Raw genomic sequence first — 115343 nt, 5'->3', positions numbered from 1 at the left:
TCCGGGGCGGGGGCCCGTCGCGTCGCGATCGCCTGGAGATCCCCCGAGGCGCTTGCCGGGGTGATGAGCGCCGCACCGGTCACACGATTCGATCTGCGACACTGGTACGGCTATGCCTAAGCCCGGAGAACTCACTTTCGTCGCCCCCCGCGGAGCCCAGAAGCCGCCGCGGCACCTTGCCGACCTCTCGCCCGCCGAGCGGAAGGAGGTCGTGGCGGAGATCGGTGAGAAGCCGTTCCGTGCCAAGCAGCTGTCCCAGCACTACTTCGCGCGCTACGCGCACGACCCGGCGGAGTGGACCGACATCCCCGCCGGTTCGCGCGAGAAGCTGCGCGAGGCGCTGCTGCCGGACCTGATGTCGGTCGTCCGGCATCTGTCGACGGACCAGGGGACCACCCGTAAGACCCTGTGGCGGCTGTTCGACGGCACCCTCGTGGAGTCGGTGCTGATGCGCTACCCGGACCGGGTGACGATGTGCATCAGCTCGCAGGCCGGATGCGGGATGAACTGCCCGTTCTGCGCGACCGGGCAGGCGGGGCTGGACCGGAACCTGTCCACCGCCGAGATCGTCCATCAGATCGTGGACGGCATGCGGGCGCTGCGGGACGGCGAGGTCCCGGGCGGTCCGGCCCGGCTGTCCAACATCGTGTTCATGGGCATGGGCGAGCCCCTCGCCAACTACAAGCGGGTCGTCGGCTCGATCCGTGCGCTCACCGACCCGGCCCCCGACGGGCTCGGGCTCTCGCAGCGGGGCATCACCGTGTCGACGGTCGGGCTCGTGCCGGCCATCCACCGGTTCTCCGACGAGGGCTTCAAGTGCCGGCTCGCGATCTCCCTGCACGCGCCCGACGACGAACTGCGCGACACCCTGGTCCCCGTGAACACGCGGTGGAAGGTGCGCGAGGTGCTGGACGCCGGGTTCGAGTACACCGAGCGGTCCGGGCGCCGGCTGTCCATCGAGTACGCGCTGATCCGGGACATCAACGACCAGGCCTGGCGTGGTGACCGGCTCGGACGGCTGCTCCGCGGCAAGCCGGTGCACGTCAACCTCATCCCGCTCAACCCGACGCCGGGCTCGAAGTGGACGGCCTCGCGGCCCGAGGACGAGAAGGCGTTCGTCGAGGCGATCGCCTCGCACGGGGTGCCCGTCACCGTCCGGGACACCCGTGGTCAGGAGATCGACGGGGCCTGCGGTCAGCTCGCGGCCACCGAGCGGTAGTCTTTAAGCCAAACACATCTTCATATTCCGACAGGGGAGCGCCACAGCGCTGAGAGTGCGGCATCCAGGCCGCAGACCCTCTGAACCTCGCCCAGGTCATTCTGGGTAGGAAGTTCGGTCATCACTCGAGCTGTTGCGCCCTGCCCGGATGTCCCGCGCGGACACCCGGGCAGGGCCGCGTCTCTTCCTGGCCAACCCCAGGAGGAAAACCAGTGCACAACAAGACCTTCATGGCCGTGGCCGTCGGGCTCGGCCTGGTCGCGCTGTCCACGCTGTCCGCATGCGGACCCACGGACGGCGACGGCGGCGAGGGAGTGTCGGCGCAGTCCAAGACCGTCACCCTCGTCAGCCATGACTCATGGGCCGTGTCCAAGAGCGTGCTCGCCGACTTCGAGAAGACCTCCGGCTACCGGGTCAAGGTCCTCAAGGACGGCGACGCCGGGCAGGCCGTCAACAAGGCCGTCCTCACCAAGGACAACCCGCAGGGCGACGTCTTCTTCGGCGTCGACAACACCCTGCTCTCACGCGCGCTCGACAACGGGCTGTTCCAGCCGTACGAGGCGAAGGGGCTGGACCAGGTCGGCGGCGCGTTCCAGCTGGACGCCGAGAAGCACCGGGTCACGCCGATCGACTTCGGCGACATCTGCGTCAACTACGACAAGGCGTACTTCACCGAGCACAAGCTGACCCCGCCGGCCTCCTTCGACGACCTGATCAAGCCCGCCTACAAGAACCTCCTCGTCACCGAGAACGCGTCCACTTCCTCGCCCGGACTCGGCTTCCTGCTCGGCACGGCCGCGAAGTACGGGGACGGAGGCTGGGAGGGGTACTGGACGAAGCTCAAGGCCAACGGCGTCAAGGTCGTCGACGGCTGGGAGCAGGCCTACAACGAGGAGTTCTCCGGGTCCGCCGGCGGCAAGAAGGCGGGGGCCGACCGGCCGCTCGTCGTCTCGTACGCCTCCTCGCCGCCCGCCGAGGTGATCTACGGCGACCCCAAGCCGACCACCGCCCCGACCGGGGTCGCGGCCGGCACCTGCTTCCGGCAGGTCGAGTTCGCGGGGCTGCTGAGCAACGCGCACAACAGCAAGGGCGGCAAGGCGCTGATCGACTTCCTGATCGGCAAGGAGTTCCAGGAGGACATGCCGCTCAACATGTTCGTCTACCCGGTGCGGACGGGCGCGCAGGTTCCGGCGGAGTTCACGCAGTACGGGCCGCAGGCGAAGGACCCCGAGACCCTCGCCCCGGCGAAGATCGCCGAACACCGCGACGACTGGGTCAAGTCATGGACCTCGCTCGTACTGAAGTAGCCGAAGCAGCCCGCAGGAAGGGCAGCGGCGCCAAGGGGAGCGCGGCGGCCCGGCTCGGGCTCATGGCCCTGCCCGTCGCGTTCTTCGCGGTGTTCTTCGCCTACCCGGTCGCCGCGATCGTGGCCCGGGGGCTCCACGTCGAGGGGATCTGGCGGTTCGGGCGGCTGTGGGACGTGCTCGCCCAGTCCGACGTCCGGCATGTGCTGTGGTTCACCACCTGGCAGGCGCTCGCCTCCACCGTGCTCACGCTGCTGGTCGCGCTGCCGGGCGCGTATGTGTTCGCCCGTCTGGACTTCCCGGGCAAGCAGGTGCTGCGCGCCGTGGTCACCGTCCCGTTCGTGCTGCCGACGGTCGTCGTCGGCACGGCGTTCCTGGCGCTCGTCGGGCGCGGCGGGCTGCTCGACGAGCTGTGGGGCGTACGGCTGGACACCACCGTGTGGGCGATCCTGCTCGCGCACGTCTTCTTCAACTACGCGGTCGTCGTACGGACCGTGGGCGGGCTGTGGGCGCAGCTCGACCCCGGGCAGGAGGAGGCGGCGCGGATGCTGGGCGCGTCCCGGCTGCGCGCCTGGCGCACGGTGACCCTGCCCGCCCTCGGGCCCGCCGTCGCGGCAGCCGCGCTGATGGTCTTCCTCTTCACCTTCACCTCCTTCGGTGTGGTGCAGATCCTCGGCGGCCCGACCTTCTCGACCCTTGAGGTGGAGATCTACCGGCAGACCTCCGAGATCTTCGACCTGTCCACGGCCGCCGTCCTCACGATCGTCCAGTTCGCGGCCGTCGGCGCGGTCCTCGCCGTGCACGCCCGGGCCGTGCGACGGCGGGAGAGCGCGCTGCGGCTGGTGGACGCGGCCGGGACGGCGCGGCGGCCGCGCGGGGCCGGGCAGTGGTCGCTGCTGGCGGGGGTGCTCGCGAGCATCGCCGTGCTGCTCGTGCTCCCGCTCGCGGTGCTGGTGCAGCGGTCGTTCGACGCACCCGACTTCGCCTACTACCGGGCGCTGACCAGCGACGACGGCAATGTCTTCCTGGTCCCGCCGATCGAGGCGATCGGCAACTCGCTGGAGTACGCCCTCGCCGCGACCGGGATCGCGGTGCTGGTCGGCGGGCTCGCCGCGGCCGCCCTCACCCGCCGGGACGCCGGACGGCTGATGCGGGGCTTCGACGCGCTGCTGATGCTGCCGCTGGGCGTCTCCGCGGTGACCGTCGGCTTCGGGTTCCTGATCGCGCTCGACGAGCCTCCGCTGGACCTGCGCGCCAGCTGGATCCTGGTGCCGCTCGCGCAGGCGCTGGTCGGCGTGCCCTTCGTCGTACGGACGATGCTGCCCGTGCTGCGGGCGGTGGACCGGCGGCTGCGGGAGGCGGCGGCCGTGCTCGGGGCGTCGCCCTGGCGGGTGTGGCGGGAGGTGGACCTGCCGATGGTGCGGCGGGCGCTGCTGGTCGCCGCCGGGTTCGCCTTCGCGGTGTCGCTGGGGGAGTTCGGCGCGACCGTGTTCATCGCCCGGCCCGACAACCCGACGCTGCCGGTCGCCGTGGCGCGGCTGCTCGGGCGGGCCGGTGAGCTCAACTACGGCCAGGCGATGGCCCTTTCGACGATTCTCATGGTGGTGTGCGCGGTGGCCCTGCTGGTGCTGGAGCGGCTGCGGACCGATCGGACGGGGGAGTTCTGATGCCGCTTCTCGAACTTGAGGGCGCGACCGTGCGGTTCGGTGGGCGGGCCGTCCTGGACGCCGTCGATCTCGCCGTCGCCGAGCACGAGGTGGTGTGTGTGCTGGGGCCGAGCGGGAGCGGCAAGTCGACGCTGCTGCGGGCGGTGGCCGGGCTTCAACCACTGGACTCCGGGCGGGTGTCGCTCGGCGGGAGCGATCAGGCGGGGGTGCCCGCGCATCGGCGGGAGCTCGGGCTGATGTTCCAGGACCATCAGCTGTTCCCGCAGCGGGACGTGGGCGGCAACGTGGCCTTCGGGCTGCGGATGCACGGCATGCCCAAGGCCCGACAGGGCGAGCGGGTGCGGGAGTTGCTCGAACTCGTGGGGCTGCCGGGGGCCGCGGGGCGGGCCGTGGCCGCGCTCTCCGGCGGGGAGCAGCAGCGGGTGGCGCTGGCCCGGGCCCTCGCGCCGCGTCCCCGGCTGCTGATGCTCGACGAGCCGCTCGGGCAGCTCGACCGGTCGCTGCGGGAGCGGCTGGTCGTCGAACTGCGGGAGCTCTTCGGCCGGTTGGGCACGACCGTGCTCGCGGTCACCCACGACCAGGGCGAGGCGTTCGCGCTCGCCGACCGGGTCGTGGTGATGCGGGACGGCCGGATCGCCCAGTCCGGCACTCCTCTTGAGGTCTGGCAGCGGCCGGCGGACGCGTTCGTGGCCCGCTTCCTCGGCTTCGACAACGTGGTGGAGGCGACCGTCACCGGCGAGGTGGCCGTCACGCCGTGGGGCAAGGTGCCGGTGCCGGCCGGGTCGGCGCAGGGGGCGCGCACCTTGCTGGTCCGGCCCGCCGGAGTGCGCCTGGTGGGTGTGGACGAGGGACTGCGCTGCACGGTCGCCGCGCGCACTTTCCGGGGCACGCATGTCGCTGTGCACCTCCAGCCGGAGGGCGCACCGAAGCTGGAGGCGGCGTGCGCGCTGCGGGACGCGCCGGAGGTCGGGAGCACGGTGGAGGCGTCCTTCGACACGGCCGAAATCGTCGTGCTGGACTGACGCGCCGCCCCCCTACGGTCTGGACCGAGTTCGGCTGAGCGGCCGGGACAAGCGGGTGGCCCGCCCCGGTCGGGGACGGGCCACTCACGTTCGGTCGGTGGTGGAGGTCAGCGGTGGCTGGCCCCACGGCGACGCATGCCGAAGAACACCGCGCCGCCGCCGACGGCGACCAGCGCGGCCGCAATGCCGACGATCAGACCGGTGTTGGAGCCCGCGCCGGTCTCGGCGAGGTTGGACTCCTGGGCCGCGGCCGACGGGACGTTGCCCGCGGAGACCGGGGGTGCGGAGCTCTCGCTCGCCGAGTCCGACGGGGACGGCGAAGCGGTGACGGTCTCGGCGGGCGGCGGAACAGTGTCCGACGGCGTCGAGGACGGGGTGGTGGTCGGGGTGGAGGTGTCGTCGGCCTTGCAGGCCTTGGACGGGGTGGTCAGGTTGGGGGAGATGTCCGCGCTGACCGGCTTCTTGGCGGTCGGGGCCTCGATGTGGACACGGTAGACCGCGCCCGGCTCCCAGTCCTCGGCGAAGGTGATGGTGGTGCCCTCGGCGGAGCCCTTGACGATCTGCTCGGCGCCGACCTGGCGGACGTCGGCGTTGTTGTTCTCGAGGAAGACCGTGACCTTGGCCTCGACGCCCGTGGCGTCCTTGTCGGTCACGGTGATGACGCCCTTGGTGCCATCACAGCCGGCGGCGGCGGAGAAGTCACCGATCTCGCAGGCCAGCGCGGTGCCGGAGGCACTGAGCGCGAGGGCGGCGGAGGCGGCGGTGACGCCGAGCATGCGCACCGAACGGGCGGCGGTACGGCGGGATATGGACACGTTTGTCCTTTACGGGAAGCGCAACTGCGGGGGGTGGAGGGGGAGATGGCGCCCCCGGTGAGCGGGGTGCGTCACCATCCCCAGCAGACTCACAGGTCTATAAGCGTTCCATAAGAAGTGTCAATGTGGCGACCCCTCTGAGCGGTTGCCTTTGCCCGCTTATTAACCACCGAGACGTTTCAGCGCCTCCGGAGCCTCCTCGATCCGGTCAACGAGGGCGATACGGGACTCCATCGCCCGCTCCCGGGCGAGTGACCGCAAGAGCGGCCAGGCCGGCAGGCGTTCGGTCCAGTGCGCGCGGTCCACGAGCACCATCGGCGTCGGCTCGCCCCGCGACTCGTAGTAGTTGGGCGTCGTGTTGTCGAAGATCTCCTGGACGGTTCCGGCGGCGCCCGGCAGGAACACCACGCCCGCGGTGCAGCGGGCCAGCAGGCCGTCCTCCCGCGTGGCGTTGGAGAAGTACTTGGCGATGTGCGCGGCGAACGGGTTCGGCGGCTCATGGCCGTAGAACCAGGTGGGGATGCCCACCGAGGGGCCGCCGCCGGGCCAGTCGTCGCGCACCTCGAAGGCGGCCCGGGCCCAATCGGTGATCGAGGGGGTGAACTTCGGCGCCTTGGCGAGGCGTCGGAGGGACTCGGCGAGCATCTCGTCGTCGAAGGGGGCCGCGTACGCGCCGAGGTTGGCCGCCTCCATCGCGCCGGGTCCGCCGCCGGTCGCCACCGTGAGCCCTGCGCGGGCGAGTTCACGGCCGAGGCGGGCCGCGCCGGCGTACGCCTCCGTGCCGCGCGCCATCGCATGACCGCCCATCACACCCACCACCCGGGCCCCGACGAGGAGTTCGTCGAGGGCGTCCGACACGGCGTCGTCGTGGATCGAGCGGAGCATGGAGCCGAATATGTCGCCGTCCGCCTTGGTCTGCTGGAACCAGGCGTAGGTGCGGGCGTCCGGTGTCGCCTCGTAGCCCGCGACCAGGTCGGCGAACAGCTCGTCGGGGGTGTAGACGAAGCCGCGGTACGGGTCGAAGGACAGACCCGGCACGGGCGGGAGCACGAGGGCCCCCGAAGCCCGGGACTTCGCGGCCGCGTCCGGGTGCATCGGGCAGCCGAGGAAGACGGCGGCCGTGGTGTCCAGGGCGAGGAGGACCTCGGTACGGTCCGTCAGGTCGACCGACTGGACGCGGAAGTGGGAGAGGGTGCCGTGGTCGCGGACCACCTCGTCGAACTCGGCGAGGGACTCGATCTCACGGTCGTGGGAGCCGTCGAACGGCTGGGCGGGTGTCGTCGGATGCACCCGCCCATGCTAGGCACTGCCGTGCGAACGGGGGTTCAGCCCTGCACGGCCGACGGGTCCATCCAGACGACCTCCCAGGTGTGGCCGTCGAGGTCGTCGAAGGAGCGGCCGTACATGAAGCCCATGTCCTGGGTCTCGCCGCTCGGCGAGCCGCCCAGCGCGAGCGCCCTGTCGACGAGTTCGTCGACCTTCGCGCGGCTCTCGGCGCTCAGCGCGATCAGGACCTCGCTGGTCTTCGTGGCGTCCGCGATCTCCTTCCCGGTGAAGGTCGAGTAGAACGGCTTGACGAGCAGCATCGCGACGATCGTGTCGCTGATCACCACGGAGGCCGCGTTGTCGTCGCTGAACTGCGGGTTGATCGTGTAGCCGAGCTCCGTGAAGAACTTCTTCGAGGCGGCGAGGTCGTTCACGGGCAGGTTGACGAAGATCATCTGCTGGTAGGCCGGGGCGGTCATCGCGTCTCTCCCTGGGGGTTCGTGGTGCCGGTGCGGGCCGGCGTGTGCTGTTCGGTGGGGTAGACCCGGGGGCCGCGCCGGACTCATCGGTGGGCGGGAGATCTTTTCGGCCGGGATCTCAGCGGGTCTGCCGGGATCTCAGCGGGTCGGCCGGGACTTCAGTGGGTCGGCCGGGACTTCAGCGGGTCAGGGGGAGCGCCGCGAGTTCGGCCACGACGAGGGTGAGCGGGACGAACAGCGCCAGCAGGGCGCCGGTGCGCATCGCGGCGGCGCTGCGCAGCGTCTTGGCCGGGGCACCGAGGCGGAGCAGCGCGGCGGTGGTGTCGGCGCGGGCCTGCCTCGCCTCCACGGCCGCCGTCAGCAGCGTGGCGACGGTGGAGCCCGCCACGACCAGCGCGCCGAGGGTGGTGAGCGGGCCGAAGGACGGGTCGGCCGGGTCGTACAGCGCGGCCATCGTGTACGCGCCGGAGGCCACCGCGCAGACCACGCCCAACGGGCGGCCGATGCGGGACGCCTCCTGCATCAGGCCCCGGCCCGCGAGGAGCCGGAGGGCGCCGGGGCGGGCCGCCTGCAGCAGCCGGCCGCACAGATGGGTGAGGCCGGGGCCGGCGAGGGCGAGGCCGACGGCGGTGAGGATCCAGCCGAGGAGGACGCCGGCGGGGCCGCTCGGGAGGCCGCCGGGGAGCGGCAGGGCACCGTCGGCGGCGGCGCGGCTCGCATAGCCCTCCACCGCCAGACCCGTGGCCAGCAGGGCCGCACCCCAGGGGAGGGCGGTGGGGTTGGGGGTGGGGGTGAGGTCGAGGGGAAGGTCCGGGGCGGGGCTCGGGGCGGCTTCGGGCTCCGGGGCGGGCAGGGCGTCGTCGGCCGGGGCCGGGGGGCGGGGCGCGCTGCTCTTCAGCCGCGCGCCGAACCTGCCGTACGCCCCGAACCTCTCCCTCGACCCCGTCGGTCCGCGCGCTCCGAACCGGCCGAACACGCGCGGGGCCGCCTGGGCCGCCACGCGTGCGTCCCGCGGGCGGAGCATCAACGCCACCGCGACGGACGAGGCCGCCGGTACCAGGGCCAGCAGGGTGAGGGCGGCGGGCAGCGGAAGCGGTTGGTGCGCGGCCAGGAACTCGGCTGCCGCTCCGTCGAACGGCATGCCCGTGAGGTCGCCGCGGAGGTGGAGGAAGAGGAGGAGGGCCAGCATGGAGCCGAGCAGCGTCGACAGGGCCGTCGTCGTCGCCGAGACGGCCATCAGGCGGGCCGGGCCCAGGCCGACCGCCGCGAGGCCCGGCCGGGGGCGGGTGCCGGGGTCGGTGCGGGCCACGGCCAGGGCGAAGTAGACCGTCGCGGCGAGGGGGACGGCGCACCAGGCCAGCCGGAGCGTGGAGGCCGCCGTGGTGTCCGGGTGGGTCAGGGCGTGGCCGAGGGTGCACAGGAGGAGGAAGCCGGTGCCCGCCGAGGCCGTCGCCACCAGCAGGCGGCGGAGCTGGACGGCGGGGTGGGCGCTGCGGGTCAGACGGAGAGCGAGCACGCGGCCCCCCGGCCTTCCGGCTCCGTCACCGGGGGCAGATGGACCGTCTTGACCCGGCGCCCGTCCAGCAGCGGCACCGTGCGGTCGGCGAGGGCCGCGGTCTCCGCGTCGTGGGTGGCCAGTACCACCGTGATGCCGTGGGAGCGGGCCGCCGTGGTCAGGGTGCGCAGGACGTGCGCCCGGTCCGCGCGGTGCAGGGGGGCCGTGGGCTCGTCGGCGAAGAGGATCGAGGGGGCCGGGGCCAGGGCGCGGGTGATGCAGACCCGCTGGCGTTCGGCGTGGGTGAGTTCGTGCGGGCGGCTGCGGGAGCGCTCGCCGATGTCCAGGCGCTCCAGCCACTCCAGCGCGGCGACCTTGGCCCGGCGGCGGCTGGTGCCGCGCAGCATCAGGGGGAGGGCCGCGTTCTCCCAGACGTTGAGCTCGGGCACGAGCACCGGCGCCGGGTCGATCCAGCCGAAGCGGTCGCGGCGCAGCCGTTCGCGGGCCATCGGGCCCATGGTGTGCACGGGGACGCTGTTGAACCAGACCTCGCCGCTCTGGGCGGGCACCAGGCCGGACAGACAGTGCAGCAGGGTCGTCTTGCCGCTGCCGCGCGGTCCGCTGACGGCGAGGATCTCGCCCTCCCGCACTCCCAGGGAGACCCCGCCGAGACCGGGGGAGCCGTCGGGGTGCGTGAAGTGCAGGGAGCGTGCCCAGAGCACGTCGTTGTCCGGCGGGGCCTCCATGGGCGTACACCTCGGTTCAGATCCGTTTTATCCCTGGCCGTTCCCCCGTCCGGGGGAGTGAAGGGGGAACGAAGGCAGGGCCGATCGGTCACGAGCACGCTAAGGAGGTCGCGGCGGGCATCCGCACAGCACACGGCCCCGGGCCGCCGTTTCTCACTCGAACGGCAGACGCCGGGGCCGGTGTTGATCACAGGGTCAGCTGATCAGGCTGTCGGTCACAGCTTCGTCCACGCCTCCGTCAGCGTCGCGCGCAGGATCTGCTCGATCTCGTCGAACGTCTCCTGGTTCGAGATCAGCGGCGGGGCGAGCTGGACGACCGGGTCGCCGCGGTCGTCGGCACGGCAGTACAGGCCGTTGTCGTACAGCGCCTTGGAGAGGAAGCCGTACAGGACGCGCTCGGTCTCGTCCGCGTCGAAGGACTCCTTCGTCGCCTTGTCCTTGACCAGTTCGATGCCGTAGAAGAAGCCGTTGCCGCGGACGTCGCCGACGATCGGCAGGTCGTGCAGCTTCTGGAGCGTGGAGAGGAACGCGCCCTCGTTGTCCAGGACGTGCTGGTTGAGGCCCTCGCGCTCGAACAGGTCGAGGTTGGCCAGGCCCACGGCCGCGGACACCGGGTGGCCGCCGAAGGTGTAGCCGTGCAGGAAGGTGTTGTCGCCCTGGTAGAAGGGCTCGGCCAGCCGGTCGCTGATGATGCAGGCGCCGATCGGGGAGTAGCCCGAGGTCATGCCCTTGGCGCAGGTGATCATGTCCGGGACGTAGTCGAACTTGTCGCAGGCGAACATCGTGCCGAGGCGGCCGAAGGCGCAGATGACCTCGTCCGACACGAGCAGCACGTCGTACTGGTCGCAGATCTCGCGCACCCGCTGGAAGTAGCCGGGCGGGGGCGGGAAGCAGCCGCCCGCGTTCTGCACCGGCTCCAGGAAGACCGCGGCGACGGTGTCCGGGCCCTCGAAGAGGATCTGCTGCTCGATCTGGTCGGCGGCCCAGCGGCCGAAGGCCTCGGGGTCGTCGCCGTGGATCGGGGCGCGGTAGATGTTGGTGTTGGGCACCTTGTGCGCGCCCGGGACGAGCGGCTCGAAGGGGGCCTTCAGGGCCGGCAGGCCGGTGATGGACAGGGCGCCCTGCGGGGTGCCGTGGTAGGCGACCGCGCGGGAGATGACCTTGTACTTGGTGGGCTTGCCGACCAGCTTGAAGTACTGCTTGGCCAGCTTCCAGGCGGTCTCGACGGCCTCGCCGCCGCCGGTGGTGAAGAAGACCTTGTTGAGGTCGCCGGGCGCGTGGTGGGCGAGACGTTCCGCCAGCTCGACGGCCTTGGGGTGGGCGTAGGACCACACCGGGAAGAACGCGAGCTCCTGCGCCTGCTTGAAGGCCGCCTCGGCGAGCTCCACGCGGCCGTGGCCGGCCTGGACCACGAACAGACCCGCGAGTCCGTCGAGGTAGCGCTTGCCCTTGTCGTCGTAGATGTAGGTGCCCTCGCCCCGGACGATCGTCGGGACCGGGGAGTTCTCGTACGAGGACATGCGGGTGAAGTGCATCCACAGGTGGTCGTACGCGGTGCGGCTGAGGTCCTTTGAGCTCACGGTTATCGGGTCCTCACGGTTATCGGGTTCCCCACATGTAGGTCTGCTTCTTCAGCTTCAGATAGACGAAGCTCTCGGTCGAGCGCACGCCGGACAGGGCGCGGATGCGTTTGTTGATCACGTCCAGCAGATGGTCGTCGTCCTCGCAGACGATCTCGGCGAGGACGTCGAACGAGCCCGCGGTCATCACCACGTACTCGACCTCCGGCATGGCGGTCAGCGCCTCGGCTATGGACTCGACATCGCCCTCGACGTTGATCCCGACCATCGCCTGCCGGCGGAAGCCCACGGTCAGCGGGTCCGTGACGGCGACGATCTGCATCACGCCCTGGTCGAGCAGCTTCTGGACGCGCTGGCGCACGGCCGCCTCGGAGAGGCCGACCGCCTTGCCGATCGCGGCGTACGGCCGACGGCCGTCCTCCTGGAGCTGCTCGATGATGGCAAGGCTGACGGCATCGAGGTGCGGGGTGCTGCCGTTCCTGGACTCGCGGGAGTCCCTGTGCTCTGCGCTTCGACTGGCCACGGCCTCACTCTGCACGACGTCTCGACAGTTCCGCAAGGTTGATGCGATGAAATTCGTTGTTTACGTGAGTGAGATCTGCGGATTCCGCAGCCATCATGCGATCGGGGGTGTTGAAAACGTCGGTGCGCGGATTAGTGTGGGTGTCTCAGCCAATGGACACGCACTTGGAGGGCCGGTCAGTGAGCAGCGAGCTGCGTCGCCTGCGCAACTACATCGACGGTGAGTTCCGGGACGCCGTCGACGGACGGACCACCGAGGTGGTCAACCCCGCGACGGGCGTGGCGTACGCGACCGCGCCGCTGTCCGGCCCGTCGGACGTCGACGCCGCGATGGCGGCCGCCGCGGCGGCCTTCCCGGGCTGGCGCGACACGACCCCGGCCGAGCGGCAGAAGGCCCTGCTGAAGATCGCGGACGCGTTCGAGGAGCGGGCCGAGGAGCTCATCGCGGCCGAGGTGGAGAACACGGGCAAGCCGATCGGGCTGACCCGCTCCGAGGAGATCCCTCCCATGGTCGACCAGATCCGCTTCTTCGCGGGCGCGGCCCGGATGCTGGAGGGGCGCTCGGCCGGCGAGTACATGGAGGGGATGACGTCCATCGTCCGCCGCGAGCCGGTCGGCGTCTGTGCGCAGGTCGCGCCGTGGAACTACCCGATGATGATGGCCGTGTGGAAGTTCGCCCCGGCGATCGCGGCCGGCAACACGGTCGTCCTGAAGCCCTCGGACACCACCCCGGCCTCGACCGTCCTGATCGCCGACATCATCGGCTCGATCCTGCCCAAGGGCGTCTTCAACGTCGTCACCGGCGACCGTGACACCGGCCGGCTGATGGTCGAGCACCCGACCCCGGCGATGGCCTCCATCACCGGTTCGGTGCGCGCCGGCATGTCGGTCGCCGAGTCGGCGTCGAAGGACCTCAAGCGCGTCCACCTCGAGCTGGGCGGCAAGGCGCCGGTCGTCGTCTTCGAGGACACCGACATCGCCAAGGCCGTCGAGGACATCTCCGTGGCGGGCTACTTCAACGCCGGCCAGGACTGCACGGCGGCCACGCGCGTGCTCGTCCAGGAGTCGATCCACGACGAGTTCGTGGCGGCGCTGGCGAAGGCCGCGGCCGAGACGAAGACCGGTCAGCCGGACGACGAGGACGTGCTCTACGGCCCGCTCAACAACCCCAACCAGCTCAAGCAGGTCAGCGGCTTCATCGAGCGGCTGCCCGCGCACGCCAAGGTCGAGGCGGGCGGCCGGCGCGTCGGCGAGCAGGGCTACTTCTACGCGGCGACCGTCGTCTCCGGTCTGAAGCAGGACGACGAGATCATCCAGCACGAGGTCTTCGGACCGGTCATCACCGTCCAGTCCTTCACGGACGAGGAGCAGGCGGTGGAGTGGGCCAACGGCGTCGAGTACGCCCTCGCCTCCTCGGTGTGGACCAAGGACCACGGGCGCGCGATGCGGATGTCCAAGAAGCTCGACTTCGGCTGCGTGTGGATCAACACCCACATCCCGCTGGTCGCCGAGATGCCCCACGGCGGCTTCAAGAAGTCCGGCTACGGCAAGGACCTGTCGGGCTACGGCTTCGACGACTACACCCGCATCAAGCACGTGATGACCTCCCTGGACGCGTAGCCCTCCGTCGCGCGGAGCCGCCCCTCGGGGCGGCTTTGCCATCTCTTTGCAACCCGTCTCCGGGCTGTCTCGTCTCTTCGCTCGATCCGTCGCTCGATCCGTCGACGGACCGATGAAAGAGAGCGATTCATGCGACTCATGCCCCGAACGGGCCTCGCCGCCCTGGCAGTTGCGACCACCGCCCTGCTGGCCGGCGCGGCGCCCGCGCTCGCCGACGCGGGGACGCCGACCCCCGTCCCCGACACCCGCAGCGCGAGCCCGGTGCCGAGCGCGGCCCCGACCGAACAGACGCCGGCGGACGAGGCCGGCACGGCTCCGTCCGCCGTTCCGAGCCAGGTCGGCGTCGTGCCGCGGGGCGCGGCCGACACCGGTGTCGAGGAGCCGGCGGCCGAGAGCCACGGCACGCTGATCGGCGGCAGCACGGCCGCGGTGTTCGCGGCGGCCGGCACCGCCTTCTACGTCGTACGGCGCCGGAGGGCGACCGGCGCATGAGCCCCCTCTCCAGGCGCGCCCCGGCCGCCCTCGCGGCTCTGGCGGCTCTGCTGCTGCTCACGGGCTGCGCCGCCGACGAGGCCGAACCGGCCGCCGTACGCACGCCGGACGCTTCCTCGGCCCCCGTCGCCCGGGCGGCGCAGCCCCTCGCGCGCTCGGCGCCGGTCGGGCTGCGGATCCCCGCCATCGAGGTCGACACCCCGGTCATGCGGCTGGGGCTGGCCGCCGACGGCACCGTCGAGGTGCCTCCGGTCGAGAAGGACGACCGGGCGGGATGGTACGAGAACTCGCCGACGCCGGGGCAGACCGGGCCGTCGGTCGTCCTCGGCCATGTCACGGTCGGCCGGTACGGCGACGGCGTGTTCCGCCGACTCGATCAGTTGCGCAAGGGCGACCTGATCGCGGCGCGCCTGGAGAACGGCACGACGGCCGAGTTCGCCGTCACCGAGGTACGCACCGTCGACAAGGCCGAGTTCCCGACCGAGGACGTCTACGGGAACGTGGACCGGCCCGAGTTGCGTCTCATCACGTGCGGCGGCCCCCGTACCGGCGACGGATACCGCGACAACGTGATCGTCTTCGCCGAGCTGAGCCCGTCGCCCGGCGCCGGGTCGAGTGCTGCGGGAGAACGTTGAAGCGGTCAGCCTCGCGGGAGAGGGCGGCGTCCGAGCTGTTCGCCGCCCTCTACCCACGCCTCGCCGGCTGGTGCCGCCGGCTCGTCGACGACGACGAGACGGCGCACGAGATCGCCTCGGAGGCGTTCACCCGGCTCTGGGCCCGTTGGACGGCGGTCGCGGAGCCCCAGGGCTTTCTGTTCGTCACCGCCGCCAACCTGGTCCGCGACCACTGGCGCAAGCTCGAACGGGAGCGCCGGGCCGTGCGCCGGGTCGGCGTCGAGGCCGCCGTCGCCCCGCCCGCCGAACCGGTCGACCCCTCGGTGCGGATGCTCGTGCAGTCCCTGCCCGACCGGCTGCGCGTGCCGATCCTGCTGCACTACTACGCTGACATGCCGATCAGGGAGGTGTCCGTGCTGACCGGGCGCAAGGAAGGAACCGTCAAGGCCGACCTGCACGCGGCCCGTGAACTGCTCCGCGCCCATCTGAGGAGAAGCCTTGATCACACCTGCTGACGACTTCGACGACGGCCCGGACCTCGACCCCGACGACCCCCTCACCGTCATCCTGCGACCCGCCTCCGGCCACCTCGGCCCGCCGCCCGGCCGCTACGAGGAGGTCCGCCGTGGCGCGGCCCGCCGTCGGCTGCTGCGCGCCGCCGCCGGGGCCGGGGCGACCTGCGCGGCCCTCGCGCTCGTCGTCCTGCTGCCGCTGCGTCTGACGGCGTCCGACGCGCCCGCGCGTCCGACGGTCCCGCTCGCCCCGCCGTCGGTGAGCGGCTCGGCGACCGTGCCCACCCCGTCGGCCGTGCCCTCCCGGGCGGCCTCGCCCGGGCAGGCCGACCAGCGCCCTACCGAGGGGGCCCCGACCCCCGTACCGGACGACCGGGCCTCGACTGCGCCCATCGACACCGCTGCCTCCCCCGCCGACTCCGCCCGTAGCCTGTCGCCGACACCGGCGGCGCGGGACGAGTCGGCCGAGCCGAGTACGCCGTCCGTCGCGCCGTCCGCGTCGAGTACGCGCCGCTGAGGCCGATCCACGCACCGTAGCCGTCGGGGGGCGGTTGCTCCTACCCTGGAGGTCGCCGTCGGGGGAGGGTGGTCGTGTCGCGCAGTACACCGCAGCCGTCGGGGCGCCGGCTGGAGGACTCGATCGCGTGGGCGGTCCGCAACGCGGACGGCGTCGTCGCCATCGGGCTGGCGCTGACCGTGGCCCTGCTGGACGTCACGGACAAGGGCTTCGACGAGGACAACGACATCGTCTCCGGCGCCATCCTGCTGGTCCTGGCCGCGCTGGTGTACGGCTCGCTGACCGAGCGCCGACGGCGGATGGCCGACCTCCGCGCCGCCACCGCCGGGACGAGCCGGGCCATCGAGGACCTGGCGATGGTCCGCACGCTGGCCGGCCCGGAGGTGGGCCTGGCGCACGAACAGGCCCGACGCAGCACCGCCCGCTGGGTGTTCAAGGGCGGCACCGGCACCTATCTGCGGGCGGTCACCCTGCCGGAGTGCGTGCGCGAGGCGCAGCGGCAGCGCCGTTCCCTCAGCATGAAGATCGACATCGTCAACCCGGCCGACGACCGGGTGTGCGAGGCCTACGCCCGCTTCAGACGCACCTTCGGACACGAGGACACCGGCGGCTGGACCCTCGAACGCACCCGCAAGGAGTCGTACGCCACCGTCCTGGCGGCCAGTTGGCACCGGCAGCGGCTGGACACCCTGGAGATCGACGTCCATCTCAGCTCCGTGGCACCGGCGTTGCGCTTCGACCTGTCCGACACCTGCCTGATCATCACCCAGGACGACCCGCGCCGGGTGAGCCTGTACGTCGAGCGGGGGCGGCCGCTGTACGACTACTACGTCACCGAGTTGCACCTCAGCCGCGAGCAGGCGGTCAAACTCGACCTGCGGGAGGCCACCCCGCTCGGCGACGAGCCGACCGTCGACGAGGTCAGACGACTGCTGGAGCGGCTCGGACTGCCGCTGCCGGCGAGTTTCACCGACCGCGACGTCGGCGACGTCATCGACAAGGCGCTGCACGCGGAGGATCCCTACCGCAGATGAGAGCGCCGGCTTTCTTCGGTCTGACGAGGGGGGAGCGATGGACTACCCGGCCCTGGAACGGGCCGCACGGCGGGGGGCGTCCGCCGAGCTGATGCGGCACGCCGCATCGGAACTGGAAGAGATCGTGTCCGGCCGCCGCGTCCTGCGCGCGGTGCGCCATCCACTGGGGTTCGTCTGCCTGCCCGTGCTGCGCGACGGCGCCGAGGGCGTCTGTGTGCACGTCTTCGGGCCTACGGACCCGATCCTGATCGACCATCAAGTGCACTCGCACAGCTGGGAGTTGACCAGCACCGTGCTGTACGGGCGGCTCAGCGACCGGCGGATGGAGGTGGCCGAGGAGAGCGCGCAGCCCACCCACCGGGTCTTCGAGGTGCGCAGCGAACCCTCCGGGGTGGACGAACTGCGGCCCACCAGACGGCTGGTGCGCTGCTCTCCGGGCCCCGAGCGGACCAGCTCACGAGGCCAGACCTACGCCCTTGCCGCGGGCGAGTTCCACACCACCGTGGTGCCGGACGGCCGTCCGACCGCCACCCTGGTGCTGGGACGGACGCTGCCCGGCGGGGCGGACCTCTCCCTGGGCCCGGTACGGGCCCCGGGCCACCGGGTGGTCCGCAGGATGTGCGACGCGGCCCAGACCGCCCGGATCGCCCAGGCCGCGCTCAGGAGGATCCATGAGCACCGACCCCCGCCCGGCTGACCCGACCGCTTTCGCCGGCGACGACTTCACCGCCGAGTGCCGTACGGCGGTGGCGGCCGCCGAGGCGGCCGGGGCGCTGTTGCGGTCCCGCTTCCCGGACGGCTTCGCGGCCCGTCCCAAGGGGGACCGCGGCGATGTCGTCACCGACCTGGACCTGCTGGCCGAGGCCGTGGTGGTCGACCGGATCCGCGCCGAGTTCCCGCACGACCGCGTCCTCGCCGAGGAGGCCGGCGACCTGGGCGGCGACGGCGGCCGGGACGGCGACGGCGGCCGGGACGGCGGCAGGGGCGGGGATCGCGGCCGGACCTGGCTGGTGGATCCCCTCGACGGCAGCAACAACGTGGTGATCGGGCTGCCCGTCTACGTCGTCGGCGTCGCCCTCTGCGTCGACGGGGCGCCGGTGGTCGGCGTGGTGCACGACCCGGTGACCGGACGGACCTGGTCCGCCCGGCACGGCGGCGGCGCGCACGGCCCCGCCGGACGGCTGCGCACCCCCGCGGGCCGACCGCCCTCCCCGGCGGGACCGCTGCTGGCCTGGACCCAGGGACACGCGGTGCGCCGCGACGACCCCGCGGTCCGCGCGCTGCGGCACACCCTGGAGCTGCGCTCCCGCCGCCTGCTCCAGCTGTGGGCGCCCCTGCTGGCCTGGGCGATGCTGGCCCGCGGGGACATCGACGGCTTCGTCGGCTACCGCGCCGAGGCCATCGACCTGCCGGCCGGCGCCCTGCTGGCCCGCGAGGCCGGAGTCGTCCTGCGCCATCTCGACGGCCGCGACTTCACCGGCGGCTTCACCGGCCCCGACACCGAGCGTTCCTTCGTCGCGGGCCGGCCGGAGATGCTGCCGTCGTTGCTGGAACTGGTCGCCGACTCCGCCGTGCCCACCTCCTGAACACCGGACGGCTACCGAGTGAGTGCCAACGCGGCGACCGATGCCGCCACCGCCGTGACCGCCAGTACCGCGCCGGTCCCCATCAGCCGGGCCACCGGCACCCGGACGCCGTACGCGAGGCAGCGTTCGTACCACAGCAGGGTCGCCAGGGAGGCCCACGGGGTGATCACCGGGCCCGCATTGGTGCCCACCAGCAGGGCGAGGAGCTGATCGTGGTTGGCGACCGGCACGGCCCCCTCGCCGGCCAGGTAGACCGGCAGGTTGTTCAGGACGTTCGACAGACCGCCGCCGACCGCCGCCGCACGGAACTGGCCCAGCAGACCCCCGTCCTCGCCGACCGCCGAGGCCAGCAGATCGTGCAGACCGTGCTCGTTGACCGTCTCCACCACCAGGAACATCCCCGGCACCATCACCAGCAGCCGCCAGGGGATCAGCGACCAGCGCAGCGCCGAGCGGCCGCGCAGCGCAAACGCCGCGACGGCGACCGCGGCGGCCGTCGCGGACGCGATCCACAGCTCCACGTCGGCGACCAGGATCGCCAGCAGGAACCCGCCGCAGGCGAGCGCGCAGGCGCGGAAGAGGACGGGGTCGGCGGGACTGTGGACCGGCGGCGGCTCGTATCGGTCGGGGGTCTTCTCGCGCACCCGCTCCGTCACCTGCACCGCGCCCGGCCCGCCGCTCGATCCGTCGCTCGATCCGGCCGCCGTGCGGCGGCCCCGGCGCCAGTAGAACCCCCACAGGCAGGCCATCGTCACCGCGATCGCCGCCAGCTGGGGCGCCCACATCCGGCCCGCGAGCCCCAGCGGGGACAGCGCGACGCGGTCCGCGGCCAGCAGGTTCGTCAGATTGGAGACCGGCAGGAGCAGGCTCGCCGTGTTCGCCAGCCAGACCGTCGTCATCGCCAGCGGGACCGCCGCGATGCCGAGCCTCGCCGCCAGCGCCAGCATCACCGGCGTCAGCAGAACCGCCGTCGTGTCCAGGTTCAGGGCGATGGTCGTGACCGAGGCGAACGCCACGCACAGCAGGAACAGCAGTGGATAGCTGCCCCGGCCCGCCCGCGCCACCCGCGCCGCGACCACATCGAACACCTCGGCCCTGCTGGTGAGTTCGGCGAGCACGATCACCGTGCCCAGGAAGGCCAGCAGCGGGGCGATCCGGGTCATCGCGTCGGACGCCGAACCGGTCGGCAGCAAGCCCGAGGCCACACACACCAGTCCGGTCGCGAGAAGACCGATCGCCACCCGGTCGAGCACATGCAGACGCCTCAGCACAGACACGGGGGGAAGGGTCGCACATTTGTGCTCCGCTGTGACCAGGGACGGGGACCGGTCCGGAAAAAGCCCATATCTACGCTCGCTCACGGCATCATGCATACATGGGGGGTCGTCAGATGACCGATGACGCAGGGCCGTTGGACTTCTTCGTCAGCTATTCGCCGGCCGACGAACGCTGGGCGTCCTGGATCGCCTGGACGCTGGAGGAGGCCGGGTACCGCACGGTCCTGCAGGCCTGGGACTTCGTGGCGGGCACCAACTTCGTGGACTTCATGGACCGGGGGGTGAGCGAGTCCGCGGCCGTCATCGCCGTGCTGTCGCGCAACTACGAGCGCTCCCGGTACGGCCGGATGGAGTGGCAGGCCGCGCTGCGTGCCGACCCGGACGCGCCCGAGCGGCGGCTGCTCACGGTCCGGGTCGAGGACATCCCCGTGGAGGGGCTGCTCGCCACCATCACCTATGTCGACCTGGTGCCCGTCACCGATCCCTCCGCCGCCCGCGACCTGCTCCTCACCCGGGTCCGGCAGGCCCTCGACGGGCGGGCCCGGCCGAGCCTGCGGCCCGCCTATCCGGGTGACGGCCGGCCGGTCCCGCCCGCCCCCGCCGTGCCGGTCGCGCCCGCCGCCGGACGCCCGCTCGGGCGGGCCGGCTGGGCCGGGCGGCGCAGGCCCGCCGCGCCGCCCGCGTACCCGCGGGTCACCGGGGACCCGGCGACCCGGGAGGCGGTCACCGTGCTGCAGCTGGCCGGGCCCGCGTTCGGACGCGGCCAGGATCCGGCCGAGCTGCAGGCGGCGATCTGGGGCGACCTCGTCGAGCTGTACGACGCCGGGGCGCCCGCCCCCGAACTGCTGGTCGTCACCGGCGACCTGACCGCCTCCGGCAGCCCCCGCGAGTTCGACCAGGCGCTCGCCTTCCTCACCGGACTGCGGGCGCTGCTCGGCCTCGAACCGCACCGGGTCGCGCTCGTCCCGGGCGGCCATGACGTCAACCAGGCCGCTTGCCGGGCCTACTTCAGCACCTGCGAGGCCGACGAGATGCCGCCCCGGCCGCCGTACTGGCCCAAGTGGCGGCACTTCGCCCGGCTCTTCCAGGAGCTGTACCAGGGGCTCGACGCCGTCTTCGACAGCGATCAGCCGTGGACCCTCTTCCCCGTGCCGGAGCTGCACACCGTCGTCGCCGGGCTGAACTCCTCGATGGCCTACAGCCATCGGCCCGACGACCGGTACGGACTTCTGGGGCCCGAGCAGGCCGCCTGGTTCGCGCAGGCGCTGCGGCCCTACGAGGAGGAGGGGTGGCTGCGCATCGGCGCGCTGCGGCACGCCCCCGGGACGGCCCGGGCCGGGACGGCGCGCGCGGCCGCCGCCGCGGACGGCTCGGGGCCGCTGCGCGACACCGACGTGCTCGCCAGGCTCACCGCGCCCCGGCTGCATCTGCTGCTGCACGGCCCGACCGGCCCCGGCGCGCACCCCGCCCTGCCCACCGCCGCCGGCGAGCTGCCGCTGCTCGGCGCGCCCGGACCCGCCCGGCACCAGCTGCTGCGCATCGGCCGCGACGGACTCACCGCCTGGCCGGGCCCCGGCGAGCCGCGCCGCAGCCGCGTCGAGTGGCGGCGCGCCCACCGGGCCTTCGCCCCCGACGACCACTCCGACGACGGCCCCACCGGCGTCCCGGACACGACGGCCGTGCCCGATCCCGAGCCGCGGGCCGTGCAGTCGCCCGCCGAGATACTGCTGGCCCGGGTCGCGGAGGTCTGCCGGACCCGGCACGAGGGCGCGCAGATCCGCCCGGTCGCCGGTCCCGTGCCCCAACTCCTCGTCACCTGGACCCAGTCGGGGTTCGTACGGCAGCAGCGCGTCGCCGTGCACACCGGCACCCCCACCGACCAGGACGTCGAACGGGTGGTCGCGCTCGTCCACGCGGCCGACTCCGAGACCGAGGCCGAACTCGTCCACGACGGCCCGCCGCCCGCCCGCGAACTGCGCGACCAGGCCCGCCGCAGAGGCGTCCGGGTGCGCAGCTTCACCGAGTTCCAGGGCCTGCTCGACCTGCGGGCGTACGTCGGCGCCCAGAGCGAGCGGCTGCGCACCGACCCCCGCTACCCGCCGGGCATGTACCTGCCCCAGCGGTACCGCGAGGCCGAGCGGCTCGACGCCGAGGACCGCGACGGCCTGGTCGACGACATGCTCCGCCTCCTCGACTGCGACCAGGGCCGCTTTCTGCTCCTGCTCGGCGACTTCGGCCACGGCAAGACGTTCGCGCTGCGCGAGCTGGCCCGCCGGATCCCCGTCGAACTCCCGCACCTGGTACCGCTGTTGGTCGAGCTGAACGCGCTGGACCGGGCCTACTCCTTCGAGGGACTGGTCGCCGCCCACCTCGCCGCCCACGGCGTCGACAACATCGACCTGCGCGCCTTCAGATACATGCTCCAGCAGGGCCGGATAGTCCTCCTCTTCGACGGCTTCGACGAACTCGTCACGCGGGTGACCTACGACCGGGCCGCCGAACGCCTCCAGGTGCTGCTGGACTCCGCCGTCGACAGCGCCAAGATCGTCGTCAGCAGCCGCACCCAGCACTTCCGCTCCCAGGGCCAGGTGCTGACCGCGCTCGGCGAGCGCGTCGGCCTGCTCCCGCACCGCCGGGTGCTCGCCGTCCAGGAGTTCACCCCCGCGCAGATCCGCGCCTACCTGATCAACCGCTACGACGGCGACGACCGCGCCGCCGACCGCCGGGTGCACCAGCTCGACGCCATCCCCGACCTGCTCGCCCTGTGCCGCAACCCCCGGCTGCTGGGTTTCGTCGCCGACCTGGACGACGACCAGCTGCGCGCCGTCGCCGGGGCCGGCCGCGCGCTCAGCCCCGCCGGACTCTACGAGGAGGTGCTCACCGCCTGGCTGCGCTTCGAGCAGCAGCGGGCCGGCGGCCCCGGCCGGCCCCCCGGACTCAGCCTGGAACAGCTGTGGAACGCGGTCACCGCGCTCGCCCTGCGGCTGTGGCAGAGCGGCCAGGACTCGCTGCGGCTCGACGAGCTGACGGACGTGGCCGAGACCCTGACCGGCCTCGCCGACAGCCGACTGTCCGTCCCGCAGGCCGCGCACGCGGTCGGCTCCGGCAGCCTGCTGGTGCGCAGCGAGGACGGCGTCTTCCGGTTCATCCACGGCTCGGTGGTGGAATGGCTCATCGCCCGGGAGTGCGCGCTGCGGCTGACCGCCGGGGACAGCACGCTGCTCGGCCGGCGTCAGCTCAGCCAGCTCGCCGTGGAGTTCCTGTGCGACCTGGCCGACCACCGGGCCTGCCAGGAGTGGGCCGAACAGGTGCTGGCCGCACGGGAGACCGGGGGCGCGGAGGTGTCCCGCGCCAACGCCGTGAAGATCCTCTCCCGGCTGCGGGTGCCCGCCCACACCGACCTGCGCGGCGCGGCCCTCGCCGGGGAGGACCTCTCCTACCGCGACTTCTCCGGCGTCGACCTCACCCGCGCCGACCTCACCGACGCCCGGCTCGTCGGCGCCAACCTCTCCGGCGCCGTCCTGCGGGACGCCCGGCTGACCGGCGCGCGACTCGACGGCGCCGATCTCACCGGGGCCGACCTGCGCGGGGCCGATCTGCGGCGGGCCCGGCTGATCCGCACCGATCTGACCGGCGCCCGGGTCGAGGGCGGCCGCTGGCGGCGGGCCGCGCTCATCGGCGCGACCACCGGAGCGGGGCTGCCGGACAGCCCGGAACTGTCGGTCGCGGCGCTCGCGCCCGGCATGGCCGTCGACTCCGGGTTCCGGCCCTCCGCGGTCGGCGTGCCCTACGGCTTCGACATGCGCACCAGCCGACTGCCCGAACCCATCTCCTACAGCCCCGACGGCGAGCTCCTCGCCGTCGGCAGCGAGGACGGCGGGGTGCTGGTCTGCGACGCCGTCACCGGGACCGCCCTGCGCACCCTGCAGGGCCACACCGACCGCGTCTACGCCGTCAAGTTCCGCGAACGGATCCTCGCCACCGGCAGCGCGGACGGCACCGTCCGGCTGTGGGACCCGGTGTCCGGCGCGTGCCGGCACCGGCTGGAGATCCACCCGCGGGGCGTCTGGCCGGTCGTCCTGGACGCCGGGGGATCCCTGCTCGCCACCGGCGACGCCGACGGGGTGGTCACCGTGTGGGACACGGCCACCGGGGCCCCGCTGCACCGGCTGTCCGGTCACTCCGCGCCCGTCTACACCGTCGCGTTCACCGCCGACAACGCCACCCTCGTCACCGGGGACGCCTCCGCCGCCGTCCGGCTGTGGGATCTCGGCTCCGGGCGGCTGCTCGGGGCGCTGCCGGGGCATCGGGGCGCGGTGTTCCGGGCCCGGTTCAGTCCGGACGGCACACTGCTGGCCACCGGCGACATGGGCGACGGACGGGCCGGCACCGTGCGGGTGTGGGACGTGGCCGGGCGGCGGGTGGTGCACACGTTCACCGGGCACGCCGGCCGCGTCTACACGCTGGACTTCCACCCCGGGGGCCGGTTCCTGGTGAGCGGCGACACCGAGGGGGAGGTGCGGCTGTGGGACCTGGCCGCCGGGGCCGGCGCCGGGGTGCTCGGCGGCTGCCGCGGGGCCGTCTACCAGGTGCTGTTCGATCCCGACGGGACGCTGCTCGCCGCCGGGGACAGCCAGGGCGTCGTCCGGCTGTGGCGGTTCGCCCCGGAGGCCGACCCGGTCGCTCTGCCGCTCACCCGGCAGCCCACCGAGCACCGCGGCTCGGTGTGGGTGTGCAAGTTCCGGCCGACCGGGGAGGGGACCGCCCCGGAGACCGGGTCGCTGCTGGTCACCGGCGGCAACGACGGCGTCGTCCGGCTCTGGGACCCGGCCACCGGTCAGGGGCGGCGGATCCTGCGCGGGCACGGGCGGCGGATCGGCACGCTCTCCTTCAGCGCCGACGGCTCGATGCTGGCGGCGGGCGGGAACGACGGCGTCGTCCGGCTGTGGCACTGCGTCTCCGGGCGGCGGCTGCGGGAGCTGGCCGGGCAGAGCGACCGGCTGATCTCGGCCGTGTTCAGCCCCGGCGGCCCGCTGCTCGCCACCGCGAGCAGCGACGGCGACATGTATCTGTGGAACGCCGAGACGGGCGAGTACCAGCGCGAGATGGACGTCGAGACCGACCACGTCTGGGCGGAGGCGTTCAGCCCGGACGGCGAACTCCTCGCCACCGCCAACGACGACGACACGGTGTGCCTGTGGTACCGGGCGACCGGCGCGCACGTCGTCACCATCGGCGAGCACTTCGGGCGGGTCCGCTCGGTCGCCTTCCGGCCCGACGGCGCGGTCCTGGCGACCGGCTGCGACGACCGCAAGGTGCGCATCTGGGACCTGGCCGAGCGTCGGATCACCGCCGTCCTCGACGGGCACACCGACCGGGTGTACGCCGTGACGTTCGCGCCCGACGGCTCCTGGCTGGCCAGCGCCTCCTGGGACGGCCGGGCGGTGATCTGGCGGGACGGCGTGGCCGCGCACCGGCTCACCGGGCACACCGGCAAGGTGTGGACGGCCGCCGCCCACCCGAACCGCCCGCTGCTGGCGACCGCGGGCGACGACCGGACGATCCGCCTCTGGGACACCCGCACCGGCCGGGAAGTCGCCGCCCTGACCGGCCACACCGGCCGCGTGCTCGCGGTCGCCTTCAGCCCCGACGGCTCGACTCTGGCGAGCGGCGGCGAGGACGGCACCGTCCGGCTGTGGCAGGTCCCCGCCGACGGCCCGGCCGTGCTGCGCGCGACTCTGGTCGGCCTGCCGGGCGGCTGGGCCGCACTCGCGCCGTCCGGCGGCTACAAGTACGAGGGCGACGTCACCGGCGAGTTCTGGCACGCGGTGGGCATGTGCCGGTTCGAGCCGGGGGAGCTGGACGGCCATCTGCCGGGCCTGCGCAACGTGGCGCTCGAGGACCCGCTGCGGTGAGCTACTTGAGCGCCGCCGTGATGATCCGGGTGACGACCGGATTCGCGTCCTCGCTCTTGGCGTCCGTGGAGTTCACCGAGTAGACGAGGGTGCGGCTGAGGTCACGGGTGGCGGCGACGGCGGAGTTGTAGCCGTACCGGCCGCCGGACTTGACCCAGTAGACCTGCCCGTCGGCCTCGAACCGGGTGAGTCCCGCGCTGTAGGCGGCGCCCTTGATGCCCGCCGGGACCGTGAACATCTCCTCGAGCTGCGGCTCCGGCACGATCCGGCCCCGGAACAGGGCGGTGACCAGCCGCTCCAGGTCCACGGTCGTGGAGATCATGTCCCCGGCCGCGAACCGGTCCGCCTGGTTCCACTCGGTGACGTCCAGGAACTCCGTCGTCCCGTCGGCCTTCTCCACCGCCTGGTAGCCCAGGTTGTGCGGGCCGAGGATGCGCGGGTCGGCGCCCGGGAAGTACGTGTCCCGCATCCCGGCCGGCGCGAGCACCAGCCGGGTGGCCTCGGAGGCGTACGAGTGCCCGGTCACCTTCTCGATCAGCAGGCCGAGGAACGTGTAGTTGATGTTGAGGTAGTGCTGTTTCTTCCCCGGGCAGAACTCCGGCTGCTTCGCGCCCGCCGACGCGGCGACGCGCTGCGGGGTGAGGGTGTCGAAGCGGTGCGCGTACACCTCCTCGAAGGTGCCGCCGAGACTGTCGCCCGCCGGGATGCCGCTGGTGTGGTTGAGCAGCTGGCGCACGGTGATCGGCCGGAACTGCCTGCCGAGGAGGCCGGGCAGATAGTGCTGGATCGGCGTGTCCAGGTCGATCCGCCGTTCGGCCGCGAGCCGCAGCACGGCCGCCGCCGTCACCACCTTCGTCGTCGAGCCGGCCCGGAACCGGGCGTCCGGGTCCGCGGGCGCGCCGCTCGCCAGATCGTGCACGCCCGCGCTGCCGCGCCAGACGCCGTCGGTGCCGCCGACCCGGACGAGGGCGGCGGTCGCGTCGGCGTCCGGGAGCCCGGCGAGCGCGGCGGCGAGGGCCTGGGTGTCGAGGCCGTTCGTGTGCTGTGCGGCGGCTGCGCCGGCTGCGGCTGCGGTGGGCGTGGCGAAGGCCGGGGCGGCCAGCGGCCCGGCCGCCGTGAGGGCGAGGACGAGAGAGACGGCGGCGATGCGGGTGCGGCGGCGCATACGAAGGCTCCAGGGGTGAGGGGCTCGGGATTCGGGACGATCCTCCGGCGGGAGGCGGTCCGGCCGGATCGTCGGGGAGGAGGGGTGCGCCCCTGACGCGACCCCGAGCAACTCCCTTACCAAATAGAGGAGTTGATGGGGTTGCCCCCTAAGGGGAGCCAAAAAGTGTTATCCCGGGGCCCTCGCGCCCGTCCCCTGGGGTGTGATCTCCGACATTGCCAACAGCCAGGGCCCGGCTGAGAGGGTGCGGGCATGAGGACGTACGCCGACGCCGAGGCCGCCCGGCACTGGCGTGCCACCATCGCCGACGCGCAAGGAGGCGACCGGCAGGCGATGGACGAGTTGGTGGCGGGCTGGCTGCCGCTCGTCTACAACATCGTCGGCCGCGCCCTGAACGGCCACGCCGACGTCGACGACGTCGTCCAGGAGACCATGCTGCGCGCCGTCGACAACCTCGGCTCGCTGCGTGACCCCGACAGCTTCCGCTCCTGGCTGGTCGCGATCGCCATGCGGCAGATCCGGGACCGCGCCCGCCGTGGGACCACCCAGCGCCTCGACGACAGCGTGCCGCAGGGCGAATCCGCCGACTTCGCCGAACTCACCGTGCTCCGGCTGCAGTTGGCGGGCCAGCGGCGTGAGGTCGCGGAGGCGGTGCGCTGGCTGGACGACGAGGACCGGCAACTGCTGTCCCTGTGGTGGCTCGAGGTCGCGGGCGAACTCAGCCGCCGGGAGCTGGCCGCGGCCGTCGGCATCAGCCGGCAGCACGCCGCCGTCCGCGTCCAGCGGGTGAAGGAGCGGCTGGAGGTCTCCCGGGGCATCGTGCGCGCCCTCGACGGCGCCTGCCCCGACCTGCGCGAACTGACCGCCCGCTGGGACGGCCGGCCCGACTCCGTCTGGCGCAAGCGGCTGGCCCGGCACATCCGCGGCTGCGGCTACTGCGGCGACCCCCGCGAGTCGGTCGTCCCCGCGGAGCGGCTGCTCGTCGGGATCGCGCTGGTGCCGGTCCCGGTCGGCTTCACGATCTCCCTGACCCTCGGCGGCAAGACGGCCGCCGCGGCCGCCGGCACGGCCTCCGCCGGCTGGTCCGCGAAGCTGCTGACCGCGCTGACCAAACCGGCCGTCGCGGTCACGGCCGGTGCGACGCTCGCCGCGGGCGGCGCCTACGTCGTCGTACAGACCCCCGACGACCCGCCCGCCCGTACGGCCGTCTCGCCCACGGCGGCGAGTGCACCGGCCACCGCGCCCCCGCCGTTCTCCCCTTCGCCCTCGGCCTCCGCCTCGCCGTCGAAGTCCGCGTCCCCGTCCGCGTCGGCGAGCGAGAAGCGGACCGCCCGGTACGGCGGTGTCGTCGACGCCGTCGACAGCGCGCCCGACCCGGACACCGTGCCGGCCGCCCTGCCGCAGCGGCCCGCGTCCGGCGTGACCAGCAGCGGCGGCGCGCACGCCACCATGAACCACCGCGGGGACAGCGTGACGCTGAGCGGCCAGGGCTATGTCCTCGTGCGCTGGCAGATCTCGCCGCAGTACCGGCCCGGCAACCTGGTCATGCCCAGCTGGACCGGCCTCAAGGGCAAGCTCTTCCATGTGGCCTCGGGCGGCGGCCGCCGTATGGACGACTCCGTCAGCAGCACGGACAGCACGGCCACCGGCATGGGCAGCACGACCACCGGCTACCTCGTGCTGCCGCCCGGCACACAGCAGATGTGGCAGAACGAGTACTTCTACGTCGCCGGCACGGTCACCCTCACCGTGAACGAGCGGGGCGGCGACTACGGCCTCAATGTCTTCCCGACGACCTGGGACGCCGTCGAGAAGGACGTCACGACCGGCCCCGACCAGGGCGCGACCCGTTACGGCCTGGTCCGCGACACCGGCGCGGACGACACCCCGGTCCCGCAGTACCTCACCCGTGAGACCCCGGCCGACCCGGCGACCGTGGCTCAACTCTCCCGCGTGTAGCGGTCCTGGGCGTCCAGGACGTCGTCCCCGTGCTCGAAGGCCCAGGCGCCGACCGCGTCGATGGCGGGCAGCAACGTCCGTCCGAGCGCGGTCAGTTCGTACTCGACCCGGGGTGGGGCGCCGCCGTGCGCATGCCGGGCCACCAGCCCGTTGAACTCCAGCCGGCGCAGCGTCTCGGTCAGCACCTTCTGGCTGATCCCGCCGATATGGGAACGGAGTTCGCCATGGCGCACCGGGCCGCCGCGCAGCGCCCACAGCACCACGGCGTTCCAGGTGTGGGAGAGCAGGTCGAAGGCGAGCCGGGCACGGCAGTCGGCGAGGAAGGCCTGGTCCGTAGTCACGCACCGAATGGTGCCCGAGCGGACTCCTACCGTCAGGCGTATGCGGATCGGAATTCTCGGAACAGGATCGATGGCGGACGCGCTGGGCGGACAGTGGGCGCGGGCGGGCCACGAGGTACGGGCGGGCGGCCGGGCCGGGGGGCTGCGCGAGGCGGCCGAGTTCGGCACGGACGCCGTGCTGCTGGCGCTGCCGTACGCGGCGGTCGCCGACGTGGTCGGCGGGCTCGCGGACGTGCTGCGCGGGCGGGTGCTGATCGACTGCACCAACCCGGTGGGCGAGGGCTTCGCCCTGCTCACGGCGGGCGGGCCCACGGCGGCACAGCGCATCGCCGACGCCGCCTCCGCCGCGCACGTCGTCAAGGCCTTCAACCTCTGCCACTCCGGCGTCTGGCGCCTGGCTTCGCCGGTCTTCGACGGCCGTCCGCTCGCCGTCCCCCTGTGCGGGGACAGCGAACCGGCCCTGGACGTCGTACGTCGACTCGTCCGTGACGTCGGCTGCGAGCCGCTGAACGCCGGGGGCCTGGACCGGGCGGGCCTGCTGGAGGCGACGGCGGCCTTGCTGATCGGGCTCTGGGTCGGTGAGGGGGCGGACGCCCAGGCGATCGCCCCGCCCCTGCGGTATGCCGCGGGTTAGCCGTGTTTGCGCAGGGCCACGAGGGCGTCGATGCGGTTGGTGGTGATGGAGTCGACGCCCGCGTCGATGAGCCGGCGCATGGCGCGGCGGGTGTCGGGGGTCCAGACGGAGAGCAGGTAGCCGTCGTGGTGGACGCGGTCGGCGAGGGCCCGGTCCACCAGGGAGAAGCGGTAGTTGAGCCAGCGCGGCTTCACCGCCGCGAGCAGCGCGGGCCGCGGCGGGGCCAGACTGGTGCAGGTCAGGGCGATCTCGGCGGACGGGTCCGCGCCGCGCACGGCGAGCATGGCGACGGCGTCGGCGCAGTAGTAGACCCGGTCCGCCGCCCCCGCCTCGCGGACGGCGTCGACGATCCGCCCGGCCGTGCGCACCTCCCGGGTCCCCGGCAGGTCGAGCATCAGCCGACTGCCCTCGGTCGCCGCGAGCGCCTGCGCGAGGGTCGGCACCGCGCCGGCCGTCAGCCCGTGCACCTCGGCCGCGGACAGCGACCGCAGCGGCCGGTCCAGCTCCCACAACCGCTTCAACGTCTCGTCGTGCAGCAGGACGGGCACGCCGTCCTTGGTGAGCCGTACGTCGAACTCGACGGCGTCCGCGCCCTGGTCGAGCGCGGAGCGCAGCGAGGCGATCGTGTTCTCACGGAAGCGGTAGGGGTCGCCGCGATGGGCCACGGCGGTCACGTTCTGCATGGGTCCATTGTGTCCAGGTCAGGCACTGAGCCATGCGGCGGTGTACGTGTCGATCTCGTCCCGTACGCGGCGCTTGCCCGCCTCGTCCAGGAAGGAGGCGTCGACCGCGTTGCCCGCGAGGGCGGCGACGCCCCGCTCGTCCAGGTCGAGGAGGCGGGCGGCGACCGCGTACTCGTTGTTCAGATCGGTGCCGAACATGGGCGGGTCGTCGGAGTTGATCGTGACCAGGACGCCCGCCTTCACGAACTCGTTGATCGGGTGCTCGTCGAGGGTGCGGACCGCGCGCGTGGCGATGTTCGAGGTCGGGCACACCTCCAGGGCGATGCGGTGCTCGGCGAGGTGCGCGAGCAGCTTCTCGTCCTGCGCGGAGCTGGTGCCGTGTCCGATGCGCTCGGCGCGCAGGTGGGTCAGCGCGTCCCACACCGTCTGGGGGCCGGTGGTCTCACCGGCGTGCGGCACCGAGCGCAGTCCGGCGGCGATGGCCCGGTCGAAGTAGGGCTTGAACTGCGGGCGCGGTACGCCGATCTCGGGGCCGCCGAGCCCGAAGGAGACCAGCCCCTCGGGGCGGAGCCGGTCGTCGGTGGCCAGGCGGGTGGTCTCCTCGGCGGCCTCCAGTCCCGCCTCGCCGGGGATGTCGAAGCACCAGCGCAGCACGGTCCCGAACTCCGCCTCGGCCGCCTTGCGGGCGTCCTCGATCGCGTCCATGAACGCGCGTTCGTCGATGCCGCGCCTGGTGGAGGAGAACGGGGTGATGGTCAGCTCGGCGTACCGCACCTGCTGGCGGGCCAGGTCCCGGGCGACCTCGTACGTCAGCAGCCGGACGTCCTCCGGGGTGCGGATGAGGTCCACGACGGACAGATACACGTCGATGAAGTGGGCGAAGTCCGTGAACGTGAAGTAGTCGGCCAGGGCCTCGGGGTCGGTGGGCACCTTGGAGTCGGGGTGCCGCGCGGCCAACTCGGAGACGATGCGGGGGGAGGCGGAGCCCACGTGGTGGACGTGCAGTTCGGCCTTGGGCAGCCCGGCGATGAAGGCGTGCAGATCGCGGGGGCCGAAAGCCGCGGCGGCTGCGGCGGCTGCGTCGAGGCGGTCGGTCATGGGGTCCTCCCCGGGACGGCGCCCCGGGCCAGGCGGGCCGGACGGGACGCGGGTGATCGGCTGATCGGTGAGTCGGGATCCCGAGATCCCGGGATCATCGTAGGCGGAGGAGACGGGAGACTGCCGTCGGCCCCGCCGACTGCGGGTCGCCTGCGGGCCGTAGCATGACGGAACGCTTGGGCCTGTCCGGCGGATCAAGTCGGAGGAAAGCAGCGGTGACTGATCAGCGCGGGTGAGCGGGGTCTGGTGCGTGCGACTGCAAGGCGGAGGAGGGCGTCGACGCGGAGCGTCGGCAACCGACGACAACGCCGCAGGTGGGCGTGCCAGACCCCGCGTCTGCGGCATGATCCGCCGGACAGGCCCTTGGCAGAGGGCGACCGAGTGCGACGACAGTAGGGGGATCCACGCATGTCCGACGACGCGCCGACTCCGGCGGACGGTCCGCAGGACGCGGTTCCCGAAGTGCGGTTGGACAAGGGCGCGGCCAACGGCGCGGCGGACGCCGGCGCCGGTGCTCCGGCCGCGCCGAACCCGTGGGCCGCGCCGGGCGACGGCGCGCAGAGCGGCTCCGGACACACTCTCGCCGCGAACGAACTGCCGACCCACGCGGACCAGGCGCCCCCGTCCGTGCACGACCAGCGGACGGTCACCTCCCTGCCGGGCGTGACGCCCGGCGTGACTCCGCAGCCCTGGGCCGCCCCTTTCGGGAGCCCGCAGACGGGTGACCCGCTCGGCTCGTTCCCGCCCCCCGACCCGGCCACGGCCGCGGGCGGCCCGCCCCCCAACCTCTTCGCACCGCCCGCGCAGGGCGGTGCGGTCCCGCCGCCGCCCATAGCCCCGGACGGCCCCGGGCAGGTCCCCTACGGCTACCCCGGCGGGTACGGCTACCCCTCCCACCCCCACTACGGGGGCGGCGCTCCGGGTCTCTACGGCTGGGCCGGAAACGGGGCGGGGGACAGCAACGGCATGGGCGTCGCCGGACTCGTGCTCGGGATCCTCGCCGCGGTCGTCTTCTGCCTGTGGCCGTTGGCCATCGTGCTCGGCATCCTCGGTGTCGTCTTCGGCGCGATCGGCCGTGGCAAGGCACGCCGCGGCGAGGCCTCGAACCCCGGCCAGGCCCTGGCCGGAATCATCTGCGGAGCCGTCGGCACGGTCCTCGCGATCGCCCTGGGCATCCTGGTGATCGTGGCTCCCTGACCTGCCTCAGGCCGTACCCGTACCCGTCCCCGTCCGCAGCCGCTCCCGGGCCTGCATCAGGGCGAAGCCCAGGAGGTTCTGGCCTCTCCAGTGCTCCGGGGTCATCGCCGCCTCGTCGTTCGCGGACAGGCCGATGCCCCAGACGCGGTCCACGGGGCTGGCCTCCACCAGTACCCGATCGCCCGTGCCCAGCAGGAACGAGCGCAGTGCCGGGTCCGAGGCGAACTTGTGGACGCTGCCCTCGACCACGATCCGCAGCCGCTCCCGCTCCCAGATCGCCTCGTCGAAGCCGCGGACCAGCCGCCCCGCCTTCTTCGCCTGCGAGGGGTGTCCGGCGGCCAGCGCCCGCTTCTCCGCCTCCGCGTCTTCGAAAAGCCTCGCCTTCTCCGCCATCATCCAGTGCTCGGCCGTCGCGTACGGGACTCCCTCGACCACGAACGGTGACGGCCACCACTGACTGAGGCAGCTCGCGCCCACCCGCCCGTCAGGCTGCGGCCGGTGCCCCCAGAAGTGCAGGTACTTGATCCTCGCCCCCGCCCGGACGGCCCTGACCAGGGCCTCCAGGCCATCGATCTGCTCCATGGGCCCGAGCATGGCACGCGCCACTGACACGGCGTCGTGCCTTTTCCCCCTCCGGCGTGCCCTCCGTCGACAGATTTCGTCGCGTAACCAAAAGGCAACAACGGAATCACTTGTTGGAGTGCCCTTGCTCTGTCAGGATCGGCAATCAAATCAGGCTGGAGCTACGCAACCCGCCCCCGTGCAGAGCGGGGCGAAGGCGGAGGAGAGCGACATGCAGGACCGGTTCCCCGCGCAGGAGCGCCTCGCGGACGGCGCTCAGTACATCGCGGGCCGCCTCACCCACGGCACCTCGGGCCATGCCCACGCCGTGGTCGACCCGGCCACGGGAGAGGAGGTGTACCGCTACGAGCTGGCCTCCACGGTCGACGTCGACGCCGCCGTCGCCGCCGCCCGCGCCGCCTTCCCGGGCTGGTCCGGCCTCACCCCGGGCGAGCGCTCCGACGCACTGCACCGCTTCGCCGCCGTCCTCGCCGACCGCGCCGAGGAATTCGCCCGGGCCGAGTCCCTCCAGTGCGGCAAGCCCCTCAAGCTGACCCGCGAGTTCGACGTCCCGGGGACCATCGACAACACCGCGTTCTTCGCCGGAGCCGCCCGCCACCTCGCGGGACAGGCGGCCGGCGAGTACTCCGGGGACCACACCTCCTACGTCCGCCGCGAGCCCATCGGCGTGGTCGGCTCCATCGCGCCCTGGAACTACCCCCTCCAGATGGCCGCCTGGAAGATCCTCCCGGCGATCGCCGCGGGCAACACCATCGTGCTGAAGCCCGCCGAGCTCACCCCGCTCACCTCGCTCCTCTTCGCGCTGGCGGCCACCGAGGCCGGCCTGCCCGACGGTGTCGTCAACATCGTCACCGGGACCGGTAAGGAGGTCGGCGAGCATCTCGTGGGGCATCCCGACGTCGCCATGACCTCCTTCACCGGGTCCACCGCCGTCGGCAGGCGGGTCGCCGAGATCGCCACCGGGACCGTCAAGCGCCTCCATCTGGAGCTCGGCGGCAAGGCGCCCTTCGTCGTCTTCGACGACGCCGACCTGGAGGCCGCCGCCAACGGCGCGGTCGCGGGCGCGCTCATCAACACCGGGCAGGACTGCACGGCCGCCACGCGCGCGTATGTGCAGCGGCCTCTCTACGAGGCCTTCGTCGAGCGGACGGCCGCCCTGATGGAGACCGTCCGGCTCGGCGATCCCTTCGCCGCCGGCACCGACCTCGGCCCGCTGGTCTCCCATGTGCAGCGCGACCGGGTCGCCGGCTTCGTCGACCGGGCCCGCGCCTACGCGCGCGTGGTCACCGGCGGCGCGGCTCCACAGGGCGATCTCGAGAAGGGTGCGTACTACCTGCCCACCCTGATCGCGGACGCCGCCCAGGACAGCGAGGTCGTCCAGTCCGAGATCTTCGGGCCGGTCCTGGTGGTCCTGCCCTTCGACACCGACGAGGAGGGGCTGGCGCTCGCCGACGACACCCCGTACGGGCTGGCGGCCTCCGCCTGGACCCGGGACGTCTTCCGGGCGAACCGCGCGACACGCGAGCTGAAGGCGGGCTGCGTGTGGATCAACGACCACATCCCGATCATCAGCGAGATGCCGCACGGCGGATACAAGGCCTCCGGCTTCGGCAAGGACATGTCAGCGTACTCGTTCGAGGAGTACACCCAGGTAAAGCACGTTATGTTCGATAACACGGCGGTTGCCCGCAAGCCCTGGCACCGCACCATCTTCGGGGACGCGTAAGCGACGACGCACCAGCGACGACTCATCAGCGAAGATCGGCCGCCGACCACGGCCGGACCTCCCGAAAGGGCACCACGAGCATGGAGCAGTACGAGCCCGACCGCCTGAGCCCGGCCCAACTGGCCGCCATACGGCGCAGCTTCCGCAACGGCAGGGCGGCCATGACCCGCCGCTCGCTGCTGCGCGCCTCCGCCGGCGGCGCGCTCACCCTGGGCGGCCTCGGAGCGCTGAGCGGCTGCGGGATCCCCGCGGCCGGCAAGACCGAGGGCGGCACGTCCGCCGACGACTACTCGGCGAAGGAGAAGACCGTCAACTTCTCCAACTGGACCGAGTACATGGACGTCGACGACAGCGGCAAGCGCCACCCCACCCTCGACGCCTTCACCGAGCGGACCGGCATCAAGGTCAAGTACACCGAGGACATCAACGACAACAACGAGTTCTTCGGCAAGATCAAGCCGCAGCTCGCCGCGGGCCAGGACACCGGCCGCGACCTGATCGTCCTCACCGACTGGCTGGCCGGCCGCCTCATCCGCCTCGGCTGGGTTCAGAAACTGGACGCCGCCAACCTGCCGCACGCCTACGCCAACCTGTCCCAGCAGTTCCGCAGCCCCGACTGGGACCCGGGCCGGGCGTACTCGTACCCCTGGCAGGGCATCTCCACCGTCATCGCCTACAACAAGAAGGCGCTGGACGGCGTCGAGGTGAAGTCGGTCTCCGACCTGCTCGACAACCCCAAGCTCAAGGGCCGGGTCGGCTTCCTCACCGAGATGCGCGACAGCATGGGCATGACCCTGCTGGACATGGGCAAGGACCCGGCGAACTTCACCGACGACGACTACGACGCGGCCATCGCCCGTCTGCAGAAGGGCGTCGACAGCGGCCAGATCCGCCGCTTCACCGGCAACGACTACACGTCCGACATCACCAGCGGCGACTTCGCGGCCTGCATCGCCTGGGCCGGTGACGTCGTCCAGCTCAAGGCGGACAGCCCCGACGTCGACTTCGTCATCCCGGACAGCGGATATCTGACGTCCAGCGACAACATGCTGATCCCCAACAAGGCGCGTCACAAGACGAACGCCGAACGGCTCATGGACTACTACTACGAGCCGGAGCCGGCCGCCGAGCTCGCCGCCTACATCAACTACGTCTGTCCCGTGGACGGTGTGCAGGCGGCGCTCGCGAAGATCGACGAGGATGCGGCGAACAACCCGCTGATCATCCCCGACAAGGCCATGCAGGCGAAGTCGCACTCCTTCCGCTCCCTGAGCTCGAAGGAAGAGACCGACTACGAAGCCAAGTTCGCGAAGCTCACTGGGGCGTGACGACGATGAAGACGACCAACAACGGCGGCGGCGACGTCCGCCTGACCGGCATCAGCAAGACCTACGGCTCCTTCACCGCCGTCCAGCCGCTCGACCTGACCGTCCCACAGGGCTCGTTCTTCGCCCTGCTCGGCGCCTCCGGCTGCGGCAAGACCACCACCCTGCGCATGATCGCCGGCCTGGAGGAACCTTCCTCCGGGACCGTCCACCTCGGCGACCAGGACGTCACCGCGCTGCCGCCCTACAAGCGCCCGGTGAACACCGTCTTCCAGTCCTACGCGCTCTTCCCGCACCTCGACATCTTCGAGAACATCGCCTTCGGTCTGCGCCGGCGCGGCATCAAGAGCGTGAAGAAGCAGGTCGAGGACATGCTGGAGCTCGTCCAGCTCGGCGAGCAGGCGCGCAAGAAGCCGCACCAGCTCTCCGGCGGTCAGCAGCAGCGCGTCGCCGTGGCCCGCGCGCTGATCAACACGCCCAAGGTGCTCCTCCTCGACGAGCCGCTCGGCGCCCTCGACCTCAAGCTGCGCCGCCAGATGCAGCTGGAGCTCAAGCGCATCCAGACCGAGGTCGGCATCACCTTCGTGCACGTCACGCACGACCAGGAGGAGGCCATGACCATGGCCGACACGGTCGCCGTGATGAACGCGGGCCGCGTCGAACAGCTCGGCTCCCCGGCGGACCTCTACGAGAACCCGCACACCACGTTCGTCGCCAACTTCCTCGGCACCTCCAACCTCATCGAGGCCGAGGTCGACTCCAAGAGCGGCGACGACATCGTGCTGAAGGCGGGCGACGGCAAACTCGTCCTGCCCGAGGCGCGCTGCTCCGCGCCGACGACGGCCGGCGGCAAGGTGCTGGTCGGCGTCCGCCCGGAGAAGATCTCCCTCACCCACGCCGACGACGCGGGCGAGGTCCCCGAGGGCCGCAACCGCATCACCGGGAAGATCGCCGACTCGTCGTTCATCGGCGTCTCGACGCAGTACGTGATCGACAGCCAGGTCTGCCCGGAGTTCGAGGTCTACGTCCAGAACATCGACCGCGACGCCCGCCTCACACCCGGCGCCGACGTCGTCCTGCACTGGAACCCGGCCCACACCTTCGGTCTGGACGCCGCCCAGGACATCGACGCCGGCATCCAGGAAGAGGCGGCGGTCTGAGATGGCGACGCTCACCGAGGCGCCCCCGCCTCTCTCCCCGACGGCCCCCGAGAGCAAGCCGCCTCGCCGACGCGGGCGCTGGACGCCGTACTGGCTGCTGCTGCCCGGTCTGCTCTGGCTGATCGTGTTCTTCGCGCTGCCGATGCTCTACCAGGCCTCCACCTCCGTGCAGACGGGCTCCCTGGAGGAGGGCTACAAGGTCACCTGGCACTTCGCGACCTACTGGGACGCGCTGAGCGAGTACTGGCCGCAGTTCCTGCGCTCGATCCTGTACGCCGGCTCCGCGACGATCCTCTGTCTGATCCTCGGCTACCCGCTGGCCTATCTGATCGCCTTCCGCGCGGGACGCTGGCGGAACCTGATCATGATCCTGGTGATCGCGCCGTTCTTCACCAGCTTCCTGATCCGCACCCTCGCCTGGAAGACGATCCTCGCGGACGGCGGCCCGGTCGTCGGGGCCCTCAACACGCTGCACATCCTGGACGTCACCAGCTGGCTGGGCTGGACCGCCGGGGACCGGGTCCTGGCCACGCCGCTCGCGGTGGTCTGCGGTCTGACGTACAACTTCCTGCCGTTCATGATCCTGCCGCTGTACTCCTCGCTGGAGCGCATCGACGGTCGGCTGCACGAGGCGGCCGGCGACCTCTACGCCAAGCCGAGCACCACCTTCCGCAGGGTCACCTTCCCGCTCTCGATGCCCGGCGTCGTCTCCGGCACGCTGCTGACCTTCATCCCGGCGGCCGGCGACTACGTCAACGCGGAACTCCTCGGCAGCACCAACACCCGCATGATCGGAAACGTGATCCAGACGCAGTTCCTGAACGTCCTGGACTATCCGACGGCCGCGGCCCTCTCCTTCATTCTCATGGCCGCGATCCTCTTCATGGTCACTTTCTACATCCGCAGGTCCGGGACGGAGGATCTGGTCTAAATGTTCTTCGTCAACTGGCTCAAGCGCCATTTCGTGGTCATCGCGGGACTCATCACGCTCTCGTATCTCCTCCTGCCGAACATCGTCGTCACGGTGTTCTCCTTCAATAAACCGAAGGGCCGCTTCAACTACACCTGGCAGCAGTTCTCCACGGACGCCTGGAAAGACCCGTGCGGGGTCTCGGGCCTGTGCGGCTCGCTGTCGCTCAGCCTCCAGATCGCCATCTGGGCGACCATCGGCGCGACCGTCCTCGGCACGATGATCGCCTTCGCGCTGGTCCGCTACCGCTTCCGCGCGCGGGGCGCCGTCAACTCGCTGATCTTCATGCCGATGGCGATGCCCGAGGTCGTCATGGCCGCCTCGCTGCTCACCCTGTTCCTCAACCTGGGCGCACAGCTCGGCTTCTGGACGATCCTCATCGCGCACATCATGTTCTGCCTCAGCTTCGTCGTGACGGCGGTCAAGGCACGCGTGATGTCCATGGACCCGCGCCTGGAGGAGGCCGCCCGCGACCTCTACGCCGGTCCCGCGCAGACCTTCGTCAGGGTCACCCTGCCCATCGCCGCCCCCGGAATCGCCGCGGGCGCGCTGCTCGCCTTCGCGCTCTCCTTCGACGATTTCATCATCACCAATTTCAACGCCGGCTCGACCGTCACCTTCCCCATGTTCGTCTGGGGTTCGGCACAGCGCGGAACGCCGGTGCAGATCAACGTCATCGGCACGGCGATGTTCCTGGTCGCCGTACTGCTGGTCCTTTTCTCGATGGTCATCGGAAACCGCCGCCGCAAGCAGAAGGCGTGATCTCCGTGAACCGGTGGATCAATTCCCTTTCCGACGCACAACCGGTCCCGTACTGGCTGGAGGACTCCGCCAAGCCCCACCCCGAGCCGGCGCTCACCGGCCCCGAGAGCTGCGACCTGCTGGTCGTCGGGGGCGGATACAGCGGCCTGTGGACCGCGCTCGTAGCCAAGGAGCGCGAGCCGGGGCGGGACGTGGTGCTGCTGGAGGGCCGCGAGGTGGGCTGGGCCGCCTCGGGCCGCAACGGGGGCTTCTGCGCCGCCTCCCTCACCCACGGACTGCCCAACGGGCTGGCCCGCTGGCCCGACGAGATCCACACGCTCCAGGAGCTGGGCGGACGCAACCTCGACGAGATCGAGGCGGCGATCGCCCGGCACGGCATCGACTGCGACTTCGAGCGCACCGGCGAGATCGACGTCGCCACCGAGACGTACCAGGCGTGGGAACTGCGCGACTGGTACGAGGAGCTCGAACGCAAGGGCCTCGCCGACGGCATCGAGTTCCTCGACGCGGACGCGGTGCGCGAACAGGTCGCCTCGCCCACCTTCGAGGCGGGACTGCACGACCGCCGCGGGGTGGCCATGCTCCACCCCGCCAAGCTGGCCTGGGGCCTGAAGCAGGCGTGCGTCCGGCTCGGAGTCCGCGTCTACGAGCACACCCCCGCCCTGACGCTGCAGCCGTACGGCGCAGGGATGGCCGTCCGCACCCCCTACGGGCAGGTCCGCGCCCGGCAGGTCGCGCTCGGCACGAACGTCTTCCCCAACCTGGTCAAGCGGGTGCGGGCCTACACGGTCCCGGTCTACGACTACGCGCTGATGACCGAACCGCTGACCGCCGGGCAGCTCGCCTCGATCGGCTGGAAGAACCGGCAGGGCCTCGGGGACTCGGCCAACCAGTTCCACTACTTCCGGCTGTCCGCCGACAATCGGATCCTGTGGGGCGGGTACGACGCCGTCTACCCCTACGGGGGCCGGGTGCGCGCCGAGTACGACGACCGGCCGGAGACCTACGCCAAGCTCGCCGGGCACTTCTTCACCTGCTTCCCGCAGCTGGAGGGCGTGCGCTTCACGCACGCGTGGGGCGGCGCGATCGACACCTGCTCGCGCTTCTCCGCGTTCTTCGGCACGGCCCACCAGGGGAGGACGGCGTACGCGGCCGGGTACACGGGCCTGGGCGTCGGGGCGACCCGGTTCGGGGCCGAGGTGATGCTCGACCTGCTCGCGGGCGAGAGCACCGAGCGCACACGGCTGGCGATGGTCCGCAAGAAGCCGCTGCCGTTCCCGCCCGAGCCGTTCGCCTGGACCGGTATCGCCCTCACCAAGTGGTCGCTGGCCCGCGCGGACGCGCACGCCGGCCGCCGCAACCTGTGGTTGAAGACGATGGACAGACTGGGCCTGGGCTTCGACAGCTGACGCCTGCCCGACGAGGTGTGACCTGGTTCACCCCTACGGGTCGTCGAAACCCGCGTAATGCTCGCCCCGGACCTCCCTCTCCCTCCTGACGCGATCGCGTCCAGAAGGGAAAGGGAGGTCTTCACATGGCTGGGGCGAAGACGGCAGTCGAATGGCTGACATCCGTCGCACCGGATCCCGAGGCATGCCGCTGGGAATGGGAGCGCAACCCGATGGGGGTGGTGCTGCTGCCCGCGGGCCGGGCCTGGGACGTACTCATCCTGCCGGGCCGGCTCGGCTATCCCACCCTCGACGTCCTCACCCGGATCCTCGACCGACCGGGCCCCGTGCTCGTCGACTTCGGAGACGACCGCATGGGTTTCTTCGTGGCGCCCGGCACGGCAGCCCGCTGGCTCGGCACCGGCATCCGCACGGCCGGCTCCGGCACCTGGATCGTCGTGCCGTATCCGGGTCGCTCGACCGGGAGCGTGCGCTGGCTGGTCCCACCGGACGGCACCGGCACCCTGACCGACGCGGCGCTCCTCGAACTGGCGATGCACGAGGCGGCCGCCGGCCTGGCCGACTAGCCGGTGCCGGGGGCTGTCGTCGGTCGGGTGCGGCGCCATCGTGGCCGGTCGCGCCCGCGCGGCGGAGCCGCAGATGTCAGCGCCCCGCGCCCCTTCGGGGCGCTGCCGTACCGCAGCTGACTTCGCCCTACCCGCTTGGGCGGTGCCGGGGCTGTCGTCGGTCGGGTGCGGCTTCATCGTGGCTGGTCGCGCAGTTCCCCGCGCCCCTTTAGGGTGCTGCCCGTACCGCAGTTGAATTCGTCCGACCTGCTCGGGCGGAGCCGCAGATGTCAGCGCCCCGCGCCCCTTCAGGGCGCTGCCCAGCCGCTTGCCGTCCCGGCCACCCCGGCCACCGGCCTGGTCGGGGCTAGTCCGACGACGTCGCCTTCAGGGCCAGCCACAGCTCCATCCGTACGTCCGGGTCGTCCAGGGAGCGGCCGAGGATCTCCTCCACCCGGCGCATCCGGTAGCGCAGGGTGTGGCGGTGGACGCCGAGGTCGGCCGCCGCCGCGTCCCACTGGCCGTGGCGGGAGAGCCAGGCGCGCAGGGAGGCCACCAGGTCGCCGCGGCCGGTCGCGTCATGGTCGTGCAGGGCGCGCAGCAGGCCGTCCGCGAACGCCTTCACCGCGTCGTCCGCGAGGAGCGGCAGGACGGAGCCCGCCGCGAGCTGCTCGTGCTCCACGAAGACCCGGCCCCTGCGCCGCGCCACGGACAGCGCCTGCTCCGCCTGCTTGTACGCCGCTGCCGCCGCGATCGGACCGGCCGGTGCGGACAGGCCCACGACGAGCCCGTTCTCGTCGGCGGGATCGGGCGCGCCGTCCCCGAAGGACCGTGCGCAGGCCGCCGCGGCCGCGCCTGAGTCCCTGACCAGCGCCACCAGCCGGCCGCCCTCGGGCACCGCCAGGACGGCCTCCCCGGCCCGGGCGGCCGCCGACTCGACCGTCTCGACGAGGTCGCCGAAGGGGTCACCGGACGGGTCGGCCGACGCTGACGCCGACGTCGACGCCGGCTCGGCGAGCAGCACCCGGAACGGGGCGTCCAGCAGATCGCCGTACAGATCGCCGGCCACGGCCCGCGCGTGGTCCGGTTCGCCCGCCAGCAGCATGCGCAGCACCGCTTCGCCGATCCGCTGCTGCGCCGCGTGCAGCGGGCGGGAGCGTTCCGTGGTGAGGGTGAGCAGGGCGATCGCCGAGTGGACGGCGTACCGCTCGGCGGTGCCGAGGGCCGACGCGGTGCCGACGGCGAGCGCGGCGCGCGGTCGCCGGCCGGTGCCCAGGGAGTGCAGCTCGACCCGGTCGTCCTGCTCGGGGTGCTCCGGTCCGCCGTCGCCCCCGACCACCGCCGAGGCCGGGGCGGGCCGCTCCCGCAGCCGTTCCACCTCCGCCGTGAGCCGCGCGGCCCGGCGGCCCGCCCACTCCGGCGCGGCCGCCACGACGGCGCCCGAGGCGTCGTACAGCGCCGCCCACCCGTCGACCTGCGCGGCGAGCGCGCCGAGCAGCCCCTGCGGGCCGTCCGTCGACGCCTGCTTGGTCAGCTCGCGCTGGGCCGCGAACCCGGCGGTCACCGCCCGGTACTGGTCGGCCGCGATCGCCGCCGACACCGCCTTGCTGATCGCGATGAAGGGGGTGCGACGCGGCACCTCCAGCAGCGGCAGGCCCTCTTCCTCGGCCGCGTCCACCAGCGCCTTCGGGATCTCCTCGTAGTTGACGCCGACGGCGAAGCCGAGCCCGACCACGCCCGCCTTGGCCAGCCGCCGCACATAGCGCCGCATGGCCTGCGGATCCTCCGCGTCCAGCTTGAGCGCGGTGATCAGCAGCAGTTCCCCGCCCTCCAGATACGGCACGGGGTCCGCGAGCTCGCTGACGTGCGCCCAGCGCACCGGCACGTCCAGCCGCCCTTCGCCCGCCCGCACGGTGAGCTTCAGCGCGGAGTGATGGACGAGCGAGGCGAGCGTGGGGGTCATGGAGCCTTCAGTGGGAGAGCGTGATCATTTGGCCACCGCGTATGAACGGCCTGCCTCGATTCTGCCTCACCGGCGGAGTCCCAGGGGGCTCTTCAGCCGCGCAGGTCCACCAGCAGCGGCGGTGCGTGCTCGCCCCGCACGCTCGTCAGGGACAGCACCGCGTGCCCGGGCGGGACCTCGTGCGCCAGCTGGGACGCCGACCACCGCTCCCGCTCGACCTGGCGCACGGTCACCGCGTCCGTGGTCACCGCCTTGCCGGTCACCAGCTTGCGCAGCGCGTGGATGGCGCGGGTCATCGGCTGGTCGGCGAAGACCGTGTGCTTGGCGACCTCCGTGGTCTCCACCCACTCGGTGCCCCAGGTCTGCGCGAACCTGCTGCCGTCCCAGGTCGTGATGCCGGAGAACGCCATCCGGCAGCCGACCGCCCCGTACAGCGGCCCGTGCAGCGCCTCGGGGACGTCGCCGACGGTGCGCAGCGCGAGCACCACGCCCGCGTTCTGCGAGCGCAGCCGCTGCAGTCGGCGCACCGATCCGTCGGTGATCGTCCCCGTGGCGTCGTCCAGGACCAGACAGGCGAAGTGGTCGCGCCGTTCGCGCACGACGGTGTGGAACTGGGCGAGGACCAGCCGGGTGATCAGCCGGGCGGCCTCCTCGTGGCCCCGCTCGGGCAGGTCGACGCGGACCCGCAGCGGGTGATGGGCGACGGCGCGCAGGGAGAACGCCCGGTGCGCGTCGCCGCCCCCGCCGAAGAACTCCGTGAACACCGGACGGTTCAGCAGCGCCAGCCGGTCGGCGAGCGAACGGCCCGCGTCGCCCGCCGTCCCGGTCTGGCGGATGCGCGCCTCCAGCTCACGGCGCTGAACGTCGTCGTCGGCCACCGCCTCGCGCAGCGCGGACAGCGCGCCCGGCTCGCCCTCCAGGAGCTCGCGCAGCTCGGGGAGCGTGGGGAAGCGGCCGTGCGCCGCCCGGTAGGGGCCCAGCAGCTGGGCGAGCGCCGTGGCCGCGCCCTGCCCGCTCACCGCGTCGAGGTCCCCGACCAGCGCCTCGGCGAGGATCCCGGCCGCCTCGTCGGGGTCGTCGGAGCCCGCGTACGGGTCCAGGTCGTGCACGGACGACGGGTCGCCGATCCGGACGATCACATCGAAGGCGGAGTCCGAGCCGAGCGGGCCGCCGCCGGGCGACGACACCGCGACGACGGCGCACGCCCCGGTGAGCGCCTGCAGGGCCAGCGCCTCGGTCAGCGGTTCGAGCAGGGTCCGCGTCTTGCCGGAACCGGACGGCCCGACCGCGAGCAGCGAGGTGCCCAGCACGTCCGGGCCGAGCGCGGCGCCCGCGTCCCGGTAGCCGACCGGGGTGCGCTCGGCGGCCGCCCAGCGGCCGATGCGCACCTGGCCGGCGAGCAGATCGTGGCGTGCGCCGCGCCGGGGCAGGTCGCGGGCGCCGGAAGGATGGGTCCAGGCCGCGCCGCCCTGCCGCAGCACGGTCTCCCGGAAGTCCGCGAGCCCCGCCGTCCACGCCCGGCGCACGCGCACGCAGTCCACGTCGTTCATCCGGCCGGCCCTGACCTCGCCGGTGAGCAGCTCGGCCGCCTCGTTCTGTCCCGCGTCGCGCAGCTCGGGCCACTGGGCACGCGGTCGTTCGGCGGCGGGCACTTTGTGGTCGGGCCCGCCGTGCCGGGCGGCGAGCCGTTCCTTCGCATACGGCCACCAGCCGCCGACCTTCGCGAACGGCCACACCACCAGCAGCGTGATGACCGCGTACAGCGAGTTCGTGAACAGCCAGGAGGCGAACAGTTCGTAGCTGCCGGAGATCAGCACCACGAGCGAGAACAGCGGGTCGATGACCGGCAGCGGGTCCCAGCCGACCCCGAAGGCGTCGGGGAACACGAAACTCAGCGTGGCCAGCGCGCCGAACAGGGCGAGCAGGGCGCGGGCGGGCTGCGGCCGGCGGCCGACGAAGTGCCGCACCACGTGCGGCCAGCTGCCCAGTCGGCCCATCGCGTAGACGAGGACGGCGAAGAAGACGCCGTCGTAGACCACCCGCGCCTCCGCGCCCTCCGTGGTCTTCGGGGAGGCGATCGTGCCGCCCCACCACCAGTCCTCCGGGGTGAACAGCCGCAGCAGAGTGAACTGGTACGGCAGCGCGCCCCGCCGCCACAGCGACCACAGCACCAGCGCCACGATCAGCGGTACCAGCATCCCGACGACCGTCACGGGCGCGAGCCGCTCCGCCGCCCGGGCCGCCGCCTTCGGCAGCCGGTACCCGAACCGCCAGATGCCGGGCTTGGCGGCCGGCCGTTCCTCGTCCAGCCATTCGGCGACGGACGGGGAGGAGGGCCGTGCGGCCGGGGCCTGCGCGGGCCGTGGCGGCACCTGCGGCGGTCCCGCCGGGCGCGGCACAGGATTCGCATGCGTACCCCGCATGTCCTGCGTCCCGTCGCTGTCCATCGCCCCTGCCCCCTGACCAGCCGTTCCGTGTGCCGTTCGCGAGTCAATCTAACGCGCCCACAACGGGAGTTCACCGTTTACGCGGCCGGGCCCGCGACGATCACCGGCCGACGGCACTGTCCACGACGGACAAGCCGCCCCGCCGACACCGCCCACTTGGAGCATGCGCACCCCCCGCTCCCCGTCCTAGCCTGCGAGAAAAGAAGGCACGTGTCCGCAGAGCAGTGTCCGCGAAACCCCAGGAGCCCCTCATGACCGCCCTTCCGCAGGAGCGCCGCGTCGTCACCGCCATCCCCGGCCCGAAGTCGCAGGAACTGCAGGCCCGCCGCACCGCCGCGGTCGCGGCCGGGGTGGGCTCCGTGCTGCCCGTCTTCACCAAGCGCGCGGGCGGCGGCATCATCGAGGACGTCGACGGCAACCGCCTGATCGACTTCGGCTCCGGCATCGCGGTGACCTCCGTCGGCGCCTCCGCCGAGGCCGTCGTACGCCGGGCCACGGCCCAGCTCGCCGACTTCACCCACACCTGTTTCATGGTCACGCCGTACGAGGGCTATGTGGAGGTCGCCGAGGCCCTCGCCGAGCTCACCCCGGGCGACCACGCCAAGAAGTCCGCGCTGTTCAACTCCGGCGCCGAGGCCGTCGAGAACGCCGTCAAGATCGCCCGGGCGTACACCAAGCGCCAGGCGGTCGTCGTCTTCGACCACGGCTACCACGGCCGGACGAACCTGACGATGGCGCTCACCTCCAAGAACATGCCGTACAAGCAGGGCTTCGGCCCGTTCGCGCCCGAGGTCTACCGTGTCCCGGTCGCCTACGGCTACCGCTGGCTGACCGGCCCGGAGAACGCCGGCGCCGAGGCCTCCGCCCAGGCCATCGACATGATCAACAAGCAGATCGGCGCGGAGAACGTCGCCGCGATCATCATCGAGCCGGTGCTCGGCGAGGGCGGCTTCATCGAGCCGGCCAAGGGCTTCCTTCCGGCCATCAGCAAGTTCGCGTCCGACCACGGCATCGTCTTCGTCGCCGACGAGATCCAGTCGGGCTTCTGCCGCACCGGCCAGTGGTTCGCCTGCGAGGACGAGGGGATCGTCCCGGACCTGATCACGACGGCCAAGGGCATCGCGGGCGGTCTGCCGCTCGCCGCCGTCACCGGCCGCGCCGAGATCATGGACGCGGCGCACGCGGGCGGCCTGGGCGGCACCTACGGCGGCAACCCGGTGGCCTGCGCGGGCGCGCTCGGCGCGATCGAGACGATGAAGGAGCTCGACCTCAACGCCAAGGCGAAGCACATCGAGTCCGTCATGAAGGCCCGGCTCACCGCCATGGCCGAGAAGTTCGAGGTCATCGGCGACATCCGGGGCCGGGGCGCGATGATCGCCGTCGAGCTGGTCAAGGACCGTACGACGAAGGAGCCGGACGCCGCGGCGACCGCCGCGCTCGCCAAGGCCTGCCACCAGGAGGGCCTGCTGGTCCTGACCTGTGGCACCTACGGCAACGTGCTGCGCTTCCTTCCCCCGCTGGTCATCGGCGACGATCTGCTGACCGAGGGCCTCGACATCATCGAGCAGGCCTTCGCGCGCATCTGATCCCTGATCCGATTCGCGCGTCGCACAGCGGATTCCTATTCGCCGCAGAGCGTGTGAAGAAGGTGTGCGAGGAGGATGGCGGGACGGGATACGGCCTGTCGCACCGCCTGTCACTGCCGTACGTTCTACCCAGATGAGAGATACACCCCGCCCGCAGGAGACTGTGGACGGAACCCAGGCCGGGGCCTCCCCAGCTTCGACCTGGTCGTGCCCTCGCGCACACAACCGGAGCTTCCGGCTTCGGATCTCCACACCGATCGGACGGCCGCCCGCCCCAAACCCCCCGGGGCGGCCGGCATTCCGGTCCGGACGGCCATCCCGGAACCACCCCCCCTGTTCCGGGATGGCCGACCTCCTTCTCTCCTCCTTCTCAGGTACGGACCACACAGCGGACCCCGGATGCGATCCGGGGTCTTTTTTCGGTCGACGGTCGCTCCTGACAAGCTGGAGCCCATGTCGCCCCGCCCCCGCCCCGGCCCGCGCGCACTTCTGCTCGGCCTGCTCGGACTGCCCGCCCTGCTCTTCGCGCTGATCACCTGGCAGGTGGCCGCCGACGGGCCTCTCCTGGGCGTGGACGAGCGCGTCAGCCGCGCCCTCGTCCACCCGGACCGGGCCTCCGAGCTGCTGGCCGACCTGGGGAACGTGCCGGTCGCGGTGCCCGTCCTGGTGCTGGTCGCGGCGTACGTGGCGGGGCGGCGGAGGGCGGTCGGCGAGGCGCGGTGGTGGGCGCCGTCCGTCGCCGCGCTCGCGCTGCTCGTGCTGGTGCCGCTGATCGTCGTCCCCCTCAAGGAGTGGACCGACCGGCCCGGCACACCCGCCGTGCCGCCGGCCACCGGCTACTACCCCTCCGGGCACACGGCGACGGCGGCCGTCGCCTACGGCTCCGCGGTGCTGATCCTGCTGCCCTGGCTGCGCACGGCGCTCGCCCGGCGGCTGGCCGTCGCCGTGAGCGCGCTCCTGGTACTGGCCGTCTCGTTCGGGCTGGTCCGGCGGGGCTACCACTGGCCGCTGGACGTCGTGGCCAGCTGGTGCCTGTGCACGGTGCTGCTGGGCGCGCTGTGGCTCTTCCTGGAGCGGGAGCGGGAGCGGGAGCGGGAGCCGGAGCGCGAACGGGGACGGGAACGGCAGCGGGAGCGCGGCCGCCGACCCCGCCAATCCGGCGCACCCTCGCCGTCCACCCGTACGACTCGGACAAGCGCTCCTACGGCTCCCCGCCCCTACCGTGGAGCACGCAAGCCACAGGACACCCCCAACGCGGAAGGGCCGGGAACGCCACTATGACTTCCACCCATGCCTTCTGGCTGGCCGGCCGCCAGGCCACCGGCGAGGACACCTTCGACGTCACCTCCCCGTGGGACGGTCGGCTCGTCGGGAAGGTCAGCGTGCCGACGGACGCGCAGGTCGAGGAGGCCGTCGCCGCCGCCCACGCCGTGCGGGACGAGTTCGCCGCCACCCCGGCCCATGTGCGCGCCGCCGCCCTGGACCACGTCAGCAGGCGTCTCGTCGAGCGCACCGAGGAGATCGCGCAGCTGATCTCCGCCGAGAACGGCAAGCCGATCAAGTGGGCGCGGGGCGAGGTCGGGCGCGCGGTCTCGGTGTTCCGGTTCGCGGCCGAGGAGGCCCGGCGGTTCAACGGCGGCGAGGCCCAGCGGCTCGACACCGACCTCGGCGGCCAGGGACGGCTCGCGCTCACCCGCCGCTTCCCGAAGGGCGTCGTGCTCGGCATCGCGCCGTTCAACTTCCCGCTGAACCTGTGCGCCCACAAGATCGCCCCGGCGATCGCGGCCGGTGCGCCGATCATCCTGAAGCCCGCCCCGGCGACCCCGCTCTCCGGCCTGATCATCGGCGACCTGCTCGCCGAGACCGAGCTGCCCGCCGGCGCCTGGAGCATCCTGCCGGTCTCCAACGACCGGATGCCCGCCCTCGTCCAGGACGAGCGGCTGCCGGTCATCTCCTTCACCGGCTCCGAGAAGGTCGGCTACGCGATCATGGACTCGGTGCCGCGCAAGCACTGCACCCTGGAGCTGGGCGGCAACGGCGCGGCCGTGGTCCTCGGGGACTACGCCTCCGACGCCGACCTCGACTGGGCCGCCGGCCGTATCGCGACCTTCTCCAACTACCAGGGCGGCCAGTCCTGCATCTCCGTGCAGCGGGTCATCGCGGACGCCGCCGTGTACGACCGGCTGCTGCCGCGCATCGTCGCCGCCGTGGAGGCCCAGGTGGCCCGCGACCCCGCCGACGACGCCACGGACGTCGGCCCGCTGGTCAGCGAGGACGCGGCCAAGCGCGTCGAGACCTGGGTGGACGAGGCCGTCGCGGCGGGCGCCTCCCTGCTCGCGGGCGGCAAGCGGGACGGCGCCTCGTACGCGCCGACCGTCCTCGCCGACGTGCCCGCGGACACCACGATCGCCTGCGAGGAGGTCTTCGGACCGGTCCTCACCGTGCGCAGGGTGGACGGCGAGGCGGAGGCCTTCGCCGCCGTCAACGACTCCAAGTACGGCCTCCAGGCGGGCGTGTTCACCCATGACCTCCAGGTCGCCTTCCGCGCCCACCGCGCGCTGGAGGTCGGCGGTGTCGTCGTCGGCGACGTGCCGTCCTACCGCGCCGACCAGATGCCGTACGGCGGCGTCAAGCAGTCCGGCGTCGGCCGCGAGGGCGTCAAGTTCGCGATGGACGACTACACGTACGAGCGGGTCCTGGTCCTGACGGGCCTCGCGCTCTAGCTAATGGGAACCATTTTCAGATAAGCTCCGCGAAGAAGGGGCCCGGCACCGATGCCTTCCGGTGCCGGGCCCCTTCTCTGTGTCGGCCCTCGCCGGCCCCTCAACCGGTGAAGCCGACGTGCGCGAGCCGTAGCGGGCCGCGCAGCCTGAGGCGCAGATCGTGGACGCCCTCGGCACGGAAGGGTCCTTCGACGGTGACGTAGTCGTACGGGCCCGGGGTCGGCGTGTCGACCGTCAGCACGGCCAGGGCCGGGCCGCCGTCCAGGGCGAGCTCCACCGAGCCCTCGCCGGCCACGCTCACGCTCACCCCCGTCGCCGCGCCGAAGTCGCAGGCGCGGTAGACCAGTTCGCCCGTCCCGCCCGCGACCGGGGTCACCGCGTCGCCCGACGTCTTCGTACGGTCGACGATCTCGGCGCCGCTCTGCTCGTCGAAGTCGACGGCCGCCAGGCCGCGCCCGCGGACCGGGCGAGGGGCGGACGGCTCGCCCTCCAGCGTCACCGTCGTGCGGAGGCGGATGTCCGCGCTGGACGAGCCGACCAGCAGGTCGTAGGGGCCGGACTCCAGCCGCCACCGGCCCTGCGCCACGTCCCAGAACGCGAACGCGGCCAGCGGGACCTCGAAGGCCAGCTCCGCCTTCGCGCCCGGGGCGAGCCGCACCCGGCGGTGGTCGAGCAGCTCACGGCGCGGTCGGGTGACCGAGGGGTCCACGGCGCGCGTGTAGAGCTGGACGACCTCGTCGGCGGCCCGGTCGCCGGTGTTGGCGACCGTGCAGACGACGTGCGCCGAGCCGTCCTCGACGCGCACCGCCAGGTCGGCGTAGGAGAACGACGCGTACGACAGGCCGTGCCCGAACGGGAACAGGGGAGCGCCCTCGAAGTACAGATACGTCTGGCGGGCGCCGATCACGTCGTAGTCGAGGAGATCGGGCAGATCGGCGTCGTCGGCGTACCAGGTCTGCGGGAGCCGGCCCGCGGGGGAGACGTCGCCGGCCAGGACGCGCGCCAGGGCGGTGCCCGCGGCCTGGCCGCCGTGCGCCGTCCACAGCACCGCCGACAGCGGGCCCGGCTCGATCGCGTACGGGTACGCCGACACCAGGGCCAGCACCGTCCTCGCGTTCGCCGCCCGGGCGGCCGCCAGCAGCCGCTCCTGGTGGGGCGGCAGCCGCAGCGTCGTGCGGTCCTCCGTCTCACGGCCGTTGATGTGCGGATCGTTGCCCGCCACCACCACGACCACATCGGCCTCGGCCGTGACGCGGGTCACTGCGTCCTCGCCGGATTCGACGACGATGAGCTCGAAGACCTCGGGACTCCCCCCGCTCTGCTCGTCCGCCCCGGCAACCCTGACGCCGTCGGCGGCGACACAGACATGGCGACCCGTTCCCATGTGCAGCAGGAGGTGACCGTTTCCATGGGGTTCGAGCCGGAACGTCTCCTGCACGACCCAGCCGCCGGGCTGGTCGGCGGCGGCGCGCAGAAAGCCGTCCTCGGCGACGGAGAGGTAGCGGCCGTCGGGCGCGCGGAGCGTCAGCACGTCCTCGCCCCAGTCGACGAGCGCGAACTCCGTGCCGACGGCGTCCGTGGTCAGCGGCGGGAGGTCGGTGCGGCCGGCGAGCAGCGCCGGGTCGAGGGCGCCCCGCGCGCCGCGCACCTCGTCGGTGGCCTCGGGGGCGGTGGGGACCTTCAGGAAGACGTCCGCCGAGGTCCGCAGGCGGACCCGGTCCACGCCCTCCGCGAACTCCACGCGCTCCGCGCCGAACCGCTCGTACAGCCCCTCCAGGGGAGTGGAGCGGTGGATCAGCGTGCCGCTGTACCAGTCGAGCTTGCACTCGTCGGCGAGCAGGCCGACCACCGCGATCCGGGTGTCGGCGGCCAGCGGCAGCACCCCGTCGTTGCGCAGCAGGACGATCGCCTGCTCGGCGGCCTCCCCGGCGAGCGTGCGATGGGCCGGGGTGTCGAACTCGCCGGTGCCCGCGTGCGGGTCGTAGTGCGGGTCGAACTCGCCCAGCCGGAAGCGGACCGAGAGCTGGCGGCGGACCGCCGCGTCGACGTCTGCCTCCGTCAGCAGGCCCTGCTCCAGGGCGCCGGTGACCCGGGCGACGATCTTCGAGCCGTCGGTCCCGTGGTCGGTGAAGCTGTCCACCCCGGCGATCAGCGCCGCCGCCGTCGCCTCCTCGTGGGTGTCGAAGTAGTGCTCGGAGTCGACCAGGTTGGAGGGCGCGCTGGCGTCCGAGCAGACCAGGAGCTCCTCGTCGGTCCAGGTGCGCAGCTGCTCGCGCAGATACGGCGAGACATGGTTCGGCCGGCCGTTGACCAGGTTGTAGGCGGGCATCACGCCCGCCACCGCGCCCGCCTCGACGCATCCGCGGAAGGCGCGCAGATCGTACTCGTGCAGCACGCGCGGGCGGACCGAGGACGAGGTGACGTCCCGGCCCGTCTCGTTGTTGTGGGCCAGCCAGTGCTTGAGGACCGGGGCCGTGCGCCAGTACGTCGGATGATCGCCGCGCAGCCCGTGCGTGTAGGCGGTGGCGATGGCGGAGGTCAGCCCGGGGTCCTCGGAGTAGCCCTCCTCGTTGCGGCCCCACAGGGGGTGGCGCAGCAGATTGACCGTGGGGGACCAGACGTTGAGGCCGACGCGCTCGTCGCGGGCGCGCATCGCCCGGACCTCCTTGGACACCGCCTCGCCGACCCGGCGCACCAGGTCCGTGTTCCAGCTCGCCGCCAACCCCACGGCCTGCGGGAACACCGTGGCCGGGCCCATCCACGCGACGCCGTGCAGCGCCTCCTGGCCGGTGCGGAACGCGGCGATGCCGAGCCGCTCGACGGCGGGGGCGAACTGGTGCAGGAAGGAGACCTTCTCCTCCAGGGTCAGCCGGGACAGCAGATCGTCGATGCGCTTCGCGAACGGCAGCTGCGGATCGCGGAAAGGCGGCGTGGGCGGCGTGTGTGCGGTCACGTGGGGATCCCTTTGCGGTGGAGCGGGGAGGGCTCTTTCGAAGCGCTTCGATGCTCATTCGACGGTGGGGTGGGTGTCAAGAGACCTCGCCACTATTTCAAGTGGCGCATAAGAACAGGTCACTCGCCGATACCTCGGAGGAATTTGGATGCGACCCTTGTGCGCCCCTGTCCCTTCACTTAACCTCGCAGCAACATCGAAGCGCTTCGACGAAGAGTTGGCCCCCGTGCCCCCCGTCAAGGGTCGCCAACGGTCGCCAATGGTCGGAGGACCGCTTCAGCTCAGCCAGATCCACTGAAGACACCGCAGCCGACGGCCACCGCCGGGTGTCCTGGTGCGCCATGAAGGGTTGACGCAATGACGCCGAACGCCGCTTCCGCCTCCTCCGGGCCCAGCCGGAGAAGCTTCCTCGCCTCCACGGCGGTCGCCACCGCAGCGGTGGCGGGAGGGATGCCGCTGCTGTCCGCCTGCGGCGGCACGGACAGCGGCTCGCGCGACGGCACCACCTCGGGCAAGGACGCGAACAAGCTGCTGCCGACGTACGTCGCCAGCACGGTCGCCCAGCCGGACCTGCCCTCGAAGAACGGTTCGTCGGCCGGCTACACCGGCAAGGTCGACCTCACGACCCTGACCGCCTCGGTCCCGAAGAAGCTCGGCACCGGCGCCTCCTTCAAGATCATGTCCCCGTTCTGGGGCTCCCCGCCGAAGGCCGGCTGCGCCTACTACACGGCGCTCGACGCCGCCGCGGGCACCAAGATCACCTGGCAGAACCAGGACGGCAACACCTACGGCCAGAAGCTGGGCGCCGTCCTCGCCTCCAGCTCCATACCCGACATGGTGGTCGTGCCCGGCTGGGAACTGGTCGGCAAGATCGCGAACGCGGTCACCGCGAAGTTCATGGACCTCGGCCCCTACCTGGCGGGCGACAAGGTCAAGAAGTACCCGAACCTGGCCGCGATCCCCTCCGACGCCTGGCGCATGGGCATCTTCGGCGGCGCGCTGCGCGGCATCCCGATGCCGGCCGCCACCGCGTCCTTCATCGTGCCCTACTACCGCAAGGACGTCTTCGACAAGAAGGGCTACTCCGTCCCCAAGTCGCCCGACGAGTTCCTCAGCTGGGCCAAGGAGGCCACCAGCGCCAAGGCCAAGGTGTGGGCCTGCGGGGACATGAACTGGACCGCGTGGAACATCTTCGGTGTCCGCGGCTCCGGTCCGATCGGCTGGAACATCGGCTCCGACGGCAAGCTGACGTACCGCGTCGAGCAGCCCGAGTACCTCGAAGCCCTGGAGTGGACCCGCAAGCTGTTCGACGCGGGTGTGGTCCACCCCGACGACAAGGCGCGCTCGGGCGACGCGGGCCAGCGGTTCACCGCCGGGCAGATCCTGGTCTTCAACAACGACATGTCCACCTGGTACGGCAAGACCGCCGAACAGGCCGCGGCCAACCCGGACTTCGTGATCGAGGGCATGGACATCTTCGGCGCGGACGGCGGCGACCCGTCGCTGTGGGCGGCCCAGCCCGCCGGCATCTGGTCGATGATCCGCAAGGGCGCCTCGAAGACGACGATCGAGAACGCGCTGGCCGCCGCCGACTTCGCGGCCGCGCCCTACGGCACCAAGGAGCGGATGCTCGTCGACTACGGCGTCGAGGGCACCCACTACACGGTCAAGGACGGCGTCCCGGTCAAGACCGACCTGGGCAACTCCGAGGTCATCAACGCCTGGGTGATGCTGTCCGCGCCGGCCGCCTACTACGCCCACCCCGACTTCCCCGAGATCGCCCGCAAGCAGGTCGAGTGGCAGCAGCGGATGGGCGCCTTCATGAAGAAGACGTCCACCTACGGCATGAACATCGTCGAGCCGACCCGCTACGCCAACCTCTCCAGCCAGTTCGAGCAGCTGGAGATCGACTACGTGCGCGGCAACCGGAAGCTGTCCGACGTACAGGCCGCCATCTCCACCTGGAAGTCCTCCGGCGGCGACAAGCTGCGCGACTGGTACAAGCAGCTCATCGACCAGAACGGCAGCGGCAACTGATGTCCCTCACGGCCGGGAGCAGGCCCGACGGAAACCGTCCCCCCGCGGCCGTCGAGGAACCGGCGGCCGCGGTCGCCGCAGCAACGGCGAAGGAGCGGTCGCCGCGCAAGGCGGGCAGGCTGGGCAAGGCGGGCAAGGCGGCCCGGGTCCCCTGGCGGATCCGGCTGCGCCGCGACCGCACGCTCATCCTGATGACACTGCCCGTCATCGTGCTGCTCCTGCTCTTCAACTACGTCCCGCTGCTCGGCAACGTCGTCGCCTTCCAGGACTACGACCCGTACGTCTCCAGCAACGGCGTCACGGCGATCTTCCACAGCCCCTGGGTCGGGGTGGAGCAGTTCTCCCGGATGGTCGACGACCCGCTGTTCTGGGACGCCACGAAGAACACCATCCTGCTGTTCGCGCTCCAACTGGTGCTGTTCTTCCCGATCCCCATCGCCCTCGCGCTGCTCATCAACAGTGTGATCCGGCCCCGGGTCCGGGCCGTGGCGCAGGCGATCATGTATCTGCCGCACTTCTTCTCGTGGGTCCTCGTGGTCACCGTGTTCCAGCAGATCTTCGGCGGCGCGGGCATCATCGCCCAGACCCTCGAGGACCACGGGTGGAGCGGCTTCGACCTGATGACCGACGCGAACCTCTTCAAGTACCTGGTCACCGCCCAGGCCGTGTGGAAGGACGCCGGCTGGGGGATCATCGTCTTCCTCGCCGCGCTGGCCGCCGTCAGCACCGATCTCTACGAGGCCGCCGCCATGGACGGCGCCGGGCGCTGGCGGCGCATGTGGCATGTGACGCTGCCCGCGCTGCGTCCGGTGATCGCGTTGCTGCTGGTCCTGCGCGTCGGTGACGCGCTGAGCGTCGGATTCGAGCAGTTCCTGCTCCAACGGGACGCGGTCGGAGTCGGGGCCAGCGAGGTCCTGGACACATACGTGTGGAACATGGGTATCCAGAACGGCGACTTCAGCTACGCGGCCGCGGTCGGCCTCGTCAAGGGAGCCATCGGAGTGTGCCTCGTCCTGGCCGCGAACAAGTTCGCGCATCTGCTGGGCGAGCAGGGGGTGTACCAGAAGTGAGTCTCAACACGCAGCTCGTCCGCAGCCTCCAGGCTCCCGCCCGCCCCGCATGGGAGGAACCGCCCGGCAGGGCCGGACTCACCTTGAAGGGCGGCTTCCTCGCGCTGTGCTGCCTGGGGGTGCTCGCTCCGCTGTGGATCGTGATCGTCACCAGCCTCTCCCCGAAGCCGGTGATCGACCGGGTCGGCGGCCTGGTCGTGATCCCCCAGGGCATCACCTTCGTCAACTACACCGAACTGCTCAGCGGCGGCCAGGTCAGCCGGGCGATCATGGTCTCGGTCGGCGTCACGCTCGCCGGCACGCTGTTCTCGATGACGGTGTCGGTGCTCGCGGCCTACGGGCTGTCGCGGCGCGGGAGCCTGGGACACCGGTTCTTCCTGGTGACCATGCTGGCGACGATGTTCTTCGGCGCCGGGCTCATCCCGACGTACCTGCTGGTGCAGTCGCTGGGCCTCACCGACACCTATCTGTCCCTGATCCTGCCCAGCGCGGTCAGCGTCTTCAACATCCTCGTCCTGCGGGCCTTCTTCATGGGGATCTCCCCCGAACTCACCGAGTCCGCCCGCATCGACGGGGCCGGCGACCTGCGCATCCTGCTGACCATCATCATGCCGTTGTCGCGGGCCGTGCTGGCCGTCATCTCGCTGTTCTACGCGGTCGGGTACTGGAGCGCCTGGTTCAACGCCTCCATCTATCTCACCGACCAGCAGATGATGCCGCTGCAGAACGTGCTCATCCAGCTGGTTCAGAAGAACACCGAGGCGCCGACCGGTCTTCAGCAGGCCGTGCGCACCGGTGAACTCTCCGCGCTGGGCCTGCAGATGGCCGTCATGGTCCTGGCGCTGATCCCGGTCGCGGTCGCATCGCCGTTCGTCCAGCGCCACTTCAAGCAGGGCATGCTGACGGGCGCGGTCAAGGGGTAGTCGGGCGCCGACCGTCCCGGGGGCGGGTGCCGCGCGGCGACCGCGGGCCCGTCGTGGCCGGTCGCGCGGTTCCCCGCGCCCCCAGGGGGTCGCAGTCACCCGGCGCCCCAACCCTCCCCGCACACCGCAACCCACGTCCGCCCTCCCCCCATCCGAGGTTCCCCATGCACGTCACCCGCCGTACCGTCCTCGCCGGCGCCGCAGCCGCCGCCGCGCTTACCGCGCTCCCCGCCGGGCAGACGGCTGCGGCTGCCGCCCCCGCCTACCGCTGGCGCAACGCCGTGGTCGGCGGCACCGGATTCGTGACCGGCGTCCTCTTCCACCCCGCCGTCCGCGGTCTCGCCTACGCCCGCACGGACATCGGCGGCGCCTACCGGTGGGACGACAGAGCCGCCCGCTGGACCCCGCTCACCGATCACCTCGGCTGGGACGACTGGAACCTCCTCGGGGTCGAGGCCCTCGCCGTGGACCCGGCGCACCCCGACCGCGTCTACCTCGCCCTCGGCGCCTACGCCCAGTCCTGGGCCGGCAACGGGGCCGTCCTGCGCTCCGAGGACCGCGGCGCGACCTGGACCCGCGCCGACCTCACCGTGAAGCTCGGCGCGAACGAGGACGGCCGGGGCATGGGGGAGCGGCTGCTGGTCGATCCGCGGGACAGCGACACCCTGTGGCTGGGCACGCGGCACGACGGGCTGCTGAAGTCGACGGACCGGGGCGCCACCTGGGCCGCCGCGAGCGGCTTCCCCGGTGCCCCGAGCGCCTCCGGGCAGGGCGTCTGCCTGCTCGTCGCCGTCGGCCGCACCCTCTACGCCGGCTGGGCCGACTCCGACGGGACGACGCCCAACCTGTACCGCACCGCCGACGGCGTCACCTGGGAGGCCGTCCCGGGCGCCCCCGCCGGCGCCGCCGCGAAGGTTCCCGTCCGCGCCGCCTACGACTGCCACACCCGTGAGCTGTACGTGACGTACGCCGACGCCCCCGGCCCCAACGGCCAGTCCGACGGCAGTGTGCACAAGCTGGCCGTCGCCAAGGGCACATGGACGGAGGTGACTCCCGTCGAGCCCGGCGGGACCGACGCCTTCGGCTACGGCGGCGTCGCCGTCGACGCCCGCCGTCCCGGCGCCGTCGTCGTCTCCACCAACAACCGCTGGGCGGCCGTCGACACCCTGTACCGCACGACCGACGGGGGCCGCACCTGGACGTCCCTCAAGGACTCCGCCGTCTTCGACGTCTCCGAGACGCCCTACCTCGAGTGGGGCGCCGACGCGCCCAAGTTCGGCTGGTGGATCCAGGCGGTCGGCATCGACCCGTACGACTCGAAGCACATCGTCTACGGCACCGGCGCCACCCTCTACGGCACCCGGGACCTGAAGCACTGGGCGCCGCAGATCCGGGGCCTGGAGGAGGCGTCCGTCGTCCAGCTGGTGTCGCCGCCGGTCGGGGAGGCGCACCTGCTCAGCGGGTCGCGGGACATCGGCGTGCTCTACCACGAGCGGCTCACGGCCTCGCCCTCGCGCGGCATGGCCACGAACCCCGTCTTCGGGTCCGCCACCGGCCTCGCACAGGCCGCGGCCAAGCCCTCCTACGTCGTGCGCACCGGCTGGGGCGACCACGGCAACGGCGCCCACTCCGCGGACGGCGGCCGGACCTGGGCGCCCTTCGAGGCCCAGCCCGCCCTGGCCAAGGACGCCCCCGGGCCGATCGCCACGAACGCCGACGGCAGCGCGCTGCTGTGGTCCTTCGTGCACTGGGACGGCACCCGGTACCCCGCCCACCGCTCGGCGGACAACGGCGCGACCTGGACCGAGATCGCCTCCTTCCCCAAGGGCGCCACACCGGTCGCCGACCCGGTCGACCCGGCCGTCTTCTACGCCTACGACATGGACACCGGAACCGTGCTCGCCAGCACCGACAGCGGCCTCACCTTCACCGCGCGCGCGACCGGACTGCCGTCCGGGGACAGCCAGTTCAAGCTGGTCGCGGCCCCCGGGCGGACCGGCGACCTGTGGCTGAGCACCAAGTGGAACGGCCTCCACCGGTCCACCGACGGCGGCGCTACCTTCGCCCAGGTCGACAGCTGCTGGGCCTCCTACACCCTCGGCTTCGGCAAGGCGGCCGCCGGCGCGGACTACCCCGCGATCTACCAGGTCGGCTCCACGGAGGCGAGCACCGCCGTGTACCGCTCCGACGACGGCGCGAAGAGCTGGGTGCGGATCAACGACGACGCCCACCAGTGGGGCTGGACCGGCGAGATCATCGTCGGCGACCCGCGCGTGTACGGCCGGGTCTACCTCGCCACCAACGGGCGCGGCATCCAGTACGGGGAGCCCGTCTGATGCCCGCACACAAGCGGCCCACCCTCGGCGACGCCACCCGCGGCCGCATCCTCTTCGGCGGCGACTACAACCCCGAGCAGTGGCCCGAGGAGACCTGGCACGAGGACGTCGCTCTGATGGCGGCCGCCGGCGTCAACTCCGTCACCCTCGGCGTCTTCTCCTGGGCGAAACTCGAACCGGAGCCGGGCGCACGGGAGTTCGGCTGGCTCGACACGCTGATGGACCTGATGCACACGGCCGGCGTCGGCGTCGTCCTGGCCACCCCCACCGCCTCCCCGCCGCCGTGGATGGGCCATCTGCACCCCGACACCCTGCCCGTCGACCAGGACGGCCGCACCGAATGGTGGGGCGGCCGCCAGCACTTCTCCCACTCCAGCGCCACCTATCGCCGCTGTGCCGCCGCCATCACCGAGGACCTCGCCGCCCGCTACGGCGACCACCCGGCGCTCACCATGTGGCACATCAACAACGAGTACTGCACCTACGACTGGAGCGAGCAGGCCGCCGCCCGCTTCCGCGACTGGCTGCGGGCGAGGTACGGCGACCTCGACGCCCTCAACGAGGCCTGGGGCACCGCCTTCTGGAGCCAGGGCTACGGCGACTGGGCCGAGATCCACACGCCCCGCCACGCCCACTACCTGAAGAACCCCGGCCAGGTGCTGGACTTCAAGCGGTTCACCTCCGACATGCTGCTGGAGTGCTGCACCGCCGAGCGGGACATCGTCCGCCGGGCCACCCCGCACCTCCCCGTCACCACCAACTTCATGCCGCTGTGGGTCGGCCTGGACGCCTGGCGCTGGGCCGAGGAGGAGGACGTCGTCTCGGTCGACCTCTATCCCGACCCGCGTGACCCGCTCGGCGCGCAGCACGGCGCCCTCGTCCAGGACCTGACCCGTTCGCAGGCCCGCGGCCCGTGGATGCTGATGGAACAGGCCGCCGGGCCGGTCAACTGGCGGGGCGTCAACCACCCCAAGCCGCGCGGCCTCAACCGGCTCTGGTCGCTCCAGGCCGTGGCCCGGGGCGCGGACGCCGTCTGCTACTTCCAGTGGCGGCAGTCCCGGCAGGGCGCGGAGAAGTTCCACTCCGGAATGGTCAGCCACGCGGGGGAGGAGGGCCGCACCTACCAGGAGATCAAGCAGCTCGGCGCCGACCTGGCCAGGATCTCGGCCGAGGTGACCGGCAGCCACAGCGGCAGCGAGATCGCGATCCTGCACGACTGGCACGCCTGGTGGGCGGGCGACCAGGAAGGCCGCCTCTCCCACGAGGTCGACCACCCCACCGTCCTGAGCGCCTGGCACCGCGCGCTGTGGGAGGCCGACCTCGCCACCGACTTCGCCCACCCCGAACACGACCTCACCGGCTACAAGCTGGTCGTCGTCCCCCAGCTGTACGCCATGACGGACGCGGCGATCGACAACCTCCTCGCCCATGTCCACGGCGGCGGCACTGTCGTGGCCGGCTTTCTGACCGGCGTCGCCGACGCGGACGACCGGGTCCGCCCCGGCGGCATGGACGCCCGGCTGCGCGAGCTGTTCGGCATCCGCACCCTGCACGAGTGGTGGCCGCTGGACGCGCAGGAGCGGGTCGAGACCGACGGCTTCCGCGGGACCCTGTGGTCGGAGGAGCTGGAAGCAGCCGGACCGGACGCGGTGGAAGCCGTCTACCAGGGCGGTGAGCTCGACGGACTGCCGGCCGTGCTGCGCAACGACCGCGCCTGGTACGTCTCCACGCTCCCCGAACCCGACGCCCTGCGCACGCTGCTCGCCCGCATCGCCGCCGACGCGGGCGTCCGACCCGTCGCCGAAGGCCTCCCGCCGGGCGTCGAGGCCGTACGCCGGGGCGAGCTGCTGTTCCTGCTCCACCACGGCCGCGACCCGGTGACCGTCCGGCTCCCGGGCGCCCACCACGACCTGCTGACCGGCACGACCTTCACGGACGAGGTCACCCTCGGCCGCTACGGCGTGGTGGTCTTGCGCTCATGACCGACATCCCCCGCAACCTCGTCACCGGCGACCCCGCCGCGGCCGGCCCCGTGCACGGAACCTGGGAGTACCGGCCCGCCGACCGCTGGGAGGACGGCTTCCTCAGCGGCAACGGCCGGCACGGCGCCCTCGTGTTCGGCGACCCGTACGACGACCGGGTCGTCGTCACCCACCACACCCTGGTCCGCCCCAACGGCGCCGAACACGCCCGCCCGCCCGAGCTCGCCGCCGAACTCACGGCCCTCCAGGACAAGTTGCTGGCCGGCGAGACGGCCGCCGCCGAAGGCTTCACCGACCACCGCCCCCTGCAGTGGGTCCAGCCCTTCCACCCGGCCTTCCAGCTGCGGCTGTGCCGAGCGCCCTCGACCGAGCCGCGCCGCTACCTCCGCTACCTGCGCACCGTCGACTTCACCACCGGCGAGACCACCGCCGCCTGCGTCGGCGGCACGAGCCGGGTCTTCGTCTCCCGCGCCGACGACGTCATCGTCCAGCAGGTCACCGGCCTCGACCTGGACGTCTGGCTGGACCACCGGCTCCCGGGCGCACCCGAGGACCTCGCCGTCGGACAGGGCACGGTCCTCACCCCGGACGGCGCGCTGCTCACCCTGCGCGCCCGCTACCCGGACAGCGACCGCGCCTACACGGGCGTGACCCTCGTTGTCGCCACCGGCGGCCGCACCGAACTCGCCCACCCCGGCGTGCGGGTCACCGGCGCCGAGTCCGTCCTGCTGCTCACCCGCGTGCACCGGCACACCGGCGAGTTGGACGTCGCCCGGGAACAGCGCGCCCTGAGCGCCCTGCCGCAGCGCTACGACGACCTGCTCGACCGCCACCTCGCCCTCCACCGCACCGCCTACGACCGCGTCCTCCTCGACCTGCGCGCCGACCCGGCCGAACGCGCCCTCCCCGGCTCCGAGCTGCTGGAACGCCCCCGCAGCACGGCTCTCCTGGAGCGTCTCTTCGCCGCCGGCCGCTATCACCTGCTGTCCTCCTCCGGCCTCAACCCGCCCCGGCTGCCCGGGCTGTGGACCGGCGACTGGAACACCGCCTGGGCCGGAGCGTTCACCAACGACGCCAACGTCAACCTCCAGACCGCCTCCGCCACCGCCGCCGCCCTCCCCGAAGTCGCCGACGCCCTCGCCGAGTTGATCCACCGCCAGTTCGACGACTGGCGCGAGAACGCCCGCGCCGTCTTCGGCGCCCGGGGCGCGGTCGCGCCCGCGCACAGCGACGGAGAGTCGGGGCTGACGTACCACTTCAGCCGCGAGTACCCGCTGCATCTGTGGACCGCCGGCGCCGACTGGCTGCTCAAGCCGCTCGTCGACCACGACGAGGCCCGTGGCGAACGCGACCCGCGCACTGCCGCCGCCCTGGCCGAGGTCGCCCGGTTCTACGAGGACTTCCTCACCCGGACCGACGCCGACGGCCGACTCGTCGTCGTCCCCTCCTACTCGCCCGAGAACCGTCCTGCCAACGGGAGTTGGGGTGCCATCGACGCGGCGATGGACCTCTCCGCCGCCCGGCACGCGCTGCTCACCGCCGCCGCGTACCACCCCGACCGGGCGCCCGGATGGCTGGCCCTCGCCGACCGCCTCCCATCCCACCGGGTCAACGCCGACGGCGCGCTCGCCGAGTGGGCCCGGCCCGGCCTCGACGACACCTACGACCACCGCCACCTCAGCCATCTCTACGGCGTCTGGCCGCTCGAGGAGATCAACCCCTACGACACCCCGGACCTCGCGGCCGCCGCCCACCGCGCCCTGGAGCTGCGCGGCGCCGAGAACGACTCCGCGCACGGCCATCTCCACCACGCCCTGATCGCGGCCCGGCTGCGCGACGGCCGCCGGGTCGCCGACGCCCTCGGCAGCGTCCTGGACGGCGACTTCTTCCACGCCTCCCTGATGAGCGCCCACTACCCCCGCCGCGACGTCTACAACGCCGACGCCGCCCACACCCTCCCCGCCGTGCTCGTCGAGGCGCTCGTCCAGTCGACCCCCGACCGGCTGGTCCTGCTGCCCGCGCTCACCCCCGCCCTGCCCTCGGGCGAACTCCGCGGCGTCCGCACCCGGTTCGGCGCGGAGCTCGACCTCGCGTGGACTCCCGCCGGCGCACGGGCGGTCGTCCGGCCGCACCGCACCCACCGCATCGAACTCCGGACTTCCACCGGCGACGGGGAGTTCCTCGACCTGGTCGCCGGAGAAGACCACGTCCTCACCTGGGGACGCGGTAACCCCCCATGAAAGACACCGCACCTCCCCCCACCCATGGAAGGGACACCATGGCAACACGCACCCGCAACAGGCTCGTCAAGGCCCTCCTCGCCCCCGCGATCGCCCTCGGCATCACCGTCGGAGCGGCCTCCGCACCCGCCTCGGCCGCCGTCTGGAGCTCCTGCGACCAGTGGGGCAACACCAGCCTGAACGGCTACACGCTCTACAACAACATCTGGGGCTCCGGCGCCGGCAGCCAGTGCTTCTGGGCGAACTCCGGCACCAACTGGGGCGTCTGGGCCAACCACCCCAACACCGGCGGCATCAAGTCCTATCCGAACTCCAAGAAGGTGGTCAACAAGACGATCACCTCGCTCGGTTCGCTCTCCAGCAGCTACAACGTCACGGTCCCGTCGTCCGGCGCCTACAACACGTCGTACGACATCTGGGACACCGACTACGACTACGAGATCATGCTCTGGGTCAACTACAACGGCGCCGTCGGCCCCCTCGGCACCTCGCAGGGAACCGTGACCCTCGGCGGCCACACCTGGACCGTCTACAAGGGGAACAACGGCGCGAACGAGGTGTTCTCGTTCCTGCGCACGTCCGACTCGTCCTCCGGCACCGTCAACGTCCTCCCGATCCTCAAGTGGATCAAGGACACGAAGGGCTGGTTCGGCAACGAGACCATCGGTGACGTGCAGTTCGGCTTCGAGATCACCTCGTCCCCCGGCGGGCTGGACTTCGTGACCAACAACCTGACCGTCAGCAGCAGCTGACGCAGGGCGCGCCGAGGCCGGCCGGCCCTACGCCCGGTCGACCTCGGCCCGCAGCGCGTTGTACCCGGCGAACGCCGAGTCGACGTCGGCACGGGTCAGGCCGTACCGGGACAGGTCGTAGCTGTGCGGCCGGGTGCCCTTGGGCCGGGCCGCGACCTTGGGGAGCCGTGCCGCGTCGGCCTCGGTCCACCGGGCGCCGACGGCGTCGTAGAGCTTCGGGGCGCCGCTCGCCGGATCGGAGCCCAGCCAGGAGTACGGGACGTCGACGAGCGCCCCGCGCGGGATCGAGGCCCGGGCCGCGATCCCGCGCCGCACGGAGTCGCTCAGCAGCTCCAGCCAGGTCGCGCCGAGGCCGTGCAGATCGAGCGGGCGCAGCGTGATGGCCATCCCGTGCTCGATCAGACTGCAGAAGGACGCCACGACGGCCGCCGGATCGCGGTGCGTCCACACGAGCGTGGCGTCGGGGAAGACGGCGAGCAGCGCGTCGAGGTTTCCGGTGTGCAGCGGCGACTTCAGCACCCAGCGACGGCGGGGCCGGCCGTACTGGAGCACCTGGTAGATCTGCTTGAGGTACGCGTAGTCGGGGACGAAGTCCCGCGCGTCGAGCGCCGCCCGGTAGGCGGGGATACGGGCCTGCGACAGCGGCATGATCGTGTGCGGGAGGGCGAAGGTGCACTCCTCGGGGCCCTCCGCGACCAGCGGATGGATGTCGCGGTAGCGCGGGGCGAAGAGGTTGATGCCGCCGACCATCATGCGGGCGGCCCTGACCGCCTTCTCGCGCTGCTCGGGCGAGCCGTCCAGATCCGGTGTCAGTAACTCCCACAACAGCGGACATCGGTGCTGCTCCGAGAGGGACAGCACCCCGTGGGTGAGCGTGGTGGCGGTGCGCGGCAGGCCGACGACGAACACCGGCCGCTCGATGGGCTCCTGCGCGATCCCGGGGTGCTCGGCGATCAGCCGCCGGACCCGGGCCCGGTTGGCGAGATGCCTGCGGACATGGCCCTGCGCCGACCACCAGCCGACCGGGGTGAGGTTCTCGTCCCGGGCCCAGTGGTCGAGCAGCAGCCGGAAGTCGTCGGAGAAGCCCGCGTCCACCGGACCGGCGTCGGCGGCCAGGCGGTCGAAGGCGCGGTCCGGTGTGCGGCGGGAGGAGAATCCCGCTCTGAGGAGGAGATTGGCCAGGGTGAGGGGGAGCGGGAGGGGGAGAGGGACAGGGACGGAGCCGTGGGAAACGGAGGAAACGGCGGACAAGGCGAGCACCCTTTCGTGGAGCGGTGGAGGTAGCGGATCCCAGCCCTCTACCCCACCAACCCCCTTCTGTCACAAGGGTGTTCACGCGGCCCTGAGATTATTCGGCCACCGGCAGCCGCGCCCCGTCCCGCAGGAACAGCGGAAGCCGGTCCAGCGGGGCGTCGACGGTCACCGCCGTGCCGCCCTCGTACGTGTCCCCCGTCCACGCGTCCGTCCAGGTCGCGCCCGCCGGGAGATAGGCCGTGCGGGCCGTGGCGCCCGCCGTCAGCACCGGGGCGACGAGCAGGTCCGGGCCGAACAGGTAGGAGTCGTCCACCGACCAGGTCGCCGGGTCGTCCGGGAACTCCAGGAACAGCGGCCGCATCGGCGGCAGCCCCTCCTCGTGCGCCTCCCGCATGACCTGAAGGACATACGGCTTGAGCCGCTCGCGCAGCCGCAGGTACTTCTCCAGGACCGCGCCGGCCTCCTCGCCGTACGACCACACCTCGTTCGGGCCGCCGGTCATGTCCGGGCCCAGCGGCATGCCCGGGTCGCGGAAGCCGTGCAGACGCATCAGCGGGGACAGCGCCCCGAACTGGAACCAGCGGACCATCACCTCCCGGTACGCCGGGTCGTCCGGGTCGCCGCCGTGGAAGCCGCCGATGTCGGTGTTCCACCACGGGATGCCGGAGAGCGCGGTGTTCAGACCGGCCGCGATCTGCCGCCGCAGGGTCGGGAAGTCGGCGCCGATGTCACCGGACCACAGCGCGGCCCCGTAGCGCTGACTGCCCGCCCACGCCGAGCGGTTGAGGGTGATGATCTCGTCGTCGCCGGAGCCGGACGCGCGCAGCCCGTCGTAGAACGTGCGGGCGTTGTCGGCCGGGTAGATGTTGCCGACCTCCAGGCCCGGGCCCGCCCAGTAGCGCAGGTTCTCCTGGAAGCCGGGCTTCAGCTCGGGCTCACAGGCGTCCAGCCAGAACGCGGTGATCCCGTACGGGGCGAGGTAGTTGTCGCGGATGCGCTCCCACACGAACTCCCGGGCCTCGGGGTTCGTCGCGTCGTAGAACGCGATCTGGACCGTCGAGGCGACCCCCTTGTCCGGCCAGTCGGCGTGCGCCATCGGACCGTACTGGGTGCCGATGAAGTAGCCGCGCTGCTCCATCACCGGGTGGTTCTCGCTCAGCGGCGACACCGAGGGCCACACGCTCACGACCAACTTGACGCCGAGCTCCTCCAGTTCACGGACCATCGCCGCCGGGTCGGGCCACTCGCTCAGGTCGAACTTCCAGTCGCCCAGGTGCGTCCAGTGGAAGAAGTCGCAGACGATCACGTCCAGGGGCAGACCCCGGCGCTTGTACTCCCGGGCCACGCCGAGGAGTTCGTCCTGGGTGCGATAGCGCAGCTTGCACTGCCAGAAGCCGGCCGCCCACTCCGGCAGCATCGGCGTGCGGCCGGAGGCCGCGCTGTAGCGGCGCTGGGCGTCGGCCGGGGCGCCGGCCGTGATCCAGTAGTCGATCTGGCGGGCCGAGTCCGCGACCCAGCGGGTGCCGTTGCCCGCCAGCTCGACCCGGCCGATCGCCGGGTTGTTCCACAGCAGGGTGTAGCCCCGGCTGGAGGTCAGCACCGGGATGCCGACCTCGGCGTTGCGCTGGACCAGGTCCAGGACCAGGCCCTTCTGGTCCAGCCGGCCGTGCTGGTGCTGACCGAGCCCGTACAGCTTCTCGTCGTCGTAGGCGGCGAAGCGCTGCTCCAGACGGTGGTGGCCGTTGCCGACGGCCGTGTAGAGGCGCGAGCCCGGCCACCAGAAGTGGGCGCGGTCCTCGGCCAGGATCTCCGCGCCGTCGTCCGTGCGCAGGAAGCGGATCAGTCCCTCGGCGTTCACCTCGACGGTCAGCGCGCCGACCGTCAACCGCCCCTCCCCGTCGACGATCTTGACGCTGCTCTCGGTGGCCGGCGGCTCGTCGAGCAGCGCGCCCGGCAGCCCCTCGAGGATCGGCCCGCCGAGCCGGGCACGCACCCGGACGGCGTCCGGACCCCACGGCTCGATGCGCAGGGTCTCCTGGCGGCCGCTCCACTCCAGCGCGCCGCCGCGCTCACGGAAGGTGCCGACCGTGGGCGACGACTGCGCGAGACTGACCTGAGGCTGGTTTTCGACAGGCTGGTTCACGTGGGGTGCTCCCTTGAAGGAGTGCAGGCAGACGGGGTGCAGACATGGGGGTGCCCTGAGACGCCGCTGGTGCGGCCCGGCGTCAGGAACGTCGGGAGGATCGGGAAGGTCGGAAGGCCAGGACGGTCAGGAAGCGGCGGGCGCCGGTCCCGTGCTCGCCCGGACGGTCAACTCGGGGGCGATCAGCACGACTTCGTCGCTGCCGCGGCCCTCCAACTTGGCGACCAGGCGTTCCACGGCGTGCCGGCCCATCTCCTGCGCGGGGATGGCGACCGACGTCAGCCGTACCGAGGCCTGCACGGCGACCTGGTCGGGGCAGATCGCCACCACCGACACGTCCTCCGGCACGGCCCGGCCCTGCTGACGCAGCAGCGCGAGCAGCGGCTCGACCGCCGACTCGTTCTGCACGACGAACCCGGTGGTGCCCGGTCGCTCGTCGAGCACCCGGGCCAGCGTCACGGCCATCGCGTCGTACCCGCCCTCGCACGGACGGTGCAGCAGCCGCAGGCCCAACTCCTTCGCCCGGTACCGCAGTCCGTCGAGCGTGCGCTCGGCGAAGCCGGTGTGCCGTTCGTAGACCGCCGGCGCCTCGCCGATGACAGCGATGTCGCGGTGGCCGAGCGTCGCCAGATGCTCCACGCACAGTGCACCGGTCGCCGCGAAGTCGAGATCCACGCAGGTCAGGCCGGAGGTGTCGGCCGGCAGCCCGATCAGCACGGACGGCTGGTCGGTCGAGCGCAGCAACGGCAGCCGCTCGTCGTCGAGTTCGACGTCCATCAGGATCATCGCGTCGGCGAGCCCGCTGCCGGTGACACGGCGGACGGCGTCGGGACCCTCCTCGCCGGTGAGCAGCAGGACGTCGTAGCCGTGGCTCCGTGCACTGGTGGCCACCGCGATGGCGATCTCCATCATCACCGGCACATACATGTCGGTGCGCAGCGGGATCATCAGCGCGATGATGTTCGAGCGGCTGCTGGCCAGCGCGCGGGCGCCCGCGTTCGGGTGGTAGCCGAGTGTGCGGATGCTCTGCTCGACCCGCTGCCGGGTGGTCGTGGAGATGGACCGCTTGCCACTGAGGACATAGCTCACCGTGCTCGCCGAGACTCCGGCGTGCTGGGCGACCTCGGCGAGGGTGACCATCCAGCTCTCCAAGTTTTGTGAAGCGCTTCGACAGTGCGCATTGCGAACAGGGGCGGGTGAGGGTGGTTCGACAGTAGCTCTAGCGGGGGTGGGTGTCCATAGGTTGTCGAAGCGCTTCGACAGCGAGTTGCGGGGGATTGGTGGAGAAGGCTACGGCAACCTTTTCCGGCCCCGGCGGCCACTGGAGTCACGTAAGCGCGATCCGCCCCCGGAAGGACCCCCATGCAGCACCGTCGTCCCCGCCTGTCGAAGAAGGCCAAGGCGCTCACCGCCGCCGCGGTCGCCCTCGCGGCCGCCGCCGGCGTCACCGTCGCCCAGGCGGGCGAGTCGAGCAAGAAGTGCACGGCCTTCGACACCGTCACGCTCGGCAAGTACTACGTGAACAACAACCTCTGGGGCCAGGACAAGGCCACCGGCAGCCAGTGCGTCTGGGACGACTCCCAGTCGGGGTCGACCATCTCCTGGGGCACCAGTTACTCCTGGGCCAACAACAGCAAGGGCACCGACGGGGACGTGAAGTCGTACGCCTCCACCGTCCTCGGCTGGCACTGGGGCTGGAAGGTCGACAAGGCGTCCACCGGACTGCCGATCAAGGTCGGCGACCGCAAGAAGGTGACCGCGAGCTGGGAGTTCTCGCTCCCCGCGAACCCCGGCACCATGAACGTCGCCTACGACCTGTGGCTCCACACCAAGAACACGGCGGACTGGCAGGACCAGCCCACCGACGAAATCATGATCTGGCTCAACCGGCAGGGCGGCGCGGGCCCGCTGGGCGCCAAGTACGGCAGCGTCAGCCTGAACGGCGCGATGTGGGACATCTACCAGGGGGACATCGGCTGGAAGGTGTACTCCTTCGTCCGGCGTACCAACACCACCAAGGCCACCCTCGACCTGGACGACTTCACCCAGGCACTCGTTCGGCGCAAGCTGCTGAGCAACGACAAGTACGTCTCCGGCATCGAGTCCGGCACCGAGGTATTCAAGGGAACGGGCCGACTGGACACCAGGTCCTACTCGGTCACCATCGGCTGAACGCGGACGCGTGGGGTGGCCACCTCGCCCGGGATCGGGTACCAACGATCGAGTAGCACTCATCGGTAACCAATGTGGTCCGAGATCCCGATTCGCGGCGAGGTGAGCCTCATGTCCGCACCACCCCTCAAGAAACCCACCGTCACCGAGCGTGAGGCCCGCCAGGTCGCCGAGGCCGCCCGGGAACAGAACTGGCGCAAGCCGAGCTTCGCCAAGGAACTGTTCCTGGGACGCTTCCGGCTCGACCTCATCCACCCCCACCCGGTCCCCTCCGAGGAGGCCGTCCGGCGCGGTGAGCAGTTCCTGGCCAAACTCCGCGACTTCTGCGAGACGAAGGTCGACGCGGCCCGCATCGAACGCGAGGCCAGGATCCCCGACGAGGTCATCAACGGGCTCAAGGAGCTCGGCGCCCTCGGTATGAAGATCGACCCCAAGTACGGCGGCCTCGGTCTCACCCAGGTGTACTACAACAAGGCGCTCGCGCTGGTCGGCTCGGCCAGCCCCGCGATCGGCGTGCTGCTGTCGGCGCACCAGTCCATCGGCGTGCCCCAGCCGCTGAAGCAGTTCGGCACCGACGAGCAGAAGCAGCGGTTCCTGCCGCGCTGTGCCACCACCGCCATCAGCGCCTTCCTCCTCACCGAGCCCGACGTCGGCTCCGACCCGGCTCGCCTCGCGACCAGCGCGGTGCCGGACGGGGACGACTACGTCCTCGACGGGGTGAAGCTGTGGACCACCAACGGCGTCGTCGCCGACCTGCTGGTCGTGATGGCACGGGTGCCGAAGAGCGAGGGCCACAAGGGCGGCATCACCGCCTTCGTCGTGGAGACGGACTCGCCCGGCATCACCGTCGAGAACCGCAACTCCTTCATGGGCCTGCGCGGCATCGAGAACGGCGTGACCCGCTTCCACCAGGTCCGGGTCCCGGCCGCGAACCGGATCGGCGCCGAGGGCACGGGCCTGAAGATCGCCCTCACCACCCTCAACACCGGCCGGCTCTCGCTGCCCGCGTCCTGTGTGGCCGCCGGCAAGTGGAGTCTGAAGATCGCCCGCGAGTGGTCGGCGGCCCGCGAGCAGTGGGGCAAGCCGATCGCCCACCACGAGGCGGTGGGCGCGAAGATCAGCTTCATCGCCGCGACCACCTTCGCCCTGGAAGCCGTACTGGACCTCTCCTCCCAGATGGCCGACGAGGACCGCAACGACATCCGCATCGAAGGCGCGCTGGCCAAGCTCATCGCCTCCGAGCTGGGCTGGCGGATGGCCGACGAACTCGTCCAGATCCGCGGCGGCCGCGGCTTCGAGACGGCCGAGTCGCTCGCCGCCCGCGGCGAACGCGCGGTGCCGGCCGAACAGGTCCTGCGCGATCTGCGCATCAACCGCATCTTCGAGGGCTCGACGGAGATCATGCACCTCCTCATCGCCCGCGAGGCCGTCGACGCCCACCTCACGGTCGCCGGCGACCTCATCGACCCCGACAAGTCCCTCCAGGACAAGGCGAAGGCGGGCGCGAACGCCGGCGTGTTCTACGCCAAGTGGCTGCCGAAACTGGTCGCGGGATCAGGCCAGCTCCCGGGCACGTTCAGCGAGTTCAAGACCGGCGGAGTCGACCTCTCCCCGCACCTGCGCTACGTCGAACGACATGCCCGCAAGCTCGCCCGCTCCACGTTCTACGCCATGTCCCGCTGGCAGGGCCGGATGGAGACCAAACAGGGCTTCCTCGGCCGGATCGTCGACATCGGCGCGGAGCTGTTCGCGATGAGCGCGGCCTGCGTGCGCGCGGAACTGCTGCGCTCGCGCGACGAGCACGGCCGCGAGGCCTACCAGCTCGCCGACGCCTTCTGCCGCCAGTCCCGCATCCGCGTCGACGAGCTCTTCACCCGACTGTGGAGCAACACCGACGGCGTGGACCGCAAGGTCGTCAAGGGCGTCATGGCGGGCGCCTACGAGTGGCTGGAACAGGGCATCGTCGACCCCTCGGGCGAAGGCCCCTGGATCGCCGAGGCGGCCCCCGGTCCGAGCGAACGGGAGAACGTCCACCGCCCGATCAGGTGAGCCACCGCACACCAGAGCGCAGGGTGTCCTCCTTGGGGGGACACCCTGTCCCGTCGACCACCCCGTGCGGCAACAATGGGGGGCATGAGTGACAGTCCAGCTCCCCTCGCCGACCCGCACCTCGTCTACGATCCCGTCGCGGGCGACGGCCCGAAGGACGTGGTGATCCTCGGCTCGACCGGATCGATCGGCACCCAGGCAATCGATCTCGTGCTGCGCAACCCGGACCGGTTCCGGGTGACCGGCCTGTCCGCCAACGGCGGCCGGGTCGCCCTTCTCGCGGAGCAGGCCCGCCGGCTGCGGGTGCGGACCGTCGCGGTCGCCCGCGAGGACGTCGTGCCCGCCCTGCGCGAGGCGCTCGCCGCCGAGTACGGGGCCGGGGAGCCGCTCCCGGAGATCCTGGCCGGCCCTGAGGCGGCGGCCCGGCTCGCCGCCTCCGACTGTCACACCGTCCTGAACGGCATCACCGGCTCCATCGGCCTCGCGCCCACCCTCGCCGCCCTGGAGGCGGGCCGCACCCTCGCGCTCGCCAACAAGGAGTCGCTCATCGTCGGCGGCCCGCTGGTGAAGGCGCTGGCCGAGCCCGGGCAGATCATCCCGGTGGACTCCGAGCACGCGGCCCTCTTCCAGTCCCTGGCCGCCGGCACCCGGGCCGACGTCCGCAGACTGGTCGTCACCGCCTCCGGCGGCCCCTTCCGCGGCCGCACCAAGGCGGAACTCGCGAACGTGACCGTCGAGGACGCCCTCGCCCACCCCACCTGGTCCATGGGCCCGGTGATCACGATCAACTCCGCGACCCTGGTCAACAAGGGGCTGGAAGTCATCGAGGCACACCTCCTCTACGACATTCCCTTCTCGCGGATTGAGGTGGTCGTGCACCCGCAGTCGTATGTCCACTCGATGGTTGAGTTCACGGACGGATCGACACTGGCCCAGGCGACGCCCCCCGACATGCGCGGGCCCATCGCCATAGGCCTCGGCTGGCCCCGGCGCGTCCCCGACGCGGCGCCCGCCTTCGACTGGAGCAAGGCGTCGACCTGGGAGTTCTTCCCGCTCGACAACGAGGCTTTCCCCTCGGTGAACCTCGCCCGGCACGTGGGCGAGCTCGCGGGCACGGCCCCGGCGGTGTTCAATGCGGCCAACGAGGAGTGCGTGGAGGCGTTCCGCAAGGGCGCGCTCCCGTTCAACGGGATCATGGAGACGGTCACCCGGGTCGTGGAGGAGCACGGCACGCCGGTGACGGGAACTTCACTGACCGTGTCGGACGTCCTCGATGCGGAGACCTGGGCACGGGCCCGGGCCCAGGAACTGACGGCTACTGCGGAGGCGCGTGCATGACAGCCCTGATGATGATCCTCGGCATAGTCATTTTCGCGGTCGGCCTGCTCTTCTCGATCGCCTGGCACGAGCTGGGACACCTGTCCACGGCCAAGTACTTCGGCATCCGCGTGCCGCAGTACATGGTCGGCTTCGGCCCGACGATCTTCTCGCGCAAGAAGGGCGACACCGAGTACGGCATCAAGGCGATCCCCTTCGGCGGCTACATCCGCATGATCGGCATGTTCCCGCCGGGCGACGACGGCAGGATCACCGCCCGCTCCACGTCACCCTGGCGCGGCATGATCGAGGACGCCCGCTCGGCCGCCTACGAGGAGCTCCAGCCGGGCGACGAGACCCGCATGTTCTACACCCGCAAGCCGTGGAAGCGGTTCATCGTGATGTTCGCGGGCCCGTTCATGAACCTGGTGCTCGCGGTGGCCCTGTTCCTCACGGTCCTGATGGGGTTCGGCATCCAGCAGCAGACCACCACGGTCAGCTCGATCTCCCCGTGCGTCATCTCCCAGACCGAGAACCGTGACGCGTGCAAGTCGACCGACCCGGCCTCCCCGGCCGCGGCCGCCGGCATGAAGCCGGGCGACAAGATCGTCTCCTTCGGCGGCCAGAGGACGGACGACTGGAACACCCTCTCCGACCTGATCCGCGTCAGCGCCGGCAAGGAAGTGGCGATCATCGTGGACCGGGGCGGCCAGGAGGTGACCCTGCACGCCAAGATCGCCACCAACCAGGTCGCGAAGAAGGACGGTGACGGGGCGTACGTCCAGGGCGAGTACGTCAAGGCCGGCTTCCTCGGCTTCAGCTCGGCCACCGGCGTCGTCAAGCAGGACTTCGGCGACTCCGTGTCCTGGATGACCGACCGGGTCGGCGAGGCCGTCGACTCCCTGGCCGCCCTGCCCGGCAAGATCCCGGCCCTGTGGAACGCGGCCTTCGACGGTGCGCCCCGCGAGCCCGACTCGCCCATGGGCGTGGTCGGCGCGGCCCGCGTCGGCGGCGAGATCTTCACCCTGGACATCCCGGCCTCGCAGCAGCTGGCCCTGGCCGTGATGCTGGTCGCCGGCTTCAACCTCTCCCTCTTCCTCTTCAACATGCTCCCGCTGCTGCCCCTGGACGGCGGACACATGGCGGGCGCCCTGTGGGAGTCCCTGCGCCGCAACACGGCGAAGGTCCTCAAGCGCCCGGACCCGGGCCCGTTCGACGTGGCGAAGCTGATGCCGGTGGCCTACGTGGTGGCGGGCATCTTCGTCTGCTTCACGGTCCTGGTTCTGATCGCGGACGTGGTGAACCCGGTCAGAATCTCCTAGACACCCAGAGTTCACGACGGCCCGGCACACTCTGTGCCGGGCCGTCTCCCATGCGGTGGGCAGTGACCGGTGTGATGTGCTCCCGCCCCTCCCGGTGCCGTAATCTCGAAGCCTGGAACCCGCCACAGACGGGACCTGGGCCTTGATCCACGACTTGGGGTTGCACAGCAGATGACTGCGATTTCTCTCGGCATGCCGTCCGTTCCGACCAGGGTTGCCGAGCGCCGGAAGAGCCGCCAGATCCAGGTCGGATCCGTGGCGGTGGGCGGGGACGCCCCGGTCTCGGTCCAGTCGATGACCACGACCCGGACGTCCGACATCGGCGCGACGCTCCAGCAGATCGCCGAGCTGACGGCGTCCGGCTGCCAGATCGTCCGCGTGGCCTGCCCGACCCAGGACGACGCGGACGCCCTCGCGACGATCGCCCGCAAGTCGCAGATCCCGGTGATCGCGGACATCCACTTCCAGCCGAAGTACGTCTTCGCCGCGATCGAGGCGGGCTGCGCGGCGGTCCGCGTGAACCCCGGCAACATCAAGCAGTTCGACGACAAGGTCAAGGAGATCGCCAAGGCGGCGAACGAGCACCGCACCCCGATCCGCATCGGCGTCAACGCCGGCTCGCTGGACCGCCGCCTGCTCCAGAAGTACGGCAAGGCGACGCCCGAGGCGCTCGTCGAGTCCGCCCTGTGGGAGGCGTCCCTCTTCGAGGAGCACGACTTCCACGACATCAAGATCTCGGTCAAGCACAACGACCCGGTGATCATGATCGAGGCGTACCGCCAGCTCGCCGCCCAGAGCGACTACCCCCTCCACCTGGGCGTCACCGAGGCGGGCCCGGCCTTCCAGGGCACGATCAAGTCGGCGGTCGCCTTCGGCGCCCTCCTCTCCCAGGGCATCGGCGACACCATCCGCGTCTCGCTCTCCGCCCCTCCGGTGGAGGAGGTCAAGGTCGGCAACCAGATCCTGGAGTCCCTGAACCTCAAGCAGCGCGGCCTGGAGATCGTCTCCTGCCCGTCCTGCGGCCGGGCCCAGGTCGACGTCTACAAGCTGGCGGAGGAGGTCACCGCAGGCCTCACCGGCATGGAGGTCCCCCTCCGAGTGGCCGTCATGGGCTGCGTGGTGAACGGCCCCGGCGAGGCCCGAGAGGCCGACCTCGGCGTCGCCTCCGGCAACGGCAAGGGCCAGATCTTCGTCAAGGGCGAGGTCATCAAGACCGTCCCGGAGTCGAAGATCGTCGAGACCCTGATCGAGGAAGCGATGAAGCTCGCCGAACTGATGGAGGCGGACGGCGTCATGTCCGGCGAGCCGTCGGTGTCGGTCGCGGGCTGAGGCACTCTGTCGAGCGCCGGCCGGGGTGCCTCTTTCAGCGCGGGTCCAGGTAATTCCAGCCCGTCCGGCGTTTGAGGACGAGGCCCTTTAAGGGCCGAAGCGGGGGTCTGGGGGCGGCAGCCCCCAGTCACGGCAAGACCGGCCGACGGTCCGTCCCAACCAACAGCAACACCAACACGGGGCGGCACCACCAAGCTTCCGCAGGTACAGTGCGGGGATCAGCTGACCTGAGTGTGAGGCCCCGCGCGTGTTGACCCAGACGACCTCCCGGGTCCTCGAACCGAGCGACCTGGACGCCGCGCTCGCCGTCCTCGACCGCGAGCCCGTAGCCAACGCCTTCGTGACATCCCGTGTGCAGGTCGCGGGCCTCGACCCCTGGCGGCTCGGCGGCGAGATGTGGGGCTGGTACGAGGACGGCATGCTGACGTCCCTCTGCTACGCGGGCGCCAACCTCGTCCCGATCTGCGCCACCCCCCGCGCCGTCCGCGCCTTCGCCGACCGCGCCCGCCGGGCCGGCCGCCGCTGCTCCTCGATCGTCGGCCCCGCCGAGCCGACGACCCAGCTCTGGCGCCTCCTGGAGACCCACTGGGGCCCGGCCCGCGAGGTCCGCACCCGGCAGCCCCTCATGGTCACCGACCGCATGCCCGCCGACATCGCCCCGGATCCCTACGTCCGCCGCATCCGCAAGGACGAGATGGACGCGATCATGCCCGCGTGCGTGGCGATGTTCACCGAGGAGGTCGGCGTCTCCCCGATGGCCGGCGACGGCGGTCTCCTCTACCAGGCACGGGTCGCCGAACTTGTGGGCTCCGGCCGCTCGTTCGCCCGTCTCGACGACCGCGGCAGGGTCGTCTTCAAGGCGGAGATCGGCGCGGCGACCCCCCAGGCCTGCCAGATCCAGGGCGTCTGGGTGGCTCCGGAGTACCGGGGCCAGGGTCTGGCGGCCCCCGGCATGGCGGCGATCCTGCGCTACGCCCTGGCGGACGTGGCCCCGATGGTGAGCCTCTACGTGAACGACTTCAACACGGCGGCGCGGCGCACCTACCGGAGGGTGGGCTTCCAGGAGGTCGGCGCATTCATGAGCGTGCTGTTTTAGCCCCCTGTAGGCTCCCGCCATGGACCTCGTCATCGGCCCCTTGGACCTCCCTGCGCACGTGGACGAGGCCCTAGCCGTCCAGGCCGTGGCCTTCGGGCTGGGCCCCGACGAAGTGGCCGTGAGACGCCAGATCGTCCTGCGCCACATGACGAACCCGGGCGCGCGTGCCTTCGGCGCGACGACCCCCGAGGGCCGACTGATCGGCTTCGTCTACGGCATGCCCAACGACCGCACCCACTGGTGGTCCACCGTCGTCCAGCCCTACCTCCGGGCCCAGGGCAACGAGCACTGGCTGGACGACTCCTTCGTGATCACGGAGCTCCACGTGCACCCCGTCCACCAGAACCGCGGCGCGGGCCGGGCCCTGATCACCACGATCACCGACACCGCGACCGAACCCCGCTCGATCCTCTCCGCGATCGACGCGGACAGCCCCGCCCGCGCCCTCTACCACGCCCTGGGCTACCAGGACCTGGCCCGCAGGGTCCTCTTCCCCAGCGCCCCCCGCCCCTACGCGGTGATGGGCGCGGCGCTCCCTCTCCTGCGCCGCGCATAACGGATTTCCGGGCATGCCGCGCTCCCGGCTAACCTCCTAGCCATCACCCTTACCCAGCAGGTACCCAGCAGGAGTACGAGAACATGGCGAACGCACCGGTCCAGCGCATGTCCCAGTTGATGGCGAAGACGCTGCGCGACGACCCGGCGGACGCCGAGGTGCTCAGCCACAAGCTCCTCGTGCGCGCCGGCTACGTCCGCCGCACCGCGGCCGGCATCTGGTCCTGGCTGCCGCTCGGCAAGAAGGTCCTGGCCAACGTCGAGCGGATCGTCCGTGAGGAGATGGACGCGATCGGCGCCCAGGAGGTGTCGCTCCCGGCCCTGCTGCCCCGCGAGCCCTACGAGGCGACCGGCCGCTGGGACGAGTACGGCCCGGAGCTGTTCCGCCTGAACGACCGCAAGGGCGGCGACTACCTCCTCGGCCCGACCCACGAGGAGATCTTCACGCTGATCGTGAAGGACCAGGCGTCCTCCTACAAGGACCTGCCGGTCATCCTCTACCAGATCCAGACGAAGTTCCGTGACGAGGCCCGCCCCCGCGCCGGCATCCTGCGCGGCCGCGAGTTCCTGATGAAGGACTCCTACTCCTTCGACACCGAGGACGAGGGCCTCGCGAAGTCCTACGCCCTGCACCGCGAGGCCTACCAGAAGGTGTTCACGCGCCTCGGCCTCGACTACCGCATCTGCGCCGCCACGGCGGGCGCGATGGGCGGCTCGAAGTCGGAGGAGTTCCTCGCCCCGGCCGAGGCCGGCGAGGACACCTTCGCGGACTGCCCGAACTGCGACTTCGCGGCGAACACCGAGGCGATCACGTACCGGCTGACGCCGGCGGACGCCGAGGGCGTGCCCGCGCTGGAGGAGATCCCGACCCCGGACACCCCCACCATCGAGACCCTCGCCGCCCACCTCGGCGTGCAGGCTGCCGACACCCTCAAGAACCTCCTCGTGAAGGTGAACGGCGAGATCGTGGCCGTCGGCGTCCCCGGTGACCGTGAGGTCGACCTGGGCAAGGTCGAGGCGCACTTCGCCCCGGCCGCCGTCGAGCTGGTCACCGCCGAGGACTTCGTGGGCCGCCCGGACCTGGTCCGCGGCTACGTCGGCCCGCAGGGCCTGGGCGAGAAGGTCACGTACATCGCCGACCCGCGGGTGGCCCCCGGCACCTCCTGGATCACGGGCGCCAACAAGGAGGGCACGCACGCGAAGAACGTCGTCGCGGGCCGCGACTTCGAGGTCGGCGAGTACGTCGACGTCGTGGTCGTCCAGGAGGGCGACCCCTGCCCCAACTGCGGCACCGGCCTCAAGCTGGACCGCGCCATCGAGATCGGCCACATCTTCCAGCTGGGCCGCAAGTACGCGGACGCGCTGAAGCTCGACGTCCTCGGCCAGAACGGCAAGCCGGTCCGCGTGACCATGGGCTCCTACGGCATCGGCGTCTCCCGCGCGGTCGCCGCCCTCGCCGAGCAGACGGCCGACGACAAGGGCCTGTGCTGGCCCGCCGAGGTCGCCCCGGCCGATGTGCACGTCGTCGCGGCGGGCAAGGCCCTCCAGACCGAGCTGGCGCTCGACGTCTCCGAGAAGCTGCGCGCGGCCGGTCTGCGCGTCCTGGTCGACGACCGGGCCGGCGTCTCCCCGGGCGTGAAGTTCACCGACTCCGAGCTGATGGGCGTACCGAAGATCCTGGTCGCGGGCCGCCGCTCCGCCGAGGGCGTCCTGGAGCTGAAGGACCGCAGGACCGGCGAGCGCGAGGAGCTCACGGTCGACGAGGCGATCGCCCGCCTGACGGCGTGATCCGAAGACGTCATTTGAGAGAAGACGTCATTTAAGAAACGTCTCAGGGAGTTCTGTCGAGACGTATGGCCGCCTCACAGACTTCTCTCAGGCCGTTCCCCGACCGTAGGACGTGACAGAGCGTCACTATGGAGGGGAACGGTCATGGCGACCAGAGAAGACGAGCGGGGGGCCGCGGCGGCGGTCCGCAGAGGCGCACGGCGCACGGCGGCCTTCGCCGCGGCGGTGACGCTGGCCGCGGCGGCCGGGGTGTTCGCCCTGGTCGGCACGATGCAGGCGGACGCCACCACGACGGCGAGCAGCACGAGCACCAGCAGCAGCGACTCCTCGTCGAGCAACTCGTCCACCGATAGCACCACATCCACTGACAGCACCGCGTCCACCGACAGCGACACCGGCACGGACGACTCGACCAGCTCGGACAGCTCCACCAGCTCGGACAGCGGTCTCACCTCGTCCTCGTCTTCCTCCTCCGGCGGCTCCACCGACTCCACGTCGGGAGCGTCGTGATGAGCACTGCGCTGCGCACCTCTCCCGAGTCCCGCATCACGGCCGCCGCGGAGTGGCGGGCGCTGGGCACCACCGTCCGCGTGGTCGTCACCGACCCGGCCCTGCTGGAGTCCTGCAACCTGCTCCTCGCCCGGCACCTCGCCGAGGTCGACGCGGCCTGCAGCCGCTTTCGCACCGACTCCGAGCTGGCCGCCCTCGACACGGCTGCGGGCCGCCCGGTCCGGGTCAGCCCGCTGCTCGCCGAGGCCCTCGACGTGGCCCTGCGCGCGGCCGAGGCCACCGACGGCGCCGTGGACCCCACCGTGGGCTCCGCGATGGACGCGATCGGCTACGACCGCGACTTCAAGCTCGTCCGCGAGGACGACCGTCCGGTCCGGCTCACGGTCCGGCGCACCCCTGGCTGGCGCACCGTGCGCCTCGACCGCACGACCGGCACGGTCACCGTCCCCGAGGGCGTCCGGCTCGACCTGGGCGCCACCGCCAAGGCCTGGGCCGCCGACCGCGCCGTCCGGACGCTGGCCGCGGCGGCCGACTGCGGAGTCCTGGTGAGTCTGGGCGGCGACACGGCCGTCGCGGGGGCGGCCCCGGCGGGCGGCTGGCAGATCCGCGTCCAGGACGTCACGGGACCCGTCGACGAGCCGCCCGCCCAGGGCCCGTACGACTCGGTGGGCCTGCACAGCGGAGGCCTCGCGACCTCCGGCACCGCGGCCCGCAACTGGCGCCGGAGCGGCCACGACCTGCACCACATCGTCGACCCGCGCACCGGCCTCCCCGTCCGCACCCCGTGGCGCACGGTCTCGGTCGCCGCCCGCACCTGCGCCGACGCCAACACGGCGACCACCGCCGCCCTGGTCAAGGGCGCGGGCGCGGAACGCTGGCTGACGCGGCTCGGCCTGCCGGCACGGCTGGTGAGTCAGGACGGCCTGGTCGTCACCACGCCGGGCTGGCCGACCGACTCGGCCCGAGGAGCGGCCGCGTGACCTCCGAGACCCTCTGGTACGCCAACCGGGCGACGGGCGCCGTCTGCCTCGTCCTCTTCACGGTCGTCGTCCTGCTCGGCGTCGCGGTGAGACTCAAGGCCCGCGTCCCCGGTCTGCCCCGCTTCGGCACGATGAGCCTGCACCGCACGCTCTCGCTCTCCGCGACCGCCTTCCTGGCCCTGCACATCACGACGGCGATCGTGGACGGCTATGTGAACATCACGGTCGTCGACGCCCTGATCCCCTTCGTCTCCGACTACCAGCCCCTCTGGCTGGGCCTCGGCACGGTCGCCTTCGACCTGATGCTGGCCGTCCTCGTCACCAGCCTGCTGCGCGAGCGCCTCGGCCACCGCACCTGGCGGGCCGTCCACTGGCTGGCGTACGCCTCCTGGCCGGTCGCCCTCGTGCACGGCATCGGCATCGGCACGGACACCGGCGCCGACTGGATGACCTGGCTGACCGTGGCCTGCGTCGCCACCGCGGTCGCCGCCTTCGCCGCCCGGCTCGCGCATGCCGCCCGCGCCGCCCGCCGCACCCCCGCAGCCCTCCTGCGCACCGCCGAAGGAGCCCGACCGTGACCGCGACCTTCCCGGACCTCTACATGCCCCCTCGGCTCCTCGCCCCCGGCGCCGCCCCCGCCGACCTCGCCACTCACCACCAGCGCTATGGACCCCTGGCCCTCGGCGACCCCGAGAGCGTGCTCCGCACGGTCGCCGAGTCCGGCCTCACCGGCCGCGGCGGCGCCGGCTTCCCGACCTACCGCAAGCTCGTCGCCGTCGCCGAGGCGGGCCGGCGCACCGGCCGCGCGCCCGTGGCCGTGGCCAACGGCGCCGAGGGCGAACCGGCCAGCCACAAGGACAAGACCCTGCTGCGGCTGTCCCCCCATCTCGTCCTGGACGGCCTCCAGACGGCGGCGCAGCTGATCGGCGCGGGGGAGGCCTGCATCGCCGTCGAGGACGGCGCGACCTGGCTGGAATCGGCCCTGGCCCAGCGCACCGCGGACCCGCTGCCCGTGAAGGTCGTCCGGCTGCCCAAGTCGTTCCTGTCCGGTCAGGCCTCCGCCCTCGCCCGGTATGTCTCCGGCGGGCCGGCCCTGCCCACGCACCAGCGTCCGCCGGTCCGCGAACGCGGGGTGCACCGGGCCCCGACCCTCGTACAGAACGTGGAGACCCTGGCCCACCTCGCGCTGGTCGCCCGCTACGGCGCCGACTGGTACCGCACGGCAGGCACCCCGGCCCAGCCCGGCAGCGTCCTGTGCACGATCCATGTGCCGGGCCGCGAACCCCGGGTGGTGGAGGCCCCCTACGGGCTGCCCATCGGACGGGTGCTGCCACTGGAGGGAGCCCAGGCGGTCCTCGTCGGCGGCTACCACGGCACCTGGATCCCGGCGGCCGAGGCTGCTCAACTCGCCCTGGACTCGGGCTATTTGGGTGCCGGCGTCCTCGCCGCGCTCCCCGTGAGCCGCTGCGGCCTCGCCGAGACCGCCCGCGTCCTGCGCTACCTCGCCCTGCAGTCGGCCGGCCAGTGCGGCCCCTGCCTCAACGGCCTGCCCCGCATCGCCACCGCCTTCCGCACCCTCGCCGCCCCCGGCCCGCAGGGCACGGTCCGCGCCGACCTCGCCCGCTGGTCGGGCCTGGTCGAGGGACGCGGCGCCTGCCATCACCCCGACGGCACCGTCCGCCTGGTCCGCAGCGCCCTGACGACCTTCGCCGCCGAGGTCGACGCCCACGCCCGAGGCCGCTGCACCGCGACCGATCGAACCCCCCTGCTGCCGGTCCCCCAGGAGAGCCGCCCATGAGCACGGCCCAGCGCCTCGACATCGACTGGACGTCCTGCCGGGGCCACGGCCTCTGCGCGGACTTCCTCCCGGAGCACATCACCCTGGACGAGTGGGGCTACCCGATCGTCGACGGCGCTCCCGTCCCCGCGCGGACGGTGAAGCGGGCCCGCCGGGCCGCGGCCGACTGCCCGGTGCTCGCCCTCAAGCTCGCTCCGGCACAGGACGGCTGACGGCGGGTCAGCCGACCTCCACCGTGACGCCGCGGGAGGCGGCGAGCTCACACGGGATCTCCACCCGCATGCCGCAGAAGCACATGAGCAGATCGCCGCGCGACGCGGGAGCACCCAGATCGATGGTCAGGATGTCCCGGACCTCCCGGAGCACGTCGCGGACCTGGAAGCCCCTGGCCACGCGGATGCTGACCTCGTCCGGATCCCAGACCGCGATTCTCGGCAGATTGTCTGCCATACAGATGTGGATGCACACAGATGTCTCCCCAGGGATGCGCCACAACACGCAGAAATCCGCTCCGGGAGGCCAGCGGCTGACTGATGGTACCGATGGCCGCCGGGACTGTGGGGGGTTTCGTCATATTCATCCGTAACGCGGAGGCCGTCTCAGGTGATACGGCTGACCTGAAGCATCGCCTCGGCGTCCTTGAGCAGGGCCCGCTGCCGTGACTCAGGCAATTGCCGGTACAGCTTCAGGAGTCGGGCCTCGCGCTCGTCACCGCTGGGACCGGGCACGGGGCGGCCCACGGCCTCGAAGAACTCCCTCGGTGTGGTGTGCACGCCCCAGCGCCGAAACGTCTCGACCATGGCCCGCAGCTTCTCCGGGTCGACACGGGAGGTGCCGCGGGTGCGGTTCATCCAGGCGTTCAGCGTCGGGTACGAGATGCCGGCCTCCGCCGCGAGGTCCTTCTGCGTCCTTCCCCGGGTCTGCGCCAGGAGACGTTCGAGCAGAGCCGCCAGGTCCTCGTCCTGACGCGTGGGATCGTGGCCGGGGTCCGGGTCTCCTGAAAGGCGCTGCTGGTTCGTCACGCCTCAGAGGATCGGTCATCGATATCTACATGCGCAAGTAGATCGAAGACCGGCGGCACGAGCTTCGGGAGCACGCCGGAGCACGGGTGATGCACCGGTGTCATCGTGCGCCCCCGTGCTCCCCGTAGGGGCTCCGAGCACCCTTCCCTCGCGGTCCGTGAGCGCCTTGACACTGTATGCATCTACGTGAAGACTGTAGATAATTCCGGACAGGCGCCGGGTGACGTCCCGTCCAGGAATCTACATCTACATGAATATTGGAGATGGGGAGGCCATCATGCCCGCACCGAAGCACGCCGCCGCCGCGGACCGCCCGGAACCCGAACTGGTCGCCCGGGCCCGCACGGGCGACCGGGAGGCGTTCGCCGCGCTCTACGACGAGCATTACCGCGTCGTGTACGGCTACCTGTTCGTCCGCACACGCGACAGACATCTGGCGGAGGACCTGACCCAGGACGCGTTCGCCCGCGCCCTGAGCCGCATCGACGCCTACACCTGGCAGGGCACGGCGTTCGTCGCCTGGCTGATCACCATCGCCAAGAACCTCTACCTCGACGAACTGGGCCGCGGACGCACCCGGCTGGAGACCCCCGTCGCCGAGTTCCACGACTCCCGGCAGCCGGGCCGGGCCGCGGAGTCGCTCGCCCTGCGCGAACTGGAGGCCGTCGAGGCCCACGAGACGGTCCGCACCGTGCTGCACTCGCTCAACGACCACCAACGACACTGCGTGGAACTGCGCTTCCTCGACGAACTGACACCGGCGGAGACGGCCCAGGCCATGGGCCGCAGCGTCGGCGCCGTCAAGACGCTGACCTACCGCGCACTGCGACAACTGCGCTGGACGACCGAGGCGGTGCCGGTGTGAACGGCGTCGACCCGGCCTCCACCCGGCCCCTCGTCGCCCCCCGGCGCCCCCGCGGCCTGCTCCTGCACCGCACCCCGGGCGGCGGCTGGTCCCGGGCCCCGCGCCCGGTCACCGACCTGGAACGACAGGCACTGGCCTGGGACGCCGCATGCGTCCGGGCCCGGACCGTCGCCCGTGCCATCGAGCGGCGACTGGGCGCGCACCCCGGCCCGCACGGCATCCGCGTCGACGGCGACCGGGTGCGGGTCCTGCTCCGCGTCGACGACCACGCCCAATGGGCCCGGTGGCGCTCGTACTTCGGCGTCACCGCGGTTGGCGAACGGGACCGCCCCCGCACGGTGACCGCCGCGGGAGAATGCGACGGCGTCCCGGTCACGGTCGTCGCCCGCGGAGCCGGCACGGCCCCGCCGAGCGCGACCGGCGGGAAACGGCGACGCTTCCGGCTCGGCGGCACGACCTACGACCTGGTGCTGCCGCAGCGCGACGCACAGGGCGACGTCTGGTACTTCCAGGGCTTCCGAAACCCCGACGGCATGCCCTTGCTGTCCCTCGACGGCCGACCCGAGCGATGCTCCCTCGCGAACGTGGAAGCGTATCTGGGGCCGTTGTCGCCGGTGCGGGCCGAGAACTGATCCCCGTTCACCGCCACCGGAGCACCCGATGCCCCCATCCACGACGGACCCCCGCCCGCCCCGCGCCGTCCGTCCCACCGGCCGGCTGGCCGCCGCCCTGCTCCGCCTTCTGCGGCCGGCCGGCCGCACCACCCCGCGGCCGGCCGATCCACCGAACCGCCTCGCCCTGGACCTGGACGACTGCCGGCGGGAACTGGCCCGCTGGCAACGGCACGCCGACTCCTACGAACGGGAACTGACCCACGTCGCCCGCGACCGGGCGCACCTCCTCGCCTGGCTGGCCGCGCTGCACCCGTCGAGCGCCGTCATCACCCCGGTCGCCGACGAGGGACCGGGAGGCACGCACCTGCTGCGGCTCGTCGCCGGGGAACGGCCGCTGTCCTGGCGCCTCCCGCCCGTCGACCTCCCCCTGTTCGCGCACGTCCCCCACGAGGACCGGGCCGCGGCGCATCTCCAACGGGACGGCCCCCGGGACCCGGACCAGGCCGCCCACATCCTCCGGCACACGCGACTGCTGGCCCTGGAGGGCGCCCTGCTCGCCGCCTTCGCCGAGCCACGGCCGCCGGTCCGGTCCACCGAACTCCGACGGTGCACGGCCGACCCGTGAGACTCCGGTCGGCAGGCTCGGGAGGCACGTCGGCCGGACTCCAGCGCCCCTTTGCGGTGACCTCCGGCAAAGGGGCGCTGCCCGGCCCGGTCACCGCACGACCGGCACCCGCGACACCCCTACAGCCAGCCCGCGAACTCCAGCAGCAGCTCGGCATCCCGGGACCGCCCGACCCTTCGCGCCCGCACCCCCGACTCCACGGCCCGGAAGAGCGTCCACCCCCGCACCCGCTCCTGATCCAACTCCAACGACTCGGCCAGCTTCCGCACCCGCCGCCGAACCGTCGCCGCCCCCGAGGGCGAGGCGATGAGGTCCTCCACCCGATCCCGCACCAGCCGGGCCAGATCGAACGCGCACTCGCCCACCACCGGATCCGGCCCCACGGCCAGCCACGGCGACCGCTCACCCGCCAGCACCTTGCTCTGCCGAAACGTCCCGTGCAGCAACCGCTGCTCCGGGGCCGACGCCAGCAACTCCTCCCGGGCCGCGAGGGCCGCGTCCACCAGGGCGACGACCTCCGCGTCCGAACTCGCCCGCATCGCCTCCGCCTGCCGCCCGGTCCGCTCTGCCACGCTCCCGAAGGAGTGCCCGGCCGGTGGCTCCACCCACAGCCGCCGCAACGTCCCCGCCGCCTCCAGCAGCGCCTTCGCCTCCGGCAGCGACCGCACCGACACATCGGGATGCAGCCGCTCCAGCAGCAGCGCCCCCGCCACCTGCGGCTGAGGCTGCGGCCCCTCCAGCAGTTGGACGGCGCCCAGGCCGTCCCAGTGCGCCAGCGCGGCCCGCTCGGCCTCGGGCCGGAACCGGGGCGGGGCCAGCTTCAGCACGGCCGGCGTCCCGTCCGGGCGCCGCACGAGCAGGACCAGACTGGTCCGGCCGCCCGGCACCTGCACCCGGTCCACCGTCAACTCGCGTAGAGCGACGGCCTGTCGGGCCGCCTCCGGCAGCTTCTCCAACCAGCCGTCACCGTCCGGTGCCGTCTCACCGAGCGCCCTGACCAGACGCTGCGGCGGTTCGAAAGCCATGCGCGAGTCGTTCCCTTCCCTGTCCCGATTACGCCGCCGGGGTCCCCGAGGCGGTGGCCGGATCCGTAGCCGTCGGCCCCGCCTGCCCCGTCCGCTCGGCGAGACCAGGGAAGGCTACGCTCCCGCCGCGCCAGCGCGCCGCGCGGACCGCCGCCTCCCGCAGCGCCGCCGCCGCGTCCGCCCGCCGTGCGTCCACGGCCGCCCGCACCAGGTCGGAGTACACCCCGGCCACCCGATCCTCCAGCTCCGCGGCGAGCCGGACCGCCGCGGCGGAGTCCGCCACCGCGAACGGCAGCGCGTATCCGGCGCTCGCCGCGACCGGCTCCGCGCCCAGCCCGCGCACCTCGCGCACCAGCGCGTCCCGGCGCGCCCGGTGCGCGTCGTAGGCCGCCCGCGCCTCGGCGCGCCGTCCTTCGCCGACCCGTCCGCCGACGACCCCGTACCCGTACACGACGGCATGCTGTGCGGCCAGCACCGCCTGGAGCGCCGTCAGCTCCTCGTTCGTCGCCTCGCTCATCGGGTCCCCTCCGTCAGCAGGTAGGCGTGGGCCGCGCCGGCCGCCGCCACCGAGGCCAGCAGCCGGGCCAGCTCGCCCGGCATGTCCACCAGTTCCGCGGCCCTGCGGTCGGCGAGCGCCCGCTCGGCCCCGGCCAGCCCGACCAGCGCGTCCTTCTCGGTCACCGGCGCGGCCGGTGCGGTGCTCGTGGGGGAGGAGGAGGCAGGGGCGGAGGCGGTAGGAGAGGAGGCGGTAGGGGACGGAGCTGCCTTTTCGCGACCCCCGAACGCCTCCACATGCCGTACGACCTCCGCCCGCAGCGGTCCCAGCAGCCCCGCCAGCGCCGGATGGACGGCGAGGACGGCGTCGTACCGCACCAGCAGCCCGTTGCTCTCCTGGGCGCCGCGCGCGCGTGCCCGCTCGCTGGCCGACGGACTGCCGCCCGCGCTCTCCTCGGTCTCCTCGGGGCCGGAGGAGCAGCCCACGAGCAGCGCGGCCCCCGCGGCCGACGCGAGCAGCGATCTTCTGGGAAGGGGGAACGGCACGGCAGACGTCCTCGGGATGCTCGACGGAAGACACCAACGGTCAGGAAGGGCGGCGGGCCCGTGATCACCGTACCCGCGCACCCCTTCCGCACCGGTCAGCGGCACCGCGGGTTCGCGGCCCCGGCCACCCTCCGCGCACAGGGATGGACGGCAACACACCCTGCGACCGGATACCCTTTGACCAGACACGCGCCCCATCCCACAACAGCACACGCGGCCGAGGAGTCACCCGGATGAGCACCACCCAGAGCGAGAGGCTGCGAGAGCTCCTGGAACCGCTCGTCGCCTCCCAGGGTCTGGATCTCGAAGAGATCACCGTGGACTCCGTCGGACGCAAGCGGGTGCTGAGTGTCGTCGTCGACTCCGACACCGGAGCGGACCTGGACAGAATCGCCGATGTGAGCCGTGTGCTCTCGGCGAAGCTCGACGAGACGGACGCGATGGGCGAGGGCGAGTACACCCTCGAGGTCGGCACCCCGGGCGCGGAGCGCGCCCTCACCGAGCACCGCCACTATGTGCGCGCCGTCGACCGGCTGGTGCGGTTCCAGCTGACCGAGGGCGGCGAGCTGGTCGCCCGGATCCTGACCGTGGACGACGAGGGACTCGACCTCGAGGTGCCGGGCGTGAAGGGCCGCAAGGCCACCGCCCGCAGACTCGCCTTCGGCGACATCGACAAGGCGCGCGTGCAGGTCGAGTTCAACCGCAAGGGCAAGACCGACGAGAACGACGAGAACGAGATGGAAGAGGAGGCGTAGCCGTGGACATCGACATGAGTGCCCTGCGGGGCTTGGTGCGGGAGAAGGAGATCTCCTTCGACCTGCTGGTCGAGGCGATCGAGTCGGCCCTCCTCATCGCCTACCACCGCACCGAGGGAAGCCGCCGTCACGCGCGCGTGGAGCTCAACCGGGAGACCGGGCATGTGACCGTGTGGGCGAAGGAGGACCCCGAGGACCTCGAGGAGGGGCAGGAGCCCCGCACGTTCGACGACACCCCGTCCGACTTCGGCCGTATCGCCGCCACCACGGCCAAGCAGGTGATCCTGCAGCGCCTGCGCGACGCCGAGGACGACGCGACGCTCGGCGAGTACGCCGGCCGTGAGGGCGACATCGTCACCGGCGTGGTCCAGCAGGGCCGCGACCCGAAGAACGTGCTCGTGGACATCGGCAAGCTGGAGGCCATCCTGCCGGTGCAGGAGCAGGTCCCCGGCGAGACGTACACGCACGGCCTGCGCCTGCGGTCGTACGTCGTCCGGGTGGCGAAGGGCGTGCGCGGCCCGTCCGTGACGCTCTCCCGGACGCACCCCGCCCTGGTGAAGAAGCTCTTCGCCCTGGAGGTGCCGGAGATCGCCGACGGCTCGGTCGAGATCGCCGCGATCGCCCGCGAGGCCGGTCACCGCACGAAGATCGCCGTCCGGTCCACCCGTTCGGGTCTGAACGCCAAGGGCGCCTGCATCGGCCCCATGGGCGGCCGGGTGCGCAATGTGATGGGCGAGCTGAACGGTGAGAAAATCGACATCGTCGACTGGTCGGACGACCCGGCCGAGATGGTGGCGAACGCGCTGTCCCCGGCCCGGGTCTCCAAGGTCGAGGTGGTGGACCTCGCGGCCCGCTCCGCGCGCGTGACCGTGCCCGACTACCAGCTGTCGCTGGCGATCGGCAAGGAAGGGCAGAACGCCCGGCTCGCCGCCCGGCTGACCGGCTGGCGGATCGACATCCGTCCGGACACCGAACAGCCTGGCGAGTAGGTCCGGGGAATAGATCTCGGCCTGCCCTGGCTGAGATCACGACAACAACCGTTCGATCCCTGCCCCAAAGGGGTGAGGTCGGTACGGGGAGGTAGACTTAAACGTGTCTGGCCGGACGCACGCCGGAGCATGCCCTGAACGCACCTGTGTGGGGTGCCGGGAGCGAGCGGCCAAGACGGAGCTGCTGCGCATCGTGGCGATCAAGGACGCATGCGTCCCCGATCCTCGCGGTACGCTGCCCGGCCGGGGTGCGTATGTGCACCCCGCCCCGGTCTGTCTCGACCAGGCGGTACGTCGCCGGGCGTTCACGAGGGCCTTGCGAGCCCCGGGAGCGCTCGACACAAATACGTTGCGCCAGTACATCGAGCAGACGACCGTTGCCGAACAGGCAACACCGTAAGAAGGCGTCGCGCGGAACCTCCGTGCGGCTCTGGTACCCCGCGAGTTGGAAGTAGGTCGAGATTGCGATGAGCACTCGATGAGCACGCGATGAGTACGCCCATGAAGTAGCGACGGTCCGGACACACCCGGACCTAAAAGGAGCGAAGTGGCTAAGGTCCGGGTATACGAACTCGCCAAGGAGTTCGGGGTTGAGAGCAAGGTCGTCATGGCCAAGCTCCAGGAACTCGGTGAATTCGTCCGTTCGGCGTCTTCGACCATCGAAGCGCCCGTTGTCCGCAAACTGACTGATGCCTTCCAGGGCGGCGGCAAGCCCGCCCCGCGCAAGGCTGCCCCCAGGCCCGGCGCGCCCTCCCCGGCGCAGGCGGCCCGTCCGGGCCCGGCTGCTCCGCGGCCGGCCGCCCCCAAGCCTCCCGTGGCGCAGACGCCCGCGGCCCCGGCCGCGCCGGCCGCCGCCTCGGCCCCCGCGCCGGCCGCTTCCGGCCCGCGTCCGGTGCCGGGTCCCAAGCCCGCGCCGCGTCCGGCCCCGGCCGCCCCGGAGTTCACCGCTCCGCCGTCGGCCCCGGCCGCCCAGAAGCCTGCCGCCGCCGCCCCCCAGGGCCAGGGTCAGGGTCCGCGCCCCGGCGCGCCCCGTCCCGGTGGCCGTCCCGCGCCCGGCCAGGGTCAGCAGGACCGTGGCGACCGCGGGGAGCGCGGTGACCGTGGTGACCGCGGTGACCGCGGTCAGCGTCCCGCCGCAGCGCAGGGCCAGCGTCCCGGTGGCGCCGGCGCCGCTCGTCCGGGCGGTGCCCGTCCGGCCGGTCCGCGTCCGGGCAACAACCCCTTCACGTCCGGCGGCAACGCCGGCATGGCGCGCCCGCAGGCGCCCCGTCCGCAGGGCGCTCCGCGTCCCGGCGGCCCGGGTGCTCCCGGCGCCGGTCCCCGTCCGCAGGCCCCCGGTGGCCAGGGCGGCGGTCCTCGTCCGCAGTCCCCGGGCGGCGCACGTCCGTCCCCGGGCGGCATGCCTCGCCCGCAGGGCGCAGGCCCCGGCGGCCCGCGTCCCGGCGGCCCGCGTCCCAACCCCGGCATGATGCCGCAGCGTCCCGCTGCCGGCCCGCGTCCCGGCGGCGGCCCCGGCGGCCGCGGTCCGGGCGGTGCGGGTCGTCCCGGCGGCGGTGGCGGCGGTCGTCCCGGTGGCGGCGGCGGCTTCGCCGGTCGTCCCGGCGGTCCGGGTGCCGGTGGCGGCGCCCGTCCGGGTGGCGGCGGCGGCTTCGCCGGTCGTCCCGGCGGCGGTGGCCCCGGCGGCGGTGGCGGCGGCTTCGGCGGCGGCGGTGGCCGTCCCGGCTTCGGCGGTCGTCCCGGCGGTCCCGGTGGCCGTGGTGGCACGCAGGGCGCCTTCGGTCGTCCCGGCGGTCCCGCGCGTCGCGGTCGTAAGTCGAAGCGGCAGAGGCGCCAGGAGTACGAGGCCATGCAGGCCCCGTCGGTCGGCGGCGTGATGCTGCCTCGCGGCAACGGCGAGACCATTCGCCTGTCGCGCGGTGCGTCCCTCACCGACTTCGCCGAGAAGATCGGCGCCAACCCGGCGTCGCTCGTCGCGGTGATGATGAACCTCGGCGAGATGGTCACGGCCACGCAGTCCGTCTCCGACGCGACCCTCGAGGTCCTCGCCGGCGAGATGAACTACACGGTCCAGATCGTCAGCCCCGAGGAGGAGGACCGCGAGCTGCTCGAGTCCTTCGACATCGAGTTCGGCGAGGACGAAGGCGACGAGGACGACCTGGTCGTCCGCCCGCCGGTCGTCACCGTCATGGGTCACGTCGACCACGGTAAGACCCGACTGCTCGACGCCATCCGCAAGACGAACGTCATCGCGGGCGAGGCCGGCGGCATCACCCAGCACATCGGTGCCTACCAGGTCTCGACCCTCGTCAACGACGAGGACCGCGCGATCACCTTCATCGACACCCCGGGTCACGAGGCGTTCACCGCCATGCGTGCCCGTGGTGCCCGGTCGACGGACATCGCGATCCTGGTCGTCGCGGCCAACGACGGCGTCATGCCGCAGACGGTCGAGGCGCTCAACCACGCCAAGGCGGCCGACGTCCCGATCGTCGTCGCGGTCAACAAGATCGACGTCGAGGGCGCGGACCCGACCAAGGTGCGCGGTCAGCTGACCGAGTTCGGTCTGGTGGCCGAGGAGTACGGCGGCGACACCATGTTCGTCGACATCTCCGCCAAGCAGGGTCTGAACATCGACTCGCTGCTGGAGGCCGTGATCCTCACGGCCGACGCCTCGCTCGACCTGCGGGCCAACCCGAGCCAGGACGCGCAGGGCATCTCGATCGAGTCCCGTCTCGACCGCGGCCGTGGTGCCGTGGCGACGGTCCTCGTCCAGCGAGGCACCCTGCGGGTCGGCGACACGATGGTCGTGGGCGACGCCTACGGCCGTGTGCGCGCCATGCTCGACGACAACGGCAACAACGTCGCCGAGGCCGGCCCGTCGACGCCGGTCCAGGTCCTGGGCCTGACCAACGTCCCGGGTGCGGGCGACAACTTCCTCGTCGTCGACGAGGACCGCACCGCCCGCCAGATCGCCGAGAAGCGTGCGGCCCGTGAGCGCAACGCCGCGTTCGCCAAGCGCACGCGCAGGTTCTCCCTGGAGAACCTGGACGCCGCCCTGAAGGCCGGCGAGGTCCAGCAGCTGAACCTGATCATCAAGGGTGACGCTTCCGGTTCGGTGGAGGCCCTCGAGTCCTCCCTGCTCCAGCTGGACGTCGGCGAAGAGGTCGACATCCGCGTCCTGCACCGCGGCGTCGGTGCCGTCACGGAGTCCGACATCGACCTCGCGATGGGCTCGGAAGCCATCGTCATCGGCTTCAACGTCCGTGCGGCAGGCCGCGCGGCGCAGATGGCCGAGCGCGAGGGCGTGGACGTCCGGTACTACTCGGTCATCTACCAGGCGATCGAGGAGATCGAGGCGGCCCTGAAGGGCATGCTGAAGCCGGAGTACGAGGAGTTCGAGCTCGGTACGGCGGAGATCCGCGAGGTCTTCAAGTCGTCCAAGCTGGGCAACATCGCCGGTGTCCTCATCCGCTCGGGCGAGGTCAAGCGCAACACCAAGGCACGCCTCGTCCGCGACGGCAAGGTCATCGCGGAGAACCTCAACATCGAGGGTCTGCGCCGCTTCAAGGACGACGTCACCGAGATCCGCGAAGGGTTCGAGGGCGGTATCAACCTCGGCAACTTCAACGACATCAAGATCGACGACGTCATCGCGACGTACGAGATGCGCGAGAAGCCGCGGGTGTAACCACCCAGGGTTCGCACCGGCCGGCGGGGATCGCTCCCCGTCGGCCGGTGCGGCGTCCGGCGGACGCACCTGACGCATACACGAGGTAAAACTCCGTCGAGCGCCCGCCTGGATCGTTGTACCGTTCTTGATGTCCCTGCCCCATGGCGGCAGGGCCGTCGATCCCGTACCGGCGGGTGAACCGGTTACACATGTACGTGGGGACTCTGTCCTTCGACCTCCTCCTCGGCGACATACGGTCGCTGAAGGAGAAGCGCTCCGTCGTCCGTCCCATCGTCGCCGAGCTCCAGCGCAAGTACGCGGTGAGCGCGGCCGAGGTGGACGACCAGGACCTTCACCGCAGGGCCAAGATCGGCCTCGCCGTGATCTCCGGCGACACGGAGCATCTGACCGATGTACTGGACCGGTGTGAACGACTGGTCGCAGGCCGCCCCGAAGTGGAGCTGCTGTCGGTCAGACGCCGCATCCACGGCGAAGACGACTGACCGACCAGAAGAAACGCAAGTAGAGATCAGAACGGGAGACGGACCAGTGGCCGACAACGCGCGTGCCAAGAGGCTGGCGGACCTCATCCAGCAGGTGGTGGCCCAGAAGCTGCAGCGCGGGATCAAGGACCCGCGGCTCGGCTCCCACGTCACCATCACGGACACCCGGGTGACGGGCGACCTCAGGGAGGCGACCGTCTTCTACACCGTGTACGGGGACGACGAGGAGCGGGCCGCGGCGGCCGCCGGCCTGGAGAGCGCCAAGGGCATCCTGCGCTCCGAGGTCGGCCGCGCGGCCGGCGTGAAGTTCACGCCGACGCTGGCCTTCGTCGCCGACGCCCTGCCGGACAACGCCCGCACCATCGACGACCTCCTCGACAAGGCGCGCGCCGCCGACGAGAAGGTCCGCGAGGCGTCCGCGGGCGCCGGCTACGCGGGCGGGGCCGACCCGTACAAGAAGCCCGGTGACGAGGACGAGACGGACGACTCCGCCTGATGAACCGCAAGCAGACCCCGCCCGACGGCCTTGTCATCGTCGACAAGCCGTCGGGCTTCACTTCGCACGACGTCGTGGCCAAGATGCGGGGGATCGCCAGGACCCGCCGCGTCGGCCACGCGGGCACGCTCGACCCGATGGCGACGGGCGTCCTCGTCCTCGGCATCGAGAAGGCCACGAAGCTCCTCGGGCACCTCGCGCTCACCGAGAAGGAGTACCTGGGCACGATCCGGCTCGGTCAGACGACCCTGACCGACGACGCGGAGGGCGAGATCACGGGGTCCACGGACGCCTCGAAGGTCACCCGGGACGCGATCGACGCCGGCATCGCCAAGCTGAGCGGCCCCATCATGCAGGTGCCGTCCAAGGTCAGCGCCATCAAGATCGACGGCGTCCGCTCCTACAAGCGGGCCCGGGACGGCGAGGACTTCGAGATCCCGGCCCGCCCGGTCACGATCTCCTCCTTCTCGGTGTACGACGTCCGTGACGCCGTCGCCGAGGACGGCACCGCGGTCCTGGACCTGGTCGTGTCCGTCGTCTGCTCCTCCGGCACCTACATCCGCGCCCTCGCCCGCGACCTGGGCGGCGACCTCGGCGTCGGCGGCCACCTCACCGCCCTGCGCCGCACCCGCGTCGGCCCCTACAAGCTGGACTCGGCGAAGACGCTCGACCAGCTCCAGCAGGAGCTGACCGTGATGCCGATGGCCGACGCGGCCGCCGTCGCGTTCCCCCGCTGGAACGTGGACGCCAAGCGCGCCCGGCTGCTCCTCAACGGCGTACGCCTGGAGATGCCGGACGAGTACGCGGGCGCGGGCGCCGTGGCCGTCTTCGACCCCGAGGACCGCTTCCTGGCCCTGGTGGAGGAACAGAAGGGCAAGGCGAAGAGCCTGGCCGTACTCGGCTGAGGCTGCTCGACTCCGCCCGTGGAGCGGCGAACACGGGGTTGTGCTGCGCCGCCGCTCCACGGTCCCCCCTCGGTTCCCCCACCCCTAGGGTGTATCCGATGTCCCCCTTTCATTCACCCGTCCGGGCAGGCGCTCGGAGTGAACCGAGGGAGTGCAGGGGGGCGCGTTCGCTCCGTGATCTGTCCCGCTGATCATCCCGCCCCTACCGTCGGACAGAGGGCACGCGGGCGCGGTGGGAGGTACGGCGATGGCGGGACGGGGCCCGCGGACACCGCGGCACGAATCCCCTCGGGGCGACACATCTCAGGACACTCCCCAGGACGCCTCGTTGGTCCGCATCCGCGACCTCGCGGGCCGACCGCGCGGCACCGGCTTCGTCGCCGACCACCACGGCACGGTGATCACCAGCCACGAGGCCGTCGACGGCCTGCCCCGGCTCGTGCTGTACGCCGCCGGCGACCGCAGCTGTGTCGTGACCGCCGACGCGGTCACCCCCCTCCCCGAGCTCGACCTGGCACTCGTGCGCACCGAGGGCCTCGGCGCGGACCCGCTGCCGGTGACCGTGCGGGAGGGCGTCGAGACCGGCAGATACGTCCGGCTGGCCGCCGGCTGCTGGCGCGAGGCACGAGTGCTGACCGAGACGTCCGTGACGTACACGGCCACCGACCGCTGCCACCCCCTGGACGACGTCCTGGAACTGGCCATCGGCACGTCCGGCCGGGACGCGCTGCGGCTGGGCGGGGGCGCGGCCGGGGGACCGGTCCTCGACGCCGAGACCGGCGCGGTCGTCGCCGTCCTCGGCACAGCGCTCCGGTCCGGCCACCGCGACACCGGCTTCGCGGTGCTGCTGCGCCCGCGCGTACCGGCGACCGACGACGGTCCGGCATCCGCGGATCGCGAAGCGGAGCCCGCCGGGGGAGCGTGGGGGCCGGCGGCCGGCGATGCGGGGGCGGATCCCGCTGCGGCCGCGGGGGATTCGGCGGGCGGTCCGGCCAAGGGGTGGTCCGCCGCGGCCGACGGTCCCCTCGCCGAGCTGCTCGTCCGCAACGCGGCCACCGTGCCCGCGTACGGCGCCGACCTCAACCTGGCGGGCATCCTGGAGCTCACGGCCAACTCCGTCGGCTCGGACGGCCCGCCCGGCGCGCTGTCCGGCCACCTCGGCCGCACGGCGACCGGCTCCCGCACCGTCGACGCGGTGCCGGTCGAACGCGCCGTCCCCGCACGGGAGTTCGCCGCCTTCGCGGTGAGCCCGACGGCCGTCCTCGGCCTCGTCGGCGCACCGGGCAGCGGCCGTACGACGGAACTCGCGGCCCTCGCCGCCCGCCGTGCCCGGGGCGTACCGCCGGCCCCCACCCTGTGGCTGCGCGGCGCCGACCTGAGGGACGAGGACGACTCCCTCGCCGACGCCGCCCGCCGCACCCTCGTCCGAGCGGCCCGTATCGTGGCGGCCTCCGCCGGCTCGTCGGCCGCCGCCGACCTCGGCGACGTCACCCCCGAGCGCATCGCCCGTCTCGCGCAGGCCGTCGGACGCCCGCTGCTGCTCCTCCTGGACGGCCCCGAGGAGATGCCCCCGGTCCTCGCACACCGGCTCGCCGACTGGACCGAGGGCACCGCGGAGTGGCTGCGGGAGACCGGGGCACGGCTGGTGGTGGCCTGCCGGGGCGAGTACTGGGAGCGGGCGGGAGCCGAGTTCCCGCCGGAGATGCTGTACGGCGGCACCACGCCCGGAGATCCGCTCCCGCCCTGCGTCCGCCTCGGCGACCTCACCCCCGACGAGGCGTGCGAGGCCCGCGCCCGCTACTCCGTGCCCGAGGCCGCGCTCGCCGCCCCCGACGATCGGCACCCCCTCACGCTCCGCCTCCTCTCCGAGGTCCGAGCCGCCCTCCCCGGCCCGCCCGTCTGGTCCCCCGTCGACCGCGACGACGTCCTCGCCGCCTACCTCGATCTGGTGTGCCTGCGTATCGCGGTCCGCCTCGCCGCCGAGAACGGACTGCGCGGCACCGCCGTACGACGGCTCGCGGCGAAGGTCTCCGGCCAGGTGCACGAGGCCGCCCGGCGCAGTCTCGGACCGGGGCAGGGCGAGCTGGACCGGGCCTCGTTCGAGGCGGTGTTCCCCTGGGGACCCGCGCCGGCCCGGCTCGGCGGCGGTGCCGGCTGGGCGTCCGCCGTCCTCGCCGAGGGCCTCCTCGTGCCGGCGGGCGGCGGTTACCGCTTCGCCCACGAGGAACTCGCCGACTGGATCCAGGGCGTCCACCTCGATCTGGGCGAGGCGCTGCGCGCCCTGGTCCACCGCCGCCGCACACCTCAGGGCGGCCGTCCGCTGCCCGTCCCGCACCACCGCATCGGCCCCGTCGTGCAGGCCCTGTTGCTCCTCGCCCGCCAGCAGGGTCCGCACCAACTCACCGCCCAGCTCAGGGAGTTGACCCACGCCCTGGAGGCCGATCCGGGCTCCTGGTGGGCCGCCCGGCTGCTCACCGAGACCCTGCTGCGGGTCCCGGACGCGACGCCGTACACCGGAGTCCTGCGCCTGCTGGCGGACCTGATCGGCGCCCGGGCGGAGGGGAACGGCCGGTTCGCGGACTTCGGCCCCGCCTTCTGGACCGGGCTCGCGCTGCCGCCCGACGCCCGCCTCGACCTCCTGCGCCGCCTGGTCGTCGCCGACGGCGCCCCGCAGGACGCGGACGCGCCCCGCTACCTCGACGCCGTCGCCCGGCTCCTGGCCGCCGACCCCAGCGCCGTCCAGCCGTACCTCACCCACTGGTTCGACGACGAGCGGCCGCTGCCCGCGACCCCGCACGCCACCGTGGCCACGGCCGCACAGGCGCTGCTGCACACCCACCGGCACCGGGCGCTGGACGACCTCACGGAACTCCTCGTCGACTGCGCGCACCCCCGCGCCGACGAACTGCTCGCCGTCCTGGCGGAGGAGGAGCCGTCCGCGCTGTGCCGGGCCGTCGACCGGTGGTCGCACGACGAGCGCCCGGCCCGGCGGGCCGCGGCGATGACGTACGGTCTGCGCGCCGCCCCGCACATCCGCACGGACGCCGACCACCGGCTGCTGCGCTACGCGGCTCTCGCCCTGCTCGCCCGCCCCGTCGACGGTCCGCTGCACGGCGGCGCGCTCGCCCTTCTCGTCCGCGACCCCGAGACCCGCTCCCCGTACCTCCCGCAGACGCTGGAGCGGTTCGCGGCCGGTGACCCCCAACTGCCCCCGAGCGCGCTGCTCGCCGCCCTGAGCACCCACCCCGAGCCGGTCCTGGACGCCTTCAGGACCCGGCTCGCCGCCCCGGAGCGCGCGGACGCGGGCAGCGTCCTACGAGCCCTCGCCGACGTCACCACGCCCAGGCTGGCCCACCGGGTCGCCGTCCTCGTGCGGGAGGCGCTGGAGCGGCGGCCGGAGACCGCAGGGCACGTGGCCGCGTACGTCGACCGGCGCCTCGACCACGGCCCCGCCGCCCGCGCCGTCCTCCTCCCGCTGGTCACGGGCCTGCTGGACGGCGACGGCCCCGAGCAGGTACGGGCCGCCCTGGGCGGCGTACTGGCCGCGCCCGGGGCCCTTCAGTCGCGTCCCCTGCGTCGTGAACTCCTGGAGCACCTGCTCACGCACGAACGGGCCCCGGCCGTCCTGGACGCCGTCCTGCACGCCGCCGCCGGGCGCACCGGCGAGGAACTGCGCGACCTCGTCCACCGCACCGGCCTGCTCCTCGTGCGCACCCCGGACGGCGCGACCCGCTTCGACCGCGGTCTGGTCGAGCTCGGACGGCAGGTGCCGGGCTTCGCCGCACAGGTGGTGGACTGGCTCACGGAGGCGCCGGGGGAGTGGGCCGTGGTGGTCGGCCCCAGCGCCCGCCGCACCATCGAGAACCTGGCGGGCGTACGGGTGCCCGCGTGACGGCACCGCCCCGAGTCCGTGCGTCGGGTCACAGGCCCGATGCCGATGCGGGCCGCAGGCACCCGGCATGGCACCCTTAGACCTGCGTAAGAGGCAATGGTAGATACGGACACGGGTTCGAGGAGCGGTCACAGTGCAGCGCTGGCGTGGCTTGGAGGACATCCCCGAGGGCTGGGGACGCAGCGTCGTCACCATCGGTTCCTACGACGGGGTGCACCGCGGACACCAGCTGATCATCCGGCACGCCGTGGACCGTGCCCGTGAACTGGACGTCCCCGTCGTCGTCGTCACCTTCGACCCGCACCCCAGCGAGGTCGTCCGCCCCGGCAGCCACCCGCCGCTGCTCGCCCCGCACCACCGCCGCGCCGAGCTGATGGCGGAACTCGGCGTGGACGCGCTGCTGATCCTCCCCTTCACCACCGAGTTCTCGAAGCTGTCCCCGGCGGACTTCGTGGTCAAGGTCCTGGTCGACAAGCTGCACGCCAAGGCCGTCGTCGAGGGCCCGAACTTCCGCTTCGGCCACAAGGCCGCGGGCAACGTCGAGTTCCTCAACGAGCAGGGCAAGGTCTACGACTTCGACGTCGAGGTCGTCGACCTGGTGCTGTGCGGCGAGGCGGGCGGCGGTCAGCCGTTCTCCTCGACCCTGACCCGGCGGCTGGTCGCCGAGGGCGACGTCGAGGGCGCGGCGGAGATCCTCGGCCGCCCGCACCGGGTGGAGGGCGTCGTGGTCCGCGGGGCCCAGCGCGGTCGGGAGCTCGGCTTCCCGACCGCCAACGTCGAGACGCTGCCGCACACCGCGATCCCGGCCGACGGCGTCTACGCGGGCTGGCTGCACGCGGACGGCGAGGTGATGCCGGCCGCGATCTCCGTCGGCACGAACCCGCAGTTCGACGGCACCGAGCGCACGGTGGAGGCGTACGCCATCGACCGCGTCGGCCTCGACCTCTACGGCCTGCACGTCGCCGTCGACTTCCTCGCCTTCGTCCGCGGCCAGGCCAAGTTCGACTCGCTGGAGGGCCTGTTGGAGCAGATGGCACAGGACGTGCAGCGCTGCCGGGAACTGGTGGCGGCGGCCCGGTAGCCGACCTGGACGGAACGCCCGAAGGGCGGCCGGTGTCCTGTGACACCGGCCGCCCTTTGGCATGTACGGGCTACTGCTGCGGCGGCTGAGGCGCCTGTGGGTGCTGCGGGTAGCCGTAGCCGGGCGGCGGATACCCGGGGTGCGGCTGCTGAGGCTGCTGCGGGTACGGCTGCCCCTGCGGCTGCTGTCCCTGCGGGGGGTACGGCTGGCCGGGCTGCTGCGGATACGGCTGTCCGGGCATCTGCTGGCCCGGCATCTGCTGGCCAGGCATCGGCGGGGCGGCCATCGGCGGCGGGTTGCCGTCGCTGGTCCACAGTCCCTGACGCTGCTGGTGGCGGATGAAGTCCTCCGCGACCATCGCCGTGAGGTTGAAGTACGCCTCCCGCACCTTCGGCCGCATCATGTCGAGGTCGACCTCGGCGCCGGCGGCCAGATGCTCGTCGAACGGCACGACGACGACACCGCGGCAACGGGTCTCGAAGTGCGACACGATGTCGTCGACCTTGATCATCTTTCCGGTCTCGCGCACCCCGGAGATGACGGTGATGGACCGTGAGACGAGCTCGGCGTACCCGTGCGCGGAGAGCCAGTCCAACGTGGTGCTGGCGCTGCTCGCCCCGTCCACGGACGGCGTGGAGATGATGATGAGCTGGTCGGCGAGGTCGAGCACCCCGCGCATGGCGCTGTAGAGCAGACCGGTGCCGGAGTCCGTGAGGATGATCGGGTACTGGTTGCCGAGCACGTCTATCGCGCGCCGGTAGTCCTCGTCGTTGAAGGTCGTGGACACCGCCGGGTCGACGTCGTTGGCGATGATCTCCAGGCCGGACGGCGCCTGGGAGGTGAACCGCCGGATGTCCATGTACGAGTTGAGGTACGGGATCGCCTGGACGAGGTCACGGATCGTCGCCCCGGTCTCGCGCCGCACCCGGCGGCCGAGGGTGCCGGCGTCCGGGTTGGCGTCGATCGCGAGGATCTTGTCCTGGCGCTCGGTGGCGAGGGTGGAGCCGAGCGCGGTGGTCGTGGTCGTCTTGCCGACACCGCCCTTGAGGCTGATGACCGCGATCCGGTAGCACGACAGCACGGGAGTCCGGATCAGCTCCAACTTCCGCTGCCGCTCGGCCTCTTCCTTCTTCCCGCCGAGCTTGAAGCGAGAGGACGCGGCGGTCGGCCGACCGCTCTTCGCCTTCTGCTTCTTGTTGTTGAGCAGCCGGTCGGAGGACAGCTCCATGGCGGCCGTGTAACCCAGCGGCGCGGCACCCGGGTTCACCGGCTGCCGCTGATCGTGCTGGATCGGCTGCGGCCAGGCGGCCCCGGTCCGAGGATCGACGGGCTGCTGCGGAATCTGCGCCGCGTCGGGACCGGGGACCTGCGGCGCGGGCTGCCCCTGAGGAGCCTGCCCGGGGCCGGGGAACCCCTGCGATGCGGCAGCCGCCTGCTGCGGAATCCCGGACTGCGGAGCCTGCGGCTGCGGGGCCTGAGGCACCGACGGCTGCGGGAACCCGTACCCGCCGGGGGCGGCCGGCGGGGTGGATGCCGGGGGCGCGGGTTGGGGTTGGGCGTCGGGGGTGGGGGGTGCTGCCGGGCCCGCGTTCTGTTGCGGGAAGCCGTAGCCGCCGGGGGCGGCCGGCGGGGTGGGTGCCGGGGCACCACCGGCCTGCGGGAAGCCGTACCCGCCGGGCTGGGGTGCCGGGGGCGCGGGTTGGGGTTGGGCGTCGGGGGTGGGAGGTCCTACGGGGCCGACGTTCTGCTGGGGGAAGCCGTGGCCGCCGGGGGCGTTGGGGACGGGAGGCTGCGGGAAGCCGTAGCCGCCGGGGGCGACTGGCGGGGTGGGTGCCGGGGCACTACCGGCCTGCGGGAACCCGTAGCCGCCGGGCTGGGGTGCGGGGGGCGCGGGGTGGGGTTGGGCGTCCGGGGTGGGGGGTGTTGTCGGGCCCGCGTTCTGTTGCGGGAAGCCGTAGCCGCCGGGGGCGGCAGGCGGGACGGGTGCCGGGGCACCACTGGCCTGCGGGAACCCGTAACCCCCGGGGGCGACCGGCGGCGTGGGGACCGGGGCGTCACCCGGCTGCGGAAAGGCGTAGCCGCCGGGCTGAGGGGCCGGGGGCACCGGTTGGGGTTGGGCGTCGGCGGTGAGGGGCGTTGCCGGGCCGACGTTCTGTTGCGGGAAGCCGTAACCGCCGGGGGCGGCCGGTGGCATGGGCGCCTGGGCCTCACCGGGCTGCGGGAAGCCGTAGCCCGGTTGCGGGGCGGGCGGCTGCTGCGCCGCCGGGGGCTGGGGGAAGCCGTAGCCGGGCTGCGGTGCGGCCGCGGGTGCCGGGGCCGGAGGGTTCCAACCGACCGGCGCGGGCGGAGCCGCCTGCGGCTGCACGGGCGGCTGTTGGGCGGGCGCAGGCGCAGGCGCGGCATCGGCCGGCTGCGGCTGTGCCGGCCACTGTGCCGCCGGTGTGGGCGCCGCGGGCTGATACGACGGCGGCAGCGGAGGCAGTTCGCTCTGCGGGGCCGGCGGGGGAGTCCAGAGGGGCTGCCCGGTGGGAGCGGCGTCCTGGGGCACGCTGTCCTGCGGCTCGGCCGCAGCCGCAGGGACCGCGTCGGAGGGTTCGTCGAGCAGGAAGTCACTTGAAGGGACCGCATCCTGGACGACGTCGGCGCTTGCAGGCGCCGCGTCCTGAACGTCCGTCTCCTCGCCCACGGGAGCCTCGGAGACGACGTCCTCGGGACCGGGGCCGCCCTCAACACCCGTACCGTCGGCATCGGCATCGGCGCCGACTGCCTCCGCGTCCTCGGCGGGAGGCGAGGTCGTGGCCTCCGCGGGCTCCGGGGAATCCACGGTCTCGGCGGCCGCCTCGACAGCCTCGTCGTCCGCCTCCGCAGGCTTCTCGGGCTCGGCCTGCGCCGTGGCGGCCGCGTGCGCCGCGATCTCCTGCTTGAGCGCGGCCGCGGAGAAGCGCATGGTGGCGCCGCTCTCCAGGTCTCCGTTGTCGGAGCCGGTGTCCTCGGCGTCCGCGGAGGGCCCCCACTGCGCCTCGGACTGCTGCGGCTGAGGCTGCGGCTCGAATCCGCTGCCCACCGGAAGATCGGGCACGGCGACCGCCCCCGGAACGGGAGACACGCCAGGAACCACCGGAACAGGCGGAGTCACCGGCACCGCAGGGGCAGCCGGTACCGCAGGAACAGACGGAGCAACCTGCACCGCAGGAGCAGTCGGCACTGCCGGAGCAACCGGCACACCAGGAGCAACCGGTACGGCCGGCGGGGCAGTGGGAGCAACCGGCACGCCCGGTGCAGGCGGAGCAACCGGTACCCCCGGCGCAGGCGGCACCGGCGGCGCAGCCGGAGGGAACGGCGCGCCAGGAGCGCCCGCCCCCGCGCCCGCGCCCGCCCCCGGCGTCGAACCGCCGCCCGTGCTCTGCGTGTACCAAGCCGGCGGCGCGTAGTCGACGGTGAACTCACCTGTCGCCTCGACGACGGCCTCCGCGTCGGGCTGGTCATCGCCGGGCGTGGCCCAGCCCCCGCGCATCCCGTCCCGATCGCTGCTCACAATTCCTCCTGGTGTGGTCGAGCACCCTCATACGTGCCGAAGCGACCGTTACTTGTCGTCCGAAGTGGGTTCGAGGCCGTCTGACGTCGTCGGATGCAGGCCCTCCCCCGGAGACGCCGACGCCCACCCCACGGTTTCCGGCATCGCGCCCCGTACCAGCCTAATCACCAGACGGCCCGCCTCGGCAGGCCCGCCCGCCCCTGGGCACCAGTCCACCACGTCACGCACTCCAGGAAGCAGCCGCAAAACGGCCATAGCGTCCGAAGTGCCGTGCGGGCGAGGGGAGAAGGCCGGGTCTCACCGCGCGCAAAAGAGAAAAGAGTCGGGCGACGAGGCCAACGCCTCATAGCCCGACTCACACGACAAACGAAACGAGGGGAACGACCGCAGCGGCGGGGCGGCTACTCCGCCGCCGCCCCTCCGCTGCCCGCCGTCGGCTCCAGATCGAACTCGCCGTCCCGGGCGCCGAGCACGAAGGCCCGCCACTCCGCCTCGGTGTAGCGCAGCACCGTCTTCGGGTCGAGCGACGACCGCATCGCCACGGCCCCCTCGGGCAGAGAGGCGATCTCGACGCGCTCCTCGTGCTCCTCCGTGCCCGGCGCGGACCGCCACTCGACGCCGGAGATGTCGAGCGCGTACAGCTCGTCCCGCTCCCGCTCCTTGCGCGCCTTGATCTCCGCTTCCGTCTCCGTCATGCCGCAGCGACCCCTTCCACACATACGACCTACGTTGCACGAACGATTCCGAGCGTTCACCCTAGTGGCCGAGGCCCTGCCGACCCGGCGGATCGGGAACTGGGGGGAAGGCGCGCGCCACCTCCTGCTACCCTGGCCCTTGGCCGTTTGTGTACGCACCCCCGGAAGCACCCTCAGGCACCGCCTGAAGGTTCTGGAGGTCGCGCTCAGCGGATCCCCGCCTCCCGAGTAACGGAAGCTCCCCCGAGACACAGACCGGGGGCACTCGGTGGCCACGAAAAGACTACGAGGAGTACGCGTGCCGCTCGACGCCGCTACGAAGAAGCAGATCATCACCGAGTTCGGCCAGAAGGAGGGCGACACCGGCTCCCCCGAGGTCCAGGTCGCCATGCTGTCGCGCCGGATCTCGGACCTGACCGAGCACCTCAAGACGCACAAGCACGACCACCACTCCCGTCGTGGTCTGCTGATCCTGGTCGGTCAGCGTCGCCGCCTGCTGCAGTACCTCGCCAAGAAGGACATCCAGCGCTTCCGTGCGCTGGTCGACCGCCTCGGCATCCGCCGCGGTGCGGCGGGCGCCAAGTAGGACGCCGTGAGGGGAGCGGTTCCCGGGACCATCGGGACCGCTCCTTTTTGCTGTACACAGAGAAGTACGCAGAAGTACGCAGAAGTACGCATGACGTACGCATGAAGCACGCAGCCGTACGCACCCGGCTGCACGCACCCGCACGCCCCCTGGCAAGGCCCACCGCACGCCTGCCGCGGTCGCGGAAACGTGCGGAGTGTCGGCAACGCTTTGTAGTGTGGTAGCACAACGCAATAGGTACGACACAGCGTGATGACGTGTACTCGCTGCGGGTAAACGTCACCACGCACACCGAACGAGGAGAAGCGCGCCTAGCCGCCGCCGGTCCTCGGTAGTGGCCCCCGGGAAAGAGAACCCCGGGTGCTTCGATCGAAGACCGGCCCGCACCGCACGGAGCGCTTCTTCGCCACCGTCCCCCTGCCACACGGGCAGCCCAGGGACGAAGACGAGGAGAAAACGCTAGTGGAGAACGAGACCCACTACGCCGAGGCCGTCATTGACAACGGTTCCTTCGGCACCCGCACCATCCGCTTCGAGACGGGCCGCCTGGCCAAGCAGGCCGCCGGCTCCGCCGTGGCGTATCTGGACGACGACACCATGGTGCTGTCGGCCACCACCGCCTCCAAGAACCCCAAGGACCAGCTCGACTTCTTCCCCCTCACGGTGGACGTCGAGGAGCGGATGTACGCCGCCGGCAAGATCCCGGGTTCCTTCTTCCGCCGTGAGGGCCGGCCGAGCGAGGACGCGATCCTCACCTGCCGCCTCATCGACCGCCCGCTGCGCCCGTCCTTCAAGAAGGGCCTGCGCAACGAGATCCAGGTCGTCGCCACGATCATGGCGCTCAACCCCGACCACCTGTACGACGTCGTGGCGATCAACGCCGCCTCCGCGTCCACGCAGCTGGCCGGTCTGCCCTTCTCCGGCCCGATCGGCGGCGTCCGCGTCGCGCTGATCAACGGCCAGTGGGTCGCGTTCCCGACGCACACCGAGCTCGAGGACGCCGTCTTCGACATGGTCGTCGCCGGTCGCGTCCTGGAGGACGGCGACGTCGCGATCATGATGGTCGAGGCCGAGGCCACCGAGAAGACCATCACCCTGGTCGCGGGCGGCGCCGAGGCGCCGACCGAGGAGGTCGTCGCCTCCGGTCTGGACGCCGCGAAGCCCTTCATCAAGGTCCTCTGCAAGGCCCAGGCCGACCTCGCCGCCAAGGCCGCGAAGCCGACCGGCGAGTTCCCGGTCTTCCTCGACTACCAGGACGACATCCTGGAGGCGCTGTCCGCCGCCGTCCGCCCGGAGCTCGCCTCCGCGCTGACCATCGCGGGCAAGCAGGACCGCGAGGCCGAGCTGGACCGCGTCAAGACGCTCGCCGCCGAGAAGCTCCTGCCGGAGTTCGAAGGCCGCGAGAAGGAGATCTCCGCCGCGTACCGCTCGCTCACCAAGCAGCTGGTCCGCGAGCGCGTGATCAAGGAGAAGAAGCGCATCGACGGCCGTGGCGTCACGGACATCCGTACGCTCGCCGCCGAGGTCGAGGCCATCCCGCGCGTGCACGGCTCGGCGCTGTTCGAGCGTGGCGAGACCCAGATCCTGGGCGTCACCACCCTGAACATGCTCCGCATGGAGCAGCAGCTGGACACCCTCTCCCCGGTGACCCGCAAGCGCTACATGCACAACTACAACTTCCCGCCGTACTCCGTCGGCGAGACCGGCCGCGTCGGCTCCCCGAAGCGCCGCGAGATCGGCCACGGCGCGCTCGCCGAGCGCGCCATCGTGCCGGTCCTGCCGACGCGCGAGGAGTTCCCCTACGCGATCCGTCAGGTGTCCGAGGCCCTCGGCTCCAACGGCTCGACGTCCATGGGCTCGGTCTGCGCCTCCACCATGTCGCTGCTGAACGCCGGTGTGCCCCTCAAGGCCCCCGTCGCCGGTATCGCCATGGGCCTGATCTCCCAGGAGATCAACGGCGAGACGCACTACGTCGCCCTCACCGACATCCTCGGTGCGGAGGACGCCTTCGGCGACATGGACTTCAAGGTCGCCGGCACCAAGGAGTTCGTGACCGCCCTCCAGCTCGACACCAAGCTGGACGGCATCCCGGCCTCCGTCCTGGCCGCGGCCCTCAAGCAGGCCCGCGACGCCCGCCTCCACATCCTCGACGTGATGATGGAAGCGATCGACACGCCGGACGAGATGTCCCCCAACGCCCCGCGGATCATCACCGTCAAGATCCCCGTGGACAAGATCGGCGAGGTCATCGGCCCGAAGGGCAAGATGATCAACCAGATCCAGGAGGACACCGGCGCCGAGATCACGATCGAGGACGACGGCACCATCTACATCGGTGCCCAGGTCGGCTCGCAGGCCGAGGCCGCCCGCGCCACGATCAACGGCATCGCCAACCCGACCATGCCGGAGGTCGGCGAGCGCTACCTGGGCACGGTCGTGAAGACGACCACGTTCGGCGCGTTCGTCTCGCTGCTCCCGGGCAAGGACGGTCTGCTGCACATCTCGCAGATCCGCAAGCTCGCCGGTGGCAAGCGCGTGGAGAACGTCGAGGACGTGCTCGGTGTGGGCGCCAAGGTCCAGGTCGAGATCGCCGAGATCGACTCCCGCGGCAAGCTCTCCCTGATCCCCGTGATCGAGGGCGAGGACGGGGACGAGGACAAGAAGGACGCTGCAGCCGACAGCAGCTCCGCTGCGGGCGACCAGTGACATCGAACAGCCCCACGGCGACGGCCCGCACCTCTTCGGAGGCGCGGGCCGTCGCCCGTACCCAAACCCTGATCAAGGGTGCAGGCGGCATCGGCACGGTCCGTAAGACCACCCTCCCGGGCGGCCTGCGGATCGTCACTGAGACCCTCCCCTCGGTCCGCTCGGCCACCTTCGGCATCTGGGCGCACGTCGGCTCCCGCGACGAGACGCCGTCCCTGAACGGCGCCACCCACTACCTGGAGCACCTCCTCTTCAAGGGGACGACCCGCAGGTCCGCGCTGGACATCTCCTCCGCGATCGACGCCGTCGGCGGCGAGATGAACGCCTTCACGGCGAAGGAGTACACGTGCTACTACGCGCGCGTGCTCGACGCCGACCTGCCGCTCGCGATCGACGTGGTCTGCGACATGCTCACGGGCTCGCTCATCCTCGAGGACGACGTCAACGTCGAGCGCGGCGCGATCCTCGAAGAGATCGCCATGACCGAGGACGACCCCGGCGACTGCGTCCACGACCTGTTCGCGCAGACCATGTTCGGCGACAACGCCCTGGGCCGCCCGGTCCTCGGCACGGTCGACACGGTCAACGCCCTCACCGCCGACCGCATCCGCCGCTTCTACAAGAGGCACTACGACCCGACCCACCTCGTGGTCGCGGCCGCCGGCAACATCGACCACAACAAGGTCGTCCGCCAGGTCCGCGCGGCCTTCGAGAAGGCGGGCGCCCTCAAGAAGCCGGACGCCACGCCCATCGCCCCTCGCGACGGCCGACGCGCGATCCGCACCGCCGGCCGAGTCGAGCTGATCGGCCGCAAGACGGAACAGGCGCACGTCGTCCTCGGCATGCCCGGCCTGGCCCGCACGGACGAGCGCCGCTGGGCGCTGGGCGTCCTCAACACGGCCCTCGGCGGCGGTATGTCGTCGCGGCTGTTCCAGGAGGTCCGCGAGAAGCGCGGTCTGGCCTACAGCGTGTACTCGTACACCTCCGGCTTCGCCGACTGCGGCCTCTTCGGCGTCTACGCCGGCTGCCGCCCCTCGCAGGTCCACGACGTGCTGAAGATCTGCCGCGACGAACTCGACCAGGTCGCCGAGCACGGCCTGTCCGACGACGAGATCGGCCGCGCCATCGGCCAGCTCAGGGGCTCCACGGTCCTCGGCCTGGAGGACACCGGCGCGATCATGAACCGCATCGGCAAGAGCGAACTGTGCTGGGGCGAGCAGATGTCGGTCGACGACATGCTGACCCGGATAGCGGCGGTGACCCCGGACGAGGTCCGTGCGGTGGCCCGCGACATCCTGGGACGGCGCCCGTCGCTGTCGGTCATCGGCCCGCTCAAGGACAAGCAGGCCGCCCGGCTGAACGACGCGGTCGCCTGATCCACTCCCGTTGAGAAGCGTAAGGAAGCAAGAACGATGAGCAAGCTGCGCGTGGCGGTCCTCGGCGCCAACGGCCGGATCGGTTCCGAGGCGGTACGGGCGGTCGAGGCCGCCGAGGACCTGGAGCTGGTGGCCGCCCTCGGCCGCGGCGACAAGCTCGAGACGCTCACGGAGACCGGCGCCCAGGTCGCCGTCGAGCTGACCACCCCCGCCTCGGTCATGGACAACCTCGAGTTCTGCGTACGCCACGGCATCCACTGCGTGGTCGGCACTACGGGCTGGACCGACGAGCGCCTCGCGCAGCTGACGGGCTGGCTGGCCGGGTCCCCGGAGACGGGCGTGCTCATCGCACCCAACTTCTCCATCGGCGCCGTCCTCACCATGAAGTTCGCGCAGATCGCCGCGCCGTACTTCGAGTCGGTCGAGGTCGTCGAACTCCACCACCCGAACAAGGTGGACGCCCCGTCCGGCACCGCCACGCGCACCGCCCAGCTCATCGCCGAGGCCCGTCGCGAGGCGGGCACGGCCCCGGCGCCGGACGCCACGGCGACGGCCCTGGACGGCGCCCGGGGTGCGAACGTCGACGGCGTCCCGGTCCACGCCGTCCGCCTGCGCGGCCTGCTGGCCCACCAGGAGGTGCTGCTGGGCGGCGAGGGCGAGACCCTCACGGTCCGCCACGACTCGCTGCACCACAGCAGCTTCATGCCGGGCATCCTGCTGGGCGCCCGCCGGGTGGTGTCGACGCCCGGTCTCACCTTCGGCCTGGAAAACTTCCTGGACCTCGGCTGAGGCCGAGGCAGATCCGAGTCCGAGGCTGATTCCGACATGCGAGCCAAGCTCTCCTACGCCATAACGGCCGCCGTCCTGGTCTTCTACTTCGTCCTGGTCGGCAGCCGCGGCGTCATGCTCATCCAGGCCGGCACGCTGCTGACCGTCACTTTCGGCGTGGCGGTGTTGATCCTGCCGGTCATCGGCGTCTGGTTCCTGTGGAAGAACACCCAGTTCGTCCGCAAGGCCAACGCCCTCGCCGCCGAACTCGACGCCGAGGGCGGCCTGCCCGTCGACGAGCTGAAGCGCACCCCGGGCGGCCGCGTCGACCGCGACTCGGCCGACGAGGTCTTCGCCGTGCGCAAGGCCGAGACCGAGGCGGCCCCCGAGGACTGGCGCACCTGGTTCCGCCTCGCCGTCGCCTACCACGACGCCCGCGACACGCCGAGGGCCCGCAAGGCGATGCAACGGGCGATCGGCCTGCACGACGGCAAGCCGGTCGAGGCCGTCTGAGCCCTACCCGTACCCGTACCCGTACGGGTACCCGTACGCGACACCGAGACCGAAGGGGCCGGCCCGCAGCGACTGCGGACCGGCCCCTCCGTCGTGCGTTCGCGGGATCAGCCGCGCCGGTTCTCCGCGGCCCACGCCTCGATCGCGTCCGCCGCCCGGTCGAACGCCTCGGCACGCGCCAGGAAGTCCGCCCCGTGCGTGGTCAGCAACGGCGCGACCTCACCTGCGGGCCGGTCACGGCGCACGACGGTCAGGGCCTGCCCCTGGACGGTCCGCGGCAGGCCCAGCCAGCGCACCGGCTGCTGCGCGGTCCGCACCGCCACGATGCGCTCCCAGGGCAGCGTGCGCGTGAACAGGAAACCCACGTGCCGCAGCCCGCGGTCGCTCACCCACACACCCATCCGCAGCAACCGCAGGGCGCAGGCGATCACGAGCAGGGAGCAGCCGAAGACCGCAGCGGCCTCGGACGCCGACCCGGTCAACGCGATGATGACGGCCGCGAACAGCACGTACGAGGCGAGCAGGAGCGCCAGCGCGGCCATCCCGACCCGCCAGGGCCCGGGCCGGTAGGGGCGCCGCCAGCGCTCGTGGTCGTCGAAGGGCAGAGCGACCTCGTCCGCTGCCTCGAATGCGCGGTCGGCCGTCAGGAAGGGCAGGGGCACGGCTGGTCCTCACTCGTCCATGCGTGGGCTGTGCCCGGTGAGGCTATCCGCCTGTGTCCCCGCTCACCACCATCGGGGGGCCGGATGGAGGTCAGCGCCCCTGGGACGCCTGGGACTGCTGTGCCTGTGAGGAGTGGTCCAGACTCAGCGCCGGCATCCCGATGACCAGGGACCCCACCAGCGCGGCCACGATGGTGAGCCCGAACAGCACGCGCCCGGCTATCTGACCGACGGAGGACCGTTCGGCGGGCGGGGGAGTGACATTGCTGCGGAACCTGTCGGCCTCGGCGAGGAAGGCGAAGGGTACGGGCTCGCGCCGACGGAACATGGCTGATGTCTTTCCTCTCGAACAACTCGTCATCAGTACAGACGAACGAGTCCCCCAAAAGGTGCCTGCTACCTCAAAACGATCCACGGCAAGGCACTTCCGGAGCGTCGGAGGCGGCCCCGTAGAGTGGGCGCGCCGACGCCAGATGTGATGGGAAGGACCCTCCGAATCGTGACCGCCACCCCCGACGACGAGTTCAAGATCGATCTCCGCAGCGATGTCACCGTCGAGCTGGTCAAGCACAGCGCGTCGGACTCCGACGTGCTGTTCGCGGCCCGTGTGTCGACCGTCGGGGAACAGTCCCTGGACGAGTTGAACAAGGACCCGGAGCGCTCCAAGGGCCTGATCAACTACCTGATGCGGGACCGGCACGGCAGCCCCTTCGAGCACAACTCGATGACGTTCTTCATCAGCGCCCCGATCTTCGTCTTCCGCGAGTTCATGCGGCACCGCGTGGGCTGGTCCTACAACGAGGAGTCCGGCCGCTACCGGGAGCTCCAGCCCGTCTTCTACGTCCCCGGCGAGTCCCGCAAGCTGGTCCAGCAGGGCCGCCCGGGCAAGTACGTCTTCGTCGAGGGCACCCAGGACCAGCAGGAGCTGGTGAGCCGCACCATGGAGGAGTCCTACCGCCGGGCCTACGAGGCCTACCAGCAGATGCTCGCGCAGGGCGTCGCCCGCGAGGTCGCCCGCGCGGTCCTCCCGGTCGGTCTGTTCTCCTCGATGTACGCCACCTGCAACGCCCGCTCGCTGATGCACTTCCTCGGCCTGCGCACCCAGCACGAGCTGGCGAAGGTCCCCTCCTTCCCGCAGCGGGAGATCGAGATGGTGGGCGAGAAGATGGAGGCCGAGTGGGCCCGGCTGATGCCCCTCACCTACGCCGCCTTCAACGCCAACGGCCGCGTCGCTCCGTAGCGGAAAAACGCAAGAAAACCCCAGGAAAAAAGCGGAGAAGAGCGACGGAGACGTATGTACGGATCATCCGTGCGAAGTGTCCGTATTGCGGCATTTGGAGAAGTTCATCTAGCCTGATCAAACGGACCCGGCACTGCTTGAACCCCCGAGCAGGCAGTGCCGGGTTCCATCTTTGTCCTGACTTGTCACCTCCCCCGAGGGAAGACCCCACGGTGAGCAACGAGTAGCGTGTTACCCATGGCTCCGACCTCCACTCCGCAGACCCCCTTCGGGCGGGTCCTCACCGCCATGGTCACGCCGTTCACGGCGGACGGTGCGATCGACCTCGACGGCGCACAGCGGCTCGCCACCCACCTGGTGGACGCAGGCAACGACGGCCTGGTCGTCAACGGCACCACCGGTGAGTCACCCACCACCAGCGACGCGGAGAAATCGGACCTGGTACGAGCCGTCCTGGAGGCCGTCGGAGACCGCGCCCACGTCGTCGCCGGCGTCGGCACCAACGACACCCACCACAGCGTCGAGCTGGCCCGCGCCGCCGAGAAGACCGGCGCACACGGCCTCCTCGTCGTCACCCCGTACTACAACAAGCCCCCGCAGGAGGGCCTGTACCGGCACTTCACGGCCGTCGCCGACGCCGCCGAGCTGCCGGTCATGCTCTACGACATCCCCGGCCGCAGCGGCGTCCCGATCAGCACCGAGACGCTGGTCCGCCTCGCCGAGCACCCCCGGATCGTCGCCAACAAGGACGCCAAGGGCGACCTGGGCCGCGCGAGCTGGGCCATCGCGCGCTCCGGCCTGGCCTGGTACTCCGGCGACGACATGCTGAACCTGCCGCTGCTCTCCGTGGGCGCGGTCGGCTTCGTCTCGGTCGTCGGCCACCTGGTCACGCCCGACCTGCGAGCCCTCGTCGAGGCGTTCACCGCGGGCGACGTCCAGAAGGCCACGGAGATCCACCAGAAGCTGCTCCCGGTCTACACCGGCATGTTCCGCACCCAGGGCGTCATGACCACCAAGGCTGCGCTCGCCCTGCAGGGACTGCCCGCCGGCCCGCTGCGCTCGCCCATGGTCGAGTGCTCGCCCGAAGAGATCGAACAGCTCAAGATCGATCTTGCCGCGGGCGGGGTACAGCTCTGACAACAGACTTCACAACTGAATAGGCAGGCCACCGGTGCCTGCAATCCACAACGACAACTGCTTTCGCACGAACGTCACGCGCGCCACGTGCCCACCGGTACGTGGCGTGCGTGTTTGAGGAGAGTCTTTTGAGTCATCCGCATCCCGAACTCGCCCCGCCCCCGCCGCTCCCCGCGGGAGGCCTCCGGGTCACCCCGCTGGGCGGCCTCGGCGAAATCGGCCGCAACATGACGGTCTTCGAGTACGGCGGCCGCCTCCTGATCGTCGACTGCGGAGTGCTCTTCCCCGAGGAGGAGCAGCCCGGAATCGACCTGATCCTGCCGGACTTCACGTCCATCCGGGACCGCCTCGACGACATCGAGGGCATCGTCCTGACCCATGGCCACGAGGACCACATCGGCGCCGTCCCCTACCTCCTCCGGGAGAAGCCGGACATCCCGCTGATCGGCTCCAAGCTGACCCTCGCTTTCATCGAGGCCAAGCTCCAGGAGCACCGGATCCGGCCGTACACCCTCGAGGTGGCGGAGGGACACCGCGAGCGCATCGGCCCGTTCGACTGCGAGTTCATCGCCGTCAACCACTCGATCCCGGACGCGCTCGCGGTCGCCATCCGCACCCCCGCCGGCATGGTCGTCCACACGGGCGACTTCAAGATGGACCAGCTCCCGCTGGACGGCCGTCTCACAGATCTACACGCGTTCGCACGGCTGAGCGAGGAAGGTATCGACCTTCTTCTCTCGGACTCCACCAACGCCGAGGTCCCCGGTTTCGTGGCGCCAGAGCGGGACATCTCCAACGTCCTGCGCACGGTCTTCGGGAACGCCCGCAAGCGGATCATCGTGGCCAGCTTCGCCAGCCACATCCACCGCATCCAGCAGATCCTGGACACGGCGCACGAGTACGGCCGCCGGGTCGCCTTCGTGGGCCGCTCGATGGTCCGCAACATGGGCATCGCCCGCGACCTGGGCTATCTCAAGGTCCCGCCGGGCCTGGTCGTGGACGTCAAGACCCTCGACGACCTCCCGGACCACGAGGTGGTCCTGGTCTGTACGGGCTCCCAGGGCGAACCGATGGCGGCCCTGTCCCGCATGGCCAACCGCGACCACCAGATCCGCATCGTCCCCGGCGACACGGTGATCCTGGCGTCGTCGCTCATCCCGGGCAACGAGAACGCGGTCTACCGCGTGATCAACGGCCTGACCCGCTGGGGCGCGAACGTGGTCCACAAGGGCAACGCGAAGGTCCACGTCTCCGGCCACGCCTCGGCCGGCGAGCTCCTGTACTTCTACAACATCTGCCGTCCGAAGAACCTGATGCCGGTGCACGGCGAATGGCGCCATCTGCGCGCCAACGCCGAACTGGGCGCCATGACCGGCGTCCCGCACGACCGCATCGTCATCGCGGAGGACGGCGTGGTCGTCGACCTCGTCGAGGGCAAGGCGAAGATCTCCGGCAAGGTCCAGGCGGGTTACGTCTACGTCGACGGCCTCTCGGTCGGAGACGTCGGCGAGCCGGCCCTGAAGGACCGGAAGATCCTGGGCGACGAGGGCATCATCTCGGTCTTCGTCGTCGTGGACTCGTCCACCGGCAAGATCACCGGCGGCCCGCACATCCAGGCCCGCGGCTCGGGCATCGACGACTCGGTCTTCTCGGAGGTCGTTCCGAAGATCGCCGAGGTCCTGGAACGCTCGGCCCAGGACGGCGTGGTCGAACCCCACCAGCTGCAGCAGCTCATCCGCCGCACCCTGGGCAAGTGGGTCTCCGACACGTATCGCCGCAGGCCGATGATCCTCCCGGTCGTGGTGGAGGTCTGAGCGACGTACGACCCGTCGTACGCGTGAACCCGGAGCGGGGCTCCTCGATTTGCATCGAGGAGCCCCGCTCCAGTACGTTTACGGCTCCGCCTGAACGGGAACCCGGTCGCCGCGTGCGCCGGAACCAGTCCCGGGAGGGGCCGGGAAAACCGACTCAGAACTTCTGATAAAGTCGGAACCGCCGGAAAGGGAAACCGCGAAACAAAAGCGGGAACCTGGAAAGCACCGAGGAAATCGGATCGGAAAAGGATCTGATAGAGTCGGA

Annotated in this window: 94 protein-coding genes and 1 riboswitch; of the genes, 65 read left to right on the top strand and 29 right to left on the bottom strand. The window is 72.0% G+C overall.

What is annotated here, in order from left to right; all coding sequences use genetic code 11:
• Positions 1-112 precede the first annotated feature (112 nt).
• The 4 genes from rlmN (at position 113) to ABZ725_RS35075 (ending at position 5212) form a co-directional block, all read left to right on the top strand.
• Positions 113-1219 carry a 23S rRNA (adenine(2503)-C(2))-methyltransferase RlmN gene (rlmN, locus tag ABZ725_RS35090; RefSeq protein WP_351919558.1) on the top strand — a complete coding sequence of 369 codons (1107 nt, stop codon included), beginning with the start codon at positions 113-115 and terminating at the stop codon, positions 1217-1219.
• Between the two features lie 22 nt (positions 1220-1241).
• Positions 1242-1349: riboswitch (TPP riboswitch) on the top strand.
• An 82-nt stretch (positions 1350-1431) separates the two neighbouring features.
• Positions 1432-2526: a thiamine ABC transporter substrate-binding protein gene (locus ABZ725_RS35085; protein ID WP_358806494.1), complete on the top strand. Its 1095-nt coding sequence runs from the start codon at positions 1432-1434 to the stop codon at positions 2524-2526.
• On the top strand, positions 2502-4190 hold the full coding sequence (locus ABZ725_RS35080; protein ID WP_358806493.1) for an iron ABC transporter permease: 1689 nt from the start codon (positions 2502-2504) through the stop codon (positions 4188-4190). The genes ABZ725_RS35085 and ABZ725_RS35080 overlap by 25 nt, the downstream gene beginning before the upstream one ends.
• Positions 4190-5212, top strand: a complete 1023-nt coding sequence (locus ABZ725_RS35075; RefSeq protein WP_358806492.1) for an ABC transporter ATP-binding protein — start codon at positions 4190-4192, stop codon at positions 5210-5212. Before ABZ725_RS35080 ends, ABZ725_RS35075 begins: the two co-directional genes overlap by 1 nt.
• A gap of 107 nt (positions 5213-5319) precedes the next feature.
• On the opposite strand, the gene ABZ725_RS35070 is transcribed toward ABZ725_RS35075, so the two are convergent.
• From ABZ725_RS35070 to ABZ725_RS35040, 7 genes are all read right to left on the bottom strand, one after another.
• Entirely contained in the window at positions 5320-6027 is a 708-nt protein-coding gene (locus tag ABZ725_RS35070; RefSeq protein ID WP_358806491.1) for an LAETG motif-containing sortase-dependent surface protein, read from the bottom strand.
• A 162-nt stretch (positions 6028-6189) separates the two neighbouring features.
• The gene (locus tag ABZ725_RS35065) at positions 6190-7317 is read right to left on the bottom strand and encodes a Rossmann fold nucleotide-binding protein (RefSeq protein WP_358806490.1); all 1128 of its coding nucleotides are present in this window, start codon (positions 7315-7317) and stop codon (positions 6190-6192) included.
• Between the two features lie 35 nt (positions 7318-7352).
• Positions 7353-7772 (bottom strand): VOC family protein, encoded by a 420-nt coding sequence (locus tag ABZ725_RS35060; protein ID WP_358806489.1) that lies wholly within the window; start codon positions 7770-7772, stop codon positions 7353-7355.
• Between the two features lie 178 nt (positions 7773-7950).
• Positions 7951-9288 (bottom strand): hypothetical protein, encoded by a 1338-nt coding sequence (locus ABZ725_RS35055; protein WP_358806488.1) that lies wholly within the window; start codon positions 9286-9288, stop codon positions 7951-7953.
• Positions 9270-10013 carry an ATP-binding cassette domain-containing protein gene (locus ABZ725_RS35050; protein WP_358806487.1) on the bottom strand — a complete coding sequence of 248 codons (744 nt, stop codon included), beginning with the start codon at positions 10011-10013 and terminating at the stop codon, positions 9270-9272. The genes ABZ725_RS35055 and ABZ725_RS35050 overlap by 19 nt, the downstream gene beginning before the upstream one ends.
• A 215-nt stretch (positions 10014-10228) precedes the next feature.
• Positions 10229-11593 carry an aspartate aminotransferase family protein gene (locus ABZ725_RS35045; RefSeq protein WP_351919575.1) on the bottom strand — a complete coding sequence of 455 codons (1365 nt, stop codon included), beginning with the start codon at positions 11591-11593 and terminating at the stop codon, positions 10229-10231.
• Between the two features lie 19 nt (positions 11594-11612).
• A complete protein-coding gene (locus ABZ725_RS35040) occupies positions 11613-12131 on the bottom strand; it encodes an Lrp/AsnC family transcriptional regulator (RefSeq protein WP_358806486.1) in 519 nt (172 codons plus the stop codon).
• A gap of 164 nt (positions 12132-12295) precedes the next feature.
• Between ABZ725_RS35040 and ABZ725_RS35035 the strand changes: the two genes are divergently transcribed.
• The 8 genes from ABZ725_RS35035 to ABZ725_RS35000 all read left to right on the top strand — a co-directional run bounded on the left by ABZ725_RS35035 (position 12296) and on the right by ABZ725_RS35000 (position 18490).
• Positions 12296-13735, top strand: a complete 1440-nt coding sequence (locus ABZ725_RS35035) for a gamma-aminobutyraldehyde dehydrogenase (protein ID WP_358806485.1) — start codon at positions 12296-12298, stop codon at positions 13733-13735.
• A gap of 138 nt (positions 13736-13873) precedes the next feature.
• Complete coding sequence (locus ABZ725_RS35030; protein ID WP_351919595.1) at positions 13874-14227, top strand: sortase-dependent protein; 354 nt, start codon at positions 13874-13876, stop codon at positions 14225-14227.
• On the top strand, positions 14224-14862 hold the full coding sequence (locus ABZ725_RS35025; protein WP_358806484.1) for a class F sortase: 639 nt from the start codon (positions 14224-14226) through the stop codon (positions 14860-14862). The genes ABZ725_RS35030 and ABZ725_RS35025 overlap by 4 nt, the downstream gene beginning before the upstream one ends.
• Positions 14859-15356 (top strand): RNA polymerase sigma factor, encoded by a 498-nt coding sequence (locus ABZ725_RS35020; RefSeq protein ID WP_351919582.1) that lies wholly within the window; start codon positions 14859-14861, stop codon positions 15354-15356. Before ABZ725_RS35025 ends, ABZ725_RS35020 begins: the two co-directional genes overlap by 4 nt.
• Positions 15340-15870, top strand: coding sequence for a hypothetical protein (locus ABZ725_RS35015; RefSeq protein ID WP_358806483.1), 531 nt, complete (start codon positions 15340-15342; stop codon positions 15868-15870). Before ABZ725_RS35020 ends, ABZ725_RS35015 begins: the two co-directional genes overlap by 17 nt.
• A gap of 74 nt (positions 15871-15944) precedes the next feature.
• Entirely contained in the window at positions 15945-16904 is a 960-nt protein-coding gene (locus ABZ725_RS35010; protein WP_351919585.1) for a hypothetical protein, read from the top strand.
• Positions 16905-16941: 37 nt separating this feature from the next.
• Complete coding sequence (locus ABZ725_RS35005) at positions 16942-17601, top strand: hypothetical protein (protein WP_358806482.1); 660 nt, start codon at positions 16942-16944, stop codon at positions 17599-17601.
• Positions 17576-18490 carry an inositol monophosphatase family protein gene (locus tag ABZ725_RS35000; RefSeq protein ID WP_358806481.1) on the top strand — a complete coding sequence of 305 codons (915 nt, stop codon included), beginning with the start codon at positions 17576-17578 and terminating at the stop codon, positions 18488-18490. Before ABZ725_RS35005 ends, ABZ725_RS35000 begins: the two co-directional genes overlap by 26 nt.
• A gap of 11 nt (positions 18491-18501) precedes the next feature.
• Here ABZ725_RS35000 and ABZ725_RS34995 read toward each other — a convergent pair whose 3' ends face one another.
• Positions 18502-19767 carry an SLC13 family permease gene (locus ABZ725_RS34995; protein ID WP_358806480.1) on the bottom strand — a complete coding sequence of 422 codons (1266 nt, stop codon included), beginning with the start codon at positions 19765-19767 and terminating at the stop codon, positions 18502-18504.
• A 113-nt stretch (positions 19768-19880) separates the two neighbouring features.
• On the opposite strand from ABZ725_RS34995, the gene ABZ725_RS34990 reads away from it, so the two are divergent.
• Positions 19881-25682 (top strand): TIR domain-containing protein, encoded by a 5802-nt coding sequence (locus ABZ725_RS34990; RefSeq protein ID WP_358806479.1) that lies wholly within the window; start codon positions 19881-19883, stop codon positions 25680-25682.
• Position 25683: 1 nt separating this feature from the next.
• Here ABZ725_RS34990 and ABZ725_RS34985 read toward each other — a convergent pair whose 3' ends face one another.
• Positions 25684-26847: a serine hydrolase domain-containing protein gene (locus ABZ725_RS34985; protein WP_358806478.1), complete on the bottom strand. Its 1164-nt coding sequence runs from the start codon at positions 26845-26847 to the stop codon at positions 25684-25686.
• Positions 26848-27099: 252 nt separating this feature from the next.
• Between ABZ725_RS34985 and ABZ725_RS34980 the strand changes: the two genes are divergently transcribed.
• Positions 27100-28806 carry a sigma-70 family RNA polymerase sigma factor gene (locus ABZ725_RS34980; protein ID WP_358806477.1) on the top strand — a complete coding sequence of 569 codons (1707 nt, stop codon included), beginning with the start codon at positions 27100-27102 and terminating at the stop codon, positions 28804-28806.
• Here the strand turns inward: ABZ725_RS34980 and ABZ725_RS34975 are convergent.
• Positions 28788-29147, bottom strand: a complete 360-nt coding sequence (locus ABZ725_RS34975) for a helix-turn-helix domain-containing protein (protein ID WP_358806476.1) — start codon at positions 29145-29147, stop codon at positions 28788-28790. The genes ABZ725_RS34980 and ABZ725_RS34975 overlap by 19 nt on opposite strands.
• 40 nt (positions 29148-29187) lie before the next feature.
• On the opposite strand from ABZ725_RS34975, the gene ABZ725_RS34970 reads away from it, so the two are divergent.
• Positions 29188-29781, top strand: coding sequence for an NAD(P)-binding domain-containing protein (locus ABZ725_RS34970; protein WP_358806475.1), 594 nt, complete (start codon positions 29188-29190; stop codon positions 29779-29781).
• Here the strand turns inward: ABZ725_RS34970 and ABZ725_RS34965 are convergent.
• Positions 29778-30464, bottom strand: coding sequence for a glycerophosphodiester phosphodiesterase (locus ABZ725_RS34965; protein ID WP_358806474.1), 687 nt, complete (start codon positions 30462-30464; stop codon positions 29778-29780). The genes ABZ725_RS34970 and ABZ725_RS34965 overlap by 4 nt on opposite strands.
• Before the next feature lie 18 nt (positions 30465-30482).
• Positions 30483-31562 (bottom strand): adenosine deaminase, encoded by a 1080-nt coding sequence (locus ABZ725_RS34960; protein ID WP_358806473.1) that lies wholly within the window; start codon positions 31560-31562, stop codon positions 30483-30485.
• A 408-nt stretch (positions 31563-31970) separates the two neighbouring features.
• Between ABZ725_RS34960 and ABZ725_RS34955 the strand changes: the two genes are divergently transcribed.
• The gene (locus tag ABZ725_RS34955) at positions 31971-32759 is read left to right on the top strand and encodes a DUF4190 domain-containing protein (RefSeq protein WP_358806472.1); all 789 of its coding nucleotides are present in this window, start codon (positions 31971-31973) and stop codon (positions 32757-32759) included.
• 6 nt (positions 32760-32765) lie between these two features.
• Here the strand turns inward: ABZ725_RS34955 and ABZ725_RS34950 are convergent, their stop codons facing one another.
• The gene (locus ABZ725_RS34950; protein ID WP_358806471.1) at positions 32766-33341 is read right to left on the bottom strand and encodes an NADAR family protein; all 576 of its coding nucleotides are present in this window, start codon (positions 33339-33341) and stop codon (positions 32766-32768) included.
• A gap of 211 nt (positions 33342-33552) precedes the next feature.
• Here ABZ725_RS34950 and ABZ725_RS34945 point away from each other — a divergent pair, with 211 nt between their 5' ends.
• From ABZ725_RS34945 to ABZ725_RS34915, 7 genes are all read left to right on the top strand, one after another.
• The gene (locus ABZ725_RS34945; protein ID WP_358806470.1) at positions 33553-35067 is read left to right on the top strand and encodes a gamma-aminobutyraldehyde dehydrogenase; all 1515 of its coding nucleotides are present in this window, start codon (positions 33553-33555) and stop codon (positions 35065-35067) included.
• Between the two features lie 80 nt (positions 35068-35147).
• On the top strand, positions 35148-36395 hold the full coding sequence (locus ABZ725_RS34940; protein WP_358806469.1) for a spermidine/putrescine ABC transporter substrate-binding protein: 1248 nt from the start codon (positions 35148-35150) through the stop codon (positions 36393-36395).
• Entirely contained in the window at positions 36392-37552 is a 1161-nt protein-coding gene (locus ABZ725_RS34935; protein ID WP_358806468.1) for an ABC transporter ATP-binding protein, read from the top strand. The genes ABZ725_RS34940 and ABZ725_RS34935 overlap by 4 nt, the downstream gene beginning before the upstream one ends.
• 1 nt (position 37553) lies before the next feature.
• Positions 37554-38483 carry an ABC transporter permease gene (locus tag ABZ725_RS34930; RefSeq protein ID WP_358806467.1) on the top strand — a complete coding sequence of 310 codons (930 nt, stop codon included), beginning with the start codon at positions 37554-37556 and terminating at the stop codon, positions 38481-38483.
• Positions 38484-39284 (top strand): ABC transporter permease, encoded by an 801-nt coding sequence (locus ABZ725_RS34925; protein WP_358806466.1) that lies wholly within the window; start codon positions 38484-38486, stop codon positions 39282-39284.
• A gap of 5 nt (positions 39285-39289) precedes the next feature.
• Complete coding sequence (locus tag ABZ725_RS34920; RefSeq protein WP_358806597.1) at positions 39290-40693, top strand: FAD-dependent oxidoreductase; 1404 nt, start codon at positions 39290-39292, stop codon at positions 40691-40693.
• Between the two features lie 125 nt (positions 40694-40818).
• Positions 40819-41259, top strand: coding sequence for a hypothetical protein (locus ABZ725_RS34915; protein ID WP_358806465.1), 441 nt, complete (start codon positions 40819-40821; stop codon positions 41257-41259).
• Between the two features lie 346 nt (positions 41260-41605).
• Here ABZ725_RS34915 and ABZ725_RS34910 read toward each other — a convergent pair whose 3' ends face one another.
• Positions 41606-43201: a PucR family transcriptional regulator gene (locus ABZ725_RS34910; RefSeq protein WP_358806464.1), complete on the bottom strand. Its 1596-nt coding sequence runs from the start codon at positions 43199-43201 to the stop codon at positions 41606-41608.
• Positions 43202-43293: 92 nt separating this feature from the next.
• Positions 43294-45648: an ATP/GTP-binding protein gene (locus tag ABZ725_RS34905; protein WP_358806463.1), complete on the bottom strand. Its 2355-nt coding sequence runs from the start codon at positions 45646-45648 to the stop codon at positions 43294-43296.
• A 251-nt stretch (positions 45649-45899) separates the two neighbouring features.
• Between ABZ725_RS34905 and gabT the strand changes: the two genes are divergently transcribed.
• From gabT to ABZ725_RS34890, 3 genes are all read left to right on the top strand, one after another.
• Complete coding sequence (gene gabT / locus ABZ725_RS34900) at positions 45900-47234, top strand: 4-aminobutyrate--2-oxoglutarate transaminase (RefSeq protein WP_358806462.1); 1335 nt, start codon at positions 45900-45902, stop codon at positions 47232-47234.
• A 453-nt stretch (positions 47235-47687) separates the two neighbouring features.
• Positions 47688-48515, top strand: coding sequence for a phosphatase PAP2 family protein (locus tag ABZ725_RS34895; RefSeq protein WP_358806461.1), 828 nt, complete (start codon positions 47688-47690; stop codon positions 48513-48515).
• Complete coding sequence (locus ABZ725_RS34890; protein WP_358806460.1) at positions 48512-49957, top strand: aldehyde dehydrogenase family protein; 1446 nt, start codon at positions 48512-48514, stop codon at positions 49955-49957. The genes ABZ725_RS34895 and ABZ725_RS34890 overlap by 4 nt, the downstream gene beginning before the upstream one ends.
• A 100-nt stretch (positions 49958-50057) precedes the next feature.
• On the opposite strand, the gene ABZ725_RS34885 is transcribed toward ABZ725_RS34890, so the two are convergent.
• On the bottom strand, positions 50058-52910 hold the full coding sequence (locus ABZ725_RS34885; protein ID WP_358806459.1) for a glycoside hydrolase family 3 C-terminal domain-containing protein: 2853 nt from the start codon (positions 52908-52910) through the stop codon (positions 50058-50060).
• 357 nt (positions 52911-53267) lie between these two features.
• On the opposite strand from ABZ725_RS34885, the gene ABZ725_RS34880 reads away from it, so the two are divergent.
• The 7 genes from ABZ725_RS34880 to ABZ725_RS34850 all read left to right on the top strand — a co-directional run bounded on the left by ABZ725_RS34880 (position 53268) and on the right by ABZ725_RS34850 (position 64250).
• The gene (locus ABZ725_RS34880) at positions 53268-54947 is read left to right on the top strand and encodes an extracellular solute-binding protein (protein WP_358806458.1); all 1680 of its coding nucleotides are present in this window, start codon (positions 53268-53270) and stop codon (positions 54945-54947) included.
• Entirely contained in the window at positions 54947-56017 is a 1071-nt protein-coding gene (locus ABZ725_RS34875) for an ABC transporter permease subunit (RefSeq protein WP_358806457.1), read from the top strand. Before ABZ725_RS34880 ends, ABZ725_RS34875 begins: the two co-directional genes overlap by 1 nt.
• Entirely contained in the window at positions 56014-56940 is a 927-nt protein-coding gene (locus ABZ725_RS34870) for a carbohydrate ABC transporter permease (RefSeq protein ID WP_358806456.1), read from the top strand. The genes ABZ725_RS34875 and ABZ725_RS34870 overlap by 4 nt, the downstream gene beginning before the upstream one ends.
• Positions 56941-57104: 164 nt before the next feature.
• Positions 57105-59276 carry a 1,4-beta-glucanase gene (locus ABZ725_RS34865; RefSeq protein WP_358806455.1) on the top strand — a complete coding sequence of 724 codons (2172 nt, stop codon included), beginning with the start codon at positions 57105-57107 and terminating at the stop codon, positions 59274-59276.
• Positions 59276-61258 (top strand): beta-galactosidase, encoded by a 1983-nt coding sequence (locus ABZ725_RS34860; RefSeq protein ID WP_358806454.1) that lies wholly within the window; start codon positions 59276-59278, stop codon positions 61256-61258. The genes ABZ725_RS34865 and ABZ725_RS34860 overlap by 1 nt, the downstream gene beginning before the upstream one ends.
• Entirely contained in the window at positions 61255-63498 is a 2244-nt protein-coding gene (locus ABZ725_RS34855; protein ID WP_358806453.1) for a glycoside hydrolase N-terminal domain-containing protein, read from the top strand. The genes ABZ725_RS34860 and ABZ725_RS34855 overlap by 4 nt, the downstream gene beginning before the upstream one ends.
• Positions 63499-63536: 38 nt before the next feature.
• Positions 63537-64250: a hypothetical protein gene (locus ABZ725_RS34850; RefSeq protein ID WP_358806452.1), complete on the top strand. Its 714-nt coding sequence runs from the start codon at positions 63537-63539 to the stop codon at positions 64248-64250.
• Between the two features lie 27 nt (positions 64251-64277).
• Here ABZ725_RS34850 and ABZ725_RS34845 read toward each other — a convergent pair whose 3' ends face one another.
• The 3 genes from ABZ725_RS34845 to ABZ725_RS34835 form a co-directional block, all read right to left on the bottom strand.
• A complete protein-coding gene (locus ABZ725_RS34845; protein ID WP_358806451.1) occupies positions 64278-65501 on the bottom strand; it encodes a sulfotransferase in 1224 nt (407 codons plus the stop codon).
• Positions 65502-65598: 97 nt separating this feature from the next.
• On the bottom strand, positions 65599-67647 hold the full coding sequence (locus tag ABZ725_RS34840; RefSeq protein WP_358806450.1) for a glycoside hydrolase family 31 protein: 2049 nt from the start codon (positions 67645-67647) through the stop codon (positions 65599-65601).
• A gap of 126 nt (positions 67648-67773) precedes the next feature.
• Positions 67774-68787, bottom strand: coding sequence for a LacI family DNA-binding transcriptional regulator (locus tag ABZ725_RS34835; protein WP_351913101.1), 1014 nt, complete (start codon positions 68785-68787; stop codon positions 67774-67776).
• Between the two features lie 222 nt (positions 68788-69009).
• Here ABZ725_RS34835 and ABZ725_RS34830 point away from each other — a divergent pair, with 222 nt between their 5' ends.
• The 8 genes from ABZ725_RS34830 (at position 69010) to ABZ725_RS34795 (ending at position 79275) form a co-directional block, all read left to right on the top strand.
• On the top strand, positions 69010-69819 hold the full coding sequence (locus ABZ725_RS34830) for an endo-1,4-beta-glucanase (RefSeq protein WP_358806449.1): 810 nt from the start codon (positions 69010-69012) through the stop codon (positions 69817-69819).
• A 111-nt stretch (positions 69820-69930) separates the two neighbouring features.
• Positions 69931-71868: an acyl-CoA dehydrogenase family protein gene (locus ABZ725_RS34825; RefSeq protein WP_358806448.1), complete on the top strand. Its 1938-nt coding sequence runs from the start codon at positions 69931-69933 to the stop codon at positions 71866-71868.
• Between the two features lie 84 nt (positions 71869-71952).
• Positions 71953-73206: a 1-deoxy-D-xylulose-5-phosphate reductoisomerase gene (gene dxr / locus ABZ725_RS34820; protein WP_358806447.1), complete on the top strand. Its 1254-nt coding sequence runs from the start codon at positions 71953-71955 to the stop codon at positions 73204-73206.
• Positions 73203-74507 (top strand): site-2 protease family protein, encoded by a 1305-nt coding sequence (locus ABZ725_RS34815; RefSeq protein WP_358806446.1) that lies wholly within the window; start codon positions 73203-73205, stop codon positions 74505-74507. The genes dxr and ABZ725_RS34815 overlap by 4 nt, the downstream gene beginning before the upstream one ends.
• Positions 74508-74678: 171 nt before the next feature.
• On the top strand, positions 74679-75836 hold the full coding sequence (gene ispG, locus ABZ725_RS34810) for a flavodoxin-dependent (E)-4-hydroxy-3-methylbut-2-enyl-diphosphate synthase (protein ID WP_351913110.1): 1158 nt from the start codon (positions 74679-74681) through the stop codon (positions 75834-75836).
• 247 nt (positions 75837-76083) lie between these two features.
• On the top strand, positions 76084-76932 hold the full coding sequence (locus tag ABZ725_RS34805) for a GNAT family N-acetyltransferase (RefSeq protein ID WP_351913112.1): 849 nt from the start codon (positions 76084-76086) through the stop codon (positions 76930-76932).
• Positions 76933-76951: 19 nt separating this feature from the next.
• Positions 76952-77488 carry a GNAT family N-acetyltransferase gene (locus tag ABZ725_RS34800; RefSeq protein WP_351913114.1) on the top strand — a complete coding sequence of 179 codons (537 nt, stop codon included), beginning with the start codon at positions 76952-76954 and terminating at the stop codon, positions 77486-77488.
• 83 nt (positions 77489-77571) lie between these two features.
• Positions 77572-79275: a proline--tRNA ligase gene (locus ABZ725_RS34795; protein WP_358806445.1), complete on the top strand. Its 1704-nt coding sequence runs from the start codon at positions 77572-77574 to the stop codon at positions 79273-79275.
• A gap of 74 nt (positions 79276-79349) precedes the next feature.
• On the opposite strand, the gene ABZ725_RS34790 is transcribed toward ABZ725_RS34795, so the two are convergent.
• On the bottom strand, positions 79350-79769 hold the full coding sequence (locus ABZ725_RS34790) for a hypothetical protein (protein WP_358806444.1): 420 nt from the start codon (positions 79767-79769) through the stop codon (positions 79350-79352).
• 15 nt (positions 79770-79784) lie between these two features.
• Here ABZ725_RS34790 and ABZ725_RS34785 point away from each other — a divergent pair, with 15 nt between their 5' ends.
• From ABZ725_RS34785 to ABZ725_RS34770, 4 genes are read left to right on the top strand one after another with little or no spacing between them, the layout of a single operon-like run.
• The gene (locus ABZ725_RS34785) at positions 79785-80765 is read left to right on the top strand and encodes an FAD:protein FMN transferase (protein ID WP_358806443.1); all 981 of its coding nucleotides are present in this window, start codon (positions 79785-79787) and stop codon (positions 80763-80765) included.
• On the top strand, positions 80762-81343 hold the full coding sequence (locus ABZ725_RS34780; protein ID WP_358806442.1) for a ferric reductase-like transmembrane domain-containing protein: 582 nt from the start codon (positions 80762-80764) through the stop codon (positions 81341-81343). The genes ABZ725_RS34785 and ABZ725_RS34780 overlap by 4 nt, the downstream gene beginning before the upstream one ends.
• Complete coding sequence (locus tag ABZ725_RS34775; RefSeq protein ID WP_358806441.1) at positions 81340-82563, top strand: NADH-ubiquinone oxidoreductase-F iron-sulfur binding region domain-containing protein; 1224 nt, start codon at positions 81340-81342, stop codon at positions 82561-82563. The genes ABZ725_RS34780 and ABZ725_RS34775 overlap by 4 nt, the downstream gene beginning before the upstream one ends.
• Complete coding sequence (locus ABZ725_RS34770; RefSeq protein ID WP_351913126.1) at positions 82560-82775, top strand: ferredoxin; 216 nt, start codon at positions 82560-82562, stop codon at positions 82773-82775. Before ABZ725_RS34775 ends, ABZ725_RS34770 begins: the two co-directional genes overlap by 4 nt.
• A 7-nt stretch (positions 82776-82782) precedes the next feature.
• On the opposite strand, the gene ABZ725_RS34765 is transcribed toward ABZ725_RS34770, so the two are convergent.
• Both ABZ725_RS34765 and ABZ725_RS34760 read right to left on the bottom strand, forming a co-directional pair.
• Positions 82783-83013: a hypothetical protein gene (locus ABZ725_RS34765; RefSeq protein ID WP_351913128.1), complete on the bottom strand. Its 231-nt coding sequence runs from the start codon at positions 83011-83013 to the stop codon at positions 82783-82785.
• A 149-nt stretch (positions 83014-83162) separates the two neighbouring features.
• Positions 83163-83585, bottom strand: a complete 423-nt coding sequence (locus ABZ725_RS34760) for a helix-turn-helix transcriptional regulator (protein ID WP_358806440.1) — start codon at positions 83583-83585, stop codon at positions 83163-83165.
• A 277-nt stretch (positions 83586-83862) separates the two neighbouring features.
• Between ABZ725_RS34760 and ABZ725_RS34755 the strand changes: the two genes are divergently transcribed.
• Genes ABZ725_RS34755 through ABZ725_RS34745 form a run of 3 tightly spaced genes read left to right on the top strand, consistent with a single transcriptional unit; the run spans position 83863 to position 85689 of the window.
• A complete protein-coding gene (locus ABZ725_RS34755; protein WP_358806439.1) occupies positions 83863-84450 on the top strand; it encodes a sigma-70 family RNA polymerase sigma factor in 588 nt (195 codons plus the stop codon).
• A complete protein-coding gene (locus ABZ725_RS34750; protein WP_358806438.1) occupies positions 84447-85082 on the top strand; it encodes a BN159_2729 family protein in 636 nt (211 codons plus the stop codon). The genes ABZ725_RS34755 and ABZ725_RS34750 overlap by 4 nt, the downstream gene beginning before the upstream one ends.
• Before the next feature lie 28 nt (positions 85083-85110).
• On the top strand, positions 85111-85689 hold the full coding sequence (locus ABZ725_RS34745) for a hypothetical protein (RefSeq protein WP_358806437.1): 579 nt from the start codon (positions 85111-85113) through the stop codon (positions 85687-85689).
• A 119-nt stretch (positions 85690-85808) separates the two neighbouring features.
• On the opposite strand, the gene ABZ725_RS34740 is transcribed toward ABZ725_RS34745, so the two are convergent.
• The 3 genes from ABZ725_RS34740 to ABZ725_RS34730 are packed head-to-tail and all read right to left on the bottom strand — an operon-like array spanning position 85809 to position 87755.
• Positions 85809-86714: an aminoglycoside phosphotransferase family protein gene (locus ABZ725_RS34740; protein ID WP_351913138.1), complete on the bottom strand. Its 906-nt coding sequence runs from the start codon at positions 86712-86714 to the stop codon at positions 85809-85811.
• Positions 86715-86742: 28 nt separating this feature from the next.
• The gene (locus ABZ725_RS34735; RefSeq protein ID WP_358806436.1) at positions 86743-87231 is read right to left on the bottom strand and encodes a DUF4439 domain-containing protein; all 489 of its coding nucleotides are present in this window, start codon (positions 87229-87231) and stop codon (positions 86743-86745) included.
• The gene (locus ABZ725_RS34730; RefSeq protein WP_358806435.1) at positions 87228-87755 is read right to left on the bottom strand and encodes a hypothetical protein; all 528 of its coding nucleotides are present in this window, start codon (positions 87753-87755) and stop codon (positions 87228-87230) included. The genes ABZ725_RS34735 and ABZ725_RS34730 overlap by 4 nt, the downstream gene beginning before the upstream one ends.
• Before the next feature lie 233 nt (positions 87756-87988).
• On the opposite strand from ABZ725_RS34730, the gene rimP reads away from it, so the two are divergent.
• The 9 genes from rimP to ABZ725_RS34685 all read left to right on the top strand — a co-directional run bounded on the left by rimP (position 87989) and on the right by ABZ725_RS34685 (position 100046).
• Positions 87989-88510 carry a ribosome maturation factor RimP gene (rimP, locus tag ABZ725_RS34725; protein ID WP_358806434.1) on the top strand — a complete coding sequence of 174 codons (522 nt, stop codon included), beginning with the start codon at positions 87989-87991 and terminating at the stop codon, positions 88508-88510.
• Between the two features lie 2 nt (positions 88511-88512).
• Positions 88513-89499: a transcription termination factor NusA gene (nusA, locus tag ABZ725_RS34720; protein WP_351913146.1), complete on the top strand. Its 987-nt coding sequence runs from the start codon at positions 88513-88515 to the stop codon at positions 89497-89499.
• Between the two features lie 103 nt (positions 89500-89602).
• Positions 89603-89899, top strand: coding sequence for a YlxR family protein (locus ABZ725_RS34715; protein WP_351913148.1), 297 nt, complete (start codon positions 89603-89605; stop codon positions 89897-89899).
• Between the two features lie 147 nt (positions 89900-90046).
• Entirely contained in the window at positions 90047-93187 is a 3141-nt protein-coding gene (infB, locus tag ABZ725_RS34710) for a translation initiation factor IF-2 (protein WP_358806433.1), read from the top strand.
• Positions 93188-93378: 191 nt separating this feature from the next.
• Positions 93379-93672: a DUF503 domain-containing protein gene (locus ABZ725_RS34705; protein ID WP_351913151.1), complete on the top strand. Its 294-nt coding sequence runs from the start codon at positions 93379-93381 to the stop codon at positions 93670-93672.
• A gap of 46 nt (positions 93673-93718) precedes the next feature.
• On the top strand, positions 93719-94168 hold the full coding sequence (rbfA, locus tag ABZ725_RS34700; RefSeq protein WP_079659156.1) for a 30S ribosome-binding factor RbfA: 450 nt from the start codon (positions 93719-93721) through the stop codon (positions 94166-94168).
• A complete protein-coding gene (gene truB, locus ABZ725_RS34695) occupies positions 94168-95073 on the top strand; it encodes a tRNA pseudouridine(55) synthase TruB (RefSeq protein WP_358806432.1) in 906 nt (301 codons plus the stop codon). Before rbfA ends, truB begins: the two co-directional genes overlap by 1 nt.
• Before the next feature lie 247 nt (positions 95074-95320).
• Positions 95321-98965 (top strand): trypsin-like peptidase domain-containing protein, encoded by a 3645-nt coding sequence (locus tag ABZ725_RS34690; RefSeq protein WP_358806431.1) that lies wholly within the window; start codon positions 95321-95323, stop codon positions 98963-98965.
• Between the two features lie 133 nt (positions 98966-99098).
• A complete protein-coding gene (locus tag ABZ725_RS34685) occupies positions 99099-100046 on the top strand; it encodes a bifunctional riboflavin kinase/FAD synthetase (RefSeq protein WP_358806430.1) in 948 nt (315 codons plus the stop codon).
• Between the two features lie 70 nt (positions 100047-100116).
• On the opposite strand, the gene ABZ725_RS34680 is transcribed toward ABZ725_RS34685, so the two are convergent.
• Together ABZ725_RS34680 and ABZ725_RS34675 are read right to left on the bottom strand one after the other, a co-directional pair.
• Positions 100117-103581, bottom strand: coding sequence for an SCO5717 family growth-regulating ATPase (locus ABZ725_RS34680; RefSeq protein WP_358806429.1), 3465 nt, complete (start codon positions 103579-103581; stop codon positions 100117-100119).
• Between the two features lie 401 nt (positions 103582-103982).
• Positions 103983-104276: a DUF397 domain-containing protein gene (locus tag ABZ725_RS34675; protein ID WP_358806428.1), complete on the bottom strand. Its 294-nt coding sequence runs from the start codon at positions 104274-104276 to the stop codon at positions 103983-103985.
• Positions 104277-104574: 298 nt separating this feature from the next.
• On the opposite strand from ABZ725_RS34675, the gene rpsO reads away from it, so the two are divergent.
• From rpsO to ABZ725_RS34650, 5 genes are all read left to right on the top strand, one after another.
• The gene (gene rpsO, locus ABZ725_RS34670; RefSeq protein WP_003993372.1) at positions 104575-104862 is read left to right on the top strand and encodes a 30S ribosomal protein S15; all 288 of its coding nucleotides are present in this window, start codon (positions 104575-104577) and stop codon (positions 104860-104862) included.
• Positions 104863-105324: 462 nt separating this feature from the next.
• Positions 105325-107568 (top strand): polyribonucleotide nucleotidyltransferase, encoded by a 2244-nt coding sequence (locus ABZ725_RS34665; protein WP_351913177.1) that lies wholly within the window; start codon positions 105325-105327, stop codon positions 107566-107568.
• The gene (locus ABZ725_RS34660; protein WP_358806427.1) at positions 107565-108944 is read left to right on the top strand and encodes a pitrilysin family protein; all 1380 of its coding nucleotides are present in this window, start codon (positions 107565-107567) and stop codon (positions 108942-108944) included. Before ABZ725_RS34665 ends, ABZ725_RS34660 begins: the two co-directional genes overlap by 4 nt.
• A 36-nt stretch (positions 108945-108980) precedes the next feature.
• Positions 108981-109733 (top strand): 4-hydroxy-tetrahydrodipicolinate reductase, encoded by a 753-nt coding sequence (gene dapB, locus ABZ725_RS34655; RefSeq protein ID WP_358806426.1) that lies wholly within the window; start codon positions 108981-108983, stop codon positions 109731-109733.
• 36 nt (positions 109734-109769) lie between these two features.
• Positions 109770-110225: a hypothetical protein gene (locus tag ABZ725_RS34650; protein ID WP_358806425.1), complete on the top strand. Its 456-nt coding sequence runs from the start codon at positions 109770-109772 to the stop codon at positions 110223-110225.
• A gap of 107 nt (positions 110226-110332) precedes the next feature.
• On the opposite strand, the gene ABZ725_RS34645 is transcribed toward ABZ725_RS34650, so the two are convergent.
• A complete protein-coding gene (locus tag ABZ725_RS34645; RefSeq protein WP_358806424.1) occupies positions 110333-110887 on the bottom strand; it encodes a hypothetical protein in 555 nt (184 codons plus the stop codon).
• 91 nt (positions 110888-110978) lie between these two features.
• Positions 110979-111215 (bottom strand): hypothetical protein, encoded by a 237-nt coding sequence (locus tag ABZ725_RS34640; RefSeq protein ID WP_358806423.1) that lies wholly within the window; start codon positions 111213-111215, stop codon positions 110979-110981.
• 171 nt (positions 111216-111386) lie between these two features.
• Here ABZ725_RS34640 and thyX point away from each other — a divergent pair, with 171 nt between their 5' ends.
• The 3 genes from thyX to ABZ725_RS34625 all read left to right on the top strand — a co-directional run bounded on the left by thyX (position 111387) and on the right by ABZ725_RS34625 (position 115078).
• On the top strand, positions 111387-112127 hold the full coding sequence (gene thyX / locus ABZ725_RS34635; RefSeq protein ID WP_351913172.1) for an FAD-dependent thymidylate synthase: 741 nt from the start codon (positions 111387-111389) through the stop codon (positions 112125-112127).
• Positions 112128-112364: 237 nt separating this feature from the next.
• The gene (gene dapA / locus ABZ725_RS34630; RefSeq protein ID WP_358806422.1) at positions 112365-113264 is read left to right on the top strand and encodes a 4-hydroxy-tetrahydrodipicolinate synthase; all 900 of its coding nucleotides are present in this window, start codon (positions 112365-112367) and stop codon (positions 113262-113264) included.
• Positions 113265-113392: 128 nt separating this feature from the next.
• Positions 113393-115078 carry a ribonuclease J gene (locus tag ABZ725_RS34625; protein ID WP_351913175.1) on the top strand — a complete coding sequence of 562 codons (1686 nt, stop codon included), beginning with the start codon at positions 113393-113395 and terminating at the stop codon, positions 115076-115078.
• Positions 115079-115343 lie beyond the last annotated feature (265 nt).

Origin of the sequence: Streptomyces sp. NPDC006872, from assembly GCF_040635845.1 — a bacterium.
GTDB lineage: Bacteria > Actinomycetota > Actinomycetes > Streptomycetales > Streptomycetaceae > Streptomyces.
This window is presented reverse-complemented; position numbering and strand designations above follow the sequence as displayed.

Coding starts and splice junctions, on each gene's coding strand:
- ABZ725_RS35005 (WP_358806482.1), top strand. CDS start 16,942: ATGGACTACCCGGCCCTGGAACGGGCCGCACGGCGGGGGGCGTCCGCC.
- ABZ725_RS35080 (WP_358806493.1), top strand. CDS start 2,502: ATGGACCTCGCTCGTACTGAAGTAGCCGAAGCAGCCCGCAGGAAGGGC.
- ABZ725_RS34940 (WP_358806469.1), top strand. CDS start 35,148: ATGGAGCAGTACGAGCCCGACCGCCTGAGCCCGGCCCAACTGGCCGCC.
- ABZ725_RS34740 (WP_351913138.1), bottom strand. CDS start 86,714: ATGGCTTTCGAACCGCCGCAGCGTCTGGTCAGGGCGCTCGGTGAGACG.
- dapB (WP_358806426.1), top strand. CDS start 108,981: ATGAGCAAGCTGCGCGTGGCGGTCCTCGGCGCCAACGGCCGGATCGGT.
- ABZ725_RS34850 (WP_358806452.1), top strand. CDS start 63,537: ATGGCAACACGCACCCGCAACAGGCTCGTCAAGGCCCTCCTCGCCCCC.
- ABZ725_RS34825 (WP_358806448.1), top strand. CDS start 69,931: ATGTCCGCACCACCCCTCAAGAAACCCACCGTCACCGAGCGTGAGGCC.
- ABZ725_RS34970 (WP_358806475.1), top strand. CDS start 29,188: ATGCGGATCGGAATTCTCGGAACAGGATCGATGGCGGACGCGCTGGGC.
- ABZ725_RS34800 (WP_351913114.1), top strand. CDS start 76,952: ATGGACCTCGTCATCGGCCCCTTGGACCTCCCTGCGCACGTGGACGAG.
- ABZ725_RS35025 (WP_358806484.1), top strand. CDS start 14,224: ATGAGCCCCCTCTCCAGGCGCGCCCCGGCCGCCCTCGCGGCTCTGGCG.
- ABZ725_RS34960 (WP_358806473.1), bottom strand. CDS start 31,562: ATGACCGACCGCCTCGACGCAGCCGCCGCAGCCGCCGCGGCTTTCGGC.
- ABZ725_RS34980 (WP_358806477.1), top strand. CDS start 27,100: ATGAGGACGTACGCCGACGCCGAGGCCGCCCGGCACTGGCGTGCCACC.
- dapA (WP_358806422.1), top strand. CDS start 112,365: ATGGCTCCGACCTCCACTCCGCAGACCCCCTTCGGGCGGGTCCTCACC.
- ABZ725_RS34705 (WP_351913151.1), top strand. CDS start 93,379: ATGTACGTGGGGACTCTGTCCTTCGACCTCCTCCTCGGCGACATACGG.
- ABZ725_RS34815 (WP_358806446.1), top strand. CDS start 73,203: ATGACAGCCCTGATGATGATCCTCGGCATAGTCATTTTCGCGGTCGGC.
- ABZ725_RS34745 (WP_358806437.1), top strand. CDS start 85,111: ATGCCCCCATCCACGACGGACCCCCGCCCGCCCCGCGCCGTCCGTCCC.
- ABZ725_RS34985 (WP_358806478.1), bottom strand. CDS start 26,847: ATGCGCCGCCGCACCCGCATCGCCGCCGTCTCTCTCGTCCTCGCCCTC.
- ABZ725_RS35060 (WP_358806489.1), bottom strand. CDS start 7,772: ATGACCGCCCCGGCCTACCAGCAGATGATCTTCGTCAACCTGCCCGTG.
- ABZ725_RS34865 (WP_358806455.1), top strand. CDS start 57,105: ATGCACGTCACCCGCCGTACCGTCCTCGCCGGCGCCGCAGCCGCCGCC.
- ABZ725_RS34930 (WP_358806467.1), top strand. CDS start 37,554: ATGGCGACGCTCACCGAGGCGCCCCCGCCTCTCTCCCCGACGGCCCCC.
- ABZ725_RS34880 (WP_358806458.1), top strand. CDS start 53,268: ATGACGCCGAACGCCGCTTCCGCCTCCTCCGGGCCCAGCCGGAGAAGC.
- ABZ725_RS34965 (WP_358806474.1), bottom strand. CDS start 30,464: ATGCAGAACGTGACCGCCGTGGCCCATCGCGGCGACCCCTACCGCTTC.
- ABZ725_RS34890 (WP_358806460.1), top strand. CDS start 48,512: ATGACTTCCACCCATGCCTTCTGGCTGGCCGGCCGCCAGGCCACCGGC.
- ABZ725_RS34795 (WP_358806445.1), top strand. CDS start 77,572: ATGGCGAACGCACCGGTCCAGCGCATGTCCCAGTTGATGGCGAAGACG.
- ABZ725_RS34955 (WP_358806472.1), top strand. CDS start 31,971: ATGTCCGACGACGCGCCGACTCCGGCGGACGGTCCGCAGGACGCGGTT.
- ABZ725_RS34855 (WP_358806453.1), top strand. CDS start 61,255: ATGACCGACATCCCCCGCAACCTCGTCACCGGCGACCCCGCCGCGGCC.
- ABZ725_RS34785 (WP_358806443.1), top strand. CDS start 79,785: ATGAGCACTGCGCTGCGCACCTCTCCCGAGTCCCGCATCACGGCCGCC.
- ABZ725_RS34895 (WP_358806461.1), top strand. CDS start 47,688: ATGTCGCCCCGCCCCCGCCCCGGCCCGCGCGCACTTCTGCTCGGCCTG.
- gabT (WP_358806462.1), top strand. CDS start 45,900: ATGACCGCCCTTCCGCAGGAGCGCCGCGTCGTCACCGCCATCCCCGGC.
- ispG (WP_351913110.1), top strand. CDS start 74,679: ATGACTGCGATTTCTCTCGGCATGCCGTCCGTTCCGACCAGGGTTGCC.
- ABZ725_RS34860 (WP_358806454.1), top strand. CDS start 59,276: ATGCCCGCACACAAGCGGCCCACCCTCGGCGACGCCACCCGCGGCCGC.
- ABZ725_RS34765 (WP_351913128.1), bottom strand. CDS start 83,013: ATGGCAGACAATCTGCCGAGAATCGCGGTCTGGGATCCGGACGAGGTC.
- ABZ725_RS34905 (WP_358806463.1), bottom strand. CDS start 45,648: ATGGACAGCGACGGGACGCAGGACATGCGGGGTACGCATGCGAATCCT.
- ABZ725_RS34690 (WP_358806431.1), top strand. CDS start 95,321: ATGGCGGGACGGGGCCCGCGGACACCGCGGCACGAATCCCCTCGGGGC.
- ABZ725_RS34925 (WP_358806466.1), top strand. CDS start 38,484: ATGTTCTTCGTCAACTGGCTCAAGCGCCATTTCGTGGTCATCGCGGGA.
- ABZ725_RS34830 (WP_358806449.1), top strand. CDS start 69,010: ATGCAGCACCGTCGTCCCCGCCTGTCGAAGAAGGCCAAGGCGCTCACC.
- truB (WP_358806432.1), top strand. CDS start 94,168: ATGAACCGCAAGCAGACCCCGCCCGACGGCCTTGTCATCGTCGACAAG.
- ABZ725_RS35075 (WP_358806492.1), top strand. CDS start 4,190: ATGCCGCTTCTCGAACTTGAGGGCGCGACCGTGCGGTTCGGTGGGCGG.
- ABZ725_RS34755 (WP_358806439.1), top strand. CDS start 83,863: ATGCCCGCACCGAAGCACGCCGCCGCCGCGGACCGCCCGGAACCCGAA.
- ABZ725_RS34650 (WP_358806425.1), top strand. CDS start 109,770: ATGCGAGCCAAGCTCTCCTACGCCATAACGGCCGCCGTCCTGGTCTTC.
- ABZ725_RS34910 (WP_358806464.1), bottom strand. CDS start 43,201: ATGACCCCCACGCTCGCCTCGCTCGTCCATCACTCCGCGCTGAAGCTC.
- ABZ725_RS34770 (WP_351913126.1), top strand. CDS start 82,560: ATGAGCACGGCCCAGCGCCTCGACATCGACTGGACGTCCTGCCGGGGC.
- rimP (WP_358806434.1), top strand. CDS start 87,989: ATGAGCACCACCCAGAGCGAGAGGCTGCGAGAGCTCCTGGAACCGCTC.
- ABZ725_RS35000 (WP_358806481.1), top strand. CDS start 17,576: ATGAGCACCGACCCCCGCCCGGCTGACCCGACCGCTTTCGCCGGCGAC.
- ABZ725_RS34875 (WP_358806457.1), top strand. CDS start 54,947: ATGTCCCTCACGGCCGGGAGCAGGCCCGACGGAAACCGTCCCCCCGCG.
- ABZ725_RS34835 (WP_351913101.1), bottom strand. CDS start 68,787: ATGGTCACCCTCGCCGAGGTCGCCCAGCACGCCGGAGTCTCGGCGAGC.
- ABZ725_RS34675 (WP_358806428.1), bottom strand. CDS start 104,276: ATGACGGAGACGGAAGCGGAGATCAAGGCGCGCAAGGAGCGGGAGCGG.
- ABZ725_RS34640 (WP_358806423.1), bottom strand. CDS start 111,215: ATGTTCCGTCGGCGCGAGCCCGTACCCTTCGCCTTCCTCGCCGAGGCC.
- ABZ725_RS35050 (WP_358806487.1), bottom strand. CDS start 10,013: ATGGAGGCCCCGCCGGACAACGACGTGCTCTGGGCACGCTCCCTGCAC.
- rlmN (WP_351919558.1), top strand. CDS start 113: ATGCCTAAGCCCGGAGAACTCACTTTCGTCGCCCCCCGCGGAGCCCAG.
- dxr (WP_358806447.1), top strand. CDS start 71,953: ATGAGTGACAGTCCAGCTCCCCTCGCCGACCCGCACCTCGTCTACGAT.
- ABZ725_RS34735 (WP_358806436.1), bottom strand. CDS start 87,231: ATGAGCGAGGCGACGAACGAGGAGCTGACGGCGCTCCAGGCGGTGCTG.
- ABZ725_RS34945 (WP_358806470.1), top strand. CDS start 33,553: ATGCAGGACCGGTTCCCCGCGCAGGAGCGCCTCGCGGACGGCGCTCAG.
- ABZ725_RS34915 (WP_358806465.1), top strand. CDS start 40,819: ATGGCTGGGGCGAAGACGGCAGTCGAATGGCTGACATCCGTCGCACCG.
- ABZ725_RS35030 (WP_351919595.1), top strand. CDS start 13,874: ATGCCCCGAACGGGCCTCGCCGCCCTGGCAGTTGCGACCACCGCCCTG.
- ABZ725_RS34990 (WP_358806479.1), top strand. CDS start 19,881: ATGACCGATGACGCAGGGCCGTTGGACTTCTTCGTCAGCTATTCGCCG.
- ABZ725_RS34950 (WP_358806471.1), bottom strand. CDS start 33,341: ATGGAGCAGATCGATGGCCTGGAGGCCCTGGTCAGGGCCGTCCGGGCG.